A 115,343-nucleotide genomic window follows, 5' to 3' on the forward strand; every position below is an offset into this window, starting at 1 on the left:
ACAACGGCCACCCTTGACGTTGAACGAGAAACGGCCGGGCTTGTAACCGCGTGTTTTGGCTTCGGGCAATTGCGCGAACCAGTCACGGATCGGGGTGAAGGCCCCGGTATAGGTGACCGGGTTGGAACGTGGGGTGCGGCCAATCGGGCTTTGGTCGATATCGATGATTTTGTCGATATGTTCGATGCCGGTGATGGTGTCATGGGCACCGGGATGATTGCGCGCATTATGCATCCGCTTGGCAAGCGCCTTATACAGCGTTTCAATGACAAGGCTGGATTTTCCGCCCCCTGAAACACCGGTAACGCAGATGAATTTGCCAAGCGGGAATTTGGCATCGACATTTTGCAGGTTGTTGGCGCGGGCACCCTTGATCGCAATCGATTTGCCATTACCCTTGCGGCGTTCCTTGGGAACGGCGATCTGTTCAACCCCGACAAGATACTTTCCGGTCAGGCTGTTCGGGTTCTGCTGGATCTGTTCGGGTGTGCCTTCGGCAACAATACGACCGCCATGGATACCGGCACCAGGGCCCATATCAACGACGTAATCGGCGGCACGAATGGCGTCTTCGTCATGTTCAACAACAAGCACGGTGTTGCCCAGATCGCGAAGACGTTTCAGGGTCTCAAGCAAGCGGTCATTGTCACGCTGATGCAGGCCAATGGAAGGTTCATCCAGAACATACAAGACCCCGGTCAGGCCGGATCCGATTTGCGACGCCAGCCGGATACGCTGGCTTTCGCCACCTGAAAGTGTGCCAGATGTACGCGACATCGACAGATAATCCAGTCCGACATCCCGCAGGAAACGCAGGCGATCATTGATTTCGCGCAGGATGCGTCGCGCGATTTCGGTTTCTTTTTCGTTCAGTTTGCCTTCAAGCGCCTGGAACCAATCGGCGGCTTTGCCAATCGAAAGATCGGTGATCTCTGAAATCGTGGATTTGTCGATCTTCACGGCCAGTGCTTCGGGTTTCAGGCGATGGCCTTCGCAGGTCGGGCAGCTTGAAACCGTCTGGTATTTCGAAAGTTCATCGCGTGCCCACTGGCTGTCGGTTTCGCGCCAGCGGCGCGACATGTTGGGAATGACGCCTTCGAACGGTCGGGCAACCTTGTAGCTGCGCGAACCGTCATCGTAGGTCACCGTGACGTCTTCATCACCTGAACCATACAGAATGATGTCCTGTGCTGTTTTCGGAAGCTTTTCCCATGCGACATTGGTCTTGAAGCCGAAATGCTTGGCGACCGCACGTAGGGTTTGAAGATAATATTTCGATGTGGTGCTGGCCCACGGCGCAACAGCGCCGTCGTCAAGGCTTTTGCTTTCATCCGGGACGACCAGTTCCGGGTCGAATTCCATCTGGGTGCCAAGACCATCGCAAGCCGGGCAGGCGCCAAACGGGTTGTTGAACGAAAACAGGCGTGGCTCGATTTCTTCTATCGTAAAGCCGGAAACCGGGCAGGCGAACTTTGCCGAGAACACGGTTGTTTCGCCGGTTTTGGCATCTTCGGTCAGGACGATACCGTCTGTCAGTTCAAGGGCGGTTTCAAAACTGTCGGCAAGGCGGGTTGCAATCCCTTCCTTGACGATCAGACGGTCAACCACGACCGAGATATCGTGCTTGAGTTTTTTGTTCAGTTCAGGTGCTTCGTCGATGTCATACATTTCGCCATCAATCTTGACGCGCTGGAACCCGCGTGTGCGAAGGTCACGCAGTTCCTTTTTGTATTCACCCTTACGCCCCCGAACGAACGGTGCCAGCAGATAAAGCCGCGTGCCTTCGGGCATTTCCATAACGCGGTCAACCATCTGCGATACGGTCTGGCTGACAATCGGAAGGCCGGTTGCCGGGGAATACGGGATGCCAACGCGCGCCCAGAGAAGACGCATATAGTCATAAATTTCGGTAACCGTTCCCACAGTCGAGCGCGGGTTGCGCGATGTTGTTTTCTGTTCGATGGAAATGGCAGGAGACAGGCCATCGATATATTCCACATCGGGTTTTTGCATCAATTCAAGGAATTGACGTGCATACGCTGACAGGCTTTCGACATAACGACGCTGTCCTTCGGCATAAATCGTATCGAACGCCAACGAACTTTTGCCCGACCCTGACAGACCAGTGATGACCACCAGAGCATCGCGGGGCAGTTCAACATCGATATTTTGCAGATTATGTTCTTTCGCACCGCGAACCGAAATTTTCGTCAGCATGTCGGGCCTTTTGTTCCTGTAATGTTCGGGAAAGGTATAGAGGAGCCAATTATGATACGCAAGCGCGCCCCTGACAGTTCCTGTCAGTATCTGTCAGGAGTAGTTTATTTTTGCAGTCGCGCAAGATTGCCCACGAAAAAACCCGCCGGAAAAACCGGCGGGTTGATCTGTTTTTTTTAGATACTGACAGGATCAGCCTTTGGTAACCGACCGGCCGGTTGCGCCAAGATCCTTGAAAGCTTCTTCGAGGCGGGCCGCCATCGAAAGTTCGGCTTCGCGGACCCATACGCGCGGGTCGTACTGTTTTTTGTAGGGCTGGTCCGTATCCGGGTCCACTTGATATTTGAAAGCACGTGCATTGGCTTCGACATATTCGCCAACCGGGCGCGAATAGGCGAACTGGGTATCGGTGTCTATATTCATCTTGAAGACGCCGTAACTGACGGCTTCTTCGATTTTTTCTTTTTCCGAACCCGAACCGCCATGGAACACGAAGTCTAGCGGACGGTCGCCAAGGTTATGCTTTTCCGAAACATATTTCTGGGATTCCAGAAGGATTTCCGGACGAAGCTTGACGTTACCCGGTTTATAAACGCCATGAACGTTGCCGAATGCCGCCGCGACCGAGAAATGGCCCAGCGGAGCAAGACGGCGATAGGCTTCTTCTACTTCTTCGGGACGGGTATAAAGACGTGGATCAATTTCCTCGACACTAGTATCAAGGTCATGGCCGATACCGTCTTCTTCGCCGCCGGTCACGCCCAGTTCGATTTCCAGGCTCATTTCGATTTTTGACATGCGTTTGAGGAACTCTTCGCAGGTCGACAGGTTGTCTTCGAGCGGTTCCTCGGACAGGTCCAGCATGTGGGAGCTATAAAGCGCCTTGCCGGTCTCGGCATGGGCCTTTTCGCTCCATTTCAGCATTTCATCGACCCACGGAACGAATTTCCGGTTTGCGTGGTCGGTATGCATGACGACAGCAACACCATAATACTCAGCCATCAGCTGGGCATGGCGTGCAGCCGAAACAGCGCCTACAACACGGGCCGCTGCTGCGTCCTTGATGCCCTTGCCGGCAAAGAACTGTGCACCGCCATTCGAAAGCTGAATGATGATGTCAGAACCGGCATTTGCAGCGGCTTCAAGGGCGGCATTCATCGTGCTGGACGATGTGATATTGACGGCGGGAAGGGCGTAACCGTCCTGCTTGCAGGCAGCGACAAGGTCACGATAGGCAGAACCGGTAACAACACCGGGTTTAACGGAAGGCATGTGGGTACTCCTCCTGGGGGTCAGAGTATTATTGTTTCCCCCGTGCGTACCGACTGATCCGCAGCGAGGGCAATCCGTAAGGAGCCCAATGCATCTTCCATATGCTGCGTAAGGTCAAGGTTTTCCGTTATAGACTTTAGGAAAAATTGCTGTTCACGCAGACACAGGCCGTCATGATCGGGCTCGTCGTCTGTGCGGATGATTTCGTCAGATTGTGTAAATTTTCCGGCAGCATCTGTGGCAGCATGGTGAAGCTTTAAGGCATTCGTTTTTGTGTGGGTGTCGATATCGGCTGAACCGGCACCTTTTTCTTCAACATCGGTGATGGAAACACAGCCTTTCGGTCCGATCACATCTTTGACGAAAAAGGCGGTTTCGCTGATCATTGGTCCCCAACCGGCCTCGTACCAGCCAACTGATCCGTCATCAAAGCGCACCTGCAACTGACCATAGTTATACATTTCAGGTGCAACTTCATCAGACAGGCGTACGCCGATGGCGCTGACCGATACCGGTTTTGCGCCGGTCATCAGACACATCATGTCAAGATAATGCACACCACAATCGACAATCGGTGAAACACTGTTGAGCAACCGTTTATGGGTTTCCCAGAAAGCACCGCTGCTTTGTTGGTTCAGGTTCATGCGCATGACGAGCGGCTTGCCGAGTGTCTTTGCAACTTCAACGAACTTTGCCCAAGACGGATGATGGCGCAGGATATAGCCGATCACCAGTTTGCGACCGTGCTTTTTGGCTGCATTGACCACACGTTCGGCATCCTCGGCAGTAGCTGCCAATGGCTTTTCAATAAAGACATGCGCCCCGGCTTCGAATGCGGCGATGGCAAAATCAGCATGGGTTTCGGTATATGTGTTGATCGAAACTGCATCAGGTTTTGTTGCCGCCAGCGCAGTATGAAAATCGGTAAATTGCGGGTAGGCAGCAAAACCATCCGGAAGGTTTTCTGCCGGGATTTCGGAACGGGCACACAGTCCGACGATTTCGTACCCGTCAAGCGCGTGATAGGCCTTGGCATGCGATAATCCCATATTGCCAAGACCGACGACAAGAATACGAACAGGCTTCATGTTGTGCCTCCTGATAAGTTTCTAATGCTTTGTTGTATTGAGATTATTCTACGCCTTTGATCCAGCTCCGTGTGACGTTGTAATCGTCATCAAACAGGATCATGTCGGCCTGATAGCCCGGTGCGATGTGTCCCATGACATCGTCAAGTTTCAGGAACGCGGCCGGATACAGGGACGCCATGCGAAGCGCTTCGCCAAGATCGATGCCGACCATTTCGACGCAATTCTTAACCGCGGCGATCATGTCGAGGTCCGATCCGGCCAATGTACCATCAGCCAGCGCGCAGCGACCATCGGTGGCCATGATCTCCTCGCCACCCAGAACAAAGCGTTTTTCGTCAGCCCCGACTGTTGGCATGGCGTCGGTCACCAGCATGATCTTGCCTTTGGCCTTGGCGTGAATGGCAACCTTCAGAACGGCTGGATGCACATGATAGCCATCAGCGATCAATCCGCACCAGGTGCTGTCATCGGCCATCGCCGCACCGGCAACACCGGGTTCACGGTGGGTCATCGGGCTCATGGCATTAAACAAATGCGTGAAGCCGCGCATGCCTTCGGCAATGGCAGCCTGTAGGTGGTTATAAGTGCCCGCAGTATGACCGGCACAAACCAGAACGCCACGATCAGCCAGCTTTTTAATTGTGCCTTTGGCGGCCTTTTCCGGGGCCATGGTCACCAGGATACGGCCATTGGGAAGGCGGGTCAGAAGATCAATCGCGTCACCTTCCATCGGGCGGATGATGTTCGCGTCATGCACGCCTTTGCGTTCGGCATTCAGATACGGGCCTTCCAGATGGATGCCGACAATGCCCGGTACTTCCTGATTGATTGCGTCGGTTACGGCCATAATCGCGGCTTCCATTTTGTCGCGATGATCCGTGATCAGGGTAGGCAGCATGGCCGTGGTGCCATATTTACGGTGGGCAGCCATGATCGCGCGAATACCGTCGACATTCGGTTCATCGTTTAACAAGATCCCGCCACCACCATTGACCTGAACATCGATAAGGCCGGGCGCAAGTATCTGATTTCCCGCATCAATCACCGCGATATTTTCAGGGATATGGCGGCTTTCAACAATCGCATCCACCTTGCTGTCCCGAACAATGACAGCTTTGCCGTTATGGAAATCTGTACCGTCAAAGACACGTGCATTGGTAATGGCAAAATCGGTCATCAGTGCGTCTCCGTTACTTTGGACAGGTGTGGTGGCGCATCTGGATTGCAACCACGTTCCAGCGCAACATGTTCTGCGAGCGTATAGAATGTCTGGATCATTGCGATGGGGGCCAGAAGCGGGTGGATATCCTCGACCACCGGAAGATGGCCCTTGATATCAGCGTGACCGGTTTCGGCGGCGAACAGATTATTGGTTTTCGCCCGCATTTCTTCGAGGAAACCCTCGACACTTTCGCGCGATGCATCTTGTTGGGAAAAGACCAGCAACGGGAAATCCTTAGTTACCAGTGCCATCGGGCCATGCTTCACTTCGGCTGCGCTGAAAGCTTCGGCATGCAGGCTACTGGTTTCCTTGAATTTAAGGGCTGCTTCCTGTGCGATGGCAAAGGCTGGCCCACGGCCGATCACATAAAGACCGTTTGATTTCGCAATCGCGTCAGCAGCATCAAGCCAATCCATGCCAAGCGCCTTTTCGAGTGATGCGGGCAGGGCGACAAGCGCCTTGTTGAATGCCGGGTCCTGCGTCCATCCACCAACGATCTGCGCGATGGCGGACAATGTTGCGATATAGGATTTGGTCGCGGCAACACTGATTTCAGGGCCTGCCATCAGCGGAATGACATGGTCAACCGTATTGGCCAACGGGGAATCAACGACATTGACCAATGCTACGGTGCGGGCACCGGCATCACGGGCGGCCTCGGTATTCTTGACCAGATCCGGGCTTTTGCCCGACTGGGAGACGGCAATAAACAAGGCGTCCTTGCTGGCGATAGACCGGTTATATATCGAGACGATCGATGGGGCAGCAGATACGACCGGAATGCCAAGCTGGCTTTCAATCAGATATTTTGCGTAAAGCGTTGCATGATCAGAGCTGCCGCGCCCGCACGTCACAACGAATTTTGGCGGGTTGGCACGCAGGTCCGCGACCAGAGCATCAATTGCAGTCTTGTTGTGATCAAGCTGCTTGGCAACGATGGCCGGGGCTTCGGCCAGTTCGCGACCCATCTGGGTTTTGGGTGTCCAGCGCGTGCTCATATCGAGTGTTTCCTCAAACTTTTGGGGCGACGTGCGACGCGATCATTTTCAGCGCGCATCAACTTGCATTTCGGCGATGAAGTCGTAACTGTCGCCACGATAATAGGAACGGGTGAATTCGACCGGTGTACCGTTGGCAAGGAAAGAACGCCGTTCGATATAAAGGGCGGCACAGCCATCAGGTACGCCAAGGATTTTTGCCGTTTCGCCATCAAACAGTTCAGCCCGAAGACGTTGAAGAGCGCGTTCAGGCTTTTTGCCGTATTTTGCCAGCGCATCATAAAGCGACTTTTCGACTTCATCCGGGCTTGGCAGGAAGGCGCGTGGCACGACTGCGTATTCGAGAGCCATCGGTTTGTCATTGGCTGTACGTAAACGCCGCAACCTTGTTACTTCTGTACCCGGCGAAAGATTAAGCGCCATGGCTTCTTCGGGCGAGGCATGACCGAGGGTTTTTTCAATCCAGACTGCACCGGGCTTCATACCACGCGTGATCATATCCTCGGTAAAGGATGTCAGGCGCGAAAGGGCCTGTTCAACGCGCGGGGCGACAAATGTGCCTGCGCCGTGACGCTGTACAAGGACGCCTTCTTCTACAAGGGCACGCATGGCATTTCGTACGGTAACGCGTGAAATACCAAGTTCATTAGCTAGATCGCGTTCGCTTGGCAGGGCGTCATCGACTTTCAGGATACCATCATCGATAACGGCCTTGATTGCCGTTTGCAGGCGGCGATACAGCGGGCCATGACCGATATTTTCGATGTCCCGGGCACGCAGGCTTGCGATGACGTCTGCTGTACTGATCATGCATGCACCTTTTGATATTTACTAGCCATCAGGATTGCCCCATGCAGGGCATCGTTTTGTGCCGGAACCAGATCGGACCGGATATCGTCAGGCATGCGTTTGGCCATCTGCTCGGCAAGGCCGCCCATCAAACTCAGCCGTTTCGCGCCGAATTCCTGAAGCTTGTGCAGAATATTGCGATTTGCGGTTACAGCAACATCAATGATGGCGGCAGCAGTCGAGTCACCATGGCTGTCGGCATCGAATACCATTGGGCAGAATGCGCCATAATCAGCTGGTCGGGCTTTCTCGGCAAAAGCGACGATTTCTTCTGGATTGTCGTTAAAATGTTTCATGACGGCGCGAGTCAGTTCGGATGACACCGCCAAACCTTCGTGGGCAAGCAGGGCGGTTTCAATCGCCGTCCGGCCAATACGGGCGCCGCTTCCGATATCAGAAATCTCGAAGCCCCAACCAGCAAGTGCCAATTCACGACCCTCGACAATCGCCTGTCCGCAGGTACCGGTTCCAACAATCAATATGGCCCCGTCAGCACCATCATGTGCGCCAAGGCATGCAGTGTAGGCATCGGTCGCAAAACAGGCACTGGCGAACGGATGTTTATAGGATTCGGCAAGTTTGCGTTCGCGCTCCAACGGCAAACCGGCCAGTCCAAGTCCTGCGTGCAAATCCGAAATGCGGCTTTCGGAAAGGCCTGCTTCCTTGAGTGCCATGGTCGCAGCGGCAATGATTTCACCAAAGACGTGGTTTATGCCAAGGCGGGTATTTGCCCCGCCGCGCATGGCTTCACCGAGGGTTTCACCCGCGCTATTGACAATGCGCGCCCGGCAGCGCGTACCGCCACCATCAATGCCAAGGTAGAGCTTTTCTTTTTGTGCGTTTTGCATTCCGACCATCCCTAACTGAAGGGATCATAGCAGAGTGGTATCTTGAAAAGCAATACCAATATAAATCCACTAATGCTGTTCTCGGTCCCATTTTGGCATCATGTAGATAAGGATGGCGCTGCCGGTGATAAATTGAAATCACCTATTATCTATTTGAAAAAAAGTGAAATATGAGGTGAATCTGAGTAAATTTCGGGGTGCGTTCAGGAAGTGCCTTGCCTTGCTGGTATCATAATGGTATTTAACTGATGGAGGGAGATTGGAAAATGGCATCACGCACTGAAGAATTTGATATGCGCTTTGCCGGGTTGGATCAGTGGTCCGACGCAGATTTCCTTATGGCTTTGTGGGAAGGCCAGATGCGCGCAGTCGCATCGCTGGGGCCGGTCCTGACGGATATGGCAACAGCCGCAAACGGGATAGCACGTCGCCTGGGCGGCGGGGGTCGTCTCGTTTATGTTGGTGCTGGAACTTCCGGCACGGTGGCCTGGCAGGATGCCAAGGAACTTGGCGGAACGTTTGGCTGGCCCGAAGACATGACCATTGTCATGTTGGCAGGCGGCTTGCTAAGCGAGCCGGGTGTATTCAATTCCGCTGAAGACGATACCAAAGCCGCAGAAGACGAAATTACCCGACATCGCATAGGTGAAGGTGACGCGGTCATTGCCGTCGCGGCCAGTGGCTCTACGCCTTATACATTGCGCGTCGTTAAACTGGCACGTAAGCGCGGTGCTTACACCGTTGGTCTTTGCAATAACCCTGATGGCAAACTTTTGACGACGGCAGAGTGCGGTATTTTTCTTGATAGCGCGCCCGAAGTTATCGCTGGCTCAACCCGGATGGGGGCAGGGACCGCGCAGAAGGCTGCCATAAATATCCTTTCATCGCTTGTCATGAGCAAGCTGGGGCGACTTTTTGATAATCTGATGATCGGCATGCGTGCCGAAAACATCAAGTTGCATGATCGCGCCATCCGCATTACAGGGCATATTGCTGGTTGCGATGCGCGGAATGCCGAAAGCGCCCTTGAAAAAGCACAGTTTGATATCCGCATCGCGGTCCTGATTGCCAAAGGGCACGAGACCGCGAAAGCCAAAGAAATTCTTGCGATGTTTAACGGAAATCTCCGGGCAGCGCTTGAGTATAAGGACTGACATCTGCAGGGATAGCAGTCCGCCGACATTGATCAGAGGAGGCATAAATGTCGAATAAAGTGTTTGCAAAAGGCCTGGCAGCGGCCCTGGCGGCAAGTGTCGCCCTGGTTCCGTTGATGGCATCTGCCGGCGAACTCGTGATCGAGAGCTGGCGTAACGACGATATCGATATCTGGAATGATCAGATTATTCCGGCCTTTAACAAGGAATATCCTGAAATCAAGGTGACTTTCTCGCCGACCCCGCCGACAGATTATAACGCGCTGATCAATGCGAAATTCGCAGGCGGTACTGCTGGTGATCTGATTACCTGCCGTCCGTTCGATGCGTCGCTTGAGCTTTACAAGCAGGGAAATCTTGCACCGCTTGATGACATCAAGGGGATGGACAATTTCTCGGACGTTGCGAAATCCGCATGGCAGACCGATGATGGTTCCGCCACCTTCTGTCTGCCAATGGCATCGGTTATTCATGGCTTTATCTATAACAAGGAAGCCTTCGAGGCGGCCGGTGTAGAAGTGCCGAAAACCCGCGAAGAGTTCTATGCCGCCCTTGATAAAATCAAGGAAGAAGGCAGCTATATCCCGATGGCAATGGGGACTGCTGATCAGTGGGAAGCAGCCACCATGGGCTTCCAGAACATTGGTCCGAATTACTGGAAAGGCGAAGAGGGCCGTAAAGCCCTGATCGATGGTAACCAGAAATTCACCGACAAGCCGTATATTGATACCTTTACTGAACTGGCGAGCTGGTCGAACTATCTGCCGGACGGTTATGAAGCCATTTCCTATCCGGATGCGCAGAACCTGTTCTCGCTTGGTCGCGCGGCAGTTTATCCGGCCGGTTCGTGGGATATTTCCCTGTTTAACAGCCAAGCCGAATTTGAATTCGGTGCCTTCCCACCGCCCCCGGCTGCGGGTTCGGATACCTGCTATATCAGTGACCATACCGATATCGCGCTGGGTCTGAATGCCAAATCGCCGAATGCCGCCGAAGCAAAGATCTTTCTCGAATGGATGACCGGTTCGGAATTTGCGTCGCTTTATTCGAACGCGCTGCCGGGCTTCTTCTCGTTGTCGAACCACAAGGTTGAAATCAGCGATCCGGTTGCCAACGAGTTCGTCAGCTGGCGTCAGAAATGCGAGTCAACCATTCGTAACTCGTATCAGATTCTGTCACGCGGCACGCCGAACCTTGAAAACGAACTGTGGAACATTTCCGCACAGGTTATCAACGGCACCGTTACCCCGGAAGAGGCTGGCCAAGCTACCGAAGCCGGACTTGCGAAGTGGTATGCGCCGCATCAGTAAGGCCTGAATACAGATGGCAGGTGACTTCTTGCGCCTGCCATCGTTGTATCCGCAGTAATATGTTGCAGTTCCGCAGATCACGCTGATTGACAAATCCGGCGGACAGGACTGCAATCAGGCCCCTAGATGAACGCTTTCGACCGGGGGCGCGTTCCCCGTACGCTTAATCTCAGAAAGACAGGATAAGGTATGGCGCATTCCGGACCCATGACCGATTGGCGCAAGGCAAAATTGCCTGTGTTTGCCTTTCTGGCACCTGCGACGATCATCTACACATTGTTTATGATCTATCCGCTGATCGATTCCATACGTCTCAGTTTTTATTCCACGCCAAGCGGCGGGGAGATGGCCTTTGTCGGTTTCGATAACTATCGAACCATTCTGGGTGATCCGGACTGGTCGGCGACCTTCTGGAACAGTTTCTGGAACAACATGAAATTCTTTGCGGTTCACATGCTGGTGCAGAACCCGATCGGGATCGCGCTTGCGGGTATTTTGAGCCTGCCGCAACTAAGGTTCCGCAATACCTATCGCACGATGATGATCATGCCAACCATGCTGTCGGTGGTGCTTGTCGGTTTCATCTGGCAACTGATCCTGAGCCCTGTCTGGGGTGTGGGCGTCGATATCCTTGATATTTTCGGCCTGAAATCACTGTTTGGTCCGTGGCTTGGCAAGGAAGGTTCGGCCCTGATCACGCTTTCCTTTATCTCGGTCTGGCAGTGGGTCGGCATCCCGCTGATGCTGATTTATGCGGCCCTTCTGGCTATCCCCGATGATCTGGTCGATGCGGCGATTGTCGATGGCGCGACCCATTTCGAGGTGTTTCTGCATATCAAGCTGCCGCTGGTTCTGCCGACGATTGCGATGGTGTCGATCCTGACATTTGTGGGTAACTTCAATGCGTTCGACCTGATTTATGCCGTAAAGGGTGCGTTGGCCGGTCCGAATTTCTCGACCGATATCATGGGCACACTGTTCTATCGCACATTCTTTGGCTACCAGTTGCAGCTTGGCGATCCGAGCCTGGGGGCGACGGTCGCGTCACTGATGTTCCTGATCATTCTTGCTGGTGTTCTGTTCTATCTGTTCGCCGTGCAGCGCCGTCTGGCGCGCTACCAGTTGTAAGGAGGCGGCCAGATGATGATGAATAAAAATATTCGCAGGGAAGACATGTCGCGTGCCGTGATTGTGCATGCGATCCTGCTGACCTACACGTTGGTGGCGCTGTATCCGATCTTTCTCGTGATCATCAACGCATTCAAATCCCGCAAAGGTATTTTCAAAGACCCGATGGGGTTGCCGAATGCGGAAACCTTCAGTCTTGACGGTTTTACCAAAGTCCTGGCCAAGTCGAATTTCGAGCTGTTTTTCTTTAACAGCTTTACCGTAACCGTCGTGACCATCGTTATTGTTCTGCTGCTTGCATCGATGGCCGCCTGGGCGCTTTCGGAATACAAGTTTCCGGGCAATACGTGGCTTGCGCTGTATCTGGCTGTTGGCATCATGGTTCCGATCCGTCTGGGATCGGTTTCCATCCTGAACCTGATTGTGGAGTTGGGATTGATCAATACGCTGACGGCCCTTGTGCTGGTTTATGTCGCGCAAGGATTGCCGTTGGCGATCTTTATCCTGACGGAATTCATGCATCAGATACCCAAGGATTTGAAAGAAGCCGCCCGTTGCGATGGGGTCGGTGAATTCAAGATTTTCTTTGCAGTTATCCTGCCGCTGATCCGGCCGGCTGTGGCAACGGTCGCCGTGTTTACCATGATCCCGATCTGGAATGATCTTTGGTTCCCGCTGATCCTTGCCCCGGGGGATGGCAAGCAGACCATTACGCTTGGTATCCAGCAATTCATCGGTCAGTACGTGACCGACTGGAACGCGGTTCTGGCGTCGTTGAGCCTCGCGATCATTCCGATCCTGTTTCTTTATCTGATTTTCTCCCGACAACTCATTCGCGGCCTGACATCTGGCGCGGTGAAATGAGTATTGGTGTGACAGGAGCTTACCTAAATGGCTGATTTGAAACTGGACCAGATCCGCAAAAGCTATGGCGCTGTTGACGTGCTGCATGGCATTGATCTGGATGTGAAGGACGGAGAGTTCGTCGTATTTGTTGGGCCGTCCGGCTGCGGCAAATCGACGTTACTGCGTATCATTGCCGGTCTGGAAGATATCACCGGTGGTGATCTAATGATCGACGGGGATATCGTCAATACCAAAAGCCCGCGCGACCGCGGGATTGCGATGGTATTCCAGTCCTATGCGCTTTATCCGCATATGACGGTCTATAAAAATATGGCGTTCGGCTTGAAGCTTGCCAATCACGACAAAAGCGCGATTGACCAGCGGGTTCGAGAAGCCGCCCGCATTCTGCAACTGGACAAGCTGCTGGATCGTCGTCCTTCTGAATTGTCGGGCGGGCAACGTCAGCGTGTCGCAATTGGTCGCGCCATTGTGCGTCAGCCGAAAGTTTTCCTGTTTGATGAACCACTGTCGAACCTGGATGCGGCGTTGCGCGTTCAAACCCGTATCGAGATCGCCAAGCTGCATCAGGAACTAAAATCAACGATTGTCTACGTCACACATGATCAGGTCGAAGCGATGACGCTTGCCGACAAGATCATTGTGATGAATGCTGGCAATGTCGAGCAGGTCGGATCACCGATGCAGCTTTATCATCACCCGCAAACCCGGTTTGTTGCCGGTTTCATCGGATCACCTGCGATGAATTTTACAACCGTGCATGTTGATGCGGTAGCGCAGGGTAAGGTAACCGTTACCGTGCCGGGAGGCGCCAAGGCTGTTCTGCCGTTTGACGTGCCCGCAGGTGATGTCGGCAAGGATGTCGAACTGGGAGTCCGTCCCGAGCATCTGTCACCGGGTGAGCAGGGGGATTTGTCGATTTCCGGCGAGGTCGATGTTGTCGAGAAGCTCGGCGACTCTACCTATCTGTACCTCAAGCTGGCGAATGGGGACCGCTTCACAGTTCGCGCGCCTGGCCACAGCCGTATTAAAATTGGCGAAACTCTCAGTGCCGCAGCCGAAGCCGGGGCTTCTCATCTGTTTGATGCCAACGGAAAGGCCTATGACAAGCTTCAATGCCCACCGGAATATAGTGCCGCCGAATAGAGTTTAGCTTCCAGATATTTAGACATGAAGGGGTAGCCGGTTTGGCTGCCCCTTTTTTATTTGCAAGCAGATGCGTTTGGGGCCCGAAATTCCGAAAAATTGTTGCAGAAGTTTAACTTGCAGAAAGTCCGGTTTCACGGCGAGAATTGAAACGAATTGTTCAAAAGAACGCAAAATGATCGATTTTGCTTTCGTTTCAACAGAGTTTCTTGCGATACTGGTGCTGTCCCGGAACGTTAGCAATGCCCTAGAATGCATTGACGCCGGACAGGGGAAGTGCCGTCACGTCAACAGAGAGGTAAAATAATGTCGAAAAAGCATGGCGCACTGCGCGGTTCTTTGCTGGGGCTTACTGCTCTTGCCGGAATGGCGATGCTTGGTGCAAACGCACAGGCTGAAGAGCTTCGTTTGCTGACCTGGGGTGGATATGCCCCGGATGACGTCGTCGAGATGTTTGAGAAAGAGACCGGAATCGACGTTGAAGTCACGCTTTCGAACAACGAAGACATGATTTCCAAACTGCGTGCTACCGGTGGTGGCGGTTTCGACCTTGCCCAGCCGTCCCAGGACCGCATTTCTGGTGCACAGCTCGAATATGGCATTTACAAGCCGATTGATCTTTCCAAGATTGATGCTGCGAAGTTCATTCCGTCGATGCTGGAAGCAACCAAGAAAAATACCACGCTTGATGGCGAGGTTTATGGTGTCCCACATGTCTGGGGGACCAGCGGCCTGATCGTTGACACGACCAAAGCTGGTGACGTCAAAGATTATACCGATCTTTGCAATGCCGATATTTCGGGCAAGGTTTCCTATCGCTTGAAACGGCCAACCCTGATCGGATTTGCCTTTGCAATGGGTATGGACCCGTTTGCGGCATATGGCGATGAAGCCAAGTATCAGGAAATTCTTGATGCGGTTGAGAAAAAGCTGGTTGAGTGCAAGCCAAACGTCAAAACCTATTGGGAAGGCGGCGATGCACTGCTTAACCTTGTGCGGTCGGGCGAAGTTGTTGCCGCAATGGCATGGGATACCGGTGGCTGGAAACTCAATAACGACAACGCCGACATTACTTTTGTTGCCCCGGCATCCGGTGCTTTAGGCTGGATCGACACGTTTGTCCTGCCGCGCAAATCCGAGAACGAAGATGCTGCTTACAAGTGGATCAATTTCGTCATGCAGCCGGAGATTGCTGCCAAAATTACCGCAAGTGCCGGTAACTTTACCGCATCCAAAGGTGCGGACGAGTTTGCGGATGACAAGCTGAAGGCGCAGTTCCAGGGAAGCTTCCCAGCCGAAGCCCTTGATAACATTAAATGGTATCCGACGGTTCCGGCTGGTCTGGAAACCCTTGAAGGCAAAACGCTTGATCGTGTGAAAGCAGCACAGTCGTAAGCCAAGCTGTTCTGATCCTGTTTGGATCGGATGATAATGTCCCCGGCATATGTTGCCGGGGACATTGCATTTTTTCATTTCTGCGATAGCCGGGTTCAAGCTGGCATCGGTAATTCATTTCAAGCAGGCTCCTATGGCAGATCAATTCGACCTTGAATGTCGTGACGTGGTCAAAAAGTTTGACGCTTTTACCGCGGTAGATTCGATTTCACTTACGATTCCCAAAGGGTCCTTCTTTTCTATTCTGGGGCCAAGTGGTTGCGGTAAAACCACGCTGTTGCGCATGCTGGCCGGGTTTCAGGCACCGACATCGGGCGACATCCTTATCAAGGGATCATCGGTGCTGGGTGTCCCGCCAAACCGTCGACCGGTGAATATGGTATTTCAGCATCTGGCGCTGTTTCCGATGATGAATGTTTCGGAGAACGTGGCATACGGACTGAAACGCCGTGGTGCTGATCGGGCTACAATCGATAAAAAGGTCAGTGATACACTGGCACGTGTCGGGTTGCCGGATTCCGGCCCCAAACAGATCAGTCAGCTTTCGGGAGGGCAGAAACAGCGTATCGCAATTGCACGATGCCTTGTGCTGGAACCAGCGGTGCTGCTGCTTGATGAGCCGCTCGGCGCTCTTGATCTCAAGTTGCGTGAGCATATGAAGGTGGAGCTCAAGCAATTGCAGCACGAGATCGGCACGACCTTTGTTTACATCACGCACGACCAATCCGAAGCCTTGGTAATGTCCGATCAGGTGGCCGTCATGAATGCAGGCCGGTTTGAGCAGGTTGGGGCTCCGCAGGATCTTTATTACAACCCGCATACGGCTTTCGTTGCCGGATTTGTTGGCGAAAGCAATCGCTGGAAGGGGACTGTTGGCATGACGCATGACGATCATATCGTTATCAATCTACCAACCGGTGGGGTCGTTCTGGCATCTCGCAAGACTCATCCAACACTGGCTGAAGGGCAACTTGTTGATGTTTTTGTCCGTCCGGAAGCCATCGCGATTGACGGGCTGGGTAAGACTGACAATGCGATTGCCGCAAAAGTTGACAATGTTCTGTTTAATGGTGCCGCCAGCAGTGTTCAGGTTCGCGATAAGGCAACCGGCCATGAAATGACGGTTGCGTTACCGCAAACGGGTGCTTTTGCCAATCTGAAATCCGGTGATCTGGTCAATTTGACCTGGGGGGCTGAACAGACCCGATGCTTTGTCGCAGCACAAAATCAAGAGGCGACAGCATGACAAATCCTGCATCCTCGGGCACTGGCGGGGCTGTTCGCTTTGGCGCGCTATTGCTGGCTATGCCCTTGTTGCTTTGGCTATTTTTGCTGGTGATCCTGCCGCATGTCGACTTGTTGCTTGTGTCACTGCGTGAACGGATTTCATATGGCAAGTACGAATTCAGCCTGATCAATTACACCGAGTTTTTTGTCGAGCCGCTTTATTGGAACACCTATGTTCGAACGGCGGTGATGTCGATCATGGCGACCGTACTTACGCTTTTGATCGGTTTTCCTGTTTCCTATTACATCGCCAAAGTCATGCGGGGCAAAGGCAAGAATGTTTTGTTCCTGCTATGCCTGATCCCGTTCTGGGTATCAGAGCTGGTGCGGACGTTTGGCTGGATGATTTTGCTGCGCGAAAGCGGTGTGATCAGCAATTTCCTGCAATGGGCCGGGATCGCCGATGGGCCTGTTGAGATGCTTTATAATGATGCCACCATCATGGTGGGGCTTGTATATACGTCGATGTTGTTCATGGTCGTGCCTCTTGTGTCAGTACTTGACAGCCTTGACGACAGTTTGATTGAGGCAGGCTATGACCTTGGCGGAAATGCATTCACGGTGACACGCGATATCGTCATTCCGCATGCCATGCCCGGAATCGCGTCAGGCTGCATCGTTGTTTTCATGCTGACACTTGGTAACTATCTGACCCCGAACCTTTTGGGCGGCAAGGATAGCCTTTGGTTTACCGAGCAAATCTATACACAGTTCATCACGCGGTTTAACTGGGAATCCGGATCGGCATTCGGGTTCCTGCTGCTGGTTCTGTCATCGATGATTGTTTGGATCGGTCTGAAGCTGAGCCGCCAGACACTTTCAGAAACCGTGAGCTGAGGGAGGAAACCGCCATGATTCCGAGCATTCCGCAGCCGCGCTTTTACAAAGGCATTTACGCAGGGTATATCGCTCTATTTTTCATCTACCTTAGTGCGCCGTTGATTGTTGTTGGTGTGTTTGCTTTCAATGATAGCCTGTTCCCGTCCATGCCATGGGAGGGAGGCACACTCAAATGGTTCTTTGGTAGCGACGGTCCGTATATCGGAATATTCAATGACGGCAAGTTGCTGGAAAGCGTTGGGGTTTCAGCCTTTGTCGCATTTTGGGTGACCTTGCTGTCGGTTACTGTCGGAACCTGCAATGCGTTCCTGTTTGAACGTGCGCAGTTTCCGGGAAAAAATCTGCTTTATGTGGTGGCGTTGTCGCCCTTGGTTATTCCCGGGGTCATATTGGGCATATCGATTCTGGTCTTTTCCAATGCCATTGCAAACGGAATTGAAGAAGCGATTGGATGGGATCTTGATTTCCTGCGACCGGGGCTGTTTCTGGTGATTATCGGACAATTTGCTTTTATCACTACGATAACGACGCTGGTGATTTCTGCGCGTCTTCGCAAGTTTGACATCAGTCTGGAAGAAGCCGCACTTAATCTTGGTGCAACACGACAGGCAGCTCTTTGGACGGTTACCATCCCATTCCTGAAACCGGCATTAATCGGGGCGGGGATCGTTGCATTCCTGATGTCGTTTGAAAATTTCAACACAACACTGATGCTAGTCGGATCTGATGCGCCGTTGACCATTGCCATGTTTGACCGCCTCAAACAGGGATCAACACCGGTTCTGAACGCGCTGTCCCTGCTGCTTATGGTGGTTTCTGGCGGCTTGGCATTGCTTTCCGTTTTTGTTCAGCGTGACAGGAATTCCACCTGAGATTACGGCGTCAAGATGCAGCGATCCATGTTCGCAAATGAACATTGAACGGGTATCCTTTGGGTACCCGTTTTGCATATGCAAATGGAGTTGTTGCAATGCATTGTTGCAAGTGCATGACTTTGTAATATTTGTGAAAGTGCCGAAAAATCTGGGGAAATGTTAAATGTGCGCATGTGAAAGACATTTATGCCATTCATCAGGATTGAAAGCCTTTGCAAGCTGTTCGATTTATGAGATGTTCATATGAACATTTGAAGGGGTCGAATACACACTAAAAATCAAAAACTGACAGTTTTTAAGGTCATTTCGCGCATCAAAAGTAAATTTCCGAAAACTGTCACTTGAGGAAACGTCCCCCTCGAATGAAAACGAATGCGTTGTGTCGACCGATCAACAGGCGGTTGGCGCGAACGAGTTTTTATTTGGGAGATAGAAGATCATGTTTCGCAAAACCCTGATGGCAGCAGCAGCTGTGTTCGCACTGGGCGGCACAGCGAATGCTGCGACCGAGATCACCTGGTGGCATGCCATGGACGGCGCACTGGGCGATGTCGTCAATCAGATCACTGCCGACTTCAACGCCAGCCAGGACGAATACCAACTGGTTGCTGTGAACAAAGGCGGTTACGAAGACACGATGACGGCCGGTATTGCTGCTTTCCGCGCGAAAAACCAGCCGAACATCATCCAGATCTTCGATGCCGGTGCTGCAACCATCATTAACGCCAAAGGCGCTGTTAAACCGGTTCAGGACCTTATGCAGTCAAATGGTGTCAAGTTTGACATCAATGATTACATCCCGGGGGTTCGCTACTTCTATGCCGATTCCGACGGCAAGATGATTGGCATGCCGTTCAACAGCTCGACCCCGCTGCTTTATTTCAACAAAGATGCGTTGGCCAAAGCCGGTGTTGAGGTGCCGAAAACCTGGCAGGAATTCGAAGAAATCGCACCTAAGCTGAAAGAAGCCGGTTTCGAAGGCCTTGCCGAATCACACAGCCCGTGGATATTCTTTGAAAACTTCATGTCGCGTCACAACCTTCAGATGGCAACCGCCAACAATGGTTATGATAGCACGGATGTTGAACTTCTATACAACAATGACGCGCTCAAAGATCACTGGAAGCACGTCAAAGAATGGAAAGATGCCGGTTATTTCGGTTACTATGGCCGCGCATGGGGCGCCAACCAGGACGCCTTCCTGCAGCAGAAAGCTGCAATGTGGCTCGGTTCTTCCGGCTCGTTCGGTGGTCTGAAAAAATCTGCACAGTTTGAATTTGGCACTTCGACCCTTCCATATTGGGAAGGCGTTGGTGACGCGCCGAAATCGACCTTCATCGGTGGTGCCTCGCTGTTCGCATTCTCTGGCCACAGTGCAGAAGAAGATGCTGGCGTTGCGAAATTCTTCGAGTTCCTGACCAAACCGGAAACCCAGTTCTACTGGCACAAAGAAACCGGTTATGTTCCGATCACCACCGCGGCCTACGAGCTTGCCAAGAAAGAAGGCTACTATAACGAAAGCCCGGACGCAGAAGTCGGCATTCAGCAGCTTTCCGAAGAAGGTGGAGAGTGGACCAAAGGTTATCGCCTTGGTTTCTACGTTCAGATCCGTGAAGTCATCTATCGCGAAGTCGACAAGATGATGAATGGTGAAGCAACCATCGATCAAGCTTTTGCTACGATCGAGGAAGAAGGCAATGCGCTTCTGAAGCGCTTCCACGATACCTATTCGAACTAAGCATTATCTCGCTGACAGGGCGGCTTTTACCGGCCGCCCTGTTTTTCGATTCCTGGACCGGTCTTGGGGTTGCGTCAGCAATGAAACGCGTACAATTCGGGCACAGCCCGGTGCCATACTTTTTTGTGGCACCGCAAATTCTGATTATTGCGATATTTTTCCTGTGGCCTGCCGCACAGGCAGTTTATCAGTCTTTCCTGCTTGAGGACGCCTTTGGCATGTCCTCGCAATTTGTTTGGTTCCGAAATTTTGAGGATGTGCTTTCGAGCAGCAGCTGGCTGAAGTCAGCCATTTTCACAGCTGTCTTTTCCTTCCTTGTGGCATTCATTTCCATCGCGATTTCGCTGTTTCTTGCCGTTCGGGCCGATGAAGTGATCCGTGGAGCCAAATCATATAAAACGCTTTTGATGTGGGGATATGCCGTTGCGCCGCCCGTGGCTGGCTTGCTGGGCAATATGTTGTTCAACCCTTTGATGGGCGATCTATACAAGCTGTTCAACAGCTTCGGGTTTGAGTTCAATCACATCCAGAATGCCAATGATGCGGCATTTGTCGTGACACTGATTGCCGTGTGGAAACAGGTCAGTGTGAATTTCATTTTCTTCCTGTCAGGTTTGCAGGGAATTCCGAAATCGGTAACTGAAGCCGCGACGCTGGATTGCAAAAGTGCGGAACGTCGTTTCTGGACGATTACCTTCCCTCTGCTGGCGCCAACCACATTCTTCCTGATGGTGATCAACCTGACCTATGCGTTCTTTGAAACGTTCGGGATCATCGATGTTTCCACCAAGGGATCACCGGGCGGTGCGACAGCAACCCTTGTTTACAAGGTTTATGTCGACGGATTCCTTGGAGCGGATATGGGCGGTAGTTCGGCGCAATCCGTGCTGCTTATGATCATGGTCAGCGTGCTGACTGTGTTCCAGTTCCGATTTATCGAACGCAAAGTGCATTATTAGGGGGGACGCGTCATGTATCAGTCAAAATGGCGTTCTATTACCAATCATGTGATCCTTATTCTTGGATCGCTCTTTATGATCCTGCCGGTATGGATTGCGTTCGTTTCATCGACCCATACGCGTGAATTTCTGTTCCAGAACGGCTTGCAGTTCTGGTTTGGCGGACATTTCCTTGAAAATTATGGCGCGATCCTGTTTGACACGGCAGCAACAAAAGGCCGTGTTACGGCGCTTGAAATGCTGTTTAACAGCATGGTTCTTGGACTTGGCTTTGCGATTGGCAAAGTCATCATTTCAATGATGGCGGCATATGCGATCGTCTATTTCCGCTTCCGGCTCGCGGTGCCGATATTCTGGGTCATTTTCTCGACCCTTTTGCTGCCTCTTGAAGTGCGAATTGTGCCATCCTACGAGGTGGTATCAAGCCTTGGGCTACTCAATACCTATACCGGCTTGATCCTGCCGCTGATTGCGTCGGCAACAGGTACGTTTTTCTTCCGTCAGTTTTTCCGGTCTGTTCCGGATGAGCTTTTGGAAGCCGCGCGTCTGGATGGGGCAGGGCCGCTTCGTTTCTTCATCGATATTCTGGTGCCGCTTTCGGTCACCATGATTGCCGCGATCTTTATCATCATGTTTGTGGTTGGCTGGAACCAGTATCTTTGGCCGTTGCTGATGACTACTGATGATCAGCTTTACACCATCGTGATCGGGATCAAGCAGGTTTATAATTCGCTTTATGAAGGCGGCCAGATTCCGCAGTTCCCCAAGGCATTTGCACTGACAATCATGGCAACCATCCCGCCGGTACTGGTGGTGGTGATTTTCCAGCGAATGTTCGTAAAAGGTCTGGTCGAAACCGAAAAATAGGCTCGATCAACCATTTGATATCAGTGATTTAAAGATACACAGATCCGCATACAGGATACGAAAATGGCAACTGTTACCCTTAATCGGGCTGAAAAAACCTATGACAATGGCTTCAAGGCTTTGCATGGTATCGATCTTCATATTGGTGACGGGGAATTCACCGTTCTGGTCGGCCCGTCGGGCTGTGGCAAATCAACACTTCTGCGAATGATCGCGGGCCTTGAAAGCATTACAGGTGGCGAGATCAAAATCGATGACCGGGTTGTCAACAATGTTGCGCCGGCTGATCGTGACATCGCGATGGTGTTTCAGAACTATGCGCTTTATCCGCATATGACCAACTATGCCAATATGGCGTATGGTCTTAAAAATCGCGGATACAGCAAGGTGGAAATCGACACCCGCGTTCGAGATGCCGCCAAGATTCTTCAGCTTGACGATTATCTGGAACGCAAACCGCAGCAGCTTTCGGGCGGGCAGCGCCAGCGTGTGGCAATGGGGCGTGCAATTGTGCGCGAACCAAAGGTTTTTCTGTTTGATGAGCCGCTGTCGAACCTTGATGCAAAGCTTCGTGTCGATATGAGACTTGAGATCAAGAACCTTCAGCAACGTCTTGGAATTACGTCAGTTTATGTGACGCATGATCAGGTCGAAGCCATGACACTGGCAGATCGCCTGATTGTCATGAATGCCGGCGTTGCCGAACAAATTGGTACGCCGATTGAAATATATGAAAAACCGGCCAGCCTCTTTGTCGCAAGCTTCATCGGATCGCCGTCAATGAACTTCCTGAACGGGACGGTTTCGGATGACAAAAGCCACGTCGTTATCGGCGATGGCAGCAAGATCGATCTTGATCATCAGATCGAGGCCGGTCGAGAACTGGTGGTCGGGGTCCGTCCAGAACACTTTACCCTGACTGTCGATGGCAGTGGTGCATTGAAGGCCAGGGTTCGAATGATTGAATCGCTTGGTGCGGAAACGCTGGTCTATCTTGAATTCGGTGAAAAGAATGAAAGTGTGACGTTGCGCATGCAGGGCACGCATCAGTTTGCCAAAGGACAGGAACTGGCACTTTCGACCACAACCGATCAGGTGCATCTGTTTGACAGGGACAGTGGCAAGCGTCTCTGATCTTGATTTGATCTCTGGTTCGTCGCAAGCCGGTCTGCAGCGGCCCCGGTGCGTCTATCGTGCCGGGGCTGTTTTTTAGACGGAGGGAATGCGTAACCGGGTTAATTTTGTCCTTGTTTCGATACAGCCAAGCAGGTAGTTCCTTGGCCATACAACGCAGGAGCATCATGTGAACGCCGAACAGAAACAGGTTCTTTATCAGGAAGCTGAAAAAGAACTGATCAGCATCACCGAGGGTGAAACCAACGTCACCGCGCTGATGGCGACAATCAGCTGTATTCTTGCACAAAAGTTCGACTATTATTTCTGGACTGGCTTTTATATCGTTGATCCAGCGAAAGAAAATGAACTGGTCGTCGGGCCTTATCAGGGGACTTTGGGGTGCCTGCGCATTCCGTTTGGTCGCGGTGTTTGCGGCACAGCTGCTGCGACGCTCAAAACCCAGGTTGTTGAAGATGTTCACGCTTTTCCGGGGCATATCGCCTGTGACAGCCGGTCGAACTCCGAGATTGTCGTGCCGGTGCTGAATGCGCAAGGACAGTTGATTGCGGTGCTCGACGTCGATAGTGTCGAGGCTGGTTCGTTCGACGATACTGATCGCATCGCACTTGAAACTTTAATGCAGCGCATTTTTGCGCAATGATAACTCACCAGTTTCGTTCATACGAAACGGCGGACAACACAAACTTTGGAAGATAACCCATGGCTGGCAGTGTCAATAAAGTCATTCTCGTCGGGAACCTCGGCCGCGATCCTGAAATTCGTTTCACCCAGGCTGGCAAAAAGATTGCCAATTTCAGCATTGCGACCTCGGAACAGTGGCGAGACCGCCAGTCGGGCGAGCGTCGCGAGCGCACCGAATGGCATCGCATCGTCGTTTTCAACGAAGGTTTGGCCGATGTGGTTGAACGCTTTGTGAAAAAAGGCAGCAAGCTTTATATCGAAGGCCAGCTTCGCACCCGCAAATGGCAGGGGCAGGACGGCAAGGACAATTACACCACTGAAATCGTGCTTGAAGGATTCAACTCGAACCTGACCATGCTCGACAACCGCGGCGAAGGCGGCGGCATGGGTGGCGGCGGCGCAAGCTCTGGCGGCAGCTATGGATCGGACAATGGTGGCGGTTATGGCGGCGGATCGGATGCCGGTTGGGGCAATGGTAGCTCGTCGGGCGGCGGTTCTGCGCCTGCCGGAGCACCGGACCTTGATGACGAAATTCCGTTCTAAGACGCGGTTGGTTGCAAGACTTGTTGATGCCCTCGGGAACTTGCTTTTCCGGGGGCATTTTTGTTCATGCCAGAAGAGTGCATCTGAATAAGCCACCCAGCCGATCTTCCGGTTCCCAGCCTCGCATCTGTGAAAAGTAGCATTCCCATGACATCGAATGGCAAGTTGACCCTTGACTTCATAAAGCAGCAGGCAGAAGAAGAACAGCTAATGCCGACGAACTTCAAGCAGGTGAAGCTGACAAAGAAGTTTCTGTTGCCGCACATCCGGAAATTGCAAGACGACTTGCTACGTCTGAGATTGCAGTTTGATCGTGAGTTTGATCAGGCCCGGCACCCGAAAAAAGGCGAATATCCCCAAGGATACTGCTATGAAATCACCAAAGGCGTCAAAGAGCTTTTGGAGCATGAGTTGCAGGCGCCACAGACCGTGGGGATTGGCGCGTTACGAGATTTTTGTCTGAATGGTGGAATAACCAAACGTGTTTGGGGCAATCTTCGACACGAATATTTTCAGAATGCTTTCCAGTTCGGCGATCTTTACGTCGATGTTTCCAATGATACAGTGACGATCACCAAGCCAAAGGTGGAAATCCTTCCGCTGGCCAAGGCCCGATTCTATTCGATCTCGGACTATGACACCTATGCCGGGCTCGCTGAGAAATACTGGAAGGGTAATATCTATCCAAACCGGCTTTTGCCTGAATTGGCCGTTATGTTCCCGATCTTCTTTGTTTCGGCGGACGGGAAGCCCGAAGCGCATGCGAATTACCAGACGATCCTGTATCGCAATATGCAACTCGATTTCGCGTTAGCGGAGAGGTTCCTGACCAAGGGCAGGTTTCAAGATCGGGTATTGCCTGAAAACCATGCCAAACGTCTGATATCCGAGTTCGGCGGTCTTGAAATGCCGGTATCAAATGATGACCTTAAAAGACACTTCGCCGCCGCCCGGCAAAGCGAATTACGGCTGGATGCTGTTCGTTGTCAATTGCTGCTTGATCAGGCGCGAGCAATTTGAAATTGTTGTAACTTCAAACATATAATGTGTTCGTTTGAACATTTGCGCGGTATTCAAATCCGGGAATATAAATTTGGTCGGACCGATCTTTGGTAACCCGGACATGGGTAGAAACTACATCGTGCAGGACTGTGTCTATGCCGTCATCCTCAACGATGCCGGTGAGGTTGCGGTTGCGCGCACTCCCAAAGGCGTTGTTCTCATCGGGGGCGGGGTCGAGCGTGGCGAAAGTGAGCGTGATGCCTTGCATCGCGAAGCATATGAAGAATCCGGTTACAGGATAGATATTCGCAATCGTCTTGGAATTGCTTCACAATATGTCAGCAATTTTACCAAAGGCCGGTTTCGGCTCAAGCGCGGTGTGTTCTTCCTGTGCGAGTTCACCGAACGACTTGGGCCGCCGGTTGAACCGGATCATGAACTGATCTGGCTTGCCTATGATGATGCGCATCAAAAATTGATCCGGCCATTTCATCGTTGGGCGCTTGAAGTAGGGTTTGCGGGAGAGCAGGCATCGCCTTAACCGCAACACTTTTTATATTTCTTGCCCGAACCACAAGGGCAGGGATCATTGCGGCCAATGTTGACGGAGTTAAGAACAGTTTTTAGGTTTCGTTGTTCGGGAAATTTACCATCTATATAAAGCCAGTTCCCGTTGCGGCGTTCAAATCGGGATATTTCGTGCAAGACATGATCGGTACCCCTATCGCGAAACCGGGCAACGAATTCGACAATACCATTCTGATCAAGAATGCCGCCTTTATCCGTCGCAATTATTTCCAGTCCAGTCCATTCGCATCTGTCCGACCTGATCTGATCCTGATCAAATCCTGATGCCTTTTCCGGAGCCAGTGTTGCCAGAAGGTAATCCGCGTCTCGGCAAACAAATGCGCTGTAACGAGCACGCATCAATTGTTCGGCAGTTGAGGCTTTTCGCTTTCCAGCCAGGATTGCCCCGCAGCAATTGTCGAAACTTTCGCCTTTTCCACAAGGGCAGGGGCCTATGGCTGCAGGTTTATGCATCGCACATCGCAACTGTCCATTGGTCACATAAATCATTTTCGCTCAAACGCATTGTTAATGTCGTGTCATACCAGCCCCAACAGGAGCGGGTATCGACCAGTCCCATTACCACATTTTATGGGGTGCCTTAAAACGCTGCAAAAAACAATCAGTATGCCTTCTTTTTGCCGTATATCGATTTTAGCGTGAAGATATTGGTATTGATAATTCCCGACTGCGTTTATCGGGTAAATTATGTAAAATACTGATATTGAAAGTTAAATATAGCTGAAATCCAGTCAGGTTTATCTTGACGAATTTAGTCGGATTTAGGTATATTAACTTTTGCGGGTGGGGGCCCAATGGCACCGCCGGATGATGTTCCGGCCTAATGGCGGACATGTAAATTGTCGATTTGCTTCGAGGAAGGAAGAGACACGATGAATATACGTTATCTTTGCGTCTGCTGTCCTCTCCCATAGGGCCTATGGGATGAAATTGCGACCGGACGAAACCATTTCCCCAAATGAATGCCGGTCGTCCACGTGATTTAAGTCACAACTGACAGTGTTTGCGCGTCATCTAAAGTCTGTTTGAATTCGTAGGAAGAATTGTCAGGCGTGGTGCGTAAACCTCTCTGGAGGACATGATATGAGCACGATTAAATTACCTGCAGTACCGCAGGACGACGGTTTCTCCGGTTACCTGAGACAGGTCTGGAAGTTTCCGATGCTCAGCGTAGACGAAGAATATATGCTTGCACGCCGCTATCACGAGCATGATGACACGGATGCAGCTCACAAGCTGGTCACAAGTCACTTGCGTCTTGTCGCAAAAATTGCGTTCGGCTATCGGGGCTATGGCCTTCCAATGGCTGATCTGGTGGCCGAGGGCAATACCGGCTTGATGCGGGCTGTTCAAAAATTCGATCCGGAACGTGGTTTCCGTCTGTCGACCTATGCAATGTGGTGGATCAAGGCGGCAGTGACCGAATATATCCTTCACAGCTGGTCGATGGTGAAACTTGGCACCATGGCAGCGCAGAAAAAGCTGTTTTTCAGCCTGCGTAAAGCCAAAAAGCAGCTTAACATCTATGACAATGGCGAACTGTCACCCGAACAGGCAGATGCCGTTGCCGAGAAGCTTGGCGTGACCGGTAAAGAAGCGCTTGAAATGAACCGTCGCCTTGCAGCGCGTGATTTCTCGCTTAACACACCAATGCCGAAAGACGAAGGCATGGAGTATCTTGATACTCTGTCGTCGGATGCACCAAGCCCGGAAAGCATCGTTGCAGATGCCGAGGAGCGTGTTTTACATAACGACATGCTGAAAAGCGCGATGGGTGAGTTGCCAGAGCGTGAGCGTGAGATTATCGAAGCCCGTTTCCTGAGTGATGATCCGATTACGCTTGAAAAACTTGGCGAACGCTTTGGCGTAAGTCGCGAACGTGTTCGTCAGCTTGAGGCGCGCGCATTCAAAAAAATTCAGGAATCTGTTCTGACGCAGCATGCTGCAGCGTGATCAGATTTCCACTAATCGATCAAAAGGCGGCATCTTCTGATGTCGCCTTTTTGTTTTCGTGGGGGGTGAATTTACCGACGTAAAGCGCGCGAGCGGGTAATGATGTCTTTGGTTTTGTCCCAAAGCCTGTAGTCATCAAGCTGCACGAAAGGCACCCAGCGGGCATCGGCAGCATCGCCGCCAGTCTTTAAATCGGTTTCTTGTGCTTCGGCGACGAAGTCGATCAGGGTATAGTGATATTGAACCTGCCCATTGCCATCTGGCGTGATCAGGTCGACTGTATCAATCAGAACCGGGGTTGATACGATGATACCGGCTTCCTCCAGGACTTCCCGCCGAACCGCATCACGCAATGTTTCACCAAGCTCCTGTGCGCCGCCGGGAATGCTCCAACTGCCTTTACTTGGCGCCTTGCCCCGTTTGATCAGTAAAACATTTTCGTCATTCCAAATAACAGCACCAACTCCGATGATCGGTCTGGCAAGGTAATCTCGCTTATCGTCGATATCAGACATCATCCTCATCTTCTATGTCTTCATCCGGATCAGGAACGTCATGGGCGACTTTTCCTGTCATTTCCCGCGCCCTTATGGCAGGTCGGCCAAGAAACTGATCTTCGGATTCCGGACGCAAAGACATCACGAAATCGACTGCTGGTGCGTCACCCAGGGCAAATTGCCGTGCAGTCTCATAATCGGGCGCTGTTACCTTCGCTGTGCGGATACCGACAGAGCCATTATCATCGTATATGTATTCAACAATCCAGACCTGCAAAACAACTCCTTTTCAATGGCGGTTGATGTCGCCTGTTTTGTTTGGTTGCGCCACAAACTTGAATGCTGCTATCACTCTATAAATGGGAATTTCCCAGCTTAATAGTCGCAGCATTGCCATACTGTTAATGACAAATGGTGAATGCAAATATGTATTACAGGTCAAAAGATGTAATGCGACGTCTCTTCACAGGTGATCAATGACCGCCAATCACGATAACCAACATGATTCGGATAGCGAAAACGCCGGACATGCCCTTCCCAGTCCGGGCTTTTTTGCCCGTGTGCGTGCTTATTTTCTGACAGGTGTTCTCGTCAGTGCGCCACTTGTTATAACATTTGGTCTGGCATGGTGGTTTATAGAATTCGTCGACAGTAAGGTCATGCCGCTGATTCCGGGGCATTACAACCCGGTCTATTACCTGCCCGAAGGTTATCAGGAATACGGTATCCCGGGATTTGGTTTGTTGGTGATCCTGATTTTCATTACGGTTGTCGGCTGGTTCACCACCAACTTTGCCGGACGCGCGCTGATCAAGCTTTATGAACGTATTCTGGCGCGTATTCCTGCGGTTCGCAGCATTTATGGCGCGGTCAAACAGATACTTGAAACGGTGCTGGCCAATCAGTCCAATGCATTCCGTCAGGCTGTTTTGCTGGAATATCCGCGCCGCGGCATGTGGGCTATTGGCTTTATTACCGGCGAGACAAAGGGTGAAGTGCAGAACCTGACGGAAGATACAGTTATCAATATCTTTTTGCCAACCACACCAAACCCGACATCGGGGTTCCTTTTGTTCGTGCCACGCCGGGATATCGTGATCCTTGATATGACGGTCGAAGAGGCGATCAAAATGGTTATGTCAGGCGGGATTGTCACACCAACTGATCGTCGCAGTGCTGAACTTCAGGCCAAGCCGCGTGTTTCCGCAAAGACATACGAAGACGTCGATGTTTTGCGTGAAAAAGAAAACATACCGGTTCTGGTTTCCAAACATCCCGAACCGGGGAACGAGAATACCGATGACAAAAGCCGCGAGGATGCGTGAAGCGGTTTAATGGAAAACAAAAAACAAGGGCGCCGCAATTTGCAAGCGCCCTTGTTTTTTAGCCGGACCGGAAATAGCGAACGGCTTCGTCGCGCTCGAAAAGATACAGCAACAACCGCAATGCTTCGCCGCGCGGTTTTTGCAGATCGGGATCAAGTTCGACAATCAGTCGGGCATCATCACGTGCAATTGCAAGCAAATCCCCATGCATCTCGAGACTGGCTAGGCGATAGGCTTGCAAACCGCTTTGCCGGGTGCCCAATACTTCGCCAGCGCCTCTCAAACGAAGATCTTCTTCGGCAATGATAAAACCGTCTTCGGTTTCGCGCATGATTTTCAGACGAGCTTTTGAAATTTCGCCTAATGGTGAACCGTAAAGCAGCAGACAGGTTGATGCCGCGTTTCCACGTCCGATTCGTCCGCGTAGCTGATGCAACTGTGCCAACCCAAAGCGTTCAGCATGTTCTATGACCATGATTGTCGCTTCCGGGACGTTGACACCAACCTCAATCACGGTGGTTGCGACAAGAATTGACAGATCACCGTGGGCGAAGCGTTCCATCACGGCGTCCTTGTCCTTGGCTTTCATTTTGCCGTGGACAAGCCCGACACGACTTTCGCCAAAAAGTTCGACCAGAATGCGATAACGTTCTTCTGCTGCCTGCAGGTCAAGGATTTCGGAATCCTCGACCAATGGGCATACCCAGTAAATCTTGGTTCCGGTGCGCATGGCACGCCCGATGCCTGATATCACGTCATCCGCTTTGTCAGCGGGCAGGACACGTGTATCAACGGGCTTTCTTCCTGGTGGTTTTTCATCCAATCGCGATACTTCCATATCCCCAAAGGCCGTTAGGGTCAGGGTTCTGGGGATCGGTGTTGCCGTCATGACCAGTACGTCGACAGCCTGTCCTTTGCCAGCCAGCATCAAACGTTGATGGACGCCAAATCGATGTTGTTCATCGACAACGGCGAAAGCCAGATCGCGGAATTTCACGTCTTCCTGAAACAGTGCATGCGTACCAACGGCAATCTGAAAAGTGCCATCTGCAAAACCTTCGAGCGCAGCTTTACGACTTTTGCCTTTATCACGACCCGTCAGGATTGCGCAGGTCACACCGATCTTTTCAAGAAGCGGGGTGATCGTTTCAAAATGCTGACGGGCAAGAATTTCAGTCGGCGCCATCAAAGCAGCCTGACTGCCTGTTTCGATTGCATTCAGCATGGCCATCAGGGCGACAACCGTTTTTCCAGAGCCAACATCCCCCTGAAGCAGGCGTAGCATGCGTCCGTTGCCACCCATGTCTTCGTAAATGTCTTTCAGTGCGCGTTGCTGCGCACCTGTCATGGCAAAGGGAAGTTCTGCTTCAAGTGCCTTGCGCAAACGGCCATCACCATTTGTTGCTCGTCCGCCCAGCTTCCGCATCTTTGCTCGAATAAGCGCAAGGGCAAGCTGGTTTGCCAGCAGTTCATCATAGGCAAGTCGTTTGCGGGCAGGGTGGTCAGGTGACAGGTCGCCATCATTTTCAGGGTTATGAACCTGATGCAGGGCGGACTTCAGATCAGGCCATTTGTGCCGCGCCTGTAGGGCGGGGTCATGCCATTCCGGGAGCTCCGGTACCATCGCAAGAGCCGCACGAGTTGATTTGGTAAGAGTTTTACCCGTGACACCAGCTGACATCGGGTACACAGGCTCCACGGTTTGAATTTCATCACGCTCGGCCTCGGTACCAATTCGGTCAGGATGGGTGATCTGGTATTCACCGCGATAATGATCAATTTTGCCCGAGATGATACGCTTTTCACCAACCGGCAGAACTTCGTTCAGATATTTGGCCCTGGCATTGAAAAATGCCAAAACCAGAGGGCCACTTTGAGTTTTGCAAATGACCCGATACGGGCGGCGCCGATTTGGCGGGGCATCATGGCGTTCGATCCAGACATCCAGCGTAACAATCGATCCATCAATTGTTTCTGTTAGAGGCGGAGAAAAACGTCGATCAATCAGCCCCGATGGCAGATGCCACAGCAAATCGACCACATGTTCGCCGCCGATCAACCGCGCAAGCAAAGGCTTCAGGCGCGGGCCAATGCCAGGCAAGCTGTCGATTTCAGCAAAAAGCGGGAACAATATTTCCGGGCGCATGACGGTTTTCGTTGTGTTTTCGGGTAAGAACGTTAATAGAACAAATCGGTTTAGGTGCTGGGTATACAACAAAATTATCGTGCGACAACCGACAAGTCACGAGCCAATGCAAATTGGATGGATGACAGCATGGACCAATTGGCGAATTTACCGTACAAACCATGCCACAAAAGACAAACTGTGCCTTTGGTTTTATGCCGATGCACAGTGACCAGAAAAGACAGGAGATCGAACGTGAGTATCGACAGCAAAGAACTTGAAGTCCGACGCAAGAAATTGCTGTTTCGCGGCGGCCATCGCGGGACCAAGGAAAACGATATCCTGATCGGTCGTTTCATGGAGGCGCACCTTGCCACCCTGTCAGAAGAACAGCTCGAACGTTTTGAAATCCTGATGAATGATGTTCCCGATGCCGATTTCTTTAAGTGGGCAACGGGCAAAGAGCAGGCACCGGAGGAATATGATACCGACGTGCTGCACATGATTCAGGAACTTAGCAACGCCAGATAAAACATTGAATAAATTAAAAGAAATCATTTCAACAAAAGGTCGCAAGCGGCTGTGTGGTGTTCCCGAGGGTGCCGACGCTTTATTGTTGCGCGAATTGCTGGATGCATCGGCAAACGACGCCACAATCCTGCATATCGTGCGCGATGACAAACGCATGGCCCAGCTTGCCGAGGCACTTGCTTTCTTTGCGGGCGAGGTCGAAGTCTTGACCCTTCCGGCATGGGATTGCTTGCCTTACGACCGGGTTTCACCGATTGCCGAAGTTACGGCATGCAGGGTTGAAACATTGACGACACTGGCTGAGGATATCAAACCGGCCAGCGGGCAGGGACGTATCGTTCTGGCAACAGCAGCGGCGGTCATGCAACGCGTCCCGCGGGTAGATGTTATGCGCGATGGCAAACTGACCTTTAAATCAGGACAGGAGCATTCCCGCGCCGATCTGACCGGCTATTTTGATCGGATGGGCTATAATCGTGCCGAACAGGTTATGGAGCCCGGTGATTACGCGGTTCGTGGTGATATTGTTGATATCTTTGCGCCGGGCATGAAAGAGCCTGTGCGACTTGACTTCTTTGGTGACGAGATCGAAAGCATTCGCCGGTTTGACGTTGAAACCCAGCGCACTGTCGGACGGATCAACGAAATCGCCCTTCTGCCCGTTGGCGAAGTGTTTCTGGATCACGAAAGCATTTCCCGGTTCCGCAGCGGATATCGCGAACTTTTTGGCGTCGTATCGCAAACTGATCCACTTTATGAATCGATCAGTAACGGCTTGAAATATGGTGGCATGGAGCATTGGCTGCCGTTGTTCCACGACGGTATGGACACTGTATTTGCCTATCTTCCGGGTGTAATGGTCAGCCTTGATCATCAATATGGCGAGGTCATCGAAAACCGCCTTGAGATGATTGACGATTATTATCAGGCACGCCTGAATATAAAGGGCGGCGGGCTTTCGGGGGACAATGTTTATAAACCTGTGCCGCCCGAGCGGCTTTACCTTGATCAGGCCGAATTTGACCGGATGCTGAATGATCGCACGGTTCTAGAACTTTCACCTTACTACGAAGAAGAAAGTGCTGAGCGTGCCGTTTTTGACATGGGGGCGCGTCCCGGGCGCGACTTTGGTGATGTTCGGGCACGGGCCGATACCAATCTTTATGATGAATTGCGTGATTTCATCGTCGCCCAACGTGGAAAGAATCAACAGGTTGTTATCGCAGCTTATTCCGATGGATCACGTGACCGTATGGTTTCGGTTCTGCGCGAACATGGAGTTGCAAAGGTTGTTACGGCAGAATGCTGGGAAGATGTTACTGACGATCTGACGCCAGAACAGCTTGCTGTTGTTATTCTCGATCTTGAACACGGGTTCCGCCGTGACGGTCTTTGGATACTTTCGGAACAGGATATTCTGGGCGATCGTATGAGCCGTCCAGGCGGACGACGTCGCAAGGCTGAAAACTTCCTGCGTGAAGCATCCGAGATTTCAGAGGGGGACCTTGTCGTCCATCTTGACCACGGGATCGGTCGTTATCTTGGTCTTCGGACCGTTACGGCGGGTGGTGCGCCTCACGATTGTCTGGAACTGGAATATGATGGCGGTGACAAGCTTTTTGTTCCGGTTGAGAATATCGAAGTTCTATCGCGCTATGGCTCGGACGAGGGGCTGTCGATCCTTGATAAACTTGGCGGCGTTGCCTGGCAGGCCCGCAAGGCCAAATTGCGCGAGCGCATTCGCGATATGGCAGGCAAGCTGATAAAGGTTGCCGCCGAACGCCATCTGCGCAAAGGGGCGGCCTTGACCGCCCCCGAGGGAAGTTATGACGAATTCTGTGCAAGCTTCCCGTTTGCTGAAACCGAAGATCAGGCACGTGCCATTCGCGATACGCTTGACGATCTGGCCGCAGGAAAGCCGATGGATCGTCTTGTATGCGGGGACGTTGGCTTTGGCAAAACAGAGGTCGCATTGCGCGCAGCCTTTGCCGCCGTAATGTCGGGCAAACAGGTTGCGATTGTTGCACCGACCACATTGCTATGCCGTCAGCATTACCTGACCTTCAAGCAGCGCTTTGACGGGCTTCCGGTGCGGGTAGAGCAACTGTCGCGTCTGGTGACCGGCAAGAATGCCAAGCTGGTCAAGGACAACCTTGAAAGCGGGCATGTAGACATCGTGTGTGGGACACACGCGCTTTTGGGTAACGGTGTAAAGTTCAAAGATCTTGGGCTTCTGATCATCGATGAAGAGCAGCATTTCGGCGTCAAGCATAAGGAACGCCTGAAAGAGCTTAAAACCGATGTCCATGTGCTGACATTAACAGCGACGCCGATCCCACGCACATTGCAGCTTGCCCTGACCGGGGTAAAAGAACTTTCGATTATTGCAACCCCGCCGGTCGACCGTCTTGCTGTTCGGACTTATATCACGCCATATGATCCGGTTGTTGTGCGCGAAGCGATATTGCGTGAACGTCATCGTGGCGGGCAAATCTTCTATGTCTGCCCACGGGTCAATGAACTTGGGCGGGTTGCCAAGGAACTAGAAACACTTGTGCCTGAAATCAAGTTTGACGTTGCACATGGCCAGATGGGGCCTCGTGACCTTGAACAGGTGATGACCGATTTCACTGATCGCAAATTTGATCTGTTGCTTGCGACCAATATTATCGAGTCCGGAATCGATGTTCCGAACGCCAATACCATGATCATACATCGCGCCGACATGTTTGGTTTGGCGCAGCTTTATCAGTTGCGCGGGCGTATCGGTCGATCAAAACAGCGCGCTTATGCCTATCTGACATTGCCAAATGGCAAGAAGCTTACAGCAACTGCATTAAAGCGACTTGAAGTCATGCAGACGCTTGACAGTCTTGGTGCCGGTTTCAATCTTGCCAGCCATGACCTTGATATTCGCGGAGCAGGAAACCTGCTTGGCGAGGAACAATCAGGCCATATCAAGGAAGTCGGGATCGAACTTTATCAGCAGATGATCGAAGAAGCCGTGGCCGAGGCCAAGGGTGAGATAGAGGCCGATGACGCGGCATCATTCGTTCCGCAGATCAATGTCGGAATGCCGGTGCTGATACCGGATCGTTATGTGCCTGACCTTGGCGTACGACTTGGCCTGTATCGACGGATTTCGGAACTGCGTCCCCGCGAGGAAGTTGACCAATTTGCCGCCGAGATGATTGACCGCTTTGGCAAGCTGCCAAAAGAGGTCGAAAACCTTTTGGACGTGGTCACGATCAAACAATGGTGCCGTACATCCAATGTTGAAAAACTTGATGCCGGCCCCAAAGGGGCGCTTATCACGCTTCGGAATAATGAATTCCCGAACCCGGCCGGTCTGGTTGGTTTTATCCAGCAACAGGTTGGCGTGGCCCGTTTGCGCCCGGATCACAAGATCGTTTATGCTGCGGGGTGGGATGGTCCGACAGATCGATTGGAAGGTTTAAAGCGCCTGATGCGTCGCTTGGCCGACATTGCTGCAAAAGCATAACGAAAAAGGCAGGTACCCGTTCAAGACCTGTCTTTTTTATTCCCAGACGGAATACATGTCAGATGGGTGTTTCTTCCTGACGCGCCAGACGGATCATGCGTTGCAGGATTTCCGGTTCCTGCGCGCCCGAAAGAGCATGGCGGCCATTAAACAGGAAGCATGGGACCCCGGTTACGCCCATTTGATGGGCAACCCGGTTTTCCTGCGATACGAATTCGCGATCCATGTCACCCCCAAGGTAATCAAGGATTTCGTTTCTGTCTTCACCATGGGTGACGGCAATCTCAACCAGAACATCAAGATCACCAATGTCGCGTCCATCAAGGAAGTAAGCCGTAAACAGGTCTTCAACCAGATCATTCCCGACAGCAGGGCGTTCGGCGCAAACTTTATAGATCAGGCGATGGGAATCTGTTGAATCCGGCGTCAGACGAATGGCATCGAAATTGAAATCGATCCCGACAGCCGCACCCGCAGCCTCAATCGCCTTGTAAACCCGAGTTGCACTTTCAGTGCCGCCAAATTTGGCCGACAGATATAATTTCCGGTCTATCCCGCCCGTTGGCATATCGGGGTTCAAAAGGAATGGACGCCAGGTAATTGGCATATGGTCAAGTTTTTCCCGGACAAGTGCCTTTTCCAAACGTTTCTTGCCGATGTAACACCATGGACACACGGTATCGATGATCGCCTCGATACGGATCGGCGCCATCGGTGCTTTGCTATGACCGGGTTGCCAGTTCATGTTTTATCCATTCAGGAACGAAGTACCCGCGGCCAGCGGCGCGATGCCAAGGTGATCCGCAACGGTTTGGCCAATATCGGCAAAACTGTCACGCATGCCAATCGGCCCGGGTTGAATGGCTGGACCGAATGCCAGAATCGGCACGAATTCGCGTGTGTGGTCATTGCCGCGCCAAGTTGGATCGCAGCCATGATCCGCGGTGATGATGACAAGGTCGCCCGGCTTTAAAATCGCGCGCAGTTCGGGAATGCGGGTATCGAACTCTTCAAGGGCATTGGCATAACCCGGCACATCGCGACGATGACCAAACTCCATATCAAAATCGACAAGATTGGTGAAAACGATGCTGTTATCAGGCGCCTGATCAATTTCAGTCATCATGGCATCAAAAAGGGCCATATTACCCGATGCCTTTACCTTCTTTGAAATGCCGCGCTGCGCATAGATATCGGCAATTTTGCCCACCGAGATGACCGTGCCGCCAGCCTCGCTAAACTTATCCAGTAGGGTCGGTCTATGCGGCGGGATCGCTATATCACGACGATTTGCCGTTCGCTTGAAATCAGCCGGACTGCAGCCGACAAACGGGCGGGCGATGACACGGCCAATATTATATGGTTCAACCAGTTTAAAGGCGATCTCGCAAACCTTGTACAACCGATCCAGACCAAAATGCTCTTCGTGGGCGGCAATCTGAAACACGCTATCGGCCGAAGTATAGCAAATCGGCATGCCGGTTTTGATGTGTTCTTCCCCGAGTTCGGCAATGATTGTTGTACCAGATGCATGACAATTGCCAAGAATACCGGGCAACTTTGCCTGCTTGATCAGCTTATCGGTCAATTCTCTGGGGAAGGTCGGCACTTCAAGCGGGAAATAGCCCCAATCAAAATCAACGGGCACACCCGCAATTTCCCAATGGCCGCTTGGCGTATCCTTACCGCGTGACAGTTCCTGGGCATGGCCATAGGCGCCAATCATCGCGCCACCATGTTCAAGTCCCGGTGGGACACGACCGGTTGCATCCCTGGCGGCTTCGCCAAGACCTAACGCGGTCATGTTGGGAATATTCAGTTCTCCCTTGCGAATATCATTGTCTGCCAGACCATTAGCACAGTTTTCTGCAATGTGACCCAAGGTGTCTGAGCCCTGATCACCAAACTTGGCTGCATCTGGGGCTGCGCCGATACCGAAACTGTCTGCAACAATGATTATGGCGCGGGCCATTCCGTCTTCCTTCAGCTGTGTCTGCCATTTGGATTGATTGGTAGATAGTCATAATTCTCAGTAGTTGCCAGTCGTCTTTGGCGCAACAGACTGATCAATACCACAAGTTTCCAACAAGGCTGTCAAAACCCCGCTGGCACCGAAACGGAACGTGCTTGGCTCTGCCCAGCCTTCACCCATTATTTCATCCGCAATTGCAAGAAACAATGCTGCGTCATCAGCCGTTTTGACGCCGCCAGATGCCTTGAAGCCACAAGCAAGACCATCTTCCTCCCGGGCATCGCGAATGGCCGAAATCATTGCTACCGCCGCCTCGGGCGTCGCGCCAACTGGCACTTTCCCGGTCGAGGTTTTGACGAAATTCGCACCATGTTTGATCGCAAGGCGGGCGGCATCATAGACCTTGGAAAGATCGTCAAATTCGCCGCTTTCAAGAATGACCTTCATCGTGGTCATCGGACCGCAAGCCATGCGGGTTGCTTCAATAACATCAACGACAGTCTGGATATCCCCGGCTATAAAAGCCTTGTAAGGCAAAACCAGATCAACCTCGTCCGCACCCTTGGCAACGGCGTCTGCTGTTTCGTCGCCCACACGCTGCGCATTGGTGTCACCGTCCGGGAAATTGACAACAGTAGCAGTTTTAACACCGCTTTGGCCCAGCGCCCGCCATGCGGTTTCGATAAATGGCGCATACACACAAACAGCGGCGGTATTCCCGGCCGGGCTTTGTGCGCGCTCACACAGTGCTTCGATCTTTTCGACCGTGTCATCGTCATTCAGGCTGGTCAGATCAAGAACGGAAATGGCCAGTCGCGCGGTTTCCGCATCGCTTCTTGCTGCTGCTTTGGCAGCTGTAATGACTTCTGAAACAGAATTCGGGTCGAACATGTCGATATCCTTAAAACGCGCGGGACGCGAAGTGTTGAATTCGGCACGGATTATACCGAACTCTTGCTATCGCGTCCCGTAAAGAAGGTCAACGTGCGGTCAAAAGAAGCCCTTCGCGACCAGGCAATGCTTCGGGCCCTGCGACAGAGCAAAGCAAACCGCCGGGGACCACAAGACGCCCACCGACACGTGCGTACATGAAACCGTCTGTACGACTGGAAAACGGTGTTTTGTCACCTGTTTCGCAATCAAGAACATAGCCCAGTTCCTGACCTGCTTTTACATGGACACCGGCATCGACGGAAAACACGATCATCCCGCCATGGGTTGCCGTTACGCGATCAACACCTGCAAGCGGTGTGGCCGTGCATTTTGCCTGGGGCAGGGGGCCGGGATCACCTGCGATAACGCCACGACGTTGCAGGAATGCAAACAGGTTCTTCGCATCCTGACTGGCAAGGTGATCATAAACGTCCTGTTCACCGCGCAATTCGATTGTGGTTGAAAGTGTTGCCATCGGGATCGGAAACTTGTCGCCATAAACGCGGCGCAATTCGACCCAGGGGCGGCTGAAAGCTTCGTCGAACGGGTTGGCGCCGCTTTCTTCGGCAATCAGGCAGGCTTCTGCACCGATTTGAGCCGATAGATCTGCTGCATCCGGCCAGCTGGAATCGCTGGTATAAAGATGCATGGCTGCTTCCCAGTCGCAATGCAGGTCAAGAACATAGTCCGCATCAATTGCCAGTTCCGCCAGTGTCAGACGCAAATCCTCAAGATCGGTCAAAGGCCCTGCATTGCTGCGGTGTTCCTTGATCAAGCGACGAAGTTCGACACGCGCACATTCAACATTGACATCCGGATCCTGACCAAGCTTACCATCAACAGCCGCAATCAGTTCCTTACACAGGTCGGGATAGTGACGGTTGAAGTTCTGTCCGGTGCGCATTTCAAAACGCCCGAGCGGTTTCATATCAACATACTGGGTGAAACCGATCGGATTGGCGAACGGTACAACCACGATTTCACCGTTGATCTGGCCTTTTTCTTCGGCAGCTTTCAGGAGCATTTCCAAATGGTGCAGGGCGATTACACCAGGGAGCTCGTCGGCATGAAGGGCTGCCTGCAGATAAGCTTTTGGTCCTTGCCCGACTTTGCCATAGCGACGGACGGTAAGCGCGCGGGCAGTACCCATTTGGGGGCGAATCAGTTCAATGCGTTCTTGTTGCATGATATTCCTGTGGGAGTTGGTGGTGGCATTATCAACAGCACTTGCAAACTACTGGGTTTTGCATGGCTGGTTGGGGCGCGTGGCCCCCTAGCGATGCTTTATCGCTTCTGGGGGCAGGCACAAAAGGCTGAATCAAATATGTCCGCCAGCTTTGGCCGGAACGGATTTTTTTTCTTTCCGGTTTTCGTTTCGGCGAAGGTGCTTCTCGATCCCCTTGAAGCCAAAGGTGAGAACGTAAACAATGATCAGGTAGATCACGCCGGCCGAAATAAAGGCTTCATATGGCAATGCAGTGCGAGCAACAATTTTGCGCGCGGCTCCGGTTAGTTCCATCATTGTCACCGTTGACGCCAGTGACGTTGCTTTAAGCGTGAAAATTACATCGTTGGTGTAGGCGGGCCAGATAATCTGCCACATACGCGGGAAGATGATCCGGCGATAAATGATGGCGGGGGCCATTCCGCACGCGCGCGCCGCCTCAATCTCGCCATTCGGAACGTTCTGTATGCCGCCACGCATGATCTCGGCCATATAGGCCGCCGTGTTAAGAACAAACGTCAACAGACAGTACCAGTAAGGATCACGCAGATACGTCCAGGACCAGTGATCCTGAATACCATCAATGCTGGCGATCAGCTGCCCGCAGCCATAATACATCATGAACAGCTGAGCAATTAGCGGCGTGCCGCGAAACACATAAATAAAGGCAAACGGAAGAGCCTGAACCCAGATCAGCTTTGACACCCGCGCAATCGCAAGCGGAATGGCAAGCAAGGTGCCAAAAACAACCGAAACGACAAGCAATTGCAGGGTCAGAAGGAAGCCCTGCCAAAGCCATGCATCGTACTTGGTAAGGACGTATATCAGATCTTCAAACATCGATCACGCCCTCGCAATGCCGCGGGAAGCCCGCTTTTCAAGTCGATTGAAGACAAATAGCGATACGGTGGTGAAGGCCAGAAACATTGCCATGGCGACCAGATAAAACGTAAAGGGCGCTTTTTCTGTACCCGCACCGACCGCGGCCTTACGCAGGATTTCTTCGACGCCCACGACGGATATCAATGCCGTATCTTTGATCAGAACCTGAAACAGATTGTTAAGGCCGGGCAGGGCAAATCGCCAGAGCTGCGGCAATTTGATGCGAATGAATATCTGCGTGGGTGTCATGCCGCATGCGGTTGCCGCTTCTATCTGGCCAAGTGGAATGGACTGCATTGCAGCCCGGAATACCTCGGATGCAAAGGCCCCCTGAACAAGCGCAAGGGCAGCAACCCCCGACCAAAATGCAGGAATGTCAACGCGAACCGCCTCACCGCCGATCAGTTCGGCGAGGTTCTGAACGGCAATTGTACCGCCAAAATAGATCAATAAAATAACCAAAAGCTCGGGAATGCCGCGGATAAGAACGGTGTAGCTTTCCCCAATTATCCGAAAGCTCCGGTAACGTGACAATTTTGCCGAAGCGCCCAGCAAACCAAGAATAATCATGAATGGCAAAACGGTGAGGCAAAGTTGAACTGTAACCAGTCCCCCTTCAAGCATCTGCCAACCGCGGCCGTATAAATCAAACATGGTATCTCCTGCAAACCTTCATGCCACATCAACGTCGGGCAATAAGGGAAGGGCGGCACAGAGGTGCCGCCCTAAACTGCTTTCCGATCAATTCGGGTGTAGGTTGATTTCTTCGAAATATTTTTTGTTGATTTCCTGATAGGAACCATTAGCAAGCATCTCAGCCAGTGCCTTGTTCAGGATTTCCTTCAGGTCCTGATCTTCTTTGCGAATGCCGATACCGGCACCCTCGCCAAAGAATTCTTTGGGAGCAAAAGTATCCGACACGAAAGCATAGCCTTTACCTTCATCGGATTTGACCCATTCAACGAGAACACCGGAATCGGCCAGTGTTGCATCAATGCGGCCAGCCGTAAGATCAAGCAGGGCATTGTCCTGCGTGTCATACATACGAATTTCGGCGTTCGGGAAATTGTCTTCGAGGAATGCAGAGTGAGTGGTCGAACGCTGAACGCCTATTACGAGACCATCAAGCGCGTCTTCGACAACCGCGCCATCTTTCCAAGCCTCGACAGACATGCCTTCCTTACCAACAAAGACTGCCGGTGTGGTGCTGTAGTAGTTGGTGAAGTCAATGGAACGTTTACGTTCTTCGGTGATCGACATCTGGGCGATAATCGCATCGTATTTTTTCGCCAAAAGACCCGGAATGATCCCGTCCCAGTCCTGGGCTACGATTTCACATTCGATACCAGCCGTTTCACAAAGTTTTACCGCGAAATCGACGTCAAACCCCTGCAGTTTGCCATCCTTGTCGACATAGTTGAACGGAGGGTATGCACCTTCGGTTGCGATGACGACTTTTTCCCAGGCTGCACTTGCTGCCGATGCACTCAGTGCGACACCCATGGCTGCAGCGGTTGCAACCTTGATCCAGTTTTTCATTCATAGTCTCCCTTGTTGTTGAGAACAGGCCGTGTCGACACTGTCCTTTTCGGAAGGTTCTTTAAGGGAACCGTCCTTTCCAGATCAGAAATCTCGCTGAAGGAATTGCTTCATGCGCTCTGATTTTGGATTTTCGAAAACTTCTTTCGGGGCACCAAACTCTTCGACCAGTCCCTGATGAAGATACATAACGTGGCTTGATACGCCTTTGGCAAATCCCATCTCGTGGGTTACAACGAGCATGGTTCGGCCTTCTTCGGCAAGGCCCGTCATAACGTGCAGAACCTCGCCAACCAATTCGGGGTCAAGAGCCGATGTCGGTTCGTCAAACAGCAGAACTTCGGGCTCTATCGCCAAAGCACGGGCAATGGCAGCGCGTTGTTGCTGTCCGCCGGAAATATGGCCGGGATAATAGTCGCGGCGTTCATACATCCCTACTTTGTGAAGCAGTGCATCAGCACGTTCTATTGCTTCTGTTTTGGGAATGCCAAGAACATGCACCGGTGCTTCGATCACGTTTTCAAGAATGGTCAGATGGCTCCAAAGATTGAAGCTTTGAAAGACCATGGCTAATTTGGTGCGAATGCGTTGAAGCTGTTTCTTATCGGCGGGCTCCTGACTTCCGTCTTTCAGGCCGCGCATTTTGATCAGTTCGCCGTGGACATGCACGGCACCGGAATTCGGTGTTTCAAGAAGGTTGATACAACGCAAAAAGGTACTTTTGCCAGAACCGGACGAACCGATGATCGAAATCACGTCACCGGTATTCGCGGTCAGATCAATACCTTTGAGGACTTCATGCTCCCCAAAGCTTTTGAACATCCCTTCGACCTTTAGGGCGGGTATGTTTGTGCTCATATCGAGATAAAAAGTCCCCTGTTGAAAGTTCTTGTTGTGTCGGGCCAGTCCGATCCGCATCAAATCGATGCTTCACCCCTTTGGACAATCCCAATCACATTTTCCCCTGAATAATTGCCTGTCTGGGCACCGTAATTCTACTGATTTTTTGCAGTTATATGAAGAAAACGGTCGTCACGGCATTATATTTGGTCGGGCTTTGGAAAGCTTGGCAAATATACTGCTGTGCCAAGTGGTTTTACGCAATAAAAATTCCCGCCATTGCCAAGGGCACCGAATCACCCATGGATCTGCAGTAAATTTTTGCACATAAATCTTGGCGATTTGATTTTCGACCATTTTTACGGCAGCCAAATGGCAAATTAAAAGCCTGCACCATGATTAACACACGATGCGGGGACCAATTATGACAAAGGGTCAATTGTCGCGAACCGTTTTAAGGAAGCCAATCACTTCCTGACGAAGCTTTCCAGCCAAAGCCTGCATTTCATTTGACGACTGCAAAAGGGCACGGGCTTCGTCACTGACCATGGTAGAAGCATCGGAAACTGCCGATACGTTACGCGAAACATCCTGCGTTCCCGATGCGGCTCGTTGCACGCTATCTGCAATTTCCTGCGTCGCAGCTCCCTGTTGCTCAACAGCCGCGGCGATCGCATTGCAGAACTCGTTAATCCGTTCGATTGTTGTGGTGATATCGCCGATCTCTGTTACCGAGCGGGTAGACGAGGACTGTATGCCATGGACCTGCGTCTGAATGTCGCCGGTCGCCTTGTCTGTCTGATTGGCAAGAGATTTGACCTCGCCGGCGACAACGGCAAAACCTTTGCCTGCATCTCCGGCGCGAGCAGCTTCGATGGTGGCGTTCAGGGCCAAAAGGTTTGTCTGCCCTGCAATATCTTGAATTAAGCCGACAACCTTTCCAATCCGTTCTGCTGCATCGGCAAGCTCCGTAATCGTCTGGCTGGTATTATTCACACCGTCAACTGCCATGCTCGCAACCTGGATCGATTGCGTAACTTGCGCTGCGATTTCCCTGATGGCGGCAGATAATTCCTCGGTGGCGGATGCGACGGTCTGAACGCTTTCAGTCGTCTCGGCTGCGGCTTTGGAAACGGCAGCTGCCCGCGCATTGGATTCTTCGGCACTTGCTGTCAGCTGTTTGGCTACATGCTGGGTCTGCTCGGACGCATGTGCGACAGTTTCAACGATCGAAAGGACATTTTTCTCGAAATTGTCTGCCATTTGGTTGAGTGCGCGTCTGCGTTCCTCCGCCAGCCGTTTTGTGGCGGCCTCGTTCTCTTCGGCAAGGCGTTCCATTTCGATAGCATTGTCCTTGAATACAACAACAGCAGCAGCCATTGAACCGATTTCATCCTTGAGTTCGGTACCCGGTACTTCTACGCTGCGATCACCATTTGCAAGGCGTGTCATGGCATCTGTCATGCTTAGAACGGGTCTCGATACCCATTGGCGCACCAAAATCCCCAGAAGTCCCATTATGGCAAGGACCGCGATAATGGCTGTGATAACGGATGTCTGCCGGAAGTTTGTCAGTGACAGGTAAGCAAGGTCACGGTCGATGGCAAAGCCAAGGTACCAGCTTACGGCAGGCAGACCTTCAACCTTGAAGAAAGTGAAAATTTGATCACCACTTCCATTCAGGACGTCATCTATGCCTTCCTGAACAGTCGGGGTACTCTCCGGAAAGGCTTCTGCAATTGGTTTGAGGGTTAAATTGGTATCAGGATGGATCAGGATAGTTCCTTGGTCGTTAACCAGAAATCCGTACCCGATCCCGCCCAGATCAACGCTCCGCACCAGTTCCCCCAAGGTGGTGATGTCAATATCTCCCCCTACGACGCCAACGATTTTCCCATCAGAAGAAACCGGTGTAGTCGCTGTCACAATCAGCTTTCCAGTTGAGGCATCCGTATAAGGTTCGGTAAGCGTACTGCCACCTGCGGTAACTGCGTCCGAATACCATGGTCGTTTACGTGGATCGTAATCGGCAGGCAGTTCGTCCGGTGGAAACATCAGCATTTCTCCAGATGCACTGCCAAAATACGAGAACATGAATGTATTGGCGAGGGCAGGGCGGCTGACCAGATCCTTCACACTGTCACTGTCATTCTTCCGGGCAATGTTTTGCCCAAGGCTCTCTACCAGCAACTTTCGGCCCTCAATCCAATTTGCGATCCCGGTTGTTGCCAGAGAACCCGTTTCAATCAGCTTGGATTGAAGTGAATCCTGAATTGCAGATCTTTGTTGAAGGTCGAAATACAGAATGAATGCCACAAATGTGGTCACAACAATCAGTGCCGCTGCCAAAAGAATACGGCTGCCAATATTCAGTGACATCAGGTTTTCTCCGCTGATACACTCCACCCTGTTTTATCAGGTTGGCATCATGTACCCCGGTTACAAGAGAACTTAAGCACCCCAAATATTAGTAAAAGGCGTTTGATTTTATCTGGCTTAATCGTGTGATTGAACTGAACCGACTCATGCGTGCGAATAAACGCGATGACAAACACTTGTCTTAGCGCTGTTCAAAATTCGGCTAATAATAAGGGAGGTGGCGGAGAGACAGGGATTCGAACCCTGGGTACCCGTAAAGGCACGCCGGTTTTCAAGACCGGTGCATTCAACCACTCTGCCATCTCTCCGCATTGTGGTGGCGGTTATCGCCCTGCGCGCTCTCAATAAATTGCCGGGATGCACCTGTCAATATGCCAGTGCCGGCTTTGTTAAATTTCTTAGGGGGGTAATTTACGCTCAGGCATGCTCGAGACATTTAACAAGTCTTAACGTGTAAGACGGTATCAGCATTATGAAGCGCACAAAATGAGTGCAGATACAAAGATGACAGGATCCCCTTTCAAACTGATTGGGAATTTTAAATTGAACCGGCACGAGGCGAGCAAAATGAATTATCGGACCATCGGGACTTTAGCGTCAATTATTGGCATGCTCGTGACGGCTTCACCTGTTCTTGCTCAAACCAATACCGATGAATTACCGGCCTTTACGACCGAGGGTTTTGATGTGTGGCTGGCTGATTTCAAAAAGGATGCCGCGTCAAAGGGCATTTCCCAATCTACATTGGATGTTGCCTTTGCAAACACACAGCCGATCCCGAAAGTTATCGAGTATGATCGCAGCCAGCCAGAATTCAAACTGACCTTCGAACAGTATTTACAGCGTGTGGTCCCGCAGTCTCGAATAGATGAGGGACGCCGCAAATATGCCGAGAACCGTACCGTCATTGATGCTGCTGCCAAGAAATACGGTGTTCCGGGGCATTACCTGACGGCGTTCTGGGGAATTGAAACCGGGTTTGGACGTCATACTGGTGGATATTCGGTTGTTGACTCTCTCGCAACCCTGGCCTTTGAAGGTCGGCGCGCAGAATATTTCCGCACTGAACTGATCAATGCGCTTAAAATCATTGATGCAGGACATATCGCGGCAGAAAAGATGGAAGGGTCCTGGGCCGGTGCCATGGGGCAGGCGCAATTTATGCCCTCTACCTTCCTGAATTATGCGCGCGATGGAAATGGCGATGGAAAGATTGATCTTTGGGGTGCCAAGGAAGACGTGTTTGCCTCTGCTGCGAATTATCTGTCGACCGTTGGCTGGAAAACGGATGAACGCTGGGGCCGCAAGGTCAGCATTCCCGAAAATCTTGATAAATCAATGACAGGGCGCGAAATTCGCAAACCGATCAGCGAATGGCAGAAGCTTGGTGTGCGGATGCCCGACGGTTCCAGCCTGCCATCAGCCGATATGGAAGCCGCAATTGTCATTGTAAATGACGGTGTCGGACCTGCTTATATGGTTTATAACAATTTCCACACCATCATGCATTGGAATCGATCTACCTATTTTGCAATTGCAGTTGGTACACTTGCTGATGCGATTGCGGGTCGCTAGTTATTCTGGATTTATCAAATACAGGTTCAATATCTGGACGGGGACAACTGAATGCCGAGAAACGCGCGCAAGGCGCTTGTACAGGGCTGGAACAAAGGCCGTTGGGCTGCTGGTGCACTTGCCATGACCGTTTTATTGGCCGGTTGTGCTGAAACGCAACTTGCTGTCCATGGCGTCAAACGTATTGGAGGCTCCCAACAGCAGGCACCAGTGCAAGTTGGCTCTTACAAAATTGGCAATCCTTACGAGATAGCAGGGCAATGGTATTACCCGGCGGCCGATTACGAGTACAAGGAAACCGGTATTGCATCCTGGTATGGCCCGAAATTCCATGGCAAGAAGACCGCGAATGGCGAAATCTTTGACCAGTACGAGGTATCTGCAGCCCACCGTACACTTCCAATGCCAAGTGTGGTGCGTGTGACCAATCTTGAAAATGGACGCTCGCTTAAGGTGCGCATCAACGATCGCGGACCGTTTGCGCATAGCCGTATCATTGATATGTCGCGCCGCGCCGCCCAACTTCTTGGGTTCGAGCAAAAAGGAACGGCCAAGGTTATGGTTGAAGTGATCGAAGATGAAAGCCGGCAGATGGCTGCAATTGCGCAGGGTAAGGCTGCGCCTGCTGTGACAGTAGCAGAACAGCAGACTGTTTCCGCAGCCCCCCGCGATACGGTGGAGACGGTTCAGCTTGATAATGACGGGCCGATTACGGACAGCGGGGAACCAACAAAGTCGACCATCCGGTTAACGCCGCCAGTTGAGAAGAGAGCAACCACACAATCTGTTGAGCAAACCGCACTTGACGGTACGGTTGATGAGGGCGAAGTCGTCAGGGTTGAGCCTGTTTCACCGTCTTCAATCTATGTGCAGGCAGGTGCGTTTTCTGTTTATGACAATGCCCTTAACCTTCGGAACCGCCTGTATGACATGGCACCAAGCAAAATAGAGCCGGTTGACGTAAAGGGAACCACCTTTTACCGCGTTCGCCTTGGACCGTTAAATACCGTTCCGGAAGCTGACATTTTGCTCGAGCGGGTCATTGCCACGGGGCAAAATGGTGCAAAAGTTGTCGTCGAATGCGCCGATGGCGCTTTGCAAAGCAGCGTTTCAGGTTGCTAGGAATTTGTCGAAAAGTCGAAGCGGTTGCACAATTTTGCCGGATTTGCGACATAGAGACCGATCTTTGTCCGCCGCAGCAACGGCGGTACGATTTTTGAATTTAAAGAATAAGGTTAGGACGTTATGAGTTTGATGCCGCCAATTCCGTTCAAGACAAAACTGAACCGGGTAGTGGCCGGGGCCGCGATATTCGGCTCGGCCATGGCGATATCCCTGACCAGTGCATACGCCCTCGAGACAACTGCACGCGAAGCCTATCTGATGGATTTCGACACCGGTACGGTCTTGCTTGACAAGAATGGTGACGCGCTTACCGAACCGGCATCAATGACCAAAATGATGACGGTTCATATGCTGTTTGATCGCATCAAAAGTGGCAGCGTATCGCTTGATGACACGTTTCATGTTAGCGAGAAAGCATGGCGCAAGGGCGGATCGAAAATGTTCGTCGAGGTAAACTCCGATGTTTCGGTCAACGATTTGCTGCATGGCATTATTGTTCAGTCGGGAAATGACGCCGCCATTGTCGTCGCCGAAGGACTGGCTGGAACCGAAGAAGCCTTTGCTGAGGAAATGACCGCCGAAGCCCGCAAAATCGGTATGACAAAATCCGTGTTTAAAAACGCAACCGGCTGGCCAGATGAAAGCCATCTGGTCACGGTGCACGATCTCGCTATTCTTGCACGCGACACCATCCGGAATTTTCCCGAGCTTTATAAGCTCTATGCCGTAAAGGAATTCACGTATAACGGTATTCGCCAGCCAAACAGGAATCCGCTTTTGGGCACCAGTGCCGGCGTGGATGGCATGAAAACCGGTCACACTGAAACGGCTGGCTATGGCCTGACCGCGACAGCAGAACGTGATGGTCGACGCCTTATTCTTGTGGTGAATGGTCTGGGTTCCGTACGTGAACGCCGGACAGAGTCCCAAAAATTGCTCGATTGGGGCTTCCGCGAATTTGACAATTACGACCTGTTTGATTCCGGCGAAGTTGTAAGCTCAGCCAACGTCTGGCTTGGTTCTGAAGCAAAAGTCGATCTGGTCACCGATCAGGACATTCTTTTGACTCTGCCGCGCACCAATCGTGACGACATGAAAGTTTCGGTCGTTTACGAAGGCCCAATTCCGGCTCCAATTGCTGCGGGACAGCAGGTTGCAACGCTTAAAGTCGAACTTCCAGGCGGAGAGCCGCATGAATTCCCACTTTACGCGGCAACCGAAGTTGATCGCCTTGGCTTTATTGGTCGCATCGGTGCGGCAATCAAATACCTGCTTTGGGGAGCAAACGGGTGAGTGTGGTGCCCGGTTTATTCATCAGCTTTGAAGGTGGTGAAGGCAGTGGCAAAACAACCCAGATACGTCGGCTTGAGAGCTGGTTCAGTCAGCGCGGACGCGCCGTTGTCGTAACCCGAGAACCCGGTGGTTCACCGGGAGCTGAGGAAATCAGAAATCTTTTGCTCACCGGCGACCCGGGACGTTGGGATGCCGTGACGGAGGCGTTGCTGATGTTTGCATCGCGTCGCGACCATGTTGAACGCACCATTCGCCCTGCACTTTGCGAAGGCAAGGTTGTACTGTGTGATCGCTTTGCCGATTCCTCAGTCGCCTATCAGGGATATGGTCATGGTCTTGGCGCAGAATATATCCGCAATCTTTGGCACGTCGCGATTGGCGATTTCAAACCTGATCTGACACTTATTTTTGATCTACCGGTTGATGTCGGTCTGAAACGGGCGGGGGCTAGATTTGCCAATGTTAGTGCGGCAGAAGACCGCTTTGAGCGTATGGGATCAGATTTCCATCAACGGCTTAGACAGGGCTTTATCGATATTGCCCGTGAAAATCCGGAACGCTGTAAAATTATCGACGCCGACAGTGACATCGATACCGTTTCCGAACGCATGATTTCGGCGGTTTCTTCCAGATTATCCGCGCAGGGGATCGGATAATGGCTGTTGATGATCAGGAAGAAAACGGTACTTTCCCAACGCCCCGTCGCAATGGCCATTTCGTAGGTCATGACGACGCTGAAAAGACCATTCTGGACGCTTGGAACAGTAAACGCATGCATCATGCATGGTTGTTATGCGGCCCCCGCGGGGTCGGCAAGGCAACACTCGCCTATCGTATGGCGCGTTTCGTTCTTTCTGGTGGCAATGAACAGGGCGGCGGGTTGTTTGGAGATGCTCCCGAAGGACTACATGTTGATCCTGAAAACCCTGTTTTCCGTCGGATTGCAGGGGGTGGGCATGGCGATCTCAAGGTTATTGAACGCCAGTATGACGAAAAGAAAAAGCGTCTGCAGGGGGAAATTACCGTTGATAGCGTTCGTACGGTTGGCAATTTCATGTCAAAAACCGCTGCCGAAGGCGGCTGGCGGATTGTCATTGTCGATGCTGCCGATGAATTGAACCGGAACGCGGCCAATGCGATTCTCAAGGTTCTTGAAGAACCGCCTGCGAACGCAATGATGATCCTGGTTGCGCATCAACCCGGCAAGCTTTTGCCGACGATCCGATCGCGCTGTCGCCGTCTTAATCTTGGTGTTCTTGAAGACCATCAGGTGATCGATCTTCTGGGGCGCTATTGCTCGGACCTTGATCTTGATGACCGTGATGCGTTGTCTGGTCTGGCAGAAGGCAGTATTGGCCGGGCATTGCAACTGCACGATGTTGGCGGGCTTGAGTTTTATACCGAAATGGTCCGTTTGCTCGCGGCATTGCCGGATGCGGACGTGCTGGCACAGCATAAATTTTCAGAACGGTTTTCCCTGGCGGATCGTGATGCCGCCTTTGCCACGGTGACGAACCTCCTGCATTGGTGGCTCGGTCGTCTGATACGCTTTGCGGCAACAGGGCAGGCGCCGCGCGAAGTGATTACGGGGGAATTGCCCGCGATGCAGCGCATGGCCGCTGCGCAACCGCTTGATCAATGGATTGAGGTGTGGGAAAAGATCAGCGAACTGATGAGTGCCACGCGTGGTTTGCATCTTGATCGCAAACAGGCTCTGCTCAATGCGTTCTTCATGCTTGAAGAAACCATGCGAAACTGAAAAAAGCACCAATCAACCGGAATTATGACCATAACGGCCCATTTCGGGCCGTTTTGTTTCACGACTTGCGCGAAGGATTTGCGATCATGACCGGGCACAAACAGCCCTATTACATCACAACACCGATCTATTACGTTAATGACAAGCCGCATATAGGACATGCCTATACCACGCTTGCCTGCGACGTTCTGGCCCGCTTCAAGCGCCTGGACGGTTATGACGTGATGTTCCTGACCGGCACCGATGAACATGGCCAGAAGGTCGACAAATCGGCTGCGGCCAAGGGGATCGATCCGCAAACCTTTACCGATCAGGTCTCGCAGAATTTTCGCGATCTTGCCGTTCATATGAATTATTCAAATGACGATTTCATTCGCACGACCGAAGAACGCCACAAGAAAGCCTGTCAGGCACTCTGGAATACATTGCTTGAAAAGGGCGAAATTTATCTTGGCTCTTATGACGGTTGGTATTCCGTTCGCGATGAGGCGTTCTACGGCGAAAAGGAACTGATTGAAAAGGATGGGGAAAAGGTTGCACCAACCGGTGCCCCCGTCGAGTGGGTTTCCGAGCCCAGCTATTTCTTCAAGCTGTCCGCCTGGGGCGATCGCTTGCTGAAATTCTATGACGACAATCCCAGTTTCATTGCGCCACAGTCACGCCGTAACGAGGTGATCAGCTTTGTAAAGGGTGGCATGCATGATTTGTCGGTATCGCGGACCAGCTTTAAATGGGGCGTACCGGTACCGGGCGACGAAGATCATGTCATGTATGTCTGGCTTGACGCGTTGACCAACTATCTGACCGCGATCGGTTATCCGGATGCGGATCCGGCGAAACTTGCAAAGTTCTGGCCTGCAGATCTGCATATGGTTGGCAAGGATATCCTTAGGTTCCATGCTGTTTATTGGCCAGCATTCCTTTTGGCCGCCGGGATCACGCCGCCGAAACGGGTCTTTGCGCATGGCTGGTGGACCAATGAGGGGCAGAAAATCTCTAAATCGCTTGGAAATGTGATTGATCCCTACGACCTTACAGATCGGTATGGTTTGGATCAGACACGTTATTTCCTGCTGCGCGAAGTTCCTTTCGGTAACGACGGTGACTTCTCGCATCGTTCGATGGTCAACCGCATGAATAGCGAGCTGGCCAACGATCTTGGCAATATGTGCCAGCGCGTCCTTTCGATGATCCACAAGAATTGCAACGCTTCTGTCCCGACCGCAGGTGACTTTACCGAGGCTGATCAGGCCATCCTTGGCAAGGCCTATGGCATGCTTGATAACGTTCGTCCGCTATTTGATGCACAGGCATTTCATAAAGGCATCGAAGCAATTTGGGAATTGGTTGGTGACGCGAACCGCTACGTCGATGAAATGGCTCCTTGGGGCTTGAAGAAGACCGACCCGGCGCGCATGGAAACTGTCCTGTATGTCCTGGCCGAAGTCATTCGTCATGTCGGTATTCTGGTGCAGCCGTTGATGCCCGCATCTGCTGCCAAAATCCTTGACCAGCTTGTTCTGCCGGTCGATCAGCGCGGATTTGAACAGCTTGGCGCAGATCACGCCCTGGTCTCAGGCTCCGAACTGCCAAAGCCGGAAGGCGTATTCCCGCGCTATGTCGAAGCCGAAGACGAAGGAGAGAAGGCATGAATGTCGCACTTGTCGACAGCCACTGCCATCTGGATTATCCCCAGTTTTCCGAAGACCTTCCGGGCACAATTGAACGTGCCAGGAATGCTGGTGTCGGTATGATGGTCAGTATCGGCGTCAAGCTTTCGACTTTCGAAAATGTTCGCGCCGTCGCTGCCAAAGCTGACCACATTTACTGCACGGTCGGTGTCCATCCGCACGAGGCGGGCGAGGAGGGGCTTTCATCACCTGATCGCCTGATCGAAATGGCATCCGATCCGAAGATTATCGGTATCGGCGAAAGCGGCCTTGATTATTATTACGATCATGCCCCCCGCGAAGCACAGCGCCAAAGCTTTCGCGCCCATATTGCCGCATGTCGCGAAACCGGTCTGCCATTGATTGTCCACACACGTGACGCAGACGATGACACGATGGATATCCTTGAAGAGGAATATGAAAAGGGGCCGTTTACTGGTGTCATTCATTGCTTTTCAAGTTCGGCGACGCTGGCGCAACGTGCCTTGAAGATTGGTTTTTATATCTCGTGCTCCGGGATTATTACCTTCAATTCCGCAAAAGAAATCCAGGCAGCGGTCGCTGATGTTCCGCTTGACCGTTTGCTTGTGGAAACCGATGCGCCATATCTGGCACCAGTCCCGAAGCGCGGTAAACCAAACGAACCAAGCTATGTCGCACATACAGCGGCAAAACTTGCTCAGATCAAGGGCGTTGATGTTCAAGAAATAGCTCGGATAACCAGCGATAATTTCTTCACACTATTCAAGAAAGCTGATTGCAAGAATCTTCTGTCCCTGGAGGCAGGCGAACAGTGACAAAAATCACCATTCTGGGCTGCGGATCATCAAACGGTGTCCCATCCGTTGGCTTGGGATGGGGAAAGTGCAATCCGAAAAATCCGAAAAACCGTCGTCTGAGAAGTTCAATCCTGATCGAGCAGGCAGGTAAAAAAATCCTGGTCGATGTGACACCGGATTTTCGTGAGCAGGCATTGCGCCATGACATCAATCATGTTGATGCGGTGCTGTTCACACATGCACATGCAGATCATGTCCATGGCATAGATGAGCTTCGCTGGATCAATGTCGCGATGCATCGACCGATCAATATTTACGCGTCTGCCGAAACCATCTCTGACATTGATCATCGTTTTGCCTATGTGTTTGAACCATTGGCCAACGGCACAGACTTTTATTACAAACCTGTGCTGATCCCGCATGTGATATCCGGGCCGTTTGAAGCGGCAGGGGTTCCGATAACCGTTTTCCGTCAGGATCACGGTTACGGTGAAACACTTGGCTTCAAAGTTGGGAAATTTGCCTATTCAACGGACGTGGTCAATTTCCCGGAAGAATCTCGAGAACATCTTTACGGGCTGGATGTCTGGGTTGTTGATTGCCTTCGTCATAAACCGCATGCGACGCACGCACATCTTGAAAAGGCATTGCAGTGGGTTGAGGAATTCAAACCCAAACAAACTTACTTCACGCATATGAGCATTCTTTTTGATTACGATGAAGCAATGGCAGATACGCCGGATCATGTCGCGCCAGCGTATGATGGGCTGGTTATTGATCTGGATTGAAGGACGGAAAGGTTGCTCATTCTCCTACACTAAAAAGTTCTATAATATATATTATGACAAATTAAACGTTATCTGTTTAATGAGAAAGTTCAGTCAAGCTGTTGTTATAAAACATAATACTTTTTCATGATTGGCGTTGTTAAATTTCTGCTCGACTATCATCGTGACACATTCCAAGCTTTTCTTTTTGCGCCTGTCGTCTGTATTTTCGTACGCGAACCTCTTGGCTGCAGTGCAGACCAATCAATGAGCGGATCTGGGTGGTTCACCACCCTTCTCTACGATTACCTCATGATCAAGCAGTGGTGCGACGTCATAGTCGCTGGCGTCCATCATACCGGAGACACGCTGCAGGGCTGCGATGAGGAAGCTTTGCTCCCACTCGTCAAGCGCCTTGAACTTATCAGAAAACCGATCATGAAGTGCCATTGGTGCACGACCCAGAACATTTCGACCATGCTCGGTCAATTGCACAAAGACCTTTCGTTTGTCTGTATTTCCGCGCGCACGCATCACGAGGTTCATCGCCTGAAGCCTATCGACAAGCGCCGTTGCGGAAGCCTGGGCAAGATTGACCTTCCCGGCGATTTCCCCAACGGTCATTTCCCCGAATTCTTCAAGAGACTGGAGGACAATAAGTTGCGATGTCTTGAGGCCGGTGACTTTTCCAAGCTTTTTGGCGTGAATGTCGCTGGCACGTAAAATGCGTCGAATTGAAATGAGCGCTTCGTGCAACTTGTCCATGCGGCAATTTCCGGAATTTGTTGTTCTGATTTGACCAACTAATACCCCATAAAACTGATACTCTGCAACGTTTTCCGGACTCTTTACATAGATGATCGAAATATATTTCAATCGAAATCCGTTGTATCATCTATGCAAATTTCTTTGATTCCCCCATAAAGCGAATGGGCCCACAAAAAATAAAATATCAAATGATATCAATGTATTGAGAGATATCACGATTTCATCACAGAGCGCATGTTGACCTTTTTGCATCGATATTCTATATATTTATCGCGACATGAAAGATCGTGTATCGAAATAATAGAGCAGATAGACCGATGAAAATTGCCACCACAAACGGCAATAACGGCCGTAAAGCCAATTTGATGATCCGGAAACCCAAGGCCACAGACGGTGCAGCAGTCAATGAATTGATTGCTGAATGCAAGCCGCTGGACGAAAATTCTGTTTATTGCAACCTTTTGCAATGTTCGCATTTCGCAGATACCTGCGTGATCGCAGAACTTAACGGCGAGCCCGTAGGGTTCGTTTCCGGCTACATTGTTCCGGAAAATCCGGAACGTCTGTTTATCTGGCAGGTTGCCGTTTCACCAAAGGCGCGCGGCCTGAAGCTTGCGAAGTCCATGATTCTTGAAATACTTGATCGCCCGATTTGCCATGACGTAACCGAACTGCAGACGACCATCACGTCGTCGAATGCACCGTCACAGGGTGTTTTCCGTTCCGTGGCACGCGAACTGGAGACCGAGGTCAAACGCAAGGTCCTGTTCGAACGCGAAACGCATTTCGATGGCGCATCCGCAAGTGAAATACTTTGGCAGATCGGCCCGTTCGAGCGTGAGGACGTTGCGCGCGTAGCAGCCTGATCGCCAGATCATCATTTTCCTGCTTTCTGCTGTCATTTAGTTGGAACAAACCGGCTTGCCCGGACGTTTGCTATGACAGGACCATTTTTTTATTTTCCCAATCAAAAGAGGGAATTATGACTGTATTTGATCGTCTTGAATCGGAAGTCCAGAGCTATGCTCGCTCCTTTCCTGTTACCTTTGAAAAAGCGGAAGGTGCTTGGCTGACCGATACCGATGGCAAACGTTATCTCGACTTCCTTGCTGGTGCAGGTAGCCTTAACTATGGGCATAATCACCCTGTGTTGCAGGAAAAACTGATCGATTATATCAAATCGAACGGCATTACTCATGGCTTGGATATGCACACCAAGGCCAAGGCTGCTTTCCTGAATGCAATGGAAAGCAAAGTCCTGAAACCACGCAACATGGATTATAAAATCCAGTTTACCGGCCCAACCGGTACCAACGCGGTTGAGGCGGCCCTTAAGCTTGCGCGCCGTGTAAAAGGACGCGAAACCGTGATTTCATTCACCAATGGTTTCCACGGTGTAACACTTGGTGCACTGGCAATTACAGGTAACGAGCATCATCGTGGTGCTGCCGGGGTATCTCTTGATAATGCCGTGGCGGTCCCCTTCGATGGTTACATGGGTGACGGTGCCGACACGACTGAATATCTGGACCGTGTTCTGGGCGACAATTCAAGTGGTATCGCCCTGCCAGCTGCCATCATCGTTGAAACCGTTCAGGGCGAAGGCGGGCTGAACGCTGCTGATTTTGACTGGCTGAGAAAGCTGGAACAGGTCTGCCGTAAGCACGATATCCTGCTGATCGTTGATGATATTCAGGCGGGTTGTGGCCGAACAGGCACCTTCTTCAGCTTTGAGCCAGCCGGGATCAAGCCCGATATGGTGACGCTTTCTAAATCGCTTTCGGCTTATGGTTTGCCGCTGGCGGTTGTTCTGATCAAACCGGAATATGATGTATGGCATCCGGGTGAACACAATGGCACGTTCCGCGGCAATAACCATGCATTTGTGACGGCGGCGGCTGCACTTGATCATTTCTGGTCGGATGACAGGTTCGCTAGCGATATCCGAGACAAGGCCGACTTCCTTGGCAAGCGCCTTGAACAGATTGCCGAACGCTATGGCGATGGGAAAATCTATCGCAAAGGTCGCGGCTTGATGCAGGGTATCTGCTTTGAAAGTGGCGAGGTCGCATCCAAGGTTACCAAGGAATGTTTCGCGCACAATCTGGTTATCGAAACCAGTGGCCCGGAAGACGAAGTCGTCAAATGCCTGGTGCCCTTGATCATTTCCAAAGAAGATCTGGCCCACGGCCTTGATATTCTGGAAATGGCGACCGCCAAGGCAATGGACAAGGAAATTGTTGCACCAAAGGCTGCTGCTGAATGATTTTATCTGGGCGACATCACGGTGTCGCCCTGCCCCACGGTTCTAATTAAATCAAAGAGTTATACATGATTGTTCGTACACTGAAAGAATGTGAAGCATCCGGTCGCCGTATCGTCGCCGATAACTGGGAAAGCACTCGTCTGTCGCTTGCTGATGATGGCATGGGTTTCTCGTTCCACATCACCACGATCTATGCCGGCACCGAGACCGAAATTTGCTACGCCAACCATTTCGAGACCGTGTATTGCATTTCTGGTAATGGCGAAGTCGAAACCATCGCGGACGGCAAGAAATACAAGATCGTGCCTGGCACAGTTTACATACTCAATAAGCACGATCGTCATTATCTGCGTGGTGGCACTGAGGATATGGTGGTTGCCTGTGCGTTCAACCCGCCGCTTAACGGGCGCGAAACCCACGATGAAAACGGGGTTTACCCGCTTGATGGTGATGCACTCGCCAGCTAGGGCTTTTGCTTTGGGGCGGCCATTACGGACCGCCCCAAGCTTTGAATGAATAGACTTTTCAAGGAAACGCCCCCAAAGGAGGCAACATGCTTTCAGCCCAGAAAAAGACTGTCGCAAAAACGGACGCTGGGCATAGCGTTCACAAGATCGGCGGAACATCGATGTCGCAGGTCAATGCCGTAATGGACAACATCCTTGTCGGCAATCGTAGCGATGAAGAACTTTATAACCGCGTTTTTGTGGTTTCGGCTTATGGCGGTTTCACTGACATGCTGCTGGAAAACAAAAAGACCGGTGAAGCCGGCGTTTATCAGCTTTATGCGGGTTCGGAAACCGATTGGGCATGGGGCGATTCCCTGACCAAGGTTTCTGAAAAGATGTGTGCGATTAACGAAGAAATCTTTGGCGATGCGCCGGAGCTCAAGCTGGCAAATGCATTCGTTCAAGAGCGTATCGAAGGCACGCGCAGTTGTCTGATGGACCTGCATCGCCTGTGCAGCTTTGGGCATTTCAAACTTGAAAAGCATTTGCTGACTGTTCGCGAAATGCTCAGCGCGATTGGTGAATCGCATAGTGCCCACAACACCATGCTGTTGCTCCGTGCCAAGGGTGTTAATGCTGTTTTTGCCGACCTTTCTGGCTGGCGTGAGCCGGAAGCATCAACGCTTGATGGCCGTATCGAAAAGGTATTTTCCGATATCGACATCGCCAAACAGCTTCCGATTGCCACTGGCTATGCCCAGTGCAGCGAAGGTTTGATGAGCATCTATGGTCGCGGATACAGCGAAGTAACGTTTTCGCGTATCGCCTGCCTGACACAGGCCCGCGAAGCGATCATTCACAAGGAATTCCACCTGTCGAGTGCTGATCCTCGCATCGTCGGTGAGGATGCCGTGCGTCCGATTGGTCGCACCAGCTATGATGTCGCCGATCAGTTGTCAAATATGGGCATGGAAGCCATTCATCCGCGCGCAGCAAAGGGGCTGCGTCAGAATGATATCCCACTTCGTATTGCCAATACGTTTGAGCCGGAACATCCGGGGACCGTCATTGACGATCATTGGGACCCGGATGACAGCCGTGTCGAAATCGTGACTGGCGTACCGACAGCATTCGAGATCGAAGTGTTCAATCAGGACATGGTTGGTGTTGCCGGTGGTGAAGAAACAATTCTGAGTGTCCTGAAACGCTTCAAGGTTCCAACCGTCACCAAGAACCTGAATGCAAACACGATCACGCATTATGTATCCGCACCGCTTAAGCAAATCCGCCGCTGTGTGGATGAGATCGAAGAGAAACAACCCGAAGCGAGTGTGAAAACCCGCAAGGTTGCAATTGTTTCTGTGATCGGTGCCAATATTGATCAGCCGGGCCTATTTGCCCGTGCGGTTGGCATTCTTGACGCCGACGGCATTGAACTGGTCGCCAGCCACTATCCAAGTCGCCGTGTTGATCTTCAGTTCGTGGTTGCCGAAGGCGACTTCAACAAGGCAATTAAGGCATTGCATCGGGGGCTTGTCGAAGGCAAGCATAGCAAAGCTGACGATAAAAGCGTTGCCAAACCCGAAGAGCGTGCCGCAGCCTGATTAAATCAAGCGGCAATTACAAATCGAAAACCGCCAGTCATCTTCTGGCGGTTTTTGTTTTGCCTTGCTTTTCCGCGAGCTTGCCATGCAGGGTATGTCGCGTTACGACAGAATGAACAAGTCACAACGAATAAGCAGGACATTACGGACATGGCGAACCATAACAGCAAGGCAATCAATGCATTACTGGATGTCATGGCCAGATTACGTGATCCCGATGGCGGCTGCCCTTGGGACCTGGAACAGAATTTTGCGACCATCGCCCCCTACACAATCGAGGAGGCATATGAAGTTGCCGATGCGATTGCCCAGAATGATATGAGCGAACTGCGCGAGGAACTTGGCGATCTGTTGCTTCAGGTCGTTTTTCATTCGCAGATGGCCACCGAAGAAGGTCATTTCACCTTTGAAGATGTCGCAAACAGCATTGTTTCGAAAATGATTGATCGTCATCCGCATGTCTTTGGCGATGGTGATGCCATAAACACGGATGGTGTCAATCAGACATGGGAAAAGATCAAGGCCGAAGAACGTGCGCAAAAGGCTGAAACAAAAGGGCAGCAACGCCATAGCGCCCTTGACGGTGTGGCAAGCGCCCTGCCCGCGCTGATGCGTGCCGAGAAACTGACGAAACGGGCTGCGCGTGTGGGGTTTGACTGGCCATCCACGGATGAAGTTTTTGATAAACTGCATGAAGAAATCGGCGAGCTGCAGGCCGAACTGACTGAAAACCCTGATCAGGATCGGATTGAGGACGAACTCGGTGACATGCTGTTCGTCATGGCCAACCTGTCGCGCAAGCTGGGTGTTGATCCCGAAGTTGCCTTGCGTCGCGCAAACCACAAATTCACACGACGTTTTCATTTCATCGAAAACGAATTGGCACGCGACGGGCGAAGTGCAGGGCAATCCGATCTGGAAGAAATGGATGCGCTTTGGAACGCCGCCAAACAGGCGGAGCGCAATAGCGGTTGAAGGATAAAGAGCGAAAACTACTCGAACAAAGGCAGCAATAACTCGTTCATTTCCGCCCAAAGTTCAGGTGAGGATGCACACAGTAAACCTGGCGCATTGCCATTGGCGTGATATTCATTCGATCTGTCAGCGGTGATATATTTGGCAACACCACCAGCCTCCCGCACAAGCAAGGTGCCGGGCGCATGATCCCAGGGTTTCAGGTTGCGATAGGCGCAGAAATCAAAAAGTCCCCGGGCAATTTCCTGATATTCGGCCCCACAACAGGAATAGTGGGCAATCTCGTCAAAGAAATCGATATGACCATAATGCTTGCGAATACGATCACGCGCGAACGAGATCAGAAATCCCTTGGCATCTTTGGCTGCCTGAATGTCTGAGCGAACCCGGACGGGGGTGGCATTATGATACGTCCCCGCCCCTTTTTCCGCGACAGTTGCCGAACCCTCAATAGGGTCAACGATCCACGCAGCAATAGTTTCGCCACCGTGATAAAGGGCAACCATGCAGCGAAACGGCTGTTTGTGGTGGGCGAAATTTTTGGTGCCGTCTACCGGATCGATGATCCAGATCGGGGCATCTTCACCAAACACACGTTCCGGCAGTTTCGGGTCGGCATGCGCGGCCTCTTCACCCAGTGCGACACTGCCGGGCAAAAGATCGCAAAACCTCTTTGTTAGAACACGTTCTGCCTCGGTATCCGCAATCGTTACCAGATCCATTGCATGGGTTTTGGTATCGATATCGCCTTTTTGCAGCTGCCCAAAACGCGGTGCGATCTCTTCTGCCGATACTTCGCGGATAATCTCAGTCACCTTATCCATATCGACACTAAGCACACCTTGTTCCTTTCCAGTCTGAGTTCTAACAGGCAATTCTAGACCAAATGCAGATCAAACCCGGATTTGGCGCACCAATCTTCGAAACGACCGACGCGACTGTCATCAATTCTGACCTGCACCGAAATGCCGTCCTCACCGTCAATCCGTTTTAGCACTTCGCCCTGTTCATAGAGCCGAGCCAACGCCTTGCCATCCGAATAAGGGACAAGCAGCTCGAAAACAGGCATGTCTTCGGTCAGCCTATCCTCGATCAGAGCCAGCAACGCATCACAGTTGGTGCCTTTGATCGCTGATATTGCAATCGTATTGGCATTACGTGCCGAATATTCCTGCACAGCGGTCAAATCTTCGCCTTCAAGCTGATCGCATTTGTTCAGCGCCTCGACCAGCTCTTCGCCGTCAATTGCCTTTTGCAGACCAAGCGCTTTTAGAACTTCCAGCACGTCAAGCTTCTGGGCTTCCGCCTCGTGCGAGGAGGCATCACGCACATGCACGATCAAGTCAGCTTCGAGAACTTCTTCAAGTGTCGCCCTGAACGCTGCCACAAGATCGTGCGGCAGGTCTGAAACAAATCCGACAGTATCGGACAGGATCACCTTGCGACCACTTGGCAGTTCAAGACCGCGCATGGTCGGATCGAGGGTTGCAAACAGCATATCCTCGGCAAAGACGTCCGAAACGGTCAACTGGTTGAACAGCGTTGATTTGCCAGCGTTGGTATAGCCGACAAGTGCCACAATCGGATAAGGAACGCGTCGACGTGCCTCGCGATGAAGTTCGCGTGTCCGCTTGACTTCCTCAAGCTCACGGCGAAGTTTGGCCAGCTTGTCGCCAATCAAACGACGGTCGATCTCGATCTGGCGTTCCCCAGGACCGGCAAGGAACCCGCGACCGCCACGCTGGCGTTCAAGGTGCGTCCATGTGCGAACCAGACGGGACTTTTGATAGCTCAGCAACGCCAGTTGAACCTGCAGGCGCCCTTCACGGGTGCGCGCACGATCAGCAAAGATTTCAAGAATAAGACCGGTCCGATCAATAACCTTGCATTTCCATTCCCGTTCCAGATTACGTTGCTGGATCGGGGAAAGCTGGCCATTGATCATGACAATGTCGGCTTCTTCGGCTTTGATCTGATTTCCAAGGCGTTCAACGACACCGGTCCCAAACAGGGTGGCCGGACGTGTCTTTGCTATGGGCACAACCTCTGCGCCCACAACTTCAAAATCCAGTGCGCCGGTCAGGCTGACGGCTTCTTCCAGTCGCGAGGATGCGTCGCGCCAAGATCCAGCTTGATCCGCACGTTTCAGTTCCGGATGGAAAACGAGGACCCGGGGGCTGTCATCGTCGCCGTTAGCCCCCGCAGTCAGAGATTCATCAGCTATTTTCTTCGTCCGTCGCAGGCTGGCTCGGATCAAACAGTTTAATCGGTGTCGTCGGCATTACCGTCGAAATCGCGTGTTTGTAAACGAGCTGGGTGTGAGCATCGCGCCGCAGCAAAACAGAGAAATTGTCAAACCAGGTAATAATGCCCTGCAATTTGACTCCGTTGACCAGAAACACGGTAACCGGCGTTTTGTTTTTACGGCAATAATTCAGGAATACGTCCTGAACATTTTGTGATTTTTCCGCCATTGGTTAGACCTAGCCTTCTTTTATGAGCGTTTTTATCGTTTCGGGCGGTCAAGGAAAATGCAGAACCGACGACTTTTCTGTCAATTACGGCTCCGGCCCCATTTTTATGACCTGATTGAACTATAAGACTTTCGCAAAGCTTTTTACAAGCCTTACAAGCGCTTCGCAATCGGGGAAATGCCAATCTGGTCCAAGATTCGCGGAATTCGTGGTGTCCCCGTGGCCGGTAACTTCGTCGCCGATCAGTATCGCGGTTGCACCAACATTGCGCGCGCACTGAATATCGACCACGCTATCACCCACAAACCACAGATTCTCATATTGCGCCGCAGCAGAGTCGCCCATCGCCAGATGCACCGGATCAGCCGCCGGTTTGTCTTTTTTTGCATCTGTAGCCCCGACCACACCACCGAAAAAATGCCCCCAACCAAGATAGTCAACTTCCGAGCGCAGAAAATCACCGTTCTTGTTGCTGACCACCCCCATATAGGCACCAGTATCACGAAGCGCACCCAAAAGATCATGCGCGCCCGCGAGTGGCGTAAGGGTTTCCAAGTGTATCGCCTTGAAATGGGCATAGAAACGATCTTTGGCTTCTTCCCAGCGGTCGTCGCCAAAAAGGGTTGGGAAACTGTCCCGCAATGAACGCGCGACCCGTGTTTTTGTCTCGGCAAGGTCCCACCGATCCTTGCCAAAATCATCAAATGTCAGATTAAGAGCCGCCTGAATGGTTTCCCAGCTATCGACCAGCGTGTTGTCCCAGTCGAAAATAACGGCTTTGGGCGGCAATAGCATTTTTTCTGACATGAATATATCCGGAACGCACGTTAATCTGATTTACAATAATAATACTGCAAGCCTTTGAATTTTTAGAAATATTCCAGCCGTACGGCAAACATCTTTTCGACCTTTTTGATTTGCTCGGAGCCCGCAAAGACCACAATCCGGTCATTGGCTTCGATTACCGTATTGGCGCGTGGCATCACGACTTCGCCATCGCGCAGGATTGCACCAAACACGACGCCTGCCGGCATGGCGATATCCTTGATCGCCTTGCCGACAATTGGTGCTGTCTCAAGTGCTTCGGCTTCCAGAACTTCTCCAAATCCTTCGGAAAGACTGTGCACCGCACGAATTCGCCCACGGCGAACATGGTGCAGAATGGTCGACACCGTCGTCATGCGCGGGCTGATGACAACGTCAATCCCAAGCTCGGAAACCAAGGATGTATAGGTGCTTTTGTTAATCAGGGTCAGCGCGCGCGGGCAGCCATACCGTTTCGCCAGAAGCGATGACAGAATGTTGGTTTCATCATCGTTAGTTAGCGCGACAACCGCCTCGGCATTGCCGACATTGGCCTCTTCCAGCAGTTCAGGATCAAGCACATCCCCGCGCAGAACCACGCTTTTCTTTGGCAGTTTCTGAGCTACGAAACGGGCACGTTCCGGATCCGCCTCGATCAGGCGGGTGGTGACACCTGGGAAGTTCTGATTGATTTCCTCGGCCAGGAAAAGTGCAATATTCCCGCCCCCAAAAATAACAATGCGTCGTGCTTCCGGGTCTTCGTGACCAAAGGCCGACATCGCGCGATCCACCTGATCGCTGGATACTGCCAGATAGACCAGATCACCAGCCAGCATCTGATCATCGCCCTTGGGATAAACCGGTTTATCATTACGGATCATGCCAAGGATCGAAATATTTAGGTCCGGGAACAACTGGTGCAACTGCCGAAGTGGTGTATTGATCACCGGACAATCTTCGTTGCATCGCAGACCAAGGATTTTGACCTTGTCATCCGCAAACGGGATCATGTCGAATGCACCGGGTGCCCGCAAACGCCGTGCGACGGCGCGGGCAACTTCCATTTCAGGGGAAATCACAACGTCGATCGGCAACTTTTCACGGCCAAACAGGCTTGCCCATTCCGGTTGCAGATAGGTCTGGCTGCGAATACGGGCGATTTTCGTCGGCACATTAAACAGCGAATGCGCCACCTGACAGGCCGTCATGTTGACTTCGTCGGCAAAGGTCACCGCGATCAGCATATCTGCTTCATCGGCACCTGCCTGCTGCAAGACATCAGGATGTGATCCAAAGCCAATGATACCCTTGACTTCCAGTGTATCGGAAATCTTGCGAACCAATTCTTCCGACTGGTCGATAACCGTCACATCATTGTTTTCGGCAGCAAGATATTTGGCAATATGGAACCCCACCTGCCCGGCGCCGCAAATGATGACCTTCATTGTTTCGTCTCCCGTTCAAAAGTTCCGGATCGTATGAAGCGGCTTATTCAGCACGTTCTCCATTCACGCCCAGACTTTTGAGTTTTCGATGCAAGGCCGAACGTTCCATTCCTACAAAACTTGCGGTTTTGGAAATATTCCCGCCAAAGCGTTCCACCTGTGTCTGAAGATATTCCTTTTCGAACATCTCGCGGGCTTCACGCAGTGGCAATGCCATGATTTCACTGGTTTTATCAAAATTCAAAGATACAGGCACATCTTCAAACAGCTCGGCTGGCAGCATTTTACCGCTGATAATATCCGTACTGTCATCCGGCGCCATGATCATCAGTCGTTCAATCACATTTCGCAGCTGACGGACATTTCCCGGCCAGTCATAGGAATGCAACGCAGCCAATGCTTCCCCCGACAATTTACGCTTTGGCAGGCCGGTCGCTTCGGCGTAACGCACAAGGAACCACTCGGCAAGATCCGGGATATCATCGCGACGTTGCTGCAACGACGGCACCTGCAAGGGTACAACATTCAGCCGGTAGTATAAATCCTGACGGAAACGCTGTTCGGCAATACGCTCTTCCAGGTCGCGCGCAGTCGTCGCAACGACACGGACATCAACACTGACCGGAACAGAACCACCAACACGTTCAAAGGTTTGTTCCTGAAGCACACGAACAATTTTTCCTTGCGTTTCCAGTGGCATATCAGCCACTTCATCAAGCAAAAGCGTACCGCCATGTGCGAGTTCGAGCACCCCGGTGCGGGCTTCCCGATTGGCAGCCGCAACCGCACCAAACAGGGATTCCTCCATCGTTTCCGGCGAAATATTTGCGCAGTTCAGCACAACGAATGGTGCATCTGAACGGGCGGAATTTTTGTGGATCAGACGCGCGACAACCTCTTTTCCCGAACCAGCGGGACCTGAAATCAGGATACGGCTTCCTGTGCGGGCAACCCGATCAATGGCCTGGCGCAATCCGTTGATGGCACTTGAACTGCCGACAAGTTCGGTATCGCCCCCTGCCCGCATGGTTAGTTCGCGGTTTTCACGGCGCAGGCGCGCATCGTCGATGGCACGTTCAACCACCAGCAAAAGCCGATCCGTATTGAACGGTTTTTCGATGAAATCATATGCCCCGTTGCGCGAAGCTTCGAGCGCGGTTTCAATATTTCCGTGGCCGGAAATCATGACTACAGGAACTTCGCTATGCTCACGTTTGATCAGCTTGAGAGTCTCGATACCGTCGTGATCGCTTTCATCCATCCAGATATCGAGGATTACAAGGCTCGGACGGCGTGCAGCAACCTCGGAAAGCGCTTCCTGGCTGGAGCCTGCCTGACGGGTCTTGTGTCCTTCATCTTCCAGAATTCCGGCAATCAGAGCCCGGATATCTTCTTCATCATCGACGATCAGAATATCGTGCGCCATGTCTTGACCAATATGCCCGTATTTAAATTATTGCTGATGAAACAACCAGATCAGTTGTTCAAAGAATTGCTGTCCGCAGTATCTTCTGCAGTTATGTGTTTGCCTCCGGTCGGAAACGCCAGCGTAACGGTTGCACCGCTCTCGACACCGTCGGCAAGTATAAGCTCTCCGCCATGGTCTTCCATGATTTTCTTGACGATTGCAAGACCAAGACCAGTACCTTTTGATCGTGTGGTGACGTAGGGCTCGGTAAGCCTTTCGCGGTTTTCAACCGGTAGACCTTTGCCATTATCCGAAACTGTCACATAGATACGTTGATTTTCATCAGAACGTGTCACAGAAATTTCGATACGTCCTTGTGGAAGCTCGGTAACATCACCTGCCCGCCCCTCGATCGCCTCTGCGGCGTTTTTAAGGGTGTTGGTCAGACATTGGTTAACCTGACGCGCATCACAGGATACCTCAATTTCACGACCTGCCTTTGCGTCGAAGTCATAGATGATTTTGGTGTAGGCCTGTTTTTGCAGGAACACGGCACCTTTCACCAGATCAACAATCTTTTCCGATTTCATCTTTGGCGATGGCATTCGGGCAAAGCTTGAAAATTCGTCAACCATGCGTCCGATATCTCCAACCTGACGAATAATCGTGTCGGTACAGGTTTTAAATACCTCGGTATCGCTTTGAATTTCCTTCAGATATCGACGTTTAAGACGTTCTGCTGAAAGCTGTATCGGAGTTAGCGGGTTCTTGATCTCGTGGGCGATACGGCGGGCAACATCGGCCCATGCGGCCATCCGTTGCGCGGTTTGAAGTTCAGTGACATCGTCAAAAGTTACGACATATCCGAAAATAGACCGGTCTTCCGCACGCTCGATCGTGACGCGCGCCAAAAGCATAAGGTTCAAACCATCGCGCCGTATTTCGATCTGCCGTGATTTACTGCGATCCCCTTCCTTGCTGAGATCTTCGAACAGCACGGAAAATTCCGGGATAACCTCGCAGATCGACTGCCCGATAGCCCCATCCAGATCAATTCCCATCAGGTCCGATGCACTGCGGTTTGGAAGATTGATGTGACACTCTGCATCCAGTCCGATAACGCCTGCCGTCACACCACCCAAAATTGCTTCTGTAAAGCGCCGACGTTCATCATTCAGGCGGTTGGCTGCCACCAGTTCCGTCCGCTGCGTGTCAAGCTGGGACGTCATGCGGTTGAAGGCACGGGTTAATGCCTCAAGCTCGTCCTCCTGCCCCGCAAGTGGAACGCGGAAGGTTAAATCGCCATCGCTGACTTTTTCGGCACCGATGATCAACTGAGAAATCGGTTCAACCAATCGCGTTGCGACCATCAGCCCTAGCGTAACCGCCGCCAAAAGCAGAACAACCGCGATCAGAACAAAGATCATGACAAAGGTGATCACGATCCCTGACCGTTCGCCTTCAAGGTTTTCGTATGCGGTAACCGCTTTGCGGGCCTTATCGATACGCTCCAGCACGTTGGGATCAACGAACCGGCCAACAAGAAGATACCCGTCAATGAAGCTATCAAGATGCGTCATTGCGCGGATGCGATTATCGGTATTGCCCAAAATCAGAACCACATCATTATTTCGAGCGCGATCATATACTTCCTGCGGGATTGGCGACAAAACCGGATCGTATGAGAAACTGTAATCGGATTGCGCCAGAACGGCTCCGCTTCCATCAATAATGACGGCTTCGGGCAAACCACGTGCATCTGCCTGGGCCGTCAGAATTCTGTTGATCCGCTCCCGGTCAGTTGCAAAGTTGACGCCAAGACGTTGAAGGTCATTGGCCGTTGCCAGAACATCGGCCCGGATCAATTCCTGATGTTCTTTCAGATATGCTTCGGCAATCACCATACTTTCTTCGACGGCGGTTCGAATGCGATCACTGAACCATCCCTGAATACCGAAATGCAGGAACAACGCGGAAAATACGGCAACGATAATCGCTGGCGTTACCGCGACCAGCGAAAACAGCAGAACCATTCTTGTATGCAGTTTGGCACCGGCCGTACCACGACGTCGCTCTGCCCATATCTGGACGAGTTTGCGGGCAACCAACGTGGCAAGAGCAAGAACAAGAACAAGGTCAATATTCAGCAAAAGGATGATCAGACGGGGTTCAGGCCTTAGCGGCGCGGTACCGGTCATCGCGAGATAGGTCGCAAGAACAGATACAAGCGCGGCACAGACCAAACCTATCGCAAACTTTCGCGATTGGCTAAGTCGCCCCAGGAACCTGACAAACCACGACTGCATAAGACGACTGGTGACGGGTCGTCCGGCTTCGGTCATTTGGCGCCCCTGACAACTTCCAGTCCGAGATCACGAATTTTCTTGCGCAGGGTATTGCGATTAAGCCCAAGAACCTCGGCTGCCTTCACCTGATTGCCTCTGGTCGCTTCCAGTGTAACGGTCAAAAGCGGGCGTTCCATTTCACGCAGAATACGATCATAGAGACCACTTGATGGCAAATCCTCGTCATGGGCATCGTAATACTCGCGAACATGACGTTCGATCGATTCAGCAAGTGACTGGGGCTCTCCGACTGGGGCTGACTCGCTGATGTTATTTTCGGAAAACTCGGTTTCGATAACATCGACACCAATCACATCATGCGAATATAGAGCCGTCAGACGGCGAACCATGTTTTCCAGTTCGCGGATGTTGCCCGGCCAGCGATGCACCTTCAAACGCGCCATCGCATCGGAAGAAAGCGTCTTGCGAGGAAGTCCCTCTTCGCTTGCCTGCATCAGGAAGTGATTGACCAGTTCCGGGATATCTTCAAGCCGCTCCCGAAGGGATGGCAAACGGATCGGCACGACATTCAGGCGATAGAATAAATCCTCGCGGAAAGTTCCTTCGCGGATCAGTTTGCGCAGATCGCGATGTGTTGCCGCAACAATACGAACATTAACGCGGATTGGCGTGCGCCCGCCAACACGGGTATATTCGCCTTCCTGAAGGACACGAAGCAAACGGGTTTGGGCTTCAAGCGGCATATCACCGATTTCATCGAGAAACAGCGTACCGCCCTCGGCCTGCTCAAAGCGGCCAACCTTGCGTTCGTTGGCACCGGTGAAAGCACCCTTTTCATGACCGAACAACTCGCTTTCGATCAGTTCACGCGGGATTGCTGCCATGTTAATGGCAACGAACGGCCCATGACGACGACCGCCATATTCATGAAGTGCACGCGCTACCAGCTCCTTGCCGGTACCACTTTCACCAGTCACCATCACTGTCAGGTCGGTGTTCATCAACCGGGCCAGCGCACGATAGATTTCCTGCATTGCCGCGGAACGACCGATCAATGGCAGACGGTCATCACCTTCATCATCTGATGATTTGGCATTGTCGGCGGCTTGTGGTGTTTCAAGCGCACGATCAACAATGCTGATCAACTCATTTAAATCAAAAGGTTTTGGAAGATATTCAAATGCACCGCGCTGTGCTGCTTTTACGGCTGTCATCAGGGTGTTCTGCGCGCTCATGACGATAACGCGTAAATCCGGTCGAAGCTTGCGGATACGCGGCACCATATCAAGCCCGTTTTCATCTGGCATCATGACATCCGTAATCACCAGATCGCCGTCCCCATCGGCAATCCAGTCCCACAAGGTACGTCCGTGACCTGTACTGCGGACCTCGTGCCCCTGACGCGACAGAGCCTGCGTCAGAACAGTACGGATCGCACGGTCATCATCAGCAACAAGAATTCTGGCCGGGCTCGGGCTCATACGGTTTCTTCCTTGTTTTTCATTATATTATCCGCACTGACGTCTTCGGCCAACGTGCGGTTATAGATCGGCAGCATGATCTGAAATTCGGCACCGCCCCCCGGTGCGTCTTTCACTTCTATAACACCACCATGGTCATTGATAATTTTTGCCACCAACGCCAATCCCAGTCCGGAACCGGTTGGTTTGGTGGTCACAAACGGATCAAACAGGCTTTCGCGCATATCGGGCGCAATGCCCGGTCCATTGTCGCGCACCGAAACAACCAGTGGCAAATGCACACGTGCATCTCCGCCAGCCACAGCCAGACGGATACCATGCTGGTAACGCGTTGAAATCACAATATGACCGCTGTCATGGTCGACAGCCTCGCCTGCATTTTTAAGAAGGTTCAGAAATACCTGAATCAGCTGATCGCGGTTGCCAAATACCGGTGGCAACGACGGGTCATAGATTTCTTCGAAGGCAAGGTGTTTGCCAAAACCGTTTTCAGCAAGCCTGCGGACATGTTCAAGCACGGTATGAATGTTAACCGCACCGCGTTCCATCGGCTTGTCGGAAAAGATTTCCATGCGGTCAACAAGGTCAACGATCCGGTCGGCCTCATCACAGATCAACCGCGTTAGTACCCGGTCGTCTTCATTCGATGTTTGTTCAAGCAACTGTGCCGCGCCACGAATACCCGATAGCGGATTTTTAATCTCGTGCGCAAGGATCGCTGCCATCGCACTTACCGAACGTGCCGAGTTCCGGCTTAACAACTGATTATCAATCTTCTGAGCGATAGAGCGCAGCTCGAACGTCAGAACAGCGCAATCAGGTTCATCTGGCATCGAGCCCACTGTCAGATTGACGGTATGTTTGCCAATCTTCGGGCTTTCGATCAGAAGATTATGATCCGCCACCAAGGTTGCTTCGTCGATAGCCTGACTGATCAACGAGAAAACCGGGCTGTCACCGGGAATGAAGTCCTTGAGGTTGCTGCGGCACAAAACGGCGGCGCTGGTATTGAACAGCTGTTCCGTCGCCTGATTGACGAAGCGGATTTTGCCATCCCGATCAGAAACGACGACCGCACTGGCAATTGCATTAAGCACGCCAGTCGGGTCTACCCCGTTTCCTTTGCCAAATCCAAGTCTCATTCAAAGTTTCCCCGATAATATCGCTATTTAATTCTTGTTTTTCTCAGGCCGCGGCCTGTTTGTCCGCATTTTCGATCAATGGCTCGTAGAATGCCCTTATCTGATCCTTGACTTCAAATGGGTCACTTAACTCATTCACAATACGACGGAATTCAGTCGCGTTGCGTAAACTGTTGCAATACCACGCCAAATGTTTTCTTGCGATACGGACACCTTGCTGACCGTGATGCTCAATCATCGCATCATAATGACTAAGGATCGTTTGCAGTTGCACAGCAAGCGACGGCGCTGACAGTTTCTGACCGGTCTTCAAATAATGTGATACCTGTGCCAGAAACCACGGTCGTCCCTGCGCGCCACGCCCCACCATTACACCATCAGCACCGGAACGTTTCAGAAGCTCTGCCGCATCTTCCTCGCTATTGACGTCCCCATTGCCGATAACCGGGATCGATACAGCCTGTTTGACCAGTGCAATTGCGTCCCAGTCCGCATCGCCTTTATAAAACTGGCAGCGTGTCCGACCATGGATGGTCAACATCGCAATTCCCAGACCCTCGGCGATTTTTGCCAGACGCGGCGCATTACGATTGTCATCGTCCCATCCCAAACGCATCTTAAGCGTCACGGGTACGGAAACGGCATTGACGGTTGCCTCAATGATATCGGCAGCAAGATTCTCATCACGCATCAGGGCCGATCCGGCATAGCCCTTTGTGACCTTTTTGGCAGGACAGCCCATATTGATGTCAATGATCATAGCACCGCGGTCTTCGTTCATCTTTGCGGCAAGCGCCATCTCATCGGGTTCAGTTCCGGCAAGCTGAACGGAAAGCGGGCTTTCGGCTGCACAATCGCCGTGCATTTTGCGCACTTCTTTTTGATGGCGCTGAATACGTGTCATGGCATCAGACGCAATCATTTCCGAGACAACCAGATGCCCGCCAAACTGGCGCACCTGTTGCCGAAAAGGAAGGTCAGTCACACCTGACATTGGTGCCAGGATGACATTCTCTGGCACATTTACAGAACCGATCTGCAAAGACATGAAGGAAATCCGATTGCCTAAAACTTGGGCAGATTAATGAAACTGGCTCGGCGTTGCAACAACTCTAAGCGAATTGGCGAATATAAGCCAACCAACACGGCCGCCACCTTTAAACAAGGCCCGGAATATTCATCCGATCAGATATCCCGAAACAAATCGAACGCCCGGGAATGCCAAGGTAAGCAGCAGCCATGCCCCCAGCACAAACCGAACAGCCATACGCCCGCGCAGAGTGGATTTTTCATGAATGAATATCAGGCCGCAAATCACGGCAAAACCAAGCAGGGTAAGAAGCATCTTGTGATCAAGATAGAGCAGCGATTGCCCCTCGACCTGGCGCAATGCAAAACCGGTAATAATTCCGATCACAAGGACCCATGCCGACCATTTCAGAAAACTCACAAGCATGTGTTCGCTGTCGCGCAACGGCGGCAGGCGACGGCTCCAGCGGTTTGGACGGCGGTTTTTAAGTGCATCTTCCTGAACAACATAGCCCATGGCCGCAATTGCAGACAGTGTCACAAGCGCATAGGTTACAAGTGACGTTCCGATATGAACCCAAAGCCAGCCAGAATAAAGAACCGGTTCTGCAACCGACGGGGCAGCAACCGGTTCAAAGACGTTAAAAACAGCTGCAACTCCGCCGAATGCCAAAAGATATCCACCGATATAACCGGCAAGACGCCAGATTTGTTTCGGCCCGTTGCATATGACAAGCCCGCCAAAGATCAGGATCACGGAAAGTTCCGACCAATGCAAAGCCGCTGTAAATCCGCGCGATTGCACTTCCTCGCCCGTCAGGCCAAGCACGATCACCGTACCAGCCGCGGCAACAAATATGGACAAAAACAGCCATATGTCGCGCTGCGGGTCGCGCCGCATGATTTGCGTGGTTAGCGGTAGCAAACATAAGATATGTAAGGCGGCAGCAATCATGTTCGGATCCGGCCTAAAGGCGTTTACATCATAACATCAGGCAAATGGCGACTTGGCAAAGTCATCGCAGAAAGATAGCCTGCGGCGCAATTCAGACAAGTCACGGCATCACGTTTATGACCAAAAAAATCGCAGTTGTCATCGTTGCAGCGGGCAGCGGTAGCAGATTTGGTGATCCGATACCAAAACAATATCATCTGCTTGGCGCAAAGACATTGCTGCGTCACTGCATTGAGAGCTTCGCCAAGCATGTGCCGTCCGAACTGATCAGGGTCATTTATAATCCTGACCATCAGGATTTGTACGATAATTCGGTTGAAGGCCTATCCTTGGACGCCCCGGTGCCCGGCGGATTGACAAGACAACAATCTGTCCTGAACGGATTACGTTCACTGGAAAATGAAAACCCTGACCATGTGCTTATTCATGATGCGGCAAGGCCGGGCATTTCAGACGATGTTATCGACCGCGTCATCTCAGCTCTGGCGATATATCAGGGTGCCATTCCCACCCTTCCCGTTCTCGACACCATCAAGCAGACGGAATCCACCGGGATAATTAGACGAACCATTCCACGAGAACAGCTTCATCGCGCCCAGACACCTCAGGGGTTTCATTTCAAAACGATCCTTGACGCTCACCAACAGTTTGAGGGGCACGAATTCACTGATGATGCCGCCCTGCTGGAACAACTTGGCCTGGATGTGGTCTGCGTAGAGGGGGCTGTTTCAAACGACAAGATTACGCGCCCCGACGATATCGGACGCGCCCGTGACTGGATTAACCCTGTTCCAGCCTCAGAGAAAGACAGCGATATGACCCACGAAGAGTTCCGGGCCGGTACCGGTTTTGACGTTCATCGATTTGCCCAAGGTGACCATTGTATCCTTTGCGGTGTCAAAGTCCCCCATTCCGCACGCCTTGAAGGCCATTCCGATGCGGATGTCGGCCTGCATACGTTAACAGACGCATTGTTGGGTGCCATTGGTGCCGGCGATATCGGCCAACATTTCCCGCCTTCTGACATGAAATGGAAGGGGGCAGCATCGGATCAGTTTGTTCTTCACGCAGTCAATCTGATCCGCGAACGCGGCGGACGCATCGTCAATGCGGATATCACCCTGATTTGTGAACGGCCCAAAATAGGACCGCATACACCGGCCATGCGCGAAAAGGTTGCTGAAATTCTTGGTGTTGAAGTTGATCGCGTCAATGTGAAGGCGACGACGACAGAGCGCCTGGGCTTCACCGGACGCGAGGAAGGTATCGCGGCTCAGGCTGCGGTCAGCGTCGCCCTACCCGTCAAATAGCGTGTTCTTCCATTCAATAAGAAAGGCAGGATGAAAATCCCTCCTTTCTTATTTTCGTTCAGACCTTATGCCGGAGATGAACCGTTCTCTTTTTCTGGCAATTGATGTTTCATCAGGACTGGAACCTGGGCCATGCCAAACACCATGGTCAGCGGCATAATCCCCCATACCTTGAACGCAACCCATGTATCGGTCGAAAAATTGCGCCAGACAATTTCATTGATCACGGCAAGAACGACGAAGAAAATGCTCCAGCGCCAGGTCAGGATGCGCCATCCTTCGTCCGTCGCCTTGAATGCACTTTCCAAAACCAATTTCAAAAACAGCTTTCCAGCAATCAAACCGCCAAACAGGATCGCTGCAAACAGCAGATTGACAATCGTCGGCTTGATTTTAATGAACAGATCATTGTCGAGATAAAGCGTTAAGCCGCCAAACACGATCACGAAAGCGCCGCCAATCAACGGCATCACCGGAATGGTTCGGGCAATAGCATACGATACTACCAGCGCAACCACTGTTGCCGTTACAAAAACCGCTGTTGCAGTCATAAGATTGGTTGTCGCATTGACTGCGAAAAACAGGATCAGCGGCCCCATTTCAAGGGCAAGTTTTGTAAGCTGGTTCATTGGTCACTTCGTTAAATGTAAAATTTCGGCCATCCTAGGGGCCAAAGGCCATTGATGCAATCAATTCGGGATTGTTGCCCCTGCGACCTGACCGCGCAACCAATCGACATATGGTCCATTTCCCCTGCCTAATGGAATTTCCAAAATACAGGGAACATCATAGGGGTGATGATCTGTGATCCATTCCGAAAGCGCCGTTGCCGCTGCGCTGGTCGATTTCAGAATGATAACTATCTCGTTTTCTTCTTCGATATCGCCATCCCATTCATAGATTGCCGTCATTTGGGGCATGATATTCGCGCAGGCCGCCAATCTTTCTCGAACGGCACCTCCCGCAATCAAGCGGGCGACTTCCATGTCCGGCGATGTCACATAAAGAAAGACCATGTCACTACGATCAAAGGACTTCGATGTCATGGTGATTGCCCCTCGGTTGATTATCCGTCACACTTACCTGCAATATATAGCTTCATCATCACATCGCGCCACACACAAACCTATTCTATCAATTCAGGGATGCCATGACGGGGAAAAAGCAGGTGAAACCGACACAAACACAACTCGATTGGTTGCGCCGTGGCCTTAGCCAGCCGGGTGGAAAGTTGCCGCTCTTTGACACCAATGGCAAGCAAATCAGTGAAAAAACAGTCAAAAGCTGCATTGATCATGGATGGGCTGCCCCATGGTTTGACAACCCGATCAAACCGGACTGGCTGATTTGCAAACTGACCGATGAAGGTCGTAGGGTTGCGACCTCTGTTGCTGATAAAAACGCATAAGGACATCCGGTCGCGATCCCGAAACACTCCACTGATCTAATCAGCATGTCCACGGGTATCAAGGTTAATCACCTTTTGCCACTGACTGTGCCGAATCATGTGTTCATTTATCAGAAATACGGTTGCTGCCCTCACCCTCGCATGCTCCTTTGTCGCACACAGTGCCAGAGGGTCAGAAACCGAGCACGCGTGGGATATATGGCATCAGCCAGATGTGCATGCGCTAATGCGTCATGCCATTGCGCCGGGTACTGGCGATCCGGAAAACTTCACCATTGGCGATTGCAGCACCCAACGAAATCTTGACGAGACCGGCCGCAATCAGGCGCGCGCCATCGGCGAACGCGTCCGTGAAGCGGGCATTGAGTTGGATGTAATTCTCAGCAGTCAGTGGTGTCGCTGTTTGGAAACCGCCAGCTTGCTTGGCCTTGGCCCCGTGACAGAAGAACCGGCACTTAATTCGTTTTTCCGTGATAGCGGTACCAAGAAAACTCAAACAGACCAAATCATTGACCGACTTGGTGCACTTCCTGAAGGAATCAAGGCCCTGTTGATTACCCATCAGGTGAATATCACCGCATTAACCGGCATCTATCCGAGATCAGGCGAAATCATTTTGATCCGTGTTGACGAAAATAACACTGTGGAAATGCTTGCCCGACTGATGCCGTAGCCTCGCCAGTACCAATGATCGCATATCAGATTTTGATGGAGAATAAATTGGTCGGAGCGAGAGGATTCGAACCTCCGACCCCCTGCACCCCATGCAGGTGCGCTACCAGGCTGCGCCACGCTCCGACCGTAAAGAATGCGTCGTTTGACGCGGCTCGATAAATAGCCGCGCAAGCCCAAAGACGCAAATGGTTTTTACGTATTTTTTTCCGACTGTTGCAGGGCCGACCTGAGGATGCCTTGAAGCTCTTCCAATTCACCTAACAGGTTTGCAAGAACAGTCTTATCTGGTGTTCCTGATGTGCCTGTCGAATAAGCCATATCTGATGCTTCATCCGATGGACCATCGACGGTTTCAGCCAGCGACGCCACCGCGACCTCCGAAGGCAACTGCCCCTTGTTCTGATCAAGCAGCTTTTGCACACCCTTGATGGTGTAGCCCTGATCATGGAGCAGTGAACGAATATCAGCCAGCAACACCAGATCTTCCGGGCGATAATAACGTCGCCCGCCAGCACGTTTCATTGGTTTGATCTGAGGAAACTTGGATTCCCAAAAACGCAGGACATGCTGCTGCAGCCCCAGCTCTTTTGCTGCTTCGCTAATTGTACGAAACGCAGAGTCAGACTTTGCTGTGCGGCGGTTTTCCGCCTCAGCCCCCAAGTTATTTTTCATGAGTTCAGTTCTTAAGCGTTAATGCGTGCTTTCAACACCTGCGACGGCCGGAACACAAGCACTTTGCGCGGCAGGATTGGCACTTCTTCACCTGTCTTGGGATTGCGACCAATGCGCTGTCCCTTCTGGCGAACGGAAAAACTGCCAAACGAGGAAATCTTTACGACTTCATCCTTGATCAAGGCAGATGAAATTTCGTCGAGAACCGTTTCCAGCAACTGGGCGGACTCGTTACGCGACAAACCGACTTCCTGATAAACGGCTTCGGCAAGATCAGCGCGGGTAATCGTAGCTTCCGACATAACAGGCCGCCTCCTTAAAACGGGACTTTATACACAAGGCTATATCTGGTGGCGAAATCAGTCAATATCAACAGGATACATCGCTTTGCGGCAGAATGTTGTGTTTTTTAAGCAAATGCTTTGTTTTTGTCAGATATCCCACAGAATCCAGAGCTTACCAGCGAACCAGTGCAGCGCCCCAAGTGAAACCGCCGCCCATCGCTTCCAGAATTACAATATCACCACGCTTGATCCGGCCATCATGAACGGCTTCGGCAAGTGCCAGGGGAATCGACGCCGCGGACGTGTTCGCGTGACGATCAACCGTGATGACCACCTTGTCTTCGGAAATGCCAAACTTTCTGGCAGTGCTGTCAAGAATGCGACGATTGGCCTGATGTGGCACCAGCCAATCAATATCCGCGGCTTCAAGCCCCGTATCGGCAAGAACTTCGCGAATAACGCCTGCAAGGTTGGTCACTGCATGGCGGAAAACTTCCTTGCCTTCCATCTGAAGAAAACCAACAGTCTGGGTCGTCGATGGACCGCCATTGACATACAGCAGTTCGTATTTCCCACCATCCGAATGCAATCGACTTGCGAGAATACCCTGATCCTCGACGGTGCCCTTGCCTTCAACGGCCTGAACAACAACCGCCCCTGCTCCGTCCCCGAACAAAACGCATGTCCGGCGGTCTTCCCAATCCAGAATACGCGAAAATGTTTCTGCCCCGATCACGAGAACCGTTTTTGCCTGACCGTTCCGGATATACATGTCCGCAGTGGTAAGGGCGTAAACGAAGCCCGAGCAAACCGCCTGAACGTCGAAGGCAAAACCGACAACGCCCAGTCGATGCTGAACCTTTGTTGCCGTTGCCGGAAAGGTATTATCGGGTGTCGCGGTCGCAACGATAATCATGTCAATGTCCGCGGCAGTTACACCGGCATGTTCCATTGCACGTGTTGCAGCAGCAACCGCAAGATCACTGGTGGTTTCCCCTTCGGCAGCGATATGACGCTGTCGTATTCCCGTCCGCGCAACGATCCATTCATCAGATGTATCGACGCGCTTTGCCAGTTCATCATTGGTTACAACATTCGAAGGAAGATAAGAACCGCAACCAATAATGCGAGAACGAACAGTCATGATTTAAGAACCGCCAGTTTTAGTGGGAATAGTTGGGACAGTATCAGTCGACCTGGCCAGCTGCGAGGGCGATGGTTTCCTCATCGATCGGAGCTTTGGAAATCGCTTCTTCGAAGGCGGCAAGTTCACCCTTGATCGTTTCGTTCAGCCGGTTCGCAATAAGGTCGTGACAAACGCCAATGGCATTCGAGAACCCCAGCGCATCGGTGCCACCGTGGCTTTTGACGGCAATCCCGTTCAGCCCCAGCAGCATCGCACCATTGTAACGACGCGGGTCCATACGTTCCCGGAAACGCTGCAATGAACGACGGGCCAACAGATAGCCGACCTTCGCCCAGAATGAACTTTTGAAAGTTTCACGCAGAAAGTGCACCAGCAGTCGCGCCGTTCCTTCGGCGGTTTTAAGTGCAACGTTACCGGTAAAGCCGTCGGTCACAATCACGTCCACGGTACCCTTGGCAAGGTCATCGCCTTCAACAAATCCTTCGAAGCGGATCGGAAGGTCGATTTCACGAAGTATCGCTGCGGCTTTCTTGACCGACTCATTGCCTTTTAGTTCTTCAATCCCGACATTGAGCAAGCCCACAGAAGGCCTTTCAATACCAAACAGAATGCGTGCGAAAACCTCGCCCATAAGCGCGAACTGCACCAGGTTGTTCTCATCACATTCAATGTTGGCGCCAAGATCGAGCATGACAGTCTCGCCGCGCTGGGTTGGCATATAGGTCGCAATTGCAGGCCGGTCGATACCACGTACGGTTTTAAGGACGAATTTGGCCATAGCCATCAGAGCACCGGTATTTCCGGCAGATACGACGCCTTGTGCGTCCCCCTCTTTAACAGCATTGATGGCCAGTCGCATGCTGGAATCCCGACGCTGCCGCAAGGCAACAGACGGTTTGTCATCCATCGTCACTTCTTGAGAGGCATGACGAATTTGACTGACGGTTTCGAGCCCCGGATATTTGGCGAGCAGCGGTTTAAGCCGCGCTTCATCCCCAAACATCAAAAATTTAAGATGAGGCAACCGTTTCAGGGCAATTTCTGCACCCGCCACGACCATCTCAGGCGCGTGGTCTCCTCCCATCGCGTCAAGTGATATGCAGACCTGTTCAGGCAATGTATTCTCTTATGGTTGTTCTAAAACATCTGAACCGGAATTTACCGGCAGGCTTGCCTATCGGCTAAACTTGTCTTCGGCATGCCGGAAAGCCCGTAATTACCGGAATTCTCAGCCAGATACAAGGTAAAGCCGATATGCAATCAAAAGCGACCAGTATCCGGCTTGCTCTTCGTCTTTTCGGTCAAAAGCGTAAAATGCCGGTCGTTACCGGCATTTTTCTGACATTTTACGTGACGAAAAACGCAACCAGAATGGTAATTTAGTTTTTCTTCTCTAGCTTGTCCTTAAGACCTGCGAGTTTTGCAAACGGGTTGGGACGCTCTTCTTCGTCTTCCGATTTGACCACGTCCGCAACTTTCGCGCCGTCCTTGCGCGGATAAGGGTTCATTGCGACAGCAAGAAACTGTGCGACAACTTCACCAACATCAATTTTGCCATCTACCAATGGCTCTGGCTGATCCAGAAGCGCCATAAGCTCTTCTTCGGAAAGATCATCCAGATCATCGGGATTCGAAGGCAGGTCATCTTCGGATACGTGCGGAGAAAACAGAACCTCCACCTCGTCTTCGATGGTTTCGGGGACCGGCTCGAGTGTCGCAACACAACGCTGAACAATATCGGCATGCATGGGACCACGAAGGGTGACTTCGCCATTGCCTGCCGTCGTAGTCGTCAGGGTTGCTTTTAAGCTATTAATAGCAATCAGTTCGAAACGTTCAGCAAGCGCCTTGCGCTCCTTTTCATTTGCTTCGATCTCGATCTTGCTTTTTTTCCCGACCTGTTCGTCCGTATTAACGATGCGGGAAAATTCGGGTGTAATCTGTTCAGGCATTGGGGCCTCTTTCTATTCGGTTGGTGCAACGGCGACTTCCGGCACAGCCGGAAAATGGATAACGCCATTGTGTAATTCTTCGGTTTTCTGACGGTCAAGGTGTGCAAGGGCATCATTGATATAACCGACCATGGCCATCAATTGCGTATCACTAGCCTCGTTGTCGGCATATAGATTGCGGTTGAGTGCGGCGGCAAGTTCTATTGCACCGGATTGAACACCCTCTTCGTATGCGACAATGCGACCGTGATAGGACTCCGACATTTTTCGGATGCGCTTCAGGATTCCGACATCACCAATTCCCATCTCACGCATATTCTGGTCAAGATCGGAAAACATCACGTCAAAGATTTCCTGCGCCAGTTCACGACTTTCATTGTCTTTTTTCAGACGCCGAAACAGAACAAAGGCATGCACCAGAATCAGGTCAAATCGCCCTTCCATGGTATCTGCGACGCCAAGGCGTGTATAGAATTCTGGCTTGCGCGCCTGCCCCACCATTGCGGTGTACAGCGCAAAGGCAGCACTTTGTTTGCGGTCTTTTTTCTTCAACCAGCCGAACAACAGTAACACTCCTTCGTTGACATTCCAGCCATGGCACGCAGAATGCCGTAAATTTCCCGGGGCGGCATCGCCCCAACATTGCCCGGCAATATCATGCGCCCAGCGCTGAAACTCAAGGCAATTCCTTAATGACTTTAACTGGCTGATCGCTTTGGTGAGTTCCATGCATACAAGAACAACACGCCTTTCCCTTATGATGCTGGCCGGATTGGCAGTGGCATTTGTTGCTGCCTGCAGCCCGCGTATCGCAACGCGCGGTAATGCTCCTGAACCCGAAGTTCTCGAACAAATCATCGTCGGGCAATCCACAAAGGGTGATGTGACCGACCTTTTGGGATCGCCATCAAGCGTTGCGGCCTTTGACGAAAATGTCTGGCTTTATATTTCGCGCAGAACCGAAACAATTGCGTTTCTGGCACCGGATGTCGTTGAGCAAAAGGTCATTCTCGTCAGCTTTGATGCGGCAAACCGGGTCGATATCCTAAGCGAATATGACCTTGAAGACGGTAAACCGGTCATTCCGACGGATCGGATCACGCCAACCGCAGGCAAGGAAATTACAGTTCTGCAGCAGCTGTTTGGCAACCTTGGTCGCTTCAGCGAAACCAAATAAATTCCAAATTCGTTTTCAGGCTTTGAAATGGTCGAACCCGTCATTGGCGAGTTCGACTATTTTTTTGTCGGCTCCGATGAGGTCGACCTGTCCAGGCTGGTCCGTCACCTTGCCAATGACCGTGACATCGTTACCCAAGGTTTTGATATCTGCTTGATCGGCGCAAATCAGAAGTTCGTAATCATCCCCGCCCCCCAGCACAGACGCCCATAGGGCGGGATCGGTATTTACCGCATTCATCGCTGCCTTTGATAATGGAATAAGATCCTTGTCAAAAACCATGCCGACACCAGACGCCAAACAAATCTTGCGACAATCCCCGGCCAATCCGTCCGAAATATCCATCGCAGCATAGCGGCCATAAGCATCAGCGCATTTTCTGCCAATCGTCAGGCGTGGTTGCGGTAACAGGTATCGCGACGAAAGATAGGCACTATCGGCGGCGTCCAGCCCCATAAGGTTGCCCTGTAAGACCTTTAAGCCGAGTGCGCCATCGCCCAATGTACCGGTAACCGCAATCAAATCACCCGGTTTGGCCGCATCCCGCCGCATGGCGCGCCCAATTGGCACGGCACCGAACGCCGTCAGGCTGAAAAATGTGGGACCTGGTGTTCCAACAGTATCGCCCCCCAGAAGCGGGGTATCATAGGTAGCACAATCCTGCCCCAAACCGTTCGCAAAGGAAGCGATCCAGTCTTCGGAAAGGTCGCGATTATAACCAGCCGTTAGCAGCACCCCCAAAGGATAAGCCCCCATAGCTGCAAGGTCAGACAGATTGACACGCATAACCTTGCGCGCGATGTCGGCCGGATCATCCTGACTGCGAAAATGTACATCGGCCACAAGTGCGTCGACCGTAACAACAATTTCGTGCCCATCAGGTGGAGACAAAAGAGCCGCATCGTCCAGAAGGGACAATGCGGCTTTTGACTTTTGCGCGATGGGCGCAAAATGACGTGCGATCAGATCGAATTCTCCTGATCGCGCAACCATATCAATTCTTACCAGCTTCACCCGCACGAAGCGTTTTGCCGATCCGGTCAAGGACAGCGTTTACAAGCTTCGGCTCGGTTTCGTCAAAGAACGAATGGGCAGCGTCCACATATTCAGTGATGACAACGCGCATCGGTACATCTTCGCGCATCATCAACTCATAGGTTCCTGCACGCAGAATACAGCGCAAAACAGTTTCAAGACGTTTGGTTGTCCAACCCTTTTCCAGAGCTGAGTCGATCAGCCCGTCAAGATCGACCGTGCGCGCAGTAACCCCCTGAACCAGGTCGGCAAAAAATCCGCGATCCGGATCAATCAGATTGTCATTGGGCTCATCAAGGTCGCGAATACCTTCGCCATCAAGACGGAAATCCGAATATTCGCGCACGACGTCACCTGCCGAAAGCTGGGAAAGCTCTGCCTGGTATAGCGCCTGAATGGCGGCAAAACGCGCAGCACTGCGTCGTTGGGCGGCTGATGCCTTGGGTTTATCAGTCATTACTTGTGATGTATTCCAAAATGGTTTTGAACTTCAATCATACGAAGAACAGCACGGGCGGCCTCGCCACCTTTATTCTTCTGATCTGCCTTGGCGCGTGCAAGTGCCTGGGCTTCATTTTCAACGGTCAGGATGCCATTGCCGATCGCCAGACGGTAATCAAGGCAAAGCTGCATCAATGCGCGATTTGCTTCTTCACAGATATGGTCGTAATGCGTTGTTTCACCGCGAATAACGCAGCCAAGTGCCAAGTAGCCATCATAGCGCGGACCAGTCGCAAGATCAGCCATGGACTGAACAGCGTAGCGGATTGCTATCGGAACCTCGAAGGCACCTGAAACAGAAATCCGGTCCCAGGTTGCACCGCCAGCTTCGAGCGTCGACGCAGCCCCTTTGACCAGATCTTCGACGATATGGGTGTAATAAGGCGCATCAACGATCAGAATGTGCGGACCGTTACTCATGTTTATTCCTCCGAGACAACAAGCGGACGCTGATCAACCAGATTTAGACCGAACCCGTCAAGTCCTACGATGTGTCTTTTGGTATTTGAAAGCAAAATCATATCGCGAACGCCAAGATCAAGCAGGATCTGTGCGCCAACACCATAGTCACGCAAATCAGAGTCGTCAGCAGATTTTGCGATTTCCTGACGCAGAGCATCTCCGTCCCCGCCATTGAGCTCGATAAGCTTTGCAATAGACGATGAAAGCGTATTGGGGCGCGGTTCACGGATGAGAACAATAACGCCACGCCCCTCCTCGCCAATCTGCCGCATTGCGGCCTGCAACTCGCCGCCATGCGCTCCTTGCCGGTCGCCAAGCACATCTTCAAGCACATTCAATGCGTGGACACGCGTCAGAACCGGCTTTGCATCAGAAATGTCGCCCTTCACCAAAGCAATATGTTCGGCATATGTGACATTGTTGACATACAGATTGAGCTCAAACTCGCCGCCATGCACCGAATTGATTTTTGTTGTCGCCTTACGCTGAACAACTCTTTCATGCTTCCGGCGATAGCGGATCAAATCGGCAATCTGGGCGATTTTGAGATTATGCTTTTTGGCGAACTCAACAAGTTCCGGCAAACGCGCCATTTCGCCGCTTTCGCTCATGATCTCGCAAATAACGCCAGATGGATTGAGGCCCGCAAGGCGCGAAATATCAACCGATGCTTCGGTGTGCCCCGCCCTCACAAGAACGCCACCTGGACGCGCGCGCAAAGGAAAGACATGCCCCGGGGTCACTATATCGTCGGAAGTTGATTTTGTATCAATCGCCACGGAAATTGTTCGCGCCCTGTCCGGGGCGGAAATACCGGTTGTCACACCTGTTGCCGCTTCGATCGAAACTGTAAACGCCGTTTCATGCCGCGTACCATTTCGCGCGCTCATCAACGGCAGCCCAAGATGATCGCAACGTTCGGATTCCAGCGTCAGACAAATAAGCCCACGGCCATAAGTTGCCATAAAGTTTATGGCATCCGGTGTTGCCATTTGGGCGGGAATAACCAGATCACCCTCGTTTTCCCGGTCCTCGTCATCGACAAGAATAAACATCCGGCCATTTCGGGCTTCTTCAATAACATCTTCAATTGGTGACAGATAACGATGCGGCATGGTCGTTCAATCCTTACCCAGCATGCGCGCGACATAACGCGCCAGCATATCAATCTCGAAATTGATCCGGTCACCTGGTTGTTTCGATCCCAGCGTCGTGTGAGTCTGGGTATGGGGTATCAGATTGATACCAAAAGTGTTTCCGTCAACCTCATTGACAGTCAATGAAACACCTTCAAGCGTTACCGAGCCTTTTGACGCAATGTATTTCGCAAAAGCTTCAGGAACCTCGAATGTCAAACGAAGGGAATCACCTTCGGGAATGCATTTTATCAGCTTCGCAACACCGTCCACATGACCGGATACGATATGCCCGCCCAACTCGTCCCCGATCCGTGTGGCCTGTTCCAGATTCATGCGCGATCCGACCTCAAGATCGCCCAAAGTCGTCTTATCAAGACTTTCGGCAGATGCCTCGATGGCAAACCAGTCCGAACCAGTTTCGATAACGGTCATGCACGCACCATTACAGGCAATCGACGCCCCAAGAGCGATTTTAGAGGTATCAAAAGCGGTCGAGAATTCGAAACGGGTGTCGCCGCGTTTTTCGATTTTCCGAACAGATCCTATATCCGTAATGATGCCAGTGAACATTTATCTATTCCGTTATTTTTTCGTAAGTTATCGCAATATCTTTGCCAACTGGACGAACAGATGTGCGCTGAAAACGTGGCATGTCTGAAAGGTGATCAAGCCCGAGCTCAGCGATCATCGCCTTGCCTTCTGCCCCGATCAGGGATGGTGCAATGAAATGAACCACCCGATCAATCAAATCTCGATGCACCAAGTCGGCAGCCAGATTGCCGCCACTTTCAACCAAAACACGCGTCAGACCCTGCTCGCCCAAATGTTTCATCACGTCATTTAGGTCGAAATGATCATTCTCGCACCCGGCAGTAAGTACTTTGACCCCGGTTTTCCCAAATTTTTCAAAAACTTCGTCAAATTTGTCTTGGGATGTAATGATCCAGGTAGGAACTTTTTGGGCACCACGGAACAATTCCGCCGATACAGGTACATCGCCATTGCGATCAAGGACAACACGAACAGGTGATTGGGCTTCCCGTCCGGGGATACGGCATGTGAGAGTGGGGTTATCAACAATGACAGTCTTGGCACCAACAAGGATCGCATCGTGATTGGCCCTCAACAGGTGACCATACTCACGCGCAATATCCTCCGTTATCCACTGGCTCTCACCAGAGCGCGTCGCGGATCGGGCATCGATGGTGGATGCCAGTTTTAAGGTAATGATCGGCCGGCCAGAAACAATGCGCGATAGGAACCCGGCATTGATGCGATGGGCTTCGTCGCCATAAAGCCCTGTTTCAACTGTGATGCCCGCATCACGTAACATTTTGTACCCTTTGCCTGAAACTCGACGATCAGGGTCTTCCAGGGCGCTGACGACACGCTTTACACCAGCTTCGATCAGTCCCAACGCACAAGGCGGCGATTTACCAAAATGACTACAGGGTTCAAGCGTTACATAGGCCGTAGAATTGCGTGCTTTATCGCCTGCCTCGTCAAGTGCGACACGCTCTGCATGTGGGCGACCACCCGGCTTGGTAAAACCACGACCGACGATTGCCCCTTCAGAAGAAACCAGAACACACCCAACTGACGGGTTGGGCCAGACATTTCCCAGACCACGTTTTGACAGGCTTAGCGCAACCCGCATGAAATGCCGGTCGTCATCTGAAAACGCGGTGGCTGTCATTACTCTGTGTCCGCCTCTTCTTCCCCATCATGCATGTTTTCCACGAATTGCTCAAAATCGCGGGCTTCTCGGAAATTTTTATACACCGAAGCATAACGGACATAAGCAACCTGATCGAGAGCGATCAAAGCTCCCATGACCATTTCACCGATTGTGTCGGTGGAAATGTCGCTTTCACCACTGCTTTCAAGGCGTCGTTGAATGCCGTTTAACGCCTTTTCGACACGTTCGTCCTCAATCGGGCGCTTCCGGCAGGCAAGAAAGATTGATCGCGCAAGTTTGTCACGATCAAACAATTCGCGTTGCCCGTCCTTTTTCACCACCATCAATTCACGCAGCTGAACACGTTCAAATGTCGTGAATCGCGACCCGCAGGCCGGACAAAACCGGCGTCTGCGAATTGCGTGATGTTCCTCGGTCGGACGGGAGTCCTTGACCTGGGTGTCTGTATGGCCGCAGAACGGACAACGCATTGTTTTTACTCTCTCCCGATATAATCAGGCATAAATCGGGAAGCGTTTGCAAAGGTCTTCGACCTTGGTGCGAACTGCCGTTTCGACCTGGGCATTGCCATCAGGATTATCAACAAGAGCATCAAGCACATCGCCAATCAGTTCACCGATCTGCCTGAATTCCTCGACACCAAAACCACGGGTGGTGCCTGCCGGTGTCCCCAAACGAACGCCGGACGTGATGGTCGGTTTTTCGGTGTCGAACGGAATGCCGTTCTTGTTGCAGGTGATTCCTGCACGCTCAAGCGCAACTTCTGCATTGTTGCCTTTGAGGCCTTTCGGACGCAGGTCAACCAGCATCAGATGAGTATCGGTGCCTCCGGTCACGATATCGAAACCACGCTTGACCAGAACTTCGGCCAATGCCTTGGCGTTATCGACGACCTGCTGCGCATATTCCTTGAATTCGGGGCGCAAGGCTTCGCCAAAGGCAACCGCCTTGGCAGCGATAACATGCATCAATGGGCCGCCCTGCAAGCCAGGGAAGACTGCAGAATTGATCTTTTTGCCGATTTCAACATTGTTCGACAGGATCATACCGCCACGCGGACCGCGAAGGGTTTTATGCGTCGTGGTTGTCACGACATCGGCATAGGGAAGCGGGCTCGGATGAACGCCACCGGCGACAAGACCGGCGAAATGCGCCATATCAACCATCAACAACGCACCGACCTTGTCGGCGATTTCACGGAAGCGTTTGAAATCGATCTGGCGCGGAATGGCTGAACCACCTGCAATGATCAGTGTCGGCTTGTGCTCCACAGCAAGAGCTTCGACCTGATCGTAATCAAGCGTCAGATCGTCTTCACGCACACCATACTGGATGGCATTAAACCATTTGCCAGAAAGTGCCGGGCGTGCTCCGTGGGTAAGATGCCCGCCTGCATCAAGCGACATGCCAAGGATGGTATCCCCCGGCTTGCAAAGGGCAAGCATGACCGCACCATTTGCCTGCGCGCCAGAATGCGGCTGCACGTTGACAAATTCACACCCAAACAGTTCTTTTGCACGATTGATCGCAAGTTCTTCTGCAACGTCGACAAACTCGCAGCCACCATAATACCGGCGCGAAGGATAGCCTTCGGCGTATTTGTTGGTCAGAACCGTTCCCTGTGCCTCGATCACAGCCTTGGAAACAATGTTTTCCGAAGCAATCATTTCGATCTGGTTCTGCTGGCGATCCAGTTCATCGGTGATCGATTTGAACAGTGCCGGATCTGCTTCTGACAAGCTGGTAGAGAAAAAGCCTTTGAATGACATTATGGGGCCTCTCGATACAATGTGGCGGGGCCGAACGCAGCAAAGTTCGAAACCCGTACCGGGTTATTGCCAGGTGGCGAAAAATCAGTCGGTAAGCGAAGAAAGTTTTTCAACACGCCGTTCGTGACGACCGCCTTCGAATTCCGTCATCATAAACGCGTTAACGCAATCAAGCGCCGTCGCATCACCCAAAAGGCGTGCGCCGAGGCACAGAACATTGGCGTTGTTGTGTTGACGGCAAAGTTCGGCTGACAGGCGATCATGTACTAAGGCAGCACGAATTTGAGGATATCGGTTGGCAGCGATGCTCATACCGATCCCGGAACCGCATACAAGAATACCGCGTTCAGCCTTGCCATCGATAATCGATTTGGCAACGGCTTTCGCATAATCCGGGTAATCAACTGACGTAGAACCGTCGGTTCCAAGGTCGAGAACCTCCCAGCCATTTCCGGCAAGCGACTTGATGATTTGGGATTTAAGTTCAACACCACCGTGATCGGCAGCGATGGCAATGGTCTTGGCTGTCATATGCGAGCCCTTGGTAAATACGCCAAACAGTAATTTGGAGCGCCTTTTAGCACATAGCTTTGCAACTGCCAACGCACAGCGGCCTATGTTGCCAAAGTTTTAAGTCAGCAACTTTTAAGCGCACAGAACGACACTTGACTACACTTAAAAAAGACATTCACACCCATTGCGTTAGAAAATCATCAACTAAAGAAAAACAACGACGCATATACATTGATATAAACCCCACCATACGCTATCGAACAAAATCGACGAAACAAAAGGTGTGGAATCTTTATCAATTAAACCGCATTACCGGTCATGCCTTTGCAGATTTTATTTGTTTCTCATCTCGCATAGGTTTTCCTTGTTTTGAAAATTTAAGTAGAATCGATATATTGAATAACAGTCTTGTTTGACTATATTCGTAAAATAATGCAAAAAGCATTGCCTATTCATAATAGCGAAGGAAATATTTTAAGATGACCGATGCTGAAAACAGCGTTCTGGACCGAGACGAACTGCTACAGATGACTGTTGATATCGTTTCTGCTTATGTCAGTAACAATGCAATTGCATCTGCACAGATTCCGGAATTGATTTCGACAATTTTCAATTCGCTTGACGTTCTGCGTGAAGACGAAACCATTGAAGAAGAAGAACCGCTGAAACCGGCTGTTCCGATCCGCAAATCAATTGGCGATGATTACATCATCTGCCTTGAAGACGGCAAAAAGCTCAAAATGCTCAAACGCCACCTTCGGACAACATACAATTTGACCCCGGAAGAATACCGGGCGAAATGGGGCCTGCCGTCAGATTACCCGATGGTTGCGCCGAACTATGCAAAACAGCGTTCGCAGTTTGCCAAGAAAATCGGCCTGGGTCGCAAGGCGAAGTAATCGCCTGCCCTTTGACCTAAAAGAAAAAGCGTTTTCAGCAATTTCTGAAGACGCTTTTCTTTTATGTGGTCGGCAACAAAAAAGCCCGGCATTGCTGCCGGGCTTTCTGCTGATCAGAATATCTGATTAGTTGGCGTAATCGTAGCCGCCGTCTTTCCATTCATAGAAGACGTAACCCGGTGCTGCGACGTCACCCTTGGCATCGAACGCAATCGAACCAAGAACGGTGTCGAATGTATCACCGCTATGCAGTGCTTCGATAACAGCCTCAGAGTCGGTGGTACCGGCCTTTTCAACTGCCTGTGCCCAAGCCTGAACCGCACCATAGGTGTAAAGGGTGTAACCTTCCGGCTTGTAGCCCTGACCTTCGAAGTATTTTACGAGTTCAGCGTTACGCGGGTCTTTTTCAAGCGCCGGACCGGCGGTGAAAAGTGTTCCGGCACCGGCATCGCCCGTGATCGACCAGTATTCGAGCGAGTTGAGCGCATCACCAGAAATCGCAACGGTCTCAAGACCCTGACTGCGCATCTGACGAACGATCAGGCCCAGCTCAGTGTGGTAACCGCCATAATAAAGGACGTCAACGCCTTCGGATTTCAGTTTGGTCACCAGAGCCGAGTAATCTTTCTCGCCCGGGGTGATGGCTTCGTACATGACTTCTTCAACGCCAGCAGCGTTCAGGTTTTTCTTGGTCTCGTCTGCAAGACCTTTGGAATAAGCCTGTTTGTCATGAACAATGGCGATTTTCTTGTCGCCATAGTTTTCAGCAAGATACTTGCCGGCAACTTCGCCCTGCTGGTCATCACGACCGCAAACACGGAAAACGTTGTCCATGTCACGTTCGGTCAGTTGCGGGTTGGTCGAAGCCGGGGAAATCTGCACGATGCCCTCTTCGAAGTAAACTTCCGAAGCCGGGATCGAGGAACCCGAGCAGAAGTGACCAGCGACAAGAGCAACACCCTTGCTAACGAGCTGGTTTGCAACAGCAACAGCCTGTTTCGGATCGCAAGCATCATCACCGATTTCGAGAACGACTTTTTCGCCGTTAACGCCACCAGCAGCATTGAGGTCTGCAACCGCTTTCTGGGCGCCCTGGGTCATCTGTTCGCCAAAGGCGGCGTAAGGGCCGGTCATCGGACCCACGGTCGCGATAACGATGTCTGCTTTTGCTGCACCCATCGAGAGGACAAGCGCGGAAGCAGTTGCCAGAAGGCCGAGCTTGGTTTTCGACATAAGAGAAGTCTCCCTGTTCCAAAGGTTGGTTCCGTCACCATGACAGAACCATCTTTTTCGGACCCTAAACCGGCTCGCTTTTTTTTCGATTACCGGTTTTGGCTCCCTGTACTTTAACACCCCAGAATTGGTGTGCAATAGTACTAAACATTGCATTGCCAACAATTTAGCAATGTGGTGGTGACAGTTGCCCATCACCCCCGAAAAGATCAGACGTCCGCCCCGTCACGTGCGCGAAATCCGAAGGGTCCGACACGTTCATAAAGCCACGGATATTGCGACAGCATCTTGTTGACCCGCGTTACGCGGAAGGCGGCCGCCATAATCACAAACAGGATAACCGTATCGAAAATATATCCCGTAAGCGAAAGAAGCTCACCCTCGAACAGCGCAAACGTCATGAAACGGTCCGTCGCCCCCAGCAACAAGGCATACGGATAAAGCTGGTAGAACGGCCGCCATGTATTGGCGATCGCCTGCCCTGTCATAAAAGCACAGAACCCCATCAGGATGACGGTAATTCCGATTGTGACACCAATGCTGGTACCTGTAATCGCTTCCATATCCGTCCTCCTAGTGGCCCCCCTCGAGATAGGCTGCACGAACTTCCGGATTTGCCAGAAGTTCAGCCCCCGTACCCGAGAGAGTAATATTGCCATTGACCATCACATAGCCGCGATGGGCAAGCTTGAGTGCGTGGAACGCGTTCTGCTCGACCAGGAAGACCGTGACCTTCTTCTCGCGGTTGATCTTCTTGATCGTCTCGAAAATCTGCTTGACGACAAGTGGCGCAATCCCAAGAGAAGGCTCATCAAGCAACAGCAAACGGGGACGCCCCATAAGGGCACGACCGATTGCCAGCATCTGCTGCTCGCCCCCGGACATTGTTCCCGCACGCTGGTTGATGCGTTCTTTCAGACGCGGGAACAGATCAAACACCATCTCAAGATCCTCTTCGAAATATTTCGGATCCTGGGTGCTTGCCCCCATCTGCAGGTTTTCATAGACAGACATGCGCGGGAAAATCCGACGCCCTTCAGGGGATTGCTGAATACCAAGACGACAAATCTCATGCGTTGGCATGCGACTGATATCCTGACCTTCAAACAGAATGCGCCCTTTTGACGCCTGCGGTGATCCGCAGCATGTCATCAGCAAGGTCGTCTTGCCGGCACCATTGGCCCCGATCAAGGTGACAATCTCGCCCTCGTTGACTTCCATATCAATGCCCTTGAGGGCTTCGATATTGCCATAGAAGGTGTGAACACCTTCAATCTTCAGCATGGACATATCGATCTGCTCCCTCGCTACGCATTCGGATCTAGATGAAGGTCGGCGGCGACTTCCGGCGGCAGTTCATCGTCTTCATCCTCACCGAGGTAAGCACGAATAACAGCCGGATCATTCTTGACGGCTTCCGGATTGCCATCAGCAATCTTCTTTCCGTAATCAAGGACGATCACATGATCGGAAATCTTCATGACGACGCTCATATCATGTTCGATCAACAGAAGGCCGATTCCCTGATCATCGCGGATGCTCTGTAACAGAACGTTAAGCTCCGCGGACTCACGAGGGTTAAGGCCTGCTGCCGGCTCGTCAAGACACAGCAAGGAAGGATTGACGCACATTGCACGCGCAATCTCGAGGCGACGCTGGGAGCCATAAGGCAGGTTCCCGGCATTCCAGTCAGCCTGTTCATACAGGCCAACCTTGTTAAGCCAGAACTTGGCGGTTTCAAGCGCTTCTTTCTCGGCACTGGTATAGCGACCAAGATTGAAAAGCCCTGCCAGCGAAAAGGCGGATGCCTCCATAAGCTGGTTATGTTGGGCGACAACCAGGTTTTCCAGAACGGTCATGCCCGTGAACAGGCGGATATTCTGGAAAGTACGTGCCACACCGTTGTTGCGTGGAATACGGAAACCTTCCATACGCTCCAGCAAACGCGGTCCGTCATTGGCATAAAGCGTCAGACGTCCCTCGGTCGGCACATAGAACCCGGTAAGACAGTTGAAGACCGTGGTCTTCCCTGCCCCGTTCGGGCCGATAATTGCCGTGATCTCACGCTTTCTTGCGGTGAACGAAAGATTATCAATCGCGACCAGACCGCCAAAGCGCATGGTTAGATGTTCGACTTCAAGCTGTACGTTGTCGGTCATTTGACTTCTCCGGCAACTTTTTCTTTCTTGCTCATATTCAGCAAAATGGTCGGGTCACGGAAAGACAGAAGACCGCGCGGACGCCACAACATGATGGCAACCATACCAGCTCCGAAAATCAGCATGCGATATTCGGCCAGTTCGCGGAACATTTCCGGGAAACCGATCATGACAATCGCGGCAAGAACCACCCCGATCTGACTGCCCATACCACCCAGAACAACGATGGCCAGGATCACGGCAGATTCAAGGAAGGTAAAACTTTCCGGGCTGATGAAGCCCTGACGTGTCGCAAAGAACGCGCCAGCAAAACCACCGAACATTGCACCAATCGCAAATGCCGAAAGTTTGGTATTCGTCGGGTTGATTCCCAGCGAGCGGCAGGCGATTTCGTCTTCGCGCAACGCTTCCCATGCACGACCAATCGGTAGTTTGCGAAGGCGTACGGTAACAAATGCGGTTACCAGTGCCAGCACAAGGATCAGGTAATACAGGAAGATCAGGCGATGCATCGTCGAATAGTCCAGACCGAACAATTCGTTGAATCCCATCACCCCTTCCGGCAAGCGTCGATCAAACTCGGCAAAGCCAAAGAAGCTGGGCCGGGCAATCGACGAAATACCGTCTGGTCCACGGGTCAGATCATACCAGTTGATCAGGACAACACGGATGATTTCACCGAAACCAAGCGTCACAATCGCCAGATAATCGCCACGCAGTCGCAATACCGGGAAACCAAGCACAATACCGAAACTTGCAGCAAAAATACCGGCCAGCGGCAGGCACAACCAGAAGCTCAGATCGAAATGCTGGGACAACAGTGCATAGGAATAGGCGCCGACCGCATAAAATGCGACGTAACCCAGATCAAGCAAACCGGCCAGACCGACCACGATATTCAGCCCCCAACCCAGCATGATGTAGATCATGACAAGGGTTGCGAGGTCGATAGCGGAGCGGTTTTCACCAAACAGAAACGGGAAGATAATGAAGAATACAATCCCCAATGCCCCGATCTTCTTGGTGTTGGTCCGATATGCCATCTGGATTTTTGACGAAAGCCTGGAGCCGCTTTCTTCCTCTTCGGCACCTGGCTTTTTCATGCTGAAATAGGCAATTGCAAAAACGATCGAGACGAACGCAACAGCCACAATCACGCTCGTTGCACTGCCAAACGCCATATCAAGGAAGACTGGCGAAGCCCAGCGATCATCCATTTCGCGGAAACGGACGAACATCTCGAATACCGCCACTGCGGCGGCGGTAATCAGCAAAGCCTGTCCCACACGCGAAATGTGTTCGCGGCGAAGGATCAATGCCAATCGGCCAATGATTGTCGAGATGATGGCGGTAACCACCAGATCCCAACGAACAGCCAGTTCAAGCCCGGTCGGACGGTCAACCGTCTCGACACCAAGGATCATGACCGACATCAACAGTGCAATAACAGCAAAGAACGCGAGTTCCTTGACAATTTCCGCACCGGAAATCCGTGAAGAAGTGATAAGAGCGGACATCAGACTTTCTCGACCTCCGGCTTACCAAGCAGACCCCACGGACGGAAAATCAGCACGAGAACCAGAATACTGAACGTTGCGACGTCCTTGTATTCGATCGTGAGATAACCCGACCAGAATGCTTCGATCAGACCAATCAGAAGACCACCAAGCATTGCACCCGGAAGCGATCCGATGCCCCCCAGAACGGCAGCAGTGAACGCCTTAACACCGGCAAGGAAGCCGATATAGAAGTCGATCACACCGTAATACAGGGTCACCATCATCCCCGCGACTGCGGCAAGAGCTGCCCCCATGACAAAGGTCGTGGAGATGGTGCGGTCAACGTTAACGCCAAGCAGGCCAGCCATGGTACGGTCCTGCTCACAGGCGCGCTGAGCACGACCAAGCGACGTTTTCGCAATCAGTGTCGAAAACACAGCCATCAGAACAAACGTCAAAAGGATAATGACGATCTGCATGTAGCTGAGCTGAACATTGAAATTCGGGCTTTCCATCAGGATGATGCCGCCCTCGATCAATGGCTGCATCGGTTTCACGCGCGCACCCTGCGAAATCTGAACAAAGTTCTGCAGGAAGATCGACATGCCGATGGCCGAAATCAGCGCTGCGAGCCGGAATGACCCGCGCAGCGGCCTGTATGCAATCCGTTCAACGCCCCACCCGTAGATCGAAGTGAGCACCATTGACACAAACAGCATCAAAAGAAGTGTAAGCGGAAGGATACCGCTAATCCCTGCTGCCTGACAGATCAGGAAGGTGATCAGGGAATGAAACGCGCCCAGCATATAGATTTCGCCGTGCGCAAAGTTGATCATACCGATGATGCCGTAAACCATCGTGTAGCCGATGGCGATCAAACCGTAGATGGCTCCCAGCGTCAGACCGTTGATCAATTGTTGTAAAAAATAAGCCCAATCCATTGCACAACCTTAGATTTGGCACAGACAAACGAGGTCTTCGACCGACTGGCTGAAGGTGCAAAACAAGATACAGTTGTATTGATTGGATGAGACCAAGTCTCCCCATTGCCCCCTAGCAAACCTCCGAAGCCTCCGTCTTTTTGTTATCGGGTTTTCCCCGGTTCTAGCCTTTGGACACGACCATTCTTATTGTGGTTCTTTATCCAAAAGCGCGATTAGAGCACAAACCTTAGACACATGAGGTCGAAGGCTGCAAGCGGCTTTGATAAATTGGTCAAAAACACCAAATCGTATTTCATTCTTAGAATAAAACACCAACGCCACCGAATGCACCGGCCCTTATATTGTATATTTTATCCCTTATTAAGGACGTATTCAAGTTTTTGTACCGCGACGCGCTTTAGTTGCTCCGGATTCCTTGAAACCGGCCCTGCCACGGTCACCTCGATTCCCGTTTTGCCATCAATTGCCGTGCAGCGCAGATAGCTGCCAATCTGTCGCAATTCGAAATAAACCTCGCGCGGCGCATTGCTTCTGGTTGTCATTCATCAATCCGGAAAATTCTGTTCGGCACTTTGCCCGTTAGACAGCACAAATCTAACATTAATGCAGGCCACGGTATTCATAAAAAAACAGGCCCGGTATTTGCCGGGCCTAAATGATACACCTCATAATGCCGTAGCGTTACTTGTCGCCATCCAGCATTTTGACAATAGCCGAGAAATCCATCCCGCCATTTCCGCTATTTGAATAAAGCGCATACAGGCTTTCAGCCAATGCCCCCATTGGCGTTGTTGCCCCGGCGGATGCCGCCGCCTGTTGCGCCAGCTTCAAGTCTTTCAGCATCATGTCCACCGCAAATCCCGGTTGATAGTCACGATTTGCCGGAGACGTCGGAACCGGTCCCGGCACGGGACAATAACTTGTAAGCGACCAGCACTGGCCGGACGCCTTCGATGAAATATCAAACAGCTTCTGCGCATCCAGCCCCAAACGCTTTGCAAGCATGAAGGCCTCGGATACGGCAATCATACTGACGCCAAGCACCATATTGTTGCAAATCTTTGCCGCCTGCCCGGCCCCGCTTGTGCCTGCGTGAATGATATTGCTACCCATTCCCTCAAGAACCGGTTTCGCACGATCAAAATCACCATCATCGCCACCAACCATAAAGGTCAGTGTTCCGGCAGTAGCCCCCGCAACCCCGCCAGAGATCGGCGCGTCAACAGAGCCAAGACCTTTGGCCTTCGCCAGATCGGCAGCTTTGCGTGCGGCATCAACTTCGATGGTGGAGCTATCAATCAAAAGTGTGCCCGTCCTGGCGTTGGCAATCACGCCGTCTGGTCCGTCATAAACCGACAGCACGTGCTTTCCAGCAGGAAGAACCGTGACAACGAACTCGACATCCTTTGCCGCATCGGCAACCGTCGATGCCTTGGTGGCTCCCTCTGCAACCGCCTTGCTGACCGCGGCTTCGGACAAATCAAAGACCTTGAGTGCATGCCCAGCCTTAATCAGGTTGGCCGCCATCGGCCCGCCCATATTACCCAGACCAATGAAACCGATTTTCGCCATTTGGAGTCTCCTCTGATCTCTCGATTACGAGATTATCTTTTGATTTGTTGATGTTACAGAACTGTTCAGAACTGCAGTTTTAGCTCTTTATCTTCGGGTAAAAGGTCAAAATATGCTGCGACCTCGCGAGGATCGACTTGCCCGATATCGGCATGTTGCCATTTTGGACTGTGATCCTTGTCGACGATCACGGCACGAACCCCTTCAAACAAATCTGGTTTGCGAACGGTCCGTTGCGATAGACGGAACTCCATCATCAGGTCCTGCGCAAGTGTCATATCGCGCGCTTGACGGATTTGATCAAAGGTAACAGCAACTGCTATCGGTGATTTGGTGCGCAATATTTTGGCCGTTTCCCGTGCAAAGTCTGACCGAGATGTATCAAGTCGGGCAAAAACGTCGCTAACCGTTTCGCTGCCAAACAAGTCATCGACTTCACTCCGAACCGATCCAAGAATGCCGGCACCATCATCAGAATGATGTTCATCCAGAATCCGTTGAACGGCCACGAAGTCATCGCCGCCTTCCGAAATCTTTGCCAGTTCACCTTTCAAGGACGCGATATTTTCACTTTGCGTTCGGTGCGTAGCCAAACCCGCATAAATGCAATCTGCCGCTTTGATCCGCGCGCCCGTCAGGCCAAGATACATTCCGACTTCGCCGGGACAGCGCGAAAGGAAGTACCCGCCGCCAACATCGGGAAAGAACCCGATCCCAGTCTCAGGCATTGCAAACAGGGTGCGCTCGGTCACCACTCGGAAACGGCCGTTCACGGAAACGCCGACACCTCCCCCCATCGTAATGCCGTCCATCAAGGCAACATACGGCTTGGGATAATTTGCAATGTAATGGTTAAGGCGATATTCCCGCCGATAAAAGGCATCAAGAAGTTCTTCGTCGTCGCGCTGCCGCGCGTCATAAAGCCCCCGTATATCGCCCCCGGCACAGAATGCCTTTTCGCCAGCGCCCTCAATTACAACGACAGCAACCGTCGGGTCCGTCTCCCACGCGCGAAGTTTGGCTGTGATCGCATCAACCATCGGCAGATCAAGAGCATTCAATGCCTTGGGCCGGTTTAACAAGATATGACCGATGGCCCCGTCCTTCGAGAAAACGACGGATGCCTCATTGTCATGCGATGAACTTGTCGCGTTTTCGCTGCTCATAAATCAATCCTTTAGCGCGGCACGAGAGATGATCAGGCGCATGATTTCGTTGGTACCTTCCAGAATCTGGTGAACCCGAAGGTCGCGCAGAAGCCTTTCGACCGGGTATTCGCGGATATAACCATATCCACCATGAAGCTGTAGCGCTTCATTACATACCCTGAACCCGATATCCGTGCCGAAACGTTTCGCCATTGCACAAAACTGTGTGGCGTCCGGTGTCTTGTGATCCAGTTTCCAGGCCGCTTTGTGCAGCATCAGCCGTGCCGCTTCGAGCTCTGTCACCATGTCGGCATATTTGAACTGCAATGCCTGAAACTGATCAAGGGTTTTGCCAAATTGCTTGCGAACCTTGATATGGTCGCGCGCATGCTCCATTGCGGCCCGCGCACCACCGATGGAGCATGCCGAGATATTAAGTCTGCCGCCATCAAGACCCATCATGGCAAACTTGAAACCTTCGCCCTCTTCTCCCAACCGGTTTTCCACCGGAATTTTGCAATTGCTGAAAATGACGGCTGATGTCGGCTGACTGTTCCATCCCATCTTTTCTTCCAGCTTGCCAAATGACAGGCCTTCGGCATCTTTTGGAACGATAAAGGTCGATATTCCCTTCGGGCTGTCATCGCCGGTTCGCGCCATGACAATGTAAACATCACTGCGCGATCCCCCGGAAATAAAAGCCTTTTCGCCATTAAGGATGTAATGCGCACCGTCGCGCGCAGCACGCGTACGCAACGAACCTGCATCTGATCCCGCTCCCGGTTCCGTCAGGCAATAGCTGGCGAAATGTTCCATGGTAACGAGTTTTGGAAGATATTTTTGCCGCTGGTCTTCATTCCCGAAACGGTCAATCATCCAGCATGCCATATTGTGGATCGAGATATATGCCGCCGTTGACGGGCACGCGCTTGCCAGTTCTTCGAAAATCACGGCAGCGTCCAAGCGACCAAGGCCCGATCCCCCGACATCTTCGCGCGTGTATATAGCAGCAAAGCCAAGTTCGGCTGCCTTACGCAGGGTTTCTTCAGGGAAGATATGCTTTGCATCCCACTCGCCCGCATGCGGTGCCATTTCGTTTTGTGCGAAATCGCGGGCTGCCTGTGCAAATGCCTGCTGGTCTTCAGACAGGTTGAATTCCATTGGATCGCCACCTCTGAATGTTTTGGTATTTTCCCTTTACGTAAACGTGAATTCGGTTCTTTGTCAATTCATTCGGTATAACAGTACCGAATTATGTGAATAATTTCGCCTCCGACAGTTTCAGGGGCGAATTTGCGAATTTTTGTTCCAATTTCTTGTCGGCTCGCAGCGAATATGCATTACTCCGGTGAAACCAATGCAACTTAAAAATCAGGGGAAACGACATGTCAGATTCCACGAAACCGGAAACTATTGTTCTACACGCCGGATACCGCGCAGACCCGGCAACCGGATCGGTTGCCGTACCGCTTTATCAGACGACGAGCTACCAATTCCGCGATACCCAACACGCGGCCGATCTTTTCGCGCTGAAAGAACTGGGTAACATCTATACCCGCCTGATGAACCCGACCAACGATGTGCTCGAACAGCGAATTGCTGCACTTGAGGGTGGCGCAGCAGCCGTTGCCGTCGGCTCTGGTCAGGCTGCATCAACCTTTTCCGTTCTCAATATCGCCCAGGCGGGTGACAATATTGTAAGTTCCACAGACCTTTACGGCGGTACTTGGAACCTTTTTGCCAATACATTCAAACAGATGGGTATCGAAGTTCGCTTTGCAGATCCATCTGACCCGGAAAACTTCCGGCGTCTGACGGATGACAAAACGCGCGCCTATTACGCCGAAACCCTGCCAAACCCTAAACTTCAGGTCTTTCCGATCAGGGAAGTCGCCAATATTGGTGACGAGCTTGGCATCCCGTTGATTATGGACAACACCGCCGCACCGGTGCTGTGCCGCCCCATCGATCATGGCGCGACGATTGTCATGTATTCGACCACCAAGTTTATCGCTGGCCACGGTACGTCTGTCGGCGGGATTGTCGTCGATTCCGGCAAGTTTGACTGGGAAAAGCATGTCAAACGCTTCCCGTTACTGAATGAACCGGATCCCAGCTATCACGGTGCGGTCTGGACGCAGGCCGTCAAACCGATTGGCCCGGTTGCTTATGCGATCAAACTGCGCTGCACATTGCTGCGCGACGTTGGCGCGGCCGCCTCGCCTTTCAACTCGTTCCAGACCATTCAGGGCATGGAAACACTGCCGCTGCGCATGGAACGTCACTGCGAAAACAGCGCCAAAGTTGCCGACTTCCTGTCGTCCCATCCCAAGGTTTCCAAGGTGATTTATCCCGGAAAACAGGATGGCGAAAGCCGCCGCCGTGCCGATACTTACCTTAAGGGCGGGTACGGATCGCTTATGGGGTTTGAGCTTGCAGGCGGCAAAGCAGCCGGCGAGAAATTCATCAACAGCCTTGGCCTGTTTTATCATGTCGCCAATATCGGTGACACAAGATCGCTTGCCATCCATCCGGCCACGACAACGCACAGCCAGCTTTCCGAACAGGATCGCCTTTCATCTGGCGTGACGGACGGTTATGTCCGCCTGTCGATCGGTATCGAACATATTGATGACATTCTTGCCGATTTGAAACAGGCACTGGACAAAGCCTGATCCATCATATCGTTGAATATGATACCGGCCCTGTTTGTGCGGGGCCGGTTTTTTATTGACCATTTTTTCGATCAAAGGTAAACGCGCATTATCGGCAAAACAGGCAAAACAGGCAAATCGATGTCGAGTGTCAATTCGCGCCAGCGTGAAATCGAAAAACTGCTTCACAGCCAGGGCACAGTTCATATTCATGACCTGTCTGCACTTTTTCATGCGTCCCTTGATACCATTCGACGCGACCTGCGTCAGATGGAGGATGCCGGGGTCCTGCGGCGTATTCATGGGGGTGCCACATTACCAAGCACTGCCCGCGAAGGATTCCATGACCGCGCACAGGATTTAAAGCCGGAACGCTCCGAAATCGCCCGCAAGGTCGCCCATGATCTCGTTCCGGATCATGGCGTGGTCTTTTTTGATAGCGGCACGACCATCTATGAAGTCGCCCGGAATCTGAAACCGTCATTTTCCGGTACTGTGATCACGGTCAATCCCCTGATTGCCGTTGAACTGGCCAATCATTCGAATGCGAATATCATCATGATTGGCGGCATGGTTCTGAAACGTGATCTGGCGATCTGTGGACCGACGGCCATTGATGAAATACGCAACTACAATGCCGATCTTGTGCTGCTGGGCACCTGTGCCCTTCATCCAGAACTGGGTTTGACCACCAGCACAGCCGAAGAACGCGCCACCAAGGCAGCGATGCTGGCACAGTCTGCCGAAGCCATTGCCGTCACGACTGCCGACAAACTCGAAACCAGCTTGCCATTCAGGGTCTGTGACCTTGATGCGATTTCGCATCTGGTCACGGGCAGGAAACTATCAAGCGGATATCTGAACAACTATGCCGAACGCGGGATCAATGTGATCCTTGCCTGACGGAGGCGGAGCCCCGAATGCCTATCTCCAACCAGATTGCCCATAACAGAATCCGTGCCATTTTCTTTTTGCATGGTGCCGCCTTTTCAAGCTGGGTCCCGCATATTCCGCTGGTGCAAGAACGCCTTGGTTTTGGTCATGATGACCTTGGCGCCATCTTGCTGGCTGCCGCGGTTGGCGTTCTTGCCGTCATGCCAGTTGCCGGTCGGCTTTCGGACAAGTTTGGCAGCGAACGGGTCGCACGCTATTCCGGGGTGGCTTATTTCATTTCCGTTGGCATTCCGGTCTTCATGCCAAGCTTCATGTCGATTGCAATTGCCATGTTCGCACTTGGCTTTTTTGGAGCCTTCCTTGATATATCAATGAATGCCAATGGCCTGAATGTTGAACGGGCCAAGAAACGCAGCGTCATGTCCGGCCTGCATGGTTTCTGGAGCCTCGGGGGCTTTGCCGGTGCGGGCACGACAGCGGCATGGTTTGCCCTGCCCTTGCCGGTTGAATGGCACCTTCCCGTCATGCTGACCCTATTTCTGATTTTGCATCTGGTCCTTCAACGTCAATTGCTGCCAGATGCTGCCGTTCCCCATCCCGCCCAAACGCATGACGGATCATCTGCCAAACAGCGCGCGATGTTTCTGACCCTGCTGCCATTTGGGGCCTGTGCCTTCATCGGCCAGTTTGGCGAGGGCGTGATTACCGACTGGGCGACGGTTCTGATGAATACAGAACTCAATTCCGGCCCGACGATGGCGGCCGTGGGCTTTGCCTGCTATTCGGCGACCATGGCCATTACCCGCCTGTCGGGAGACTGGCTGGTTACGAAATTTGGCCGCCCGCAAATCCTGCTGTCCAGTTCGGCATGCGCATCCTTTGGCCTGTTTGTGCTGGCACTTGCGCCGCACTACGTCGTTGCCTGGATCGGGTGTGCCATCGCCGGGATTGGACTGGCCGTCATCCTGCCGCTTCTGATTTCTGCTGCGGCGGAGGCAAGTGGCAGAAGCGGCGGTGCGGTCGTTTCAACCATTGCGGCAACCGGTTACACCGCCTTGATGGCCGGGCCACCGGCTATTGGGGCGATTGGTCAACAGCTTGGACTGGTTACGGCTTTTGTCCTGACAGCAAGTTTTCTGGCCTTGATCATACCGGTTTATATGCTGACCATGCGTAAACGCCTTTATCGCGCCAGCAATAGTTGATCCGCCGTCAATTCTGTCCCATAAATTGTCACCTCATTTCTGAATTCAGAATGCCGCCCCACTGACAAGAGAACAGATCATGGCCAAAACAGTCACCTATGGCACTTTCCCGCGCACCCGCCTTCGCCGGACCCGCATGAGCGACTGGTCGCGTCGCATGGTGGCGGAAACCCGATTGACCGCACATGATCTGATCCTGCCGGTGTTTGTGATTGACGGCAAAAACGAACGGACACCGATCCCATCAATGCCCGGTGTCGAACGACAAAGCGTTGACGTGCTTGTTGAAACGGCAAAACATGCGCAAAAGCTTGGCATACCTGCCCTTGCGCTTTTCCCGTATATTGATGCCAGCCTCAAAACCAAGGATGCGCGCGAAGCATATAATCCCGACAATGTGGTTTGCCGTGCGACAAAGGCGATCAAAGACGCCTGCCCCAATCTTGGTGTCATTACCGACGTTGCCCTTGATCCGTTCAATGCGGATGGTCAGGACGGGATCGTGATTAACGGTGAAATCCTTAATGACGAAACGACCGAGGCCCTTGTGCGCCAGGCACTGGTTCAGGCACAGGCCGGATGCGATGTCGTCGCCCCGTCCGACATGATGGATGGCCGTATCGGTGCCATTCGTGATGTTCTGGAATCCGAAGGGCTTAAAAAGGTCCAGATCATGGCCTATGCGGCAAAGTACGCCTCGTCCTTCTATGGCCCGTTCCGCGATGCAATCGGATCGGCTTCTGCCTTGGGCAAGGCGGACAAGAAAACCTACCAGCTTGACCCCGCCAATAGCAGCGAAGCGATGCGCGAAGTTGCCTATGATCTTGAGGAAGGTGCCGACTCCGTCATTGTGAAACCCGGCCTGCCATATCTTGACGTTCTGTATCGGGTGCGTGAGGAATTTGGCGTCCCTGTTTTCGCCTATCAGGTATCGGGTGAATACGCAATGTTGCGGGCTGCGGCCCAGAATGGCTGGCTTGATTATCTTGGCTGCGCCATTGAAACGCTATCCTGTTTCAAACGTGCCGGCGCGTCAGGAATCCTGACATACAGTGCAATTGACGTTGCCGAGGCCATTTAACAAGGAAACTTTTTTCGTTTTTCTGGAAGAAAGTTCTTGATTTGTTCTTTGTGTTGTGGCATAAAGACAAAGTCAACAGGACAAATGGGTCCGGAGACAAAACCCGCAAAGCGTGATTCGCTTTTGCGGGTTTTTGCGTTTCGGGCGGCAAAAATGGGAATGGGATGATGATGAAGCAGCTATCTGATCGTCTGAAAGGACGACGGCGGTATCGCCAAATGGGCATCACTGGCGCATGGAAAAGTCATTACGGCGGTGGTGCGTTTGGGCCGTGAGGCCGAGGGAAATTTACGAAAACTGTGGTTTATCATGACGGGAGAGATGCGCCCTTGGGCAAGGGTGTTTGTTCGGGGCAGCGAGAGCCGGGCTGAGGTCAGCCCATCCCGCCGCTACCCAACAGGTCGGTGAAGTCTGGCAATGCCGAGGATCAGCAGGCCCGAATTGCGTCTGCATTGGATCGGCTGGCTGAATTGGTAGGCTTGGCGATGGGGCCGATGGATCATTCGGAGATGCCGAAAGGCTGGTCACCAATGGCGGGATTTGTGCCTGCCCTGCGACAATGCCTTCGTCCTAGGGGCGAGGTGCGCTTGCAGTGTCCAACGAAAGCCCGAGGCGTTTGTTCGGGGCAACAGGAACTGGGGCGTGGTCGGTCTGGTGCAATCCAGTTCTGTCCAGCCTACCCGGTCGGTAGCGTTTGGCGATGCCGAGGGGTAGCGGGATCGATTGCCAGTGGGCCGAAGGAGCGTTCGAAGATGCCGAAAGGCTGGTCATCGAGGGCGGGAGGTGTGCCTGCCGTGCGACAACGCTGTTGCGTTTGGGGTGAGGTGCGTTTTGGCGCAACCGAGAGCCACGGGCGTTTGTCCGGGGCGCGGTTCTTCCGGTCGGTGGCGTTTGTCGATGCAAAGGGCAGCAGGGTTGAATTGGCTTGGCGATTGATCAAAATCGTCATTCCGGGCGAAGCGCAGCGCAGACCCGGAATCCATGCCCTTTGAAAGAGGCTGGATTCCCGCCGTTGCGGGAATGACCATCTGGTTAGGAGTGCCTTGTCAGCGGTCTGAGGCCCGTTTGGCGGGCCGTTCTTACCGGGCCGTTTGACCCATTCTCAGGCGCAACAGGCTTCATTTTCTGCATCTGGCACGGCAAGACCATGACCGATGGCGCGCGCACAAAAATGCGGACGCAGACCCGACTTTTCAAACAGGCTTTCGATATCGTCCTGACCATCGAGGAATCCCCCCTGATGCACCAGAAGTGTCTTGATGCCGGCTGCCAGCCCGCCCAGCACATCGGTATGGATTGTATCACCCACCATCAGGACCCGATCCCGGCTGATATCGGGATGACGGTGCAGGACTTCATCAAACACGTGACCGTAGGGCTTGCCGACGCAATCAGGTATTACATTGCAACGATCCGCTGCCTTATGGGCGAAATATCCGGACTCAACCGACAGGAATGCCCCCATCGGCGCGCAGATATCGGGATTGCCGACCAGAATGGGGCGCGGATTGGCGGCAAGGCTTTCTTCCAGATGATTCTGCTGGATATCGGACCAGTTTTCAGAATCAATAAGAACAAAGCCATCAACCGCATCATAAAGCGCGCGATCCGCGCCAAGCGGTTCCACCCTGCCCGGCAGGATATCAAATGGCCAGTGGCCAGGTGCCATGGCCCCCCAATGGGACAGATCCCTGTAGGTTTCCATCATCGGGGCCACGAATTGCTGGCTGCTGATCAGGTTTGTCGTGTTGAAATCGAACCCGCGCCCGCGATGCCGTGCAAGGATTGCCTCGGCTGAACTCGATGCATCATTGGTGACAACGGCAAGTTTCTTTCCCGATTTCTGAAGGGTTGCAACGGCTTCAACCGCGCCGGGAATGGCTTGCGGCCCGCTGTTGAGCACACCAAAAGCATCGAACACGATCAGATCAAATTGGTCCGCGATTTCCAGAAGGTTTCCAACATACTGTGTTTTTGCAGGAACAGATGCCGGATCAACCTGCGGCAAACGCGGCGCATATTGCAGATAAGCGGCGATTGCCTGCTCAAAGCTGAGCTTCGGGCGGTTGATACTCATCTGTCCGTGTCTCCTGTCCGATAGAAAGCCATCCGTGAATTCGCCTGAAGGCATCAATCCGGATATGTTCGTATGAAAATCGCGATTGCTGTTGTAGCGGTTCCGCTTTCAATTGGAAAGCGATTGGTAATTTAATTAGCTATGCGCTGAAAACATAGCAATAAACAACGAAGCAAATCTGTATTATGACGTTATTTAAGCGTTTTCGTTGCAAAAACATGACTTTCTGCGCTTTCCAGCCTCCAGCCATGCAAAAAATGCATTGGATTTCACAATCAACCGGGCGTAGTTTGCACTCACGAAATAAAAACGATGTATCGACTGGCTGATGCGAAAAAATGCAGATGATCATTCGGTACATATCAAGCAGACCGACACGTCAAACCAGTTAACTATTCCTTAATGGAATATCTTCGGTGAGCACATGCCGGTTATCTGAATGACAGTGCCAATTTGAAATTGGCCGGTTTGAAATAGGTGATGAAATGATCGTAACCAAGATTTTTGCTTTCCTGCGCGCCCTTCGTGTTCAGTACCAGACCCAGACTGCGCTCCGTAAACTTGATGCACGTGAGCTGGCAGATATCGGCCTGAACCGTGACATGATTGACGATGTCGCACATCGCGTTGCTTTCGGTCGCTAAGCCAGACCGTAGCCGTCCAAAGAAAAGCCCCGGCATTGATTGCCGGGGCTTTTCTTGTTTTCGGGATAATGTGCTGACGGGGCAAGCTGTCCCTCGCCCCGTTGTAGCGCCCCGTTCTAGTTGGCAAATACCGCGCTATAATCCTCGCGCAGGATATTCTTCTGTACTTTTCCCATCGCATTACGCGGAAGTTCGGACACGAAGAAAACGCGCTTGGGCACTTTGAAATTGGCAAGCTGCCCCTTGATCGCATTGACCACGTCATCTTCGGACAGTTTATCGCTACTGCGGACAATAACGGCGACAACCGCCTCGCCGAAATCCGGATGCGCGACACCGATCACGGCACTTTCGACAACACCATCCATCTTGTCGATGACCGTTTCGATTTCTTTGGGATAAACGTTAAACCCGCCGGAAATCACAAGATCCTTGGCGCGGCCGACAATATGGACATAACCCTTGGCATCGATTTTCGCGATGTCACCGGTAATGAAGAACCCGTCTTCACGGAATTCCTCGGCCGTCTTTTCCGGCATTTGCCAGTATCCGGCAAAAACGTTCGGCCCGCGTGCCTCCAGAACGCCGATCTCGTCGGTTCCAAGCACATTCCCCTTATCGTCACAGACCCGGACTTTCACATCCGGCAGGGCCGGGCCGACCGTATGGACGATCCGTTCCCCATTGAGCGGGTTGGACGTTGCCATTCCCATTTCAGTCATGCCGTAACGTTCCAGCAACGCCTTGCCGGTCCGTTCCCTGAAAGCGACAAATGTTTCGGGCAGCAAGGGTGCCGATCCTGAAATGAACAGCCGCATGCCCGAGGTCACATCGGCATCGAAGTCATCATCGGATAACAGCCGGACATAGAATGTCGGCACGCCCATCATGACGGTACTGCGCGGCAACAGCGCCATGACCTGATCGCGATCAAACTTCGGCAGGAAGAACATTCTCGATCCCGACAGCATCACGCAATGACACGCAATGAAAAGCCCGTGCGTATGGAAAATCGGAAGCGCATGTAAAAGAACATCGTCCGGGCCAAAGCCCCAAAGCTTTTCCAGGGTCGCGGCATTTGACCATAAATTGGTCTGGGTCATCATGGCGCCCTTTGGCTTGCCCGTCGTGCCGGATGTATAAAGAATGGCAGCAAGTTCATCATCGGCACAGGCAACCGGGGTAAATTCGGCGGGGAAATCCGCCGCCTGATGGATCAGCGTTCCCTCGCCCGACGTGCCAAGTGTTAGAACCTTTTCAACGCCCTGTGCGTCGGCAATTGCCGTTACTTCATCTTCGCGGTGTGGCTGGCAGACAAAAACAATAGGTGCCGCATTCCCCATGAAATAGGCAAGTTCACCTGCCTGATACGCGGTATTCAGCGGCAGATAGACCAGACCTGCGCGGATACAACCCAAATAAAGGAACAAGGCTTCGGGGGATTTATCGACCTGAACAGCGACGCGATCACCTTTTTTGGCACCAAGGGCTGTTAACAGCCCCGCAATACGTGCGGACGCAGCATCGGCATCACCGTAACTGTATGTTGTGCCCTCTGCCGTTTCGATCAGGACCTTGGACAGGTCGGATGGAAATCGGCTTCGTATGCGCATGAAAAGGCTGTTGGTCACGGCGTATCTTCCCTGTTTCAGATCTTGTGCCGGGCATTCATGCTGCCCGGTGTCATACCGGGCAGCATAGTGCACACAAGAATATCCGCAAACAAGTACTGTTTTACCGCTATGGCCGGTTTTGCCTAGCCGACCTGCGGAAATTCGCCATCAATGAACGGGAATGTTTCGCCAACCGTCACCAGTAATTCCGGGTAAAAACCGTTGAAATGGGTGGCCAGCGCGTTGCTGTAGGCACCGATATGACCAAACTCGATCCAGTCCCCTTCGCGGATGTCCGCAGGCAGGGTTACCGTTGCCGGAAGCACATCCATATTGTCGCAGGTCGGGCCATAGATCGTGAAGTCGAGGGTATCGGTTTCGTTGAAATCGCCGCCGATCCGCATCGGTCGCACCGGGAAACGCAACTGCCCGGTGACCGCCTCGGAAAGGCTGCCATAGACACCGTCATTGATGAAGAGCTGGTCCTCTTTACGCAGATGCACCTGCGTGATCAGCGACACGCCACTCGACACAAGGGCGCGGCCCGGTTCGCACATAAAGGTGGTATCGGGCAGGCCAAGCCAGCGAATGCAGTCCTTGATTTCCTCCATGAAGACCTCAAGCCCCGGTGCGCGCTGGTTCATATATTGACCGGGGAACCCGCCGCCAACATCAATATAACGGACTTTGACCCCTGAAAAATCGACAACCTGCCGGATCAGTTCAACAGCAATGCGATACCCGTTCGGGGTTGTGCATTGCGACCCGACATGGAAACAAAGCCCGGCGGTATAACCATATCCATCAACCTTTTTCAAAAGTTCCGATGCCGTCATCGGACGTGCGCCGAACTTTGCCGAAAGGTTATAGGCGGCCCCTGCCGGCGGCGTTGCCAGACGGACATGGATAACCAGATCGGTCTCGCCGTCGGTTTCGGCGCGGACTTTTTCAAGTTCATCCTCGGTATCGATCACGTAATGCTTCACACCGAAAACACGGTGCGCACTGCGAATGGCATCCCGGCTTTTGACAGGATGCATGAAATAGACGTTCATGCCGGGAAACTGGCGACGGACAAGGGCAATTTCCTCTGGAGATGCGGTATCGAAATGACGAACACCGCCTTCGTGCAGGTAGCGCATGATTTCCGGATGCGGATTGCATTTGACCGCATAAAGGACATTGCCGGGAAACATATCGACAAACCGTTTGGCCGATTCACGCAGGATGTCGGGCCGAAGGCAATAAACCGGATAAGAAGGCTTAAGTTCACGAACAACATCAAACGTCGTATCGAAATGGCGCGGCATGGGTATCCCCTTGTCCTTACGGAATTGTATCTGTGGCGCATTCACAATTCGAAATGCAGCCCGCGTTTAAGTAACCCTATCAACCCTGCCCCTGACTGTCATGCCTAACATGGTGAAAGGACCTTGCCTTTCCGGTATCGGATCGATAAATTGGTAAACCAATACCGAATAACCGTTTATTTTGCGACGCAGCCGGAAAACGGGCGCGCAGCTATATGACAGGGAGCCTGAAATGTCTATCGAACCCGTGCTTGATCCCCACAAACTGGTCAAGGAACTTGATGGCCGTCACCTGATCGGCGGGGAACTTGTACCGGCCAGAAATGGCAGAAATTTTGACGTGCTGAACCCGGCAACCGGCAAGGTTATTGCGCAGGCTGCCGAAGGTGACGCCGATGACGTCGATTTCGCGGTTTCGGTGGCAAAGAAGGCCCAGAAGGATTGGGCAAACCGCCCTGCCCGCGAACGCGGCAAGCTGGTGGCGGAATGCGGACGTATCCTGATGCAGCATGTTGAGGAACTCGGCCGGATGGTGGCCCTTGAGTCCGGCAAGGCGTTGCGGACGGAAAGCCGGGTCGAGGCATCGGTCCTGGCCGACATGTTCACCTTCTTTGGCGGGCTTGCCTCGGAACTGAAGGGTGAAACCATTCCGTTCAACCCGAACATGATGACCCTGACAACGCGTGAACCGGTTGGCGTTGTCGGTGCGATCATTCCGTGGAACGTGCCGTTGCTCCTGATGGCGATAAAGGTTGCCCCGGCCTTGGTGGCGGGCAATACCGTTGTTGTCAAATCGGCGGAAGACACCCCCTTTACCGTCCTTCGTGTCTGCCAGATCATGCAGCAGATTCTGCCAAAGGGTGTTCTGAATATCCTTTCCGGCTTTGGTCCGGGATGTGGCGGCCCGCTGGTGGCGCACAAGGATGTCAAAAAGGTTTCCTTCACCGGATCGGTCGAAACCGGTCGCACGGTTTACCGGGCAGCGGCGGAAAAACTGATCCCGGTCACGCTGGAACTGGGTGGCAAATCGCCGATGATCGTGATGGATGATGCGGATCTGGACAAGGCCATTGCCGGGGCAATTGGCGGCATGCGCTTTACCCGTCAGGGCCAGAGCTGCACGGCATCGTCGCGCATTCTGGTACATGAAAGCCTGCATGACGAGTTTGTTAATCGCCTTCTGGCCAAGGTCAACACCCTTAAAATGGGTGATCCATTGGACGAGGAAACCGATATCGGCACCATCATCAATCGCAAACAGCGCGACAAGGTGTGCGGTTATATCGAGATCGGCGAGGAAGAAGGTGCGACCAAAAATGAACTCAGCGCCCTTCCGACCGATCCGGCACTTGCGGACGGCATGTTTGTCCGTCCGGTTGTCTTTACCAATGTCAAACCCGATGCGCGGATTGCCCGCGAAGAAATTTTTGGCCCTGTTGCCTGTGTGTTCAGGTTCAAAACCTTTGACGAGGCGATCGAGCTTGCCAATGACAGCGACTTTGGCCTGGCCGCAACCGTCTGGACCAAGGACCTTAAAACCGCACTGACGGCGACCAAACGGCTCGAAGCGGGCTTTGTTCAGGTCAACCAGAACCTTGTCGTGCAGCCAAACCTGTCATATGGCGGCGTCAAGCTTTCGGGTCTTGGCAAGGAGGCATCGCTTGAAAGCATGCTTGAACATTTCACGCACAAGAAAACCATCATCATGAATATGGAATAACCCTGCCTGCGTTCCCAAACCGGCCGGGTTGCAAATGTTGCAACCCGGCCTTTTTGTTTGCAAACTTGACCTTGCGCGCCTAATCCGCAAAGCTGCATCACGATTACCGACCCATAACCCGGAAAGAACATGGCTATGTCTGCTTGCCTTGACATCCTCGCATCGCATCCCCGTCCGACGCTTCGTGCCGGTGCGATGGCCATGATTATCGGGATTTCCGCCCTGCGAATGTGATCCCTGTCATCCGCGGATGACAGGCTTGGTTAAACATCCGAATTTTGCCCACACATGATAAAATGCCAGCACATCACGTAAAGTGCGGCTGGCCGCAGGAGTATGGAAATGACCGTTTCCTATCACGACATCGTACGCGCATCCGGCTTGCTTGAAGGCATCGTCAGCAAAACACCATTGGTAAAATCACAAACACTTTCAAATATTTGCGAGGCCGAAGTTCACCTGAAACTTGAAAACCTGCAATATACGGCCTCCTTCAAGGAACGCGGCGCTTATATCAAACTTGCCAGCCTCACCCCCGAGGAACGCGCGAAGGGTGTCATTGCCGTATCGGCAGGCAACCATGCGCAAGGTGTGGCCTATAACGCCAAACGACTTGGCATTCCGGCAACCATTGTCATGCCGAAAAACACGCCCTTTACCAAAGTCCGTCACACCCGTTCACACGGGGCGGAAGTTGTCCTTGAAGGCAGTGTTTTCGCCGAAAGCCTTGAATCCGCATCGAAAATTCAGGAAGAACGCGGCCTGACCTTTGTTCACCCGTTCGATGATCCGCATATCATTGCCGGTCAGGGTACTGTCGGGCTTGAAATCCTTAATGATGGGGCGGACATCGACACCATTATCGTCCCCATTGGCGGCGGCGGTCTTGCGGCCGGTATTGTTACGGCCATCAAGGCCCGACGCCCGGATATCGAGGTGATTGGTGTCGAGACCAAGCTTTATCCTTCCATGTATGAAGGCATCAAAGGCCTGCCGCTTTCGGGCGGTGGTGTCACGATTGCCGAAGGCATTGCGGTCAAGCAGCCCGGTGGCCTTACCTTGGAGATTTGCAAGGAAAAGCTTGATGATGTGCTGCTGGTCGAGGAAAGCTCGATCGAGCGCGCCATCCAGATGCTGATCGAGATCGAGAAGACGGTTGTCGAGGGTGCTGGTGCGGCCCCTCTTGCGGCCCTGCTTGACCATCATGACCGTTTCAAGGGCAAGAAGGTCTGCATGATTGTCAGTGGCGGCAACATCGATACCCGTCTTCTCGCACAGGTTCTGATGCGCGGCATGGCGCGCGAAGGCCGCCTTGTCCGTGTGCGTATCGAAATTCCTGATGTTCCGGGCGCACTTGCAACCATCAGCGCGCTGATCGGCGACGCCGAAGCCAACATCATCGAAGTGTATCACCAGCGTCACTTCTATGATGTGCCGGCAAAGCAGACCGACGTCGACATGGTGCTGGAAGTCAGAGACACCTCGCACGCGGAACAGGTGATTACAAAACTGACCGGTGCCGGATTTGGCAGCCGCCTTCTGGGCAACACATCGCTCGACTGAAATTACAAGGGCCAGCGACAATGCCGCTGGCCCTTTGCTCATTTACCAAGGGAGCGATAACGGCCACCATAATAAAGCAGAGGATCACCGGTATTCCCCAGCGAGATATCCTGCACATCCCCCACGATGATGCTGTGATCTCCGCCATCGTGAATTGCATGTCGTTTGCAGGAAAATGTCGCAAGATTACCGATCAGCTTTGGCACACCATGGCAATCATCTTCGAAAACAAGGTCTTCCCAACGGTCGTGAACCGGTGATGAAAACAGGTCAGACAGGTCGCGTTGATCCCGATTAAGGATATTGATGCAAAAACGGTCACACTCACCTGCAAACAATGAATGTGTGGCCGCGCGCTGGTCTACTGAAAAAAGGACCAGAGCCGGATCGAGCGACACCGACGCAAACGAATTGATCGTAATGCCTGCTTTTGCGCCATTATTCGCCCGTGCCGTAACAACCGCAACACCGGTTGCAAATTGCCCCAGACAGTCCCGAAAATCGCGCGATGAAAATGACATATTGAAGAATGCTCTTGCTGATAAAACCTATTGGACATGCCCTGCGTACAGGATCAGGGAAAATGGCGGGAAAAACTTGTGCTGTCAAACCCCACGCGTCAGCGTTTTAAACGCTATATTAATAAGATTAAAAGTTAATATGAATCATATAAATACAAGCGCTGCGACCCTAACACTCCGGCTTCCCGGAAGGCTGTCCATGATGAGGAATTTACGGTTGCGGCGTATTTTGGGGTTAATGGGGACTGCATAATGTTTCTGATTATCGGTTACGTCATAGTACTCGGCTCGGTACTTGGCGGGTATTTGCCTCACGGGTCATTTAGCATTCTCGTTCAACCTCTTGAAGTTCTGATTATTTTCGGGGCTGCGTTTGGTGCATTTCTGACAGCCAATCCGTTAAGCGTTGTCAAACGATCCTTCAGCTATACCCTGCGTGCCATGAAAGGCCCCAAGAAGAAAGCTTCCTATCTTGAGCTTTTGACCTGCCTTTATGCGGTTTTTCGTCTCGCCAAATCAAAGGGCGATCTGGCGCTTGAAAGCCATGTGGAAAACCCCGAAAGCTCAAGCCTTTTCGCAAACTTTCCGGGCGTCACCAAAGACCATCACGCCCTTGAGTTCATGTGTGATTATCTTCGGTTGCTGACCCTTGGCACCACCAATGCGTACGAACTCGAAGCCGTGATAGATCAGGAACTGGAAACCCATCACGAGGAAGAACACGCGGTTTCCGATGCGGTTCAAACAGTTGGCGACGGTCTTCCCGCGCTGGGTATTGTCGCGGCCGTTCTGGGGGTTATTGTCACCATGAGCTCCGTGACGGAACCGCCTGAAATTCTGGGCGGCCTGATTGCGGCAGCACTGGTCGGGACATTCCTTGGTATTCTTGGTGCTTATGGTTTTGTCGCACCGACGGCATCCATCATCAAGAAAACCGTTGATGCCGACGCGAAATACTACAGCTGCATAAAGGCGGCACTTATCGGACACATGCAGGGGTATGCGCCGCAGGTTTCGGTAGAATTTGCACGAAAAACCCTGCCACATGATCTTCGGCCAAGCTTCAAGGAACTTGA

The 115,343-nt window shown here is 52.1% G+C and carries 110 protein-coding genes and 2 tRNA genes (2 of these 112 only partly in view); 47 read left to right on the top strand and 65 right to left on the bottom strand.

What is annotated here, in order from left to right:
• The 7 genes from uvrA to TH3_RS09715 form a co-directional block, all read right to left on the bottom strand.
• On the bottom strand, positions 1–2,217 hold the 5' portion of the coding sequence (gene uvrA / locus TH3_RS09685; RefSeq protein ID WP_007089614.1) for an excinuclease ABC subunit UvrA. The gene continues 612 nt to the left of window position 1, outside the view; 2,217 of the gene's 2,829 nt are visible here — the first part of the coding sequence; its start codon is at positions 2,215–2,217; its stop codon lies off the left edge, out of view.
• Positions 2,218–2,409: 192 nt separating this feature from the next.
• Complete coding sequence (fbaA, locus tag TH3_RS09690) at positions 2,410–3,489, bottom strand: class II fructose-bisphosphate aldolase (protein ID WP_007089613.1); 1,080 nt, start codon at positions 3,487–3,489, stop codon at positions 2,410–2,412.
• Positions 3,490–3,509: 20 nt separating this feature from the next.
• Positions 3,510–4,577: a Gfo/Idh/MocA family protein gene (locus TH3_RS09695; protein ID WP_007089612.1), complete on the bottom strand. Its 1,068-nt coding sequence runs from the start codon at positions 4,575–4,577 to the stop codon at positions 3,510–3,512.
• Positions 4,578–4,620: 43 nt separating this feature from the next.
• A complete protein-coding gene (nagA, locus tag TH3_RS09700) occupies positions 4,621–5,757 on the bottom strand; it encodes an N-acetylglucosamine-6-phosphate deacetylase (protein ID WP_007089611.1) in 1,137 nt (378 codons plus the stop codon).
• On the bottom strand, positions 5,757–6,800 hold the full coding sequence (locus tag TH3_RS09705; protein ID WP_007089610.1) for an SIS domain-containing protein: 1,044 nt from the start codon (positions 6,798–6,800) through the stop codon (positions 5,757–5,759). The genes nagA and TH3_RS09705 overlap by 1 nt, the downstream gene beginning before the upstream one ends.
• A 48-nt stretch (positions 6,801–6,848) precedes the next feature.
• Entirely contained in the window at positions 6,849–7,610 is a 762-nt protein-coding gene (locus TH3_RS09710; RefSeq protein WP_007089609.1) for a GntR family transcriptional regulator, read from the bottom strand.
• Positions 7,607–8,497 carry a glucosamine kinase nucleotide-binding domain-containing protein gene (locus tag TH3_RS09715; RefSeq protein ID WP_007089608.1) on the bottom strand — a complete coding sequence of 297 codons (891 nt, stop codon included), beginning with the start codon at positions 8,495–8,497 and terminating at the stop codon, positions 7,607–7,609. Before TH3_RS09715 ends, TH3_RS09710 begins: the two co-directional genes overlap by 4 nt.
• Before the next feature lie 266 nt (positions 8,498–8,763).
• On the opposite strand from TH3_RS09715, the gene TH3_RS09720 reads away from it, so the two are divergent.
• The 17 genes from TH3_RS09720 to TH3_RS09800 all read left to right on the top strand — a co-directional run bounded on the left by TH3_RS09720 (position 8,764) and on the right by TH3_RS09800 (position 25,964).
• Complete coding sequence (locus TH3_RS09720; protein WP_007089607.1) at positions 8,764–9,651, top strand: N-acetylmuramic acid 6-phosphate etherase; 888 nt, start codon at positions 8,764–8,766, stop codon at positions 9,649–9,651.
• A 47-nt stretch (positions 9,652–9,698) separates the two neighbouring features.
• On the top strand, positions 9,699–10,961 hold the full coding sequence (locus TH3_RS09725) for an ABC transporter substrate-binding protein (RefSeq protein WP_007089606.1): 1,263 nt from the start codon (positions 9,699–9,701) through the stop codon (positions 10,959–10,961).
• A 189-nt stretch (positions 10,962–11,150) separates the two neighbouring features.
• Entirely contained in the window at positions 11,151–12,089 is a 939-nt protein-coding gene (locus TH3_RS09730; protein WP_007089605.1) for a carbohydrate ABC transporter permease, read from the top strand.
• A gap of 12 nt (positions 12,090–12,101) precedes the next feature.
• Positions 12,102–12,953 (top strand): carbohydrate ABC transporter permease, encoded by an 852-nt coding sequence (locus TH3_RS09735; RefSeq protein WP_007089604.1) that lies wholly within the window; start codon positions 12,102–12,104, stop codon positions 12,951–12,953.
• Between the two features lie 27 nt (positions 12,954–12,980).
• Positions 12,981–14,099: an ABC transporter ATP-binding protein gene (locus TH3_RS09740; RefSeq protein WP_007089603.1), complete on the top strand. Its 1,119-nt coding sequence runs from the start codon at positions 12,981–12,983 to the stop codon at positions 14,097–14,099.
• A gap of 306 nt (positions 14,100–14,405) precedes the next feature.
• Entirely contained in the window at positions 14,406–15,494 is a 1,089-nt protein-coding gene (locus TH3_RS09745; RefSeq protein ID WP_007089602.1) for an extracellular solute-binding protein, read from the top strand.
• A gap of 133 nt (positions 15,495–15,627) precedes the next feature.
• A complete protein-coding gene (locus tag TH3_RS09750) occupies positions 15,628–16,740 on the top strand; it encodes an ABC transporter ATP-binding protein (protein WP_040060823.1) in 1,113 nt (370 codons plus the stop codon).
• The gene (locus tag TH3_RS09755) at positions 16,737–17,618 is read left to right on the top strand and encodes an ABC transporter permease (protein WP_007089600.1); all 882 of its coding nucleotides are present in this window, start codon (positions 16,737–16,739) and stop codon (positions 17,616–17,618) included. The genes TH3_RS09750 and TH3_RS09755 overlap by 4 nt, the downstream gene beginning before the upstream one ends.
• 14 nt (positions 17,619–17,632) lie before the next feature.
• Positions 17,633–18,493, top strand: a complete 861-nt coding sequence (locus TH3_RS09760; protein ID WP_007089599.1) for an ABC transporter permease — start codon at positions 17,633–17,635, stop codon at positions 18,491–18,493.
• Positions 18,494–18,935: 442 nt separating this feature from the next.
• On the top strand, positions 18,936–20,234 hold the full coding sequence (gene ugpB / locus TH3_RS09765; RefSeq protein ID WP_007089598.1) for a sn-glycerol-3-phosphate ABC transporter substrate-binding protein UgpB: 1,299 nt from the start codon (positions 18,936–18,938) through the stop codon (positions 20,232–20,234).
• A gap of 80 nt (positions 20,235–20,314) precedes the next feature.
• The gene (locus tag TH3_RS09770) at positions 20,315–21,193 is read left to right on the top strand and encodes an ABC transporter permease subunit (protein WP_007089597.1); all 879 of its coding nucleotides are present in this window, start codon (positions 20,315–20,317) and stop codon (positions 21,191–21,193) included.
• A gap of 12 nt (positions 21,194–21,205) precedes the next feature.
• Complete coding sequence (gene ugpE, locus TH3_RS09775) at positions 21,206–22,060, top strand: sn-glycerol-3-phosphate ABC transporter permease UgpE (RefSeq protein WP_007089596.1); 855 nt, start codon at positions 21,206–21,208, stop codon at positions 22,058–22,060.
• 63 nt (positions 22,061–22,123) lie between these two features.
• The gene (locus tag TH3_RS09780) at positions 22,124–23,194 is read left to right on the top strand and encodes a sn-glycerol-3-phosphate import ATP-binding protein UgpC (protein ID WP_007089595.1); all 1,071 of its coding nucleotides are present in this window, start codon (positions 22,124–22,126) and stop codon (positions 23,192–23,194) included.
• 169 nt (positions 23,195–23,363) lie between these two features.
• The gene (locus TH3_RS09785; protein ID WP_007089594.1) at positions 23,364–23,837 is read left to right on the top strand and encodes a GAF domain-containing protein; all 474 of its coding nucleotides are present in this window, start codon (positions 23,364–23,366) and stop codon (positions 23,835–23,837) included.
• Between the two features lie 59 nt (positions 23,838–23,896).
• On the top strand, positions 23,897–24,421 hold the full coding sequence (ssb, locus tag TH3_RS09790; protein WP_007089593.1) for a single-stranded DNA-binding protein: 525 nt from the start codon (positions 23,897–23,899) through the stop codon (positions 24,419–24,421).
• 147 nt (positions 24,422–24,568) lie between these two features.
• Positions 24,569–25,441 carry a hypothetical protein gene (locus TH3_RS22390; RefSeq protein WP_007089592.1) on the top strand — a complete coding sequence of 291 codons (873 nt, stop codon included), beginning with the start codon at positions 24,569–24,571 and terminating at the stop codon, positions 25,439–25,441.
• A 103-nt stretch (positions 25,442–25,544) separates the two neighbouring features.
• Positions 25,545–25,964 (top strand): NUDIX domain-containing protein, encoded by a 420-nt coding sequence (locus TH3_RS09800; RefSeq protein ID WP_233421867.1) that lies wholly within the window; start codon positions 25,545–25,547, stop codon positions 25,962–25,964.
• Here the strand turns inward: TH3_RS09800 and TH3_RS22645 are convergent.
• Positions 25,961–26,500 carry a YchJ family protein gene (locus TH3_RS22645; RefSeq protein ID WP_233421868.1) on the bottom strand — a complete coding sequence of 180 codons (540 nt, stop codon included), beginning with the start codon at positions 26,498–26,500 and terminating at the stop codon, positions 25,961–25,963. The genes TH3_RS09800 and TH3_RS22645 overlap by 4 nt on opposite strands.
• A 594-nt stretch (positions 26,501–27,094) precedes the next feature.
• On the opposite strand from TH3_RS22645, the gene rpoH reads away from it, so the two are divergent.
• A complete protein-coding gene (gene rpoH, locus TH3_RS09810; protein WP_037992565.1) occupies positions 27,095–27,964 on the top strand; it encodes an RNA polymerase sigma factor RpoH in 870 nt (289 codons plus the stop codon).
• A gap of 71 nt (positions 27,965–28,035) precedes the next feature.
• Here rpoH and TH3_RS09815 read toward each other — a convergent pair whose 3' ends face one another.
• Both TH3_RS09815 and TH3_RS09820 read right to left on the bottom strand, forming a co-directional pair.
• A complete protein-coding gene (locus tag TH3_RS09815; RefSeq protein ID WP_007089588.1) occupies positions 28,036–28,482 on the bottom strand; it encodes an NUDIX hydrolase in 447 nt (148 codons plus the stop codon).
• Entirely contained in the window at positions 28,472–28,738 is a 267-nt protein-coding gene (locus TH3_RS09820) for a hypothetical protein (protein WP_007089587.1), read from the bottom strand. Before TH3_RS09820 ends, TH3_RS09815 begins: the two co-directional genes overlap by 11 nt.
• A gap of 199 nt (positions 28,739–28,937) precedes the next feature.
• Between TH3_RS09820 and TH3_RS09825 the strand changes: the two genes are divergently transcribed.
• Positions 28,938–29,786, top strand: a complete 849-nt coding sequence (locus tag TH3_RS09825) for a DUF502 domain-containing protein (RefSeq protein WP_007089586.1) — start codon at positions 28,938–28,940, stop codon at positions 29,784–29,786.
• Positions 29,787–29,844: 58 nt separating this feature from the next.
• On the opposite strand, the gene recG is transcribed toward TH3_RS09825, so the two are convergent.
• Positions 29,845–31,932: an ATP-dependent DNA helicase RecG gene (gene recG / locus TH3_RS09830; protein ID WP_007089585.1), complete on the bottom strand. Its 2,088-nt coding sequence runs from the start codon at positions 31,930–31,932 to the stop codon at positions 29,845–29,847.
• A gap of 234 nt (positions 31,933–32,166) precedes the next feature.
• Here recG and TH3_RS09835 point away from each other — a divergent pair, with 234 nt between their 5' ends.
• Both TH3_RS09835 and mfd read left to right on the top strand, forming a co-directional pair.
• On the top strand, positions 32,167–32,442 hold the full coding sequence (locus tag TH3_RS09835) for an FAD assembly factor SdhE (protein WP_007089584.1): 276 nt from the start codon (positions 32,167–32,169) through the stop codon (positions 32,440–32,442).
• Between the two features lie 4 nt (positions 32,443–32,446).
• Complete coding sequence (gene mfd, locus TH3_RS09840; RefSeq protein WP_007089583.1) at positions 32,447–35,944, top strand: transcription-repair coupling factor; 3,498 nt, start codon at positions 32,447–32,449, stop codon at positions 35,942–35,944.
• Positions 35,945–36,002: 58 nt separating this feature from the next.
• Here mfd and TH3_RS09845 read toward each other — a convergent pair whose 3' ends face one another.
• The 10 genes from TH3_RS09845 to TH3_RS09890 all read right to left on the bottom strand — a co-directional run bounded on the left by TH3_RS09845 (position 36,003) and on the right by TH3_RS09890 (position 46,022).
• The gene (locus TH3_RS09845) at positions 36,003–36,689 is read right to left on the bottom strand and encodes a DsbA family oxidoreductase (RefSeq protein ID WP_007089582.1); all 687 of its coding nucleotides are present in this window, start codon (positions 36,687–36,689) and stop codon (positions 36,003–36,005) included.
• 3 nt (positions 36,690–36,692) lie between these two features.
• A complete protein-coding gene (locus TH3_RS09850; RefSeq protein ID WP_007089581.1) occupies positions 36,693–37,916 on the bottom strand; it encodes a phosphopentomutase in 1,224 nt (407 codons plus the stop codon).
• Positions 37,917–37,973: 57 nt separating this feature from the next.
• Positions 37,974–38,807, bottom strand: a complete 834-nt coding sequence (gene deoC, locus TH3_RS09855; RefSeq protein WP_007089580.1) for a deoxyribose-phosphate aldolase — start codon at positions 38,805–38,807, stop codon at positions 37,974–37,976.
• Positions 38,808–38,895: 88 nt separating this feature from the next.
• Positions 38,896–40,035 (bottom strand): succinylglutamate desuccinylase/aspartoacylase family protein, encoded by a 1,140-nt coding sequence (locus TH3_RS09860; RefSeq protein WP_007089579.1) that lies wholly within the window; start codon positions 40,033–40,035, stop codon positions 38,896–38,898.
• Between the two features lie 132 nt (positions 40,036–40,167).
• Entirely contained in the window at positions 40,168–40,914 is a 747-nt protein-coding gene (locus TH3_RS09865) for an ABC transporter permease (RefSeq protein WP_007089578.1), read from the bottom strand.
• Positions 40,915–40,917: 3 nt separating this feature from the next.
• Positions 40,918–41,610: an ABC transporter permease gene (locus TH3_RS09870; protein ID WP_007089577.1), complete on the bottom strand. Its 693-nt coding sequence runs from the start codon at positions 41,608–41,610 to the stop codon at positions 40,918–40,920.
• 87 nt (positions 41,611–41,697) lie between these two features.
• On the bottom strand, positions 41,698–42,495 hold the full coding sequence (locus tag TH3_RS09875; RefSeq protein WP_007089576.1) for a transporter substrate-binding domain-containing protein: 798 nt from the start codon (positions 42,493–42,495) through the stop codon (positions 41,698–41,700).
• A gap of 84 nt (positions 42,496–42,579) precedes the next feature.
• On the bottom strand, positions 42,580–43,353 hold the full coding sequence (locus TH3_RS09880) for an ABC transporter ATP-binding protein (protein ID WP_007089575.1): 774 nt from the start codon (positions 43,351–43,353) through the stop codon (positions 42,580–42,582).
• 417 nt (positions 43,354–43,770) lie between these two features.
• Positions 43,771–45,714 carry a methyl-accepting chemotaxis protein gene (locus TH3_RS09885; RefSeq protein ID WP_007089574.1) on the bottom strand — a complete coding sequence of 648 codons (1,944 nt, stop codon included), beginning with the start codon at positions 45,712–45,714 and terminating at the stop codon, positions 43,771–43,773.
• A gap of 218 nt (positions 45,715–45,932) precedes the next feature.
• Positions 45,933–46,022: transfer RNA gene (locus tag TH3_RS09890), tRNA-Ser, on the bottom strand.
• Positions 46,023–46,281: 259 nt separating this feature from the next.
• On the opposite strand from TH3_RS09890, the gene TH3_RS09895 reads away from it, so the two are divergent.
• From TH3_RS09895 to TH3_RS09930, 8 genes are all read left to right on the top strand, one after another.
• On the top strand, positions 46,282–47,289 hold the full coding sequence (locus TH3_RS09895) for a lytic murein transglycosylase (RefSeq protein WP_040060829.1): 1,008 nt from the start codon (positions 46,282–46,284) through the stop codon (positions 47,287–47,289).
• Between the two features lie 51 nt (positions 47,290–47,340).
• Complete coding sequence (locus TH3_RS09900; protein ID WP_007089572.1) at positions 47,341–48,411, top strand: septal ring lytic transglycosylase RlpA family protein; 1,071 nt, start codon at positions 47,341–47,343, stop codon at positions 48,409–48,411.
• A 123-nt stretch (positions 48,412–48,534) separates the two neighbouring features.
• Positions 48,535–49,707, top strand: coding sequence for a D-alanyl-D-alanine carboxypeptidase family protein (locus TH3_RS09905; protein ID WP_007089571.1), 1,173 nt, complete (start codon positions 48,535–48,537; stop codon positions 49,705–49,707).
• Positions 49,704–50,363, top strand: coding sequence for a dTMP kinase (gene tmk / locus TH3_RS09910; RefSeq protein ID WP_007089570.1), 660 nt, complete (start codon positions 49,704–49,706; stop codon positions 50,361–50,363). Before TH3_RS09905 ends, tmk begins: the two co-directional genes overlap by 4 nt.
• Positions 50,363–51,466 carry a DNA polymerase III subunit delta' gene (locus TH3_RS09915; protein ID WP_007089569.1) on the top strand — a complete coding sequence of 368 codons (1,104 nt, stop codon included), beginning with the start codon at positions 50,363–50,365 and terminating at the stop codon, positions 51,464–51,466. The genes tmk and TH3_RS09915 overlap by 1 nt, the downstream gene beginning before the upstream one ends.
• Positions 51,467–51,552: 86 nt before the next feature.
• Entirely contained in the window at positions 51,553–53,118 is a 1,566-nt protein-coding gene (gene metG / locus TH3_RS09920) for a methionine--tRNA ligase (RefSeq protein WP_007089568.1), read from the top strand.
• The gene (locus TH3_RS09925) at positions 53,115–53,933 is read left to right on the top strand and encodes a TatD family hydrolase (RefSeq protein ID WP_007089567.1); all 819 of its coding nucleotides are present in this window, start codon (positions 53,115–53,117) and stop codon (positions 53,931–53,933) included. The genes metG and TH3_RS09925 overlap by 4 nt, the downstream gene beginning before the upstream one ends.
• Positions 53,930–54,703 carry an MBL fold metallo-hydrolase gene (locus tag TH3_RS09930; RefSeq protein WP_007089566.1) on the top strand — a complete coding sequence of 258 codons (774 nt, stop codon included), beginning with the start codon at positions 53,930–53,932 and terminating at the stop codon, positions 54,701–54,703. Before TH3_RS09925 ends, TH3_RS09930 begins: the two co-directional genes overlap by 4 nt.
• A gap of 243 nt (positions 54,704–54,946) precedes the next feature.
• Here TH3_RS09930 and TH3_RS09935 read toward each other — a convergent pair whose 3' ends face one another.
• On the bottom strand, positions 54,947–55,558 hold the full coding sequence (locus TH3_RS09935; protein WP_233421869.1) for a MarR family winged helix-turn-helix transcriptional regulator: 612 nt from the start codon (positions 55,556–55,558) through the stop codon (positions 54,947–54,949).
• 209 nt (positions 55,559–55,767) lie between these two features.
• Here TH3_RS09935 and ectA point away from each other — a divergent pair, with 209 nt between their 5' ends.
• The 5 genes from ectA (at position 55,768) to mazG (ending at position 60,744) form a co-directional block, all read left to right on the top strand.
• Entirely contained in the window at positions 55,768–56,316 is a 549-nt protein-coding gene (gene ectA, locus TH3_RS09940; RefSeq protein WP_007089564.1) for a diaminobutyrate acetyltransferase, read from the top strand.
• 116 nt (positions 56,317–56,432) lie between these two features.
• The gene (gene ectB / locus TH3_RS09945) at positions 56,433–57,716 is read left to right on the top strand and encodes a diaminobutyrate--2-oxoglutarate transaminase (RefSeq protein WP_007089563.1); all 1,284 of its coding nucleotides are present in this window, start codon (positions 56,433–56,435) and stop codon (positions 57,714–57,716) included.
• Positions 57,717–57,781: 65 nt separating this feature from the next.
• A complete protein-coding gene (locus tag TH3_RS09950) occupies positions 57,782–58,183 on the top strand; it encodes an ectoine synthase (protein WP_007089562.1) in 402 nt (133 codons plus the stop codon).
• Positions 58,184–58,269: 86 nt separating this feature from the next.
• On the top strand, positions 58,270–59,769 hold the full coding sequence (locus tag TH3_RS09955) for an aspartate kinase (RefSeq protein ID WP_007089561.1): 1,500 nt from the start codon (positions 58,270–58,272) through the stop codon (positions 59,767–59,769).
• A 150-nt stretch (positions 59,770–59,919) separates the two neighbouring features.
• Complete coding sequence (gene mazG, locus TH3_RS09960; RefSeq protein WP_007089560.1) at positions 59,920–60,744, top strand: nucleoside triphosphate pyrophosphohydrolase; 825 nt, start codon at positions 59,920–59,922, stop codon at positions 60,742–60,744.
• Positions 60,745–60,761: 17 nt separating this feature from the next.
• Here mazG and TH3_RS09965 read toward each other — a convergent pair whose 3' ends face one another.
• The 11 genes from TH3_RS09965 to TH3_RS10015 form a co-directional block, all read right to left on the bottom strand.
• Complete coding sequence (locus TH3_RS09965) at positions 60,762–61,583, bottom strand: inositol monophosphatase family protein (RefSeq protein ID WP_233421870.1); 822 nt, start codon at positions 61,581–61,583, stop codon at positions 60,762–60,764.
• 38 nt (positions 61,584–61,621) lie between these two features.
• Positions 61,622–63,001 (bottom strand): GTPase HflX, encoded by a 1,380-nt coding sequence (hflX, locus tag TH3_RS09970; RefSeq protein WP_007089558.1) that lies wholly within the window; start codon positions 62,999–63,001, stop codon positions 61,622–61,624.
• Positions 62,961–63,218 carry an RNA chaperone Hfq gene (gene hfq, locus TH3_RS09975; RefSeq protein WP_007089557.1) on the bottom strand — a complete coding sequence of 86 codons (258 nt, stop codon included), beginning with the start codon at positions 63,216–63,218 and terminating at the stop codon, positions 62,961–62,963. Before hfq ends, hflX begins: the two co-directional genes overlap by 41 nt.
• 120 nt (positions 63,219–63,338) lie before the next feature.
• On the bottom strand, positions 63,339–64,025 hold the full coding sequence (locus tag TH3_RS09980) for an HAD family hydrolase (protein WP_007089556.1): 687 nt from the start codon (positions 64,023–64,025) through the stop codon (positions 63,339–63,341).
• 62 nt (positions 64,026–64,087) lie between these two features.
• A complete protein-coding gene (gene trkA, locus TH3_RS09985; protein WP_007089555.1) occupies positions 64,088–65,467 on the bottom strand; it encodes a Trk system potassium transporter TrkA in 1,380 nt (459 codons plus the stop codon).
• A 43-nt stretch (positions 65,468–65,510) separates the two neighbouring features.
• On the bottom strand, positions 65,511–66,893 hold the full coding sequence (gene ntrX, locus TH3_RS09990; protein ID WP_007089554.1) for a nitrogen assimilation response regulator NtrX: 1,383 nt from the start codon (positions 66,891–66,893) through the stop codon (positions 65,511–65,513).
• Between the two features lie 50 nt (positions 66,894–66,943).
• Positions 66,944–69,217: a sensor histidine kinase NtrY-like gene (locus tag TH3_RS09995; RefSeq protein WP_007089553.1), complete on the bottom strand. Its 2,274-nt coding sequence runs from the start codon at positions 69,215–69,217 to the stop codon at positions 66,944–66,946.
• On the bottom strand, positions 69,214–70,662 hold the full coding sequence (ntrC, locus tag TH3_RS10000; RefSeq protein WP_007089552.1) for a nitrogen regulation protein NR(I): 1,449 nt from the start codon (positions 70,660–70,662) through the stop codon (positions 69,214–69,216). The genes TH3_RS09995 and ntrC overlap by 4 nt, the downstream gene beginning before the upstream one ends.
• Positions 70,659–71,804: a two-component system sensor histidine kinase NtrB gene (locus tag TH3_RS10005; protein WP_007089551.1), complete on the bottom strand. Its 1,146-nt coding sequence runs from the start codon at positions 71,802–71,804 to the stop codon at positions 70,659–70,661. Before TH3_RS10005 ends, ntrC begins: the two co-directional genes overlap by 4 nt.
• Before the next feature lie 43 nt (positions 71,805–71,847).
• Positions 71,848–72,852, bottom strand: coding sequence for a tRNA dihydrouridine synthase DusB (gene dusB / locus TH3_RS10010; protein WP_007089550.1), 1,005 nt, complete (start codon positions 72,850–72,852; stop codon positions 71,848–71,850).
• Between the two features lie 129 nt (positions 72,853–72,981).
• Positions 72,982–73,788 (bottom strand): cytochrome C assembly family protein, encoded by an 807-nt coding sequence (locus tag TH3_RS10015; protein ID WP_007089549.1) that lies wholly within the window; start codon positions 73,786–73,788, stop codon positions 72,982–72,984.
• A gap of 116 nt (positions 73,789–73,904) precedes the next feature.
• Here TH3_RS10015 and TH3_RS10020 point away from each other — a divergent pair, with 116 nt between their 5' ends.
• On the top strand, positions 73,905–75,098 hold the full coding sequence (locus TH3_RS10020; protein WP_007089548.1) for a bifunctional 2-C-methyl-D-erythritol 4-phosphate cytidylyltransferase/2-C-methyl-D-erythritol 2,4-cyclodiphosphate synthase: 1,194 nt from the start codon (positions 73,905–73,907) through the stop codon (positions 75,096–75,098).
• 65 nt (positions 75,099–75,163) lie between these two features.
• Here TH3_RS10020 and TH3_RS10025 read toward each other — a convergent pair whose 3' ends face one another.
• Complete coding sequence (locus TH3_RS10025; protein WP_007089547.1) at positions 75,164–75,727, bottom strand: septation protein A; 564 nt, start codon at positions 75,725–75,727, stop codon at positions 75,164–75,166.
• 60 nt (positions 75,728–75,787) lie between these two features.
• A complete protein-coding gene (cutA, locus tag TH3_RS10030; RefSeq protein WP_007089546.1) occupies positions 75,788–76,144 on the bottom strand; it encodes a divalent-cation tolerance protein CutA in 357 nt (118 codons plus the stop codon).
• A 104-nt stretch (positions 76,145–76,248) separates the two neighbouring features.
• Between cutA and TH3_RS10035 the strand changes: the two genes are divergently transcribed.
• Together TH3_RS10035 and TH3_RS10040 are read left to right on the top strand one after the other, a co-directional pair.
• Complete coding sequence (locus TH3_RS10035; RefSeq protein ID WP_007089545.1) at positions 76,249–76,506, top strand: hypothetical protein; 258 nt, start codon at positions 76,249–76,251, stop codon at positions 76,504–76,506.
• A gap of 226 nt (positions 76,507–76,732) precedes the next feature.
• The gene (locus TH3_RS10040; RefSeq protein ID WP_007089544.1) at positions 76,733–77,179 is read left to right on the top strand and encodes a histidine phosphatase family protein; all 447 of its coding nucleotides are present in this window, start codon (positions 76,733–76,735) and stop codon (positions 77,177–77,179) included.
• 48 nt (positions 77,180–77,227) lie between these two features.
• On the opposite strand, the gene TH3_RS10045 is transcribed toward TH3_RS10040, so the two are convergent.
• From TH3_RS10045 to TH3_RS10075, 7 genes are all read right to left on the bottom strand, one after another.
• Positions 77,228–77,304: transfer RNA gene (locus TH3_RS10045), tRNA-Pro, on the bottom strand.
• A 69-nt stretch (positions 77,305–77,373) separates the two neighbouring features.
• The gene (locus tag TH3_RS22395; RefSeq protein WP_007089543.1) at positions 77,374–77,853 is read right to left on the bottom strand and encodes a MerR family transcriptional regulator; all 480 of its coding nucleotides are present in this window, start codon (positions 77,851–77,853) and stop codon (positions 77,374–77,376) included.
• Between the two features lie 11 nt (positions 77,854–77,864).
• Positions 77,865–78,155: an integration host factor subunit alpha gene (locus TH3_RS10055; protein WP_007089542.1), complete on the bottom strand. Its 291-nt coding sequence runs from the start codon at positions 78,153–78,155 to the stop codon at positions 77,865–77,867.
• A gap of 154 nt (positions 78,156–78,309) precedes the next feature.
• Positions 78,310–79,281 carry a beta-ketoacyl-ACP synthase III gene (locus tag TH3_RS10060; RefSeq protein WP_007089541.1) on the bottom strand — a complete coding sequence of 324 codons (972 nt, stop codon included), beginning with the start codon at positions 79,279–79,281 and terminating at the stop codon, positions 78,310–78,312.
• A gap of 43 nt (positions 79,282–79,324) precedes the next feature.
• Positions 79,325–80,401, bottom strand: coding sequence for a phosphate acyltransferase PlsX (gene plsX / locus TH3_RS10065; RefSeq protein WP_037992611.1), 1,077 nt, complete (start codon positions 80,399–80,401; stop codon positions 79,325–79,327).
• A 262-nt stretch (positions 80,402–80,663) separates the two neighbouring features.
• Complete coding sequence (locus tag TH3_RS10070; protein WP_007089539.1) at positions 80,664–81,236, bottom strand: YceD family protein; 573 nt, start codon at positions 81,234–81,236, stop codon at positions 80,664–80,666.
• A 12-nt stretch (positions 81,237–81,248) separates the two neighbouring features.
• Positions 81,249–81,800, bottom strand: a complete 552-nt coding sequence (locus TH3_RS10075) for a ubiquinol-cytochrome C chaperone family protein (protein ID WP_040060836.1) — start codon at positions 81,798–81,800, stop codon at positions 81,249–81,251.
• 163 nt (positions 81,801–81,963) lie between these two features.
• Between TH3_RS10075 and TH3_RS10080 the strand changes: the two genes are divergently transcribed.
• The gene (locus TH3_RS10080; protein WP_007089537.1) at positions 81,964–82,413 is read left to right on the top strand and encodes an outer membrane protein assembly factor BamE; all 450 of its coding nucleotides are present in this window, start codon (positions 81,964–81,966) and stop codon (positions 82,411–82,413) included.
• 15 nt (positions 82,414–82,428) lie between these two features.
• Here TH3_RS10080 and thiL read toward each other — a convergent pair whose 3' ends face one another.
• The 9 genes from thiL to rpiB all read right to left on the bottom strand — a co-directional run bounded on the left by thiL (position 82,429) and on the right by rpiB (position 89,549).
• Positions 82,429–83,406: a thiamine-phosphate kinase gene (thiL, locus tag TH3_RS10085; RefSeq protein WP_007089536.1), complete on the bottom strand. Its 978-nt coding sequence runs from the start codon at positions 83,404–83,406 to the stop codon at positions 82,429–82,431.
• Between the two features lies 1 nt (position 83,407).
• Positions 83,408–83,905, bottom strand: coding sequence for a transcription antitermination factor NusB (gene nusB, locus TH3_RS10090; RefSeq protein ID WP_007089535.1), 498 nt, complete (start codon positions 83,903–83,905; stop codon positions 83,408–83,410).
• Positions 83,905–84,369, bottom strand: coding sequence for a 6,7-dimethyl-8-ribityllumazine synthase (gene ribH / locus TH3_RS10095; RefSeq protein ID WP_007089534.1), 465 nt, complete (start codon positions 84,367–84,369; stop codon positions 83,905–83,907). Before ribH ends, nusB begins: the two co-directional genes overlap by 1 nt.
• 2 nt (positions 84,370–84,371) lie before the next feature.
• The gene (ribB, locus tag TH3_RS10100) at positions 84,372–85,526 is read right to left on the bottom strand and encodes a 3,4-dihydroxy-2-butanone-4-phosphate synthase (RefSeq protein WP_007089533.1); all 1,155 of its coding nucleotides are present in this window, start codon (positions 85,524–85,526) and stop codon (positions 84,372–84,374) included.
• Positions 85,527–85,532: 6 nt separating this feature from the next.
• Positions 85,533–86,120 (bottom strand): riboflavin synthase, encoded by a 588-nt coding sequence (locus TH3_RS22855; protein ID WP_007089532.1) that lies wholly within the window; start codon positions 86,118–86,120, stop codon positions 85,533–85,535.
• A gap of 4 nt (positions 86,121–86,124) precedes the next feature.
• The gene (gene ribD, locus TH3_RS10110; RefSeq protein WP_007089531.1) at positions 86,125–87,246 is read right to left on the bottom strand and encodes a bifunctional diaminohydroxyphosphoribosylaminopyrimidine deaminase/5-amino-6-(5-phosphoribosylamino)uracil reductase RibD; all 1,122 of its coding nucleotides are present in this window, start codon (positions 87,244–87,246) and stop codon (positions 86,125–86,127) included.
• Positions 87,246–87,719: a transcriptional regulator NrdR gene (nrdR, locus tag TH3_RS10115; protein ID WP_007089530.1), complete on the bottom strand. Its 474-nt coding sequence runs from the start codon at positions 87,717–87,719 to the stop codon at positions 87,246–87,248. The genes ribD and nrdR overlap by 1 nt, the downstream gene beginning before the upstream one ends.
• A 24-nt stretch (positions 87,720–87,743) precedes the next feature.
• Positions 87,744–89,018 (bottom strand): serine hydroxymethyltransferase, encoded by a 1,275-nt coding sequence (gene glyA / locus TH3_RS10120; protein WP_007089529.1) that lies wholly within the window; start codon positions 89,016–89,018, stop codon positions 87,744–87,746.
• 84 nt (positions 89,019–89,102) lie between these two features.
• On the bottom strand, positions 89,103–89,549 hold the full coding sequence (gene rpiB / locus TH3_RS10125) for a ribose 5-phosphate isomerase B (protein WP_007089528.1): 447 nt from the start codon (positions 89,547–89,549) through the stop codon (positions 89,103–89,105).
• 461 nt (positions 89,550–90,010) lie between these two features.
• Between rpiB and TH3_RS10130 the strand changes: the two genes are divergently transcribed.
• Entirely contained in the window at positions 90,011–90,430 is a 420-nt protein-coding gene (locus TH3_RS10130; protein WP_007089527.1) for a Ros/MucR family transcriptional regulator, read from the top strand.
• A 126-nt stretch (positions 90,431–90,556) separates the two neighbouring features.
• Here the strand turns inward: TH3_RS10130 and TH3_RS10135 are convergent, their stop codons facing one another.
• The 10 genes from TH3_RS10135 to TH3_RS10180 form a co-directional block, all read right to left on the bottom strand.
• Positions 90,557–91,663, bottom strand: a complete 1,107-nt coding sequence (locus TH3_RS10135) for a branched-chain amino acid ABC transporter substrate-binding protein (RefSeq protein WP_007089526.1) — start codon at positions 91,661–91,663, stop codon at positions 90,557–90,559.
• Positions 91,664–91,872: 209 nt separating this feature from the next.
• Positions 91,873–92,226: a DUF6867 family protein gene (locus tag TH3_RS10140; RefSeq protein WP_007089525.1), complete on the bottom strand. Its 354-nt coding sequence runs from the start codon at positions 92,224–92,226 to the stop codon at positions 91,873–91,875.
• A 10-nt stretch (positions 92,227–92,236) separates the two neighbouring features.
• On the bottom strand, positions 92,237–92,947 hold the full coding sequence (locus TH3_RS10145; protein ID WP_007089524.1) for an ABC transporter ATP-binding protein: 711 nt from the start codon (positions 92,945–92,947) through the stop codon (positions 92,237–92,239).
• A 23-nt stretch (positions 92,948–92,970) separates the two neighbouring features.
• Positions 92,971–93,822, bottom strand: coding sequence for an ABC transporter ATP-binding protein (locus tag TH3_RS10150; RefSeq protein WP_007089523.1), 852 nt, complete (start codon positions 93,820–93,822; stop codon positions 92,971–92,973).
• Complete coding sequence (gene livM / locus TH3_RS10155; protein ID WP_007089522.1) at positions 93,819–95,339, bottom strand: high-affinity branched-chain amino acid ABC transporter permease LivM; 1,521 nt, start codon at positions 95,337–95,339, stop codon at positions 93,819–93,821. Before livM ends, TH3_RS10150 begins: the two co-directional genes overlap by 4 nt.
• Positions 95,339–96,262, bottom strand: coding sequence for an ABC transporter permease subunit (locus TH3_RS10160; RefSeq protein ID WP_007089521.1), 924 nt, complete (start codon positions 96,260–96,262; stop codon positions 95,339–95,341). The genes livM and TH3_RS10160 overlap by 1 nt, the downstream gene beginning before the upstream one ends.
• A gap of 353 nt (positions 96,263–96,615) precedes the next feature.
• Positions 96,616–96,807, bottom strand: a complete 192-nt coding sequence (locus TH3_RS10165; RefSeq protein WP_007089520.1) for a DUF6898 family protein — start codon at positions 96,805–96,807, stop codon at positions 96,616–96,618.
• A gap of 139 nt (positions 96,808–96,946) precedes the next feature.
• The gene (gene mmsB / locus TH3_RS10170) at positions 96,947–97,837 is read right to left on the bottom strand and encodes a 3-hydroxyisobutyrate dehydrogenase (protein ID WP_007089519.1); all 891 of its coding nucleotides are present in this window, start codon (positions 97,835–97,837) and stop codon (positions 96,947–96,949) included.
• Between the two features lie 65 nt (positions 97,838–97,902).
• Positions 97,903–99,003 carry an enoyl-CoA hydratase/isomerase family protein gene (locus TH3_RS10175; protein WP_007089518.1) on the bottom strand — a complete coding sequence of 367 codons (1,101 nt, stop codon included), beginning with the start codon at positions 99,001–99,003 and terminating at the stop codon, positions 97,903–97,905.
• A 3-nt stretch (positions 99,004–99,006) separates the two neighbouring features.
• A complete protein-coding gene (locus tag TH3_RS10180) occupies positions 99,007–100,146 on the bottom strand; it encodes an isobutyryl-CoA dehydrogenase (RefSeq protein WP_007089517.1) in 1,140 nt (379 codons plus the stop codon).
• Positions 100,147–100,370: 224 nt separating this feature from the next.
• Between TH3_RS10180 and TH3_RS10185 the strand changes: the two genes are divergently transcribed.
• From TH3_RS10185 to hemB, 4 genes are all read left to right on the top strand, one after another.
• Positions 100,371–101,660, top strand: coding sequence for an O-acetylhomoserine aminocarboxypropyltransferase/cysteine synthase family protein (locus TH3_RS10185; RefSeq protein ID WP_007089516.1), 1,290 nt, complete (start codon positions 100,371–100,373; stop codon positions 101,658–101,660).
• Positions 101,661–101,780: 120 nt separating this feature from the next.
• Positions 101,781–102,542 (top strand): DeoR/GlpR family DNA-binding transcription regulator, encoded by a 762-nt coding sequence (locus TH3_RS10190; protein ID WP_007089515.1) that lies wholly within the window; start codon positions 101,781–101,783, stop codon positions 102,540–102,542.
• Positions 102,543–102,559: 17 nt separating this feature from the next.
• Positions 102,560–103,738, top strand: a complete 1,179-nt coding sequence (locus TH3_RS10195; RefSeq protein WP_007089514.1) for an MFS transporter — start codon at positions 102,560–102,562, stop codon at positions 103,736–103,738.
• A gap of 79 nt (positions 103,739–103,817) precedes the next feature.
• On the top strand, positions 103,818–104,819 hold the full coding sequence (hemB, locus tag TH3_RS10200; RefSeq protein ID WP_007089513.1) for a porphobilinogen synthase: 1,002 nt from the start codon (positions 103,818–103,820) through the stop codon (positions 104,817–104,819).
• 1,102 nt (positions 104,820–105,921) lie between these two features.
• On the opposite strand, the gene TH3_RS10205 is transcribed toward hemB, so the two are convergent.
• Positions 105,922–106,896, bottom strand: coding sequence for an HAD-IIA family hydrolase (locus TH3_RS10205; protein ID WP_007089511.1), 975 nt, complete (start codon positions 106,894–106,896; stop codon positions 105,922–105,924).
• Between the two features lie 485 nt (positions 106,897–107,381).
• On the opposite strand from TH3_RS10205, the gene TH3_RS22650 reads away from it, so the two are divergent.
• Positions 107,382–107,540, top strand: coding sequence for a DUF1127 domain-containing protein (locus TH3_RS22650; protein WP_082242478.1), 159 nt, complete (start codon positions 107,382–107,384; stop codon positions 107,538–107,540).
• Positions 107,541–107,656: 116 nt separating this feature from the next.
• On the opposite strand, the gene TH3_RS10215 is transcribed toward TH3_RS22650, so the two are convergent.
• Positions 107,657–109,171 carry a malonate--CoA ligase gene (locus TH3_RS10215; RefSeq protein ID WP_040060837.1) on the bottom strand — a complete coding sequence of 505 codons (1,515 nt, stop codon included), beginning with the start codon at positions 109,169–109,171 and terminating at the stop codon, positions 107,657–107,659.
• A gap of 125 nt (positions 109,172–109,296) precedes the next feature.
• Complete coding sequence (locus TH3_RS10220) at positions 109,297–110,463, bottom strand: type III PLP-dependent enzyme (protein ID WP_007089508.1); 1,167 nt, start codon at positions 110,461–110,463, stop codon at positions 109,297–109,299.
• A gap of 232 nt (positions 110,464–110,695) precedes the next feature.
• On the opposite strand from TH3_RS10220, the gene TH3_RS10225 reads away from it, so the two are divergent.
• Together TH3_RS10225 and TH3_RS10230 are read left to right on the top strand one after the other, a co-directional pair.
• Positions 110,696–112,183 (top strand): aldehyde dehydrogenase family protein, encoded by a 1,488-nt coding sequence (locus TH3_RS10225; protein ID WP_007089507.1) that lies wholly within the window; start codon positions 110,696–110,698, stop codon positions 112,181–112,183.
• A 342-nt stretch (positions 112,184–112,525) separates the two neighbouring features.
• Positions 112,526–113,746, top strand: coding sequence for a threonine ammonia-lyase (locus tag TH3_RS10230; protein ID WP_139328144.1), 1,221 nt, complete (start codon positions 112,526–112,528; stop codon positions 113,744–113,746).
• 38 nt (positions 113,747–113,784) lie between these two features.
• Here TH3_RS10230 and TH3_RS10235 read toward each other — a convergent pair whose 3' ends face one another.
• On the bottom strand, positions 113,785–114,267 hold the full coding sequence (locus TH3_RS10235) for a flavin reductase family protein (RefSeq protein ID WP_007089505.1): 483 nt from the start codon (positions 114,265–114,267) through the stop codon (positions 113,785–113,787).
• Between the two features lie 252 nt (positions 114,268–114,519).
• On the opposite strand from TH3_RS10235, the gene motA reads away from it, so the two are divergent.
• Positions 114,520–115,343: the 5' portion of a flagellar motor stator protein MotA gene (motA, locus tag TH3_RS10240; RefSeq protein WP_007089504.1), read on the top strand. 31 nt of this gene lie beyond the right edge of the window; only the first 824 of its 855 coding nucleotides appear in the window; its start codon is at positions 114,520–114,522; the stop codon falls past the right edge of the window.

It is taken from the genome of Thalassospira xiamenensis M-5 = DSM 17429 (assembly GCF_000300235.2).
In the GTDB taxonomy this organism is placed as follows: Bacteria; Pseudomonadota; Alphaproteobacteria; order Rhodospirillales; family Thalassospiraceae; genus Thalassospira; species Thalassospira xiamenensis.

What these genes read in the sequence shown, in the direction of transcription:
- fbaA (WP_007089613.1), bottom strand. Translation starts at nt 3,489, where the DNA reads ATGCCTTCCGTTAAACCCGGTGTTGTTACCGGTTCTGCCTATCGTGAC.
- TH3_RS09695 (WP_007089612.1), bottom strand. Translation starts at nt 4,577, where the DNA reads ATGAAGCCTGTTCGTATTCTTGTCGTCGGTCTTGGCAATATGGGATTA.
- nagA (WP_007089611.1), bottom strand. Translation starts at nt 5,757, where the DNA reads ATGACCGATTTTGCCATTACCAATGCACGTGTCTTTGACGGTACAGAT.
- TH3_RS09705 (WP_007089610.1), bottom strand. Translation starts at nt 6,800, where the DNA reads ATGAGCACGCGCTGGACACCCAAAACCCAGATGGGTCGCGAACTGGCC.
- TH3_RS09710 (WP_007089609.1), bottom strand. Translation starts at nt 7,610, where the DNA reads ATGATCAGTACAGCAGACGTCATCGCAAGCCTGCGTGCCCGGGACATC.
- TH3_RS09715 (WP_007089608.1), bottom strand. Translation starts at nt 8,497, where the DNA reads ATGCAAAACGCACAAAAAGAAAAGCTCTACCTTGGCATTGATGGTGGC.
- TH3_RS09720 (WP_007089607.1), top strand. Translation starts at nt 8,764, where the DNA reads ATGGCATCACGCACTGAAGAATTTGATATGCGCTTTGCCGGGTTGGAT.
- TH3_RS09725 (WP_007089606.1), top strand. Translation starts at nt 9,699, where the DNA reads ATGTCGAATAAAGTGTTTGCAAAAGGCCTGGCAGCGGCCCTGGCGGCA.
- TH3_RS09730 (WP_007089605.1), top strand. Translation starts at nt 11,151, where the DNA reads ATGGCGCATTCCGGACCCATGACCGATTGGCGCAAGGCAAAATTGCCT.
- TH3_RS09735 (WP_007089604.1), top strand. Translation starts at nt 12,102, where the DNA reads ATGATGATGAATAAAAATATTCGCAGGGAAGACATGTCGCGTGCCGTG.
- TH3_RS09740 (WP_007089603.1), top strand. Translation starts at nt 12,981, where the DNA reads ATGGCTGATTTGAAACTGGACCAGATCCGCAAAAGCTATGGCGCTGTT.
- TH3_RS09745 (WP_007089602.1), top strand. Translation starts at nt 14,406, where the DNA reads ATGTCGAAAAAGCATGGCGCACTGCGCGGTTCTTTGCTGGGGCTTACT.
- TH3_RS09750 (WP_040060823.1), top strand. Translation starts at nt 15,628, where the DNA reads ATGGCAGATCAATTCGACCTTGAATGTCGTGACGTGGTCAAAAAGTTT.
- TH3_RS09755 (WP_007089600.1), top strand. Translation starts at nt 16,737, where the DNA reads ATGACAAATCCTGCATCCTCGGGCACTGGCGGGGCTGTTCGCTTTGGC.
- TH3_RS09760 (WP_007089599.1), top strand. Translation starts at nt 17,633, where the DNA reads ATGATTCCGAGCATTCCGCAGCCGCGCTTTTACAAAGGCATTTACGCA.
- ugpB (WP_007089598.1), top strand. Translation starts at nt 18,936, where the DNA reads ATGTTTCGCAAAACCCTGATGGCAGCAGCAGCTGTGTTCGCACTGGGC.
- TH3_RS09770 (WP_007089597.1), top strand. Translation starts at nt 20,315, where the DNA reads ATGAAACGCGTACAATTCGGGCACAGCCCGGTGCCATACTTTTTTGTG.
- ugpE (WP_007089596.1), top strand. Translation starts at nt 21,206, where the DNA reads ATGTATCAGTCAAAATGGCGTTCTATTACCAATCATGTGATCCTTATT.
- TH3_RS09780 (WP_007089595.1), top strand. Translation starts at nt 22,124, where the DNA reads ATGGCAACTGTTACCCTTAATCGGGCTGAAAAAACCTATGACAATGGC.
- ssb (WP_007089593.1), top strand. Translation starts at nt 23,897, where the DNA reads ATGGCTGGCAGTGTCAATAAAGTCATTCTCGTCGGGAACCTCGGCCGC.
- TH3_RS22390 (WP_007089592.1), top strand. Translation starts at nt 24,569, where the DNA reads ATGACATCGAATGGCAAGTTGACCCTTGACTTCATAAAGCAGCAGGCA.
- TH3_RS09800 (WP_233421867.1), top strand. Translation starts at nt 25,545, where the DNA reads ATGGGTAGAAACTACATCGTGCAGGACTGTGTCTATGCCGTCATCCTC.
- TH3_RS22645 (WP_233421868.1), bottom strand. Translation starts at nt 26,500, where the DNA reads ATGATTTATGTGACCAATGGACAGTTGCGATGTGCGATGCATAAACCT.
- rpoH (WP_037992565.1), top strand. Translation starts at nt 27,095, where the DNA reads ATGAGCACGATTAAATTACCTGCAGTACCGCAGGACGACGGTTTCTCC.
- TH3_RS09815 (WP_007089588.1), bottom strand. Translation starts at nt 28,482, where the DNA reads ATGATGTCTGATATCGACGATAAGCGAGATTACCTTGCCAGACCGATC.
- TH3_RS09825 (WP_007089586.1), top strand. Translation starts at nt 28,938, where the DNA reads ATGACCGCCAATCACGATAACCAACATGATTCGGATAGCGAAAACGCC.
- recG (WP_007089585.1), bottom strand. Translation starts at nt 31,932, where the DNA reads ATGCGCCCGGAAATATTGTTCCCGCTTTTTGCTGAAATCGACAGCTTG.
- TH3_RS09845 (WP_007089582.1), bottom strand. Translation starts at nt 36,689, where the DNA reads ATGAACTGGCAACCCGGTCATAGCAAAGCACCGATGGCGCCGATCCGT.
- TH3_RS09850 (WP_007089581.1), bottom strand. Translation starts at nt 37,916, where the DNA reads ATGGCCCGCGCCATAATCATTGTTGCAGACAGTTTCGGTATCGGCGCA.
- deoC (WP_007089580.1), bottom strand. Translation starts at nt 38,807, where the DNA reads ATGTTCGACCCGAATTCTGTTTCAGAAGTCATTACAGCTGCCAAAGCA.
- TH3_RS09860 (WP_007089579.1), bottom strand. Translation starts at nt 40,035, where the DNA reads ATGCAACAAGAACGCATTGAACTGATTCGCCCCCAAATGGGTACTGCC.
- TH3_RS09865 (WP_007089578.1), bottom strand. Translation starts at nt 40,914, where the DNA reads ATGTTTGAAGATCTGATATACGTCCTTACCAAGTACGATGCATGGCTT.
- TH3_RS09870 (WP_007089577.1), bottom strand. Translation starts at nt 41,610, where the DNA reads ATGTTTGATTTATACGGCCGCGGTTGGCAGATGCTTGAAGGGGGACTG.
- TH3_RS09875 (WP_007089576.1), bottom strand. Translation starts at nt 42,495, where the DNA reads ATGAAAAACTGGATCAAGGTTGCAACCGCTGCAGCCATGGGTGTCGCA.
- TH3_RS09880 (WP_007089575.1), bottom strand. Translation starts at nt 43,353, where the DNA reads ATGAGCACAAACATACCCGCCCTAAAGGTCGAAGGGATGTTCAAAAGC.
- TH3_RS09885 (WP_007089574.1), bottom strand. Translation starts at nt 45,714, where the DNA reads ATGTCACTGAATATTGGCAGCCGTATTCTTTTGGCAGCGGCACTGATT.
- TH3_RS09895 (WP_040060829.1), top strand. Translation starts at nt 46,282, where the DNA reads ATGAATTATCGGACCATCGGGACTTTAGCGTCAATTATTGGCATGCTC.
- TH3_RS09900 (WP_007089572.1), top strand. Translation starts at nt 47,341, where the DNA reads ATGCCGAGAAACGCGCGCAAGGCGCTTGTACAGGGCTGGAACAAAGGC.
- TH3_RS09905 (WP_007089571.1), top strand. Translation starts at nt 48,535, where the DNA reads ATGAGTTTGATGCCGCCAATTCCGTTCAAGACAAAACTGAACCGGGTA.
- TH3_RS09915 (WP_007089569.1), top strand. Translation starts at nt 50,363, where the DNA reads ATGGCTGTTGATGATCAGGAAGAAAACGGTACTTTCCCAACGCCCCGT.
- metG (WP_007089568.1), top strand. Translation starts at nt 51,553, where the DNA reads ATGACCGGGCACAAACAGCCCTATTACATCACAACACCGATCTATTAC.
- TH3_RS09925 (WP_007089567.1), top strand. Translation starts at nt 53,115, where the DNA reads ATGAATGTCGCACTTGTCGACAGCCACTGCCATCTGGATTATCCCCAG.
- ectA (WP_007089564.1), top strand. Translation starts at nt 55,768, where the DNA reads ATGAAAATTGCCACCACAAACGGCAATAACGGCCGTAAAGCCAATTTG.
- ectB (WP_007089563.1), top strand. Translation starts at nt 56,433, where the DNA reads ATGACTGTATTTGATCGTCTTGAATCGGAAGTCCAGAGCTATGCTCGC.
- TH3_RS09950 (WP_007089562.1), top strand. Translation starts at nt 57,782, where the DNA reads ATGATTGTTCGTACACTGAAAGAATGTGAAGCATCCGGTCGCCGTATC.
- TH3_RS09955 (WP_007089561.1), top strand. Translation starts at nt 58,270, where the DNA reads ATGCTTTCAGCCCAGAAAAAGACTGTCGCAAAAACGGACGCTGGGCAT.
- mazG (WP_007089560.1), top strand. Translation starts at nt 59,920, where the DNA reads ATGGCGAACCATAACAGCAAGGCAATCAATGCATTACTGGATGTCATG.
- hfq (WP_007089557.1), bottom strand. Translation starts at nt 63,218, where the DNA reads ATGGCGGAAAAATCACAAAATGTTCAGGACGTATTCCTGAATTATTGC.
- TH3_RS09980 (WP_007089556.1), bottom strand. Translation starts at nt 64,025, where the DNA reads ATGTCAGAAAAAATGCTATTGCCGCCCAAAGCCGTTATTTTCGACTGG.
- trkA (WP_007089555.1), bottom strand. Translation starts at nt 65,467, where the DNA reads ATGAAGGTCATCATTTGCGGCGCCGGGCAGGTGGGGTTCCATATTGCC.
- ntrX (WP_007089554.1), bottom strand. Translation starts at nt 66,893, where the DNA reads ATGGCGCACGATATTCTGATCGTCGATGATGAAGAAGATATCCGGGCT.
- TH3_RS09995 (WP_007089553.1), bottom strand. Translation starts at nt 69,217, where the DNA reads ATGACCGAAGCCGGACGACCCGTCACCAGTCGTCTTATGCAGTCGTGG.
- ntrC (WP_007089552.1), bottom strand. Translation starts at nt 70,662, where the DNA reads ATGAGCCCGAGCCCGGCCAGAATTCTTGTTGCTGATGATGACCGTGCG.
- TH3_RS10005 (WP_007089551.1), bottom strand. Translation starts at nt 71,804, where the DNA reads ATGAGACTTGGATTTGGCAAAGGAAACGGGGTAGACCCGACTGGCGTG.
- dusB (WP_007089550.1), bottom strand. Translation starts at nt 72,852, where the DNA reads ATGTCTTTGCAGATCGGTTCTGTAAATGTGCCAGAGAATGTCATCCTG.
- TH3_RS10015 (WP_007089549.1), bottom strand. Translation starts at nt 73,788, where the DNA reads ATGATTGCTGCCGCCTTACATATCTTATGTTTGCTACCGCTAACCACG.
- TH3_RS10020 (WP_007089548.1), top strand. Translation starts at nt 73,905, where the DNA reads ATGACCAAAAAAATCGCAGTTGTCATCGTTGCAGCGGGCAGCGGTAGC.
- TH3_RS10025 (WP_007089547.1), bottom strand. Translation starts at nt 75,727, where the DNA reads ATGAACCAGCTTACAAAACTTGCCCTTGAAATGGGGCCGCTGATCCTG.
- cutA (WP_007089546.1), bottom strand. Translation starts at nt 76,144, where the DNA reads ATGACATCGAAGTCCTTTGATCGTAGTGACATGGTCTTTCTTTATGTG.
- TH3_RS10035 (WP_007089545.1), top strand. Translation starts at nt 76,249, where the DNA reads ATGACGGGGAAAAAGCAGGTGAAACCGACACAAACACAACTCGATTGG.
- TH3_RS10040 (WP_007089544.1), top strand. Translation starts at nt 76,733, where the DNA reads ATGCGTCATGCCATTGCGCCGGGTACTGGCGATCCGGAAAACTTCACC.
- TH3_RS22395 (WP_007089543.1), bottom strand. Translation starts at nt 77,853, where the DNA reads ATGAAAAATAACTTGGGGGCTGAGGCGGAAAACCGCCGCACAGCAAAG.
- TH3_RS10055 (WP_007089542.1), bottom strand. Translation starts at nt 78,155, where the DNA reads ATGTCGGAAGCTACGATTACCCGCGCTGATCTTGCCGAAGCCGTTTAT.
- TH3_RS10060 (WP_007089541.1), bottom strand. Translation starts at nt 79,281, where the DNA reads ATGACTGTTCGTTCTCGCATTATTGGTTGCGGTTCTTATCTTCCTTCG.
- TH3_RS10070 (WP_007089539.1), bottom strand. Translation starts at nt 81,236, where the DNA reads ATGCCTGAACAGATTACACCCGAATTTTCCCGCATCGTTAATACGGAC.
- TH3_RS10080 (WP_007089537.1), top strand. Translation starts at nt 81,964, where the DNA reads ATGCATACAAGAACAACACGCCTTTCCCTTATGATGCTGGCCGGATTG.
- thiL (WP_007089536.1), bottom strand. Translation starts at nt 83,406, where the DNA reads ATGGTTGCGCGATCAGGAGAATTCGATCTGATCGCACGTCATTTTGCG.
- nusB (WP_007089535.1), bottom strand. Translation starts at nt 83,905, where the DNA reads ATGACTGATAAACCCAAGGCATCAGCCGCCCAACGACGCAGTGCTGCG.
- ribH (WP_007089534.1), bottom strand. Translation starts at nt 84,369, where the DNA reads ATGAGTAACGGTCCGCACATTCTGATCGTTGATGCGCCTTATTACACC.
- ribB (WP_007089533.1), bottom strand. Translation starts at nt 85,526, where the DNA reads ATGCCGCATCGTTATCTGTCACCAATTGAAGATGTTATTGAAGAAGCC.
- TH3_RS22855 (WP_007089532.1), bottom strand. Translation starts at nt 86,120, where the DNA reads ATGTTCACTGGCATCATTACGGATATAGGATCTGTTCGGAAAATCGAA.
- ribD (WP_007089531.1), bottom strand. Translation starts at nt 87,246, where the DNA reads ATGACAGCCACCGCGTTTTCAGATGACGACCGGCATTTCATGCGGGTT.
- nrdR (WP_007089530.1), bottom strand. Translation starts at nt 87,719, where the DNA reads ATGCGTTGTCCGTTCTGCGGCCATACAGACACCCAGGTCAAGGACTCC.
- glyA (WP_007089529.1), bottom strand. Translation starts at nt 89,018, where the DNA reads ATGTCATTCAAAGGCTTTTTCTCTACCAGCTTGTCAGAAGCAGATCCG.
- rpiB (WP_007089528.1), bottom strand. Translation starts at nt 89,549, where the DNA reads ATGACAGCCAAGACCATTGCCATCGCTGCCGATCACGGTGGTGTTGAA.
- TH3_RS10130 (WP_007089527.1), top strand. Translation starts at nt 90,011, where the DNA reads ATGACCGATGCTGAAAACAGCGTTCTGGACCGAGACGAACTGCTACAG.
- TH3_RS10135 (WP_007089526.1), bottom strand. Translation starts at nt 91,663, where the DNA reads ATGTCGAAAACCAAGCTCGGCCTTCTGGCAACTGCTTCCGCGCTTGTC.
- TH3_RS10140 (WP_007089525.1), bottom strand. Translation starts at nt 92,226, where the DNA reads ATGGAAGCGATTACAGGTACCAGCATTGGTGTCACAATCGGAATTACC.
- TH3_RS10145 (WP_007089524.1), bottom strand. Translation starts at nt 92,947, where the DNA reads ATGCTGAAGATTGAAGGTGTTCACACCTTCTATGGCAATATCGAAGCC.
- TH3_RS10150 (WP_007089523.1), bottom strand. Translation starts at nt 93,822, where the DNA reads ATGACCGACAACGTACAGCTTGAAGTCGAACATCTAACCATGCGCTTT.
- livM (WP_007089522.1), bottom strand. Translation starts at nt 95,339, where the DNA reads ATGTCCGCTCTTATCACTTCTTCACGGATTTCCGGTGCGGAAATTGTC.
- TH3_RS10160 (WP_007089521.1), bottom strand. Translation starts at nt 96,262, where the DNA reads ATGGATTGGGCTTATTTTTTACAACAATTGATCAACGGTCTGACGCTG.
- TH3_RS10165 (WP_007089520.1), bottom strand. Translation starts at nt 96,807, where the DNA reads ATGACAACCAGAAGCAATGCGCCGCGCGAGGTTTATTTCGAATTGCGA.
- mmsB (WP_007089519.1), bottom strand. Translation starts at nt 97,837, where the DNA reads ATGGCGAAAATCGGTTTCATTGGTCTGGGTAATATGGGCGGGCCGATG.
- TH3_RS10175 (WP_007089518.1), bottom strand. Translation starts at nt 99,003, where the DNA reads ATGAGCAGCGAAAACGCGACAAGTTCATCGCATGACAATGAGGCATCC.
- TH3_RS10180 (WP_007089517.1), bottom strand. Translation starts at nt 100,146, where the DNA reads ATGGAATTCAACCTGTCTGAAGACCAGCAGGCATTTGCACAGGCAGCC.
- TH3_RS10185 (WP_007089516.1), top strand. Translation starts at nt 100,371, where the DNA reads ATGTCAGATTCCACGAAACCGGAAACTATTGTTCTACACGCCGGATAC.
- TH3_RS10190 (WP_007089515.1), top strand. Translation starts at nt 101,781, where the DNA reads ATGTCGAGTGTCAATTCGCGCCAGCGTGAAATCGAAAAACTGCTTCAC.
- TH3_RS10195 (WP_007089514.1), top strand. Translation starts at nt 102,560, where the DNA reads ATGCCTATCTCCAACCAGATTGCCCATAACAGAATCCGTGCCATTTTC.
- hemB (WP_007089513.1), top strand. Translation starts at nt 103,818, where the DNA reads ATGGCCAAAACAGTCACCTATGGCACTTTCCCGCGCACCCGCCTTCGC.
- TH3_RS10205 (WP_007089511.1), bottom strand. Translation starts at nt 106,896, where the DNA reads ATGAGTATCAACCGCCCGAAGCTCAGCTTTGAGCAGGCAATCGCCGCT.
- TH3_RS22650 (WP_082242478.1), top strand. Translation starts at nt 107,382, where the DNA reads ATGATCGTAACCAAGATTTTTGCTTTCCTGCGCGCCCTTCGTGTTCAG.
- TH3_RS10220 (WP_007089508.1), bottom strand. Translation starts at nt 110,463, where the DNA reads ATGCCGCGCCATTTCGATACGACGTTTGATGTTGTTCGTGAACTTAAG.
- TH3_RS10225 (WP_007089507.1), top strand. Translation starts at nt 110,696, where the DNA reads ATGTCTATCGAACCCGTGCTTGATCCCCACAAACTGGTCAAGGAACTT.
- TH3_RS10230 (WP_139328144.1), top strand. Translation starts at nt 112,526, where the DNA reads ATGACCGTTTCCTATCACGACATCGTACGCGCATCCGGCTTGCTTGAA.
- TH3_RS10235 (WP_007089505.1), bottom strand. Translation starts at nt 114,267, where the DNA reads ATGTCATTTTCATCGCGCGATTTTCGGGACTGTCTGGGGCAATTTGCA.